General features: G+C 62.6%; 122 protein-coding genes and 1 riboswitch (2 of these 123 only partly in view). Of the genes, 81 read left to right on the top strand and 41 right to left on the bottom strand.

Going from position 1 to position 112,489, the window contains the following annotated elements; all coding sequences use genetic code 11:
• The 6 genes from HUV48_RS03905 to trxB form a co-directional block, all read left to right on the top strand.
• Positions 1-185, top strand: the 3' portion of a protein-coding gene (locus tag HUV48_RS03905) for a retropepsin-like aspartic protease family protein (protein ID WP_176266431.1). Its footprint begins 478 nt before the window's first position; 185 of the gene's 663 nt are visible here — the last part of the coding sequence; its start codon lies beyond the left edge, outside the window; the stop codon is at positions 183-185.
• Positions 186-258: 73 nt separating this feature from the next.
• Positions 259-1,002: a trehalose-phosphatase gene (gene otsB, locus HUV48_RS03900; RefSeq protein ID WP_176266430.1), complete on the top strand. Its 744-nt coding sequence runs from the start codon at positions 259-261 to the stop codon at positions 1,000-1,002.
• Positions 999-2,810: a glycoside hydrolase family 15 protein gene (locus HUV48_RS03895; RefSeq protein ID WP_176266429.1), complete on the top strand. Its 1,812-nt coding sequence runs from the start codon at positions 999-1,001 to the stop codon at positions 2,808-2,810. Before otsB ends, HUV48_RS03895 begins: the two co-directional genes overlap by 4 nt.
• Complete coding sequence (locus HUV48_RS03890) at positions 2,807-4,198, top strand: alpha,alpha-trehalose-phosphate synthase (UDP-forming) (protein ID WP_176266428.1); 1,392 nt, start codon at positions 2,807-2,809, stop codon at positions 4,196-4,198. Before HUV48_RS03895 ends, HUV48_RS03890 begins: the two co-directional genes overlap by 4 nt.
• Positions 4,195-4,986, top strand: coding sequence for a tyrosine-protein phosphatase (locus tag HUV48_RS03885; protein WP_176266427.1), 792 nt, complete (start codon positions 4,195-4,197; stop codon positions 4,984-4,986). The genes HUV48_RS03890 and HUV48_RS03885 overlap by 4 nt, the downstream gene beginning before the upstream one ends.
• Before the next feature lie 81 nt (positions 4,987-5,067).
• Positions 5,068-6,051, top strand: coding sequence for a thioredoxin-disulfide reductase (trxB, locus tag HUV48_RS03880; RefSeq protein ID WP_176266426.1), 984 nt, complete (start codon positions 5,068-5,070; stop codon positions 6,049-6,051).
• 7 nt (positions 6,052-6,058) lie between these two features.
• Here trxB and HUV48_RS03875 read toward each other — a convergent pair whose 3' ends face one another.
• From HUV48_RS03875 to HUV48_RS03865, 3 genes are read right to left on the bottom strand one after another with little or no spacing between them, the layout of a single operon-like run.
• On the bottom strand, positions 6,059-6,487 hold the full coding sequence (locus tag HUV48_RS03875; RefSeq protein WP_176266425.1) for an MAPEG family protein: 429 nt from the start codon (positions 6,485-6,487) through the stop codon (positions 6,059-6,061).
• Positions 6,484-6,933 carry an MAPEG family protein gene (locus HUV48_RS03870; protein WP_176266699.1) on the bottom strand — a complete coding sequence of 150 codons (450 nt, stop codon included), beginning with the start codon at positions 6,931-6,933 and terminating at the stop codon, positions 6,484-6,486. Before HUV48_RS03870 ends, HUV48_RS03875 begins: the two co-directional genes overlap by 4 nt.
• Before the next feature lie 52 nt (positions 6,934-6,985).
• Positions 6,986-7,957, bottom strand: coding sequence for a threonine ammonia-lyase (locus tag HUV48_RS03865; RefSeq protein ID WP_176266424.1), 972 nt, complete (start codon positions 7,955-7,957; stop codon positions 6,986-6,988).
• Between the two features lie 228 nt (positions 7,958-8,185).
• Between HUV48_RS03865 and HUV48_RS03860 the strand changes: the two genes are divergently transcribed.
• From HUV48_RS03860 to HUV48_RS03835, 6 genes are all read left to right on the top strand, one after another.
• Positions 8,186-9,397: a saccharopine dehydrogenase family protein gene (locus HUV48_RS03860; protein ID WP_176266423.1), complete on the top strand. Its 1,212-nt coding sequence runs from the start codon at positions 8,186-8,188 to the stop codon at positions 9,395-9,397.
• Entirely contained in the window at positions 9,397-9,813 is a 417-nt protein-coding gene (locus tag HUV48_RS03855; protein ID WP_176266422.1) for a hypothetical protein, read from the top strand. Before HUV48_RS03860 ends, HUV48_RS03855 begins: the two co-directional genes overlap by 1 nt.
• Entirely contained in the window at positions 9,813-10,325 is a 513-nt protein-coding gene (locus HUV48_RS03850) for an O-acetyl-ADP-ribose deacetylase (RefSeq protein ID WP_176266421.1), read from the top strand. The genes HUV48_RS03855 and HUV48_RS03850 overlap by 1 nt, the downstream gene beginning before the upstream one ends.
• Positions 10,325-11,503 (top strand): carboxynorspermidine decarboxylase, encoded by a 1,179-nt coding sequence (locus tag HUV48_RS03845; protein WP_176266420.1) that lies wholly within the window; start codon positions 10,325-10,327, stop codon positions 11,501-11,503. Before HUV48_RS03850 ends, HUV48_RS03845 begins: the two co-directional genes overlap by 1 nt.
• A 200-nt stretch (positions 11,504-11,703) precedes the next feature.
• Entirely contained in the window at positions 11,704-12,921 is a 1,218-nt protein-coding gene (locus tag HUV48_RS03840; RefSeq protein ID WP_176266419.1) for a type III PLP-dependent enzyme, read from the top strand.
• Positions 12,922-12,965: 44 nt separating this feature from the next.
• Positions 12,966-13,469, top strand: coding sequence for an MgtC/SapB family protein (locus HUV48_RS03835; protein WP_176266418.1), 504 nt, complete (start codon positions 12,966-12,968; stop codon positions 13,467-13,469).
• Positions 13,470-13,481: 12 nt separating this feature from the next.
• On the opposite strand, the gene hemA is transcribed toward HUV48_RS03835, so the two are convergent.
• Together hemA and murI are read right to left on the bottom strand one after the other, a co-directional pair.
• Positions 13,482-14,702: a 5-aminolevulinate synthase gene (gene hemA, locus HUV48_RS03830; protein WP_176266698.1), complete on the bottom strand. Its 1,221-nt coding sequence runs from the start codon at positions 14,700-14,702 to the stop codon at positions 13,482-13,484.
• A 171-nt stretch (positions 14,703-14,873) separates the two neighbouring features.
• The gene (gene murI, locus HUV48_RS03825) at positions 14,874-15,692 is read right to left on the bottom strand and encodes a glutamate racemase (RefSeq protein ID WP_225871498.1); all 819 of its coding nucleotides are present in this window, start codon (positions 15,690-15,692) and stop codon (positions 14,874-14,876) included.
• A gap of 24 nt (positions 15,693-15,716) precedes the next feature.
• Here murI and plsY point away from each other — a divergent pair, with 24 nt between their 5' ends.
• From plsY to HUV48_RS03795, 6 genes are all read left to right on the top strand, one after another.
• Complete coding sequence (plsY, locus tag HUV48_RS03820; protein ID WP_176266417.1) at positions 15,717-16,310, top strand: glycerol-3-phosphate 1-O-acyltransferase PlsY; 594 nt, start codon at positions 15,717-15,719, stop codon at positions 16,308-16,310.
• Between the two features lie 36 nt (positions 16,311-16,346).
• Entirely contained in the window at positions 16,347-17,504 is a 1,158-nt protein-coding gene (gene dprA / locus HUV48_RS03815) for a DNA-processing protein DprA (protein WP_176266416.1), read from the top strand.
• Between the two features lie 92 nt (positions 17,505-17,596).
• Positions 17,597-20,197: a type I DNA topoisomerase gene (gene topA / locus HUV48_RS03810; RefSeq protein ID WP_176266415.1), complete on the top strand. Its 2,601-nt coding sequence runs from the start codon at positions 17,597-17,599 to the stop codon at positions 20,195-20,197.
• On the top strand, positions 20,197-20,334 hold the full coding sequence (locus tag HUV48_RS03805) for a hypothetical protein (protein ID WP_176266414.1): 138 nt from the start codon (positions 20,197-20,199) through the stop codon (positions 20,332-20,334). Before topA ends, HUV48_RS03805 begins: the two co-directional genes overlap by 1 nt.
• 190 nt (positions 20,335-20,524) lie before the next feature.
• On the top strand, positions 20,525-21,070 hold the full coding sequence (locus HUV48_RS03800; protein ID WP_176266413.1) for an energy transducer TonB: 546 nt from the start codon (positions 20,525-20,527) through the stop codon (positions 21,068-21,070).
• 132 nt (positions 21,071-21,202) lie between these two features.
• A complete protein-coding gene (locus HUV48_RS03795; RefSeq protein ID WP_176266412.1) occupies positions 21,203-21,880 on the top strand; it encodes a DUF8692 domain-containing protein in 678 nt (225 codons plus the stop codon).
• 14 nt (positions 21,881-21,894) lie between these two features.
• Here HUV48_RS03795 and era read toward each other — a convergent pair whose 3' ends face one another.
• The 3 genes from era to lepB are packed head-to-tail and all read right to left on the bottom strand — an operon-like array spanning position 21,895 to position 24,304.
• A complete protein-coding gene (gene era, locus HUV48_RS03790; RefSeq protein ID WP_176266411.1) occupies positions 21,895-22,800 on the bottom strand; it encodes a GTPase Era in 906 nt (301 codons plus the stop codon).
• Positions 22,797-23,468 carry a ribonuclease III gene (gene rnc / locus HUV48_RS03785; RefSeq protein WP_176266410.1) on the bottom strand — a complete coding sequence of 224 codons (672 nt, stop codon included), beginning with the start codon at positions 23,466-23,468 and terminating at the stop codon, positions 22,797-22,799. Before rnc ends, era begins: the two co-directional genes overlap by 4 nt.
• The gene (gene lepB / locus HUV48_RS03780; RefSeq protein ID WP_176266409.1) at positions 23,465-24,304 is read right to left on the bottom strand and encodes a signal peptidase I; all 840 of its coding nucleotides are present in this window, start codon (positions 24,302-24,304) and stop codon (positions 23,465-23,467) included. Before lepB ends, rnc begins: the two co-directional genes overlap by 4 nt.
• Before the next feature lie 112 nt (positions 24,305-24,416).
• Here lepB and pgi point away from each other — a divergent pair, with 112 nt between their 5' ends.
• From pgi to HUV48_RS03735, 9 genes are all read left to right on the top strand, one after another.
• Entirely contained in the window at positions 24,417-25,958 is a 1,542-nt protein-coding gene (gene pgi, locus HUV48_RS03775) for a glucose-6-phosphate isomerase (RefSeq protein ID WP_176266408.1), read from the top strand.
• Positions 25,955-26,863 carry an SGNH/GDSL hydrolase family protein gene (locus HUV48_RS03770; RefSeq protein ID WP_225871497.1) on the top strand — a complete coding sequence of 303 codons (909 nt, stop codon included), beginning with the start codon at positions 25,955-25,957 and terminating at the stop codon, positions 26,861-26,863. Before pgi ends, HUV48_RS03770 begins: the two co-directional genes overlap by 4 nt.
• A 235-nt stretch (positions 26,864-27,098) precedes the next feature.
• Positions 27,099-28,523, top strand: coding sequence for a DEAD/DEAH box helicase (locus HUV48_RS03765; RefSeq protein WP_176266407.1), 1,425 nt, complete (start codon positions 27,099-27,101; stop codon positions 28,521-28,523).
• Between the two features lie 98 nt (positions 28,524-28,621).
• A complete protein-coding gene (gene gor / locus HUV48_RS03760) occupies positions 28,622-29,971 on the top strand; it encodes a glutathione-disulfide reductase (RefSeq protein WP_176266406.1) in 1,350 nt (449 codons plus the stop codon).
• Between the two features lie 142 nt (positions 29,972-30,113).
• A complete protein-coding gene (locus tag HUV48_RS03755) occupies positions 30,114-30,668 on the top strand; it encodes a TspO/MBR family protein (RefSeq protein ID WP_176266405.1) in 555 nt (184 codons plus the stop codon).
• Between the two features lie 53 nt (positions 30,669-30,721).
• Complete coding sequence (locus tag HUV48_RS03750) at positions 30,722-30,976, top strand: accessory factor UbiK family protein (RefSeq protein ID WP_176266404.1); 255 nt, start codon at positions 30,722-30,724, stop codon at positions 30,974-30,976.
• Positions 30,977-31,044: 68 nt separating this feature from the next.
• Positions 31,045-31,665 (top strand): DNA repair protein RecO, encoded by a 621-nt coding sequence (gene recO, locus HUV48_RS03745; protein ID WP_176266403.1) that lies wholly within the window; start codon positions 31,045-31,047, stop codon positions 31,663-31,665.
• The gene (leuB, locus tag HUV48_RS03740; RefSeq protein WP_176266402.1) at positions 31,662-32,720 is read left to right on the top strand and encodes a 3-isopropylmalate dehydrogenase; all 1,059 of its coding nucleotides are present in this window, start codon (positions 31,662-31,664) and stop codon (positions 32,718-32,720) included. Before recO ends, leuB begins: the two co-directional genes overlap by 4 nt.
• 9 nt (positions 32,721-32,729) lie before the next feature.
• Positions 32,730-33,821: a glycosyltransferase gene (locus tag HUV48_RS03735; RefSeq protein ID WP_176266401.1), complete on the top strand. Its 1,092-nt coding sequence runs from the start codon at positions 32,730-32,732 to the stop codon at positions 33,819-33,821.
• On the opposite strand, the gene HUV48_RS03730 is transcribed toward HUV48_RS03735, so the two are convergent.
• Complete coding sequence (locus HUV48_RS03730; protein ID WP_176266400.1) at positions 33,818-35,101, bottom strand: phospholipid carrier-dependent glycosyltransferase; 1,284 nt, start codon at positions 35,099-35,101, stop codon at positions 33,818-33,820. The two genes, HUV48_RS03735 and HUV48_RS03730, sit on opposite strands and share 4 nt — an antisense overlap.
• 201 nt (positions 35,102-35,302) lie before the next feature.
• Here HUV48_RS03730 and HUV48_RS03725 point away from each other — a divergent pair, with 201 nt between their 5' ends.
• Positions 35,303-35,527, top strand: coding sequence for a hypothetical protein (locus HUV48_RS03725; RefSeq protein ID WP_176266399.1), 225 nt, complete (start codon positions 35,303-35,305; stop codon positions 35,525-35,527).
• A gap of 129 nt (positions 35,528-35,656) precedes the next feature.
• Positions 35,657-36,862: a trans-sulfuration enzyme family protein gene (locus HUV48_RS03720; RefSeq protein WP_176266398.1), complete on the top strand. Its 1,206-nt coding sequence runs from the start codon at positions 35,657-35,659 to the stop codon at positions 36,860-36,862.
• On the opposite strand, the gene HUV48_RS03715 is transcribed toward HUV48_RS03720, so the two are convergent.
• The 3 genes from HUV48_RS03715 to HUV48_RS03705 are packed head-to-tail and all read right to left on the bottom strand — an operon-like array spanning position 36,859 to position 39,046.
• Entirely contained in the window at positions 36,859-37,263 is a 405-nt protein-coding gene (locus HUV48_RS03715) for a TadE/TadG family type IV pilus assembly protein (protein ID WP_176266397.1), read from the bottom strand. The genes HUV48_RS03720 and HUV48_RS03715 overlap by 4 nt on opposite strands.
• Entirely contained in the window at positions 37,260-37,769 is a 510-nt protein-coding gene (locus HUV48_RS03710) for a TadE/TadG family type IV pilus assembly protein (RefSeq protein WP_176266396.1), read from the bottom strand. The genes HUV48_RS03715 and HUV48_RS03710 overlap by 4 nt, the downstream gene beginning before the upstream one ends.
• A gap of 5 nt (positions 37,770-37,774) precedes the next feature.
• The gene (locus HUV48_RS03705) at positions 37,775-39,046 is read right to left on the bottom strand and encodes a pilus assembly protein TadG-related protein (protein WP_176266395.1); all 1,272 of its coding nucleotides are present in this window, start codon (positions 39,044-39,046) and stop codon (positions 37,775-37,777) included.
• A 274-nt stretch (positions 39,047-39,320) separates the two neighbouring features.
• On the opposite strand from HUV48_RS03705, the gene apaG reads away from it, so the two are divergent.
• From apaG to HUV48_RS03505, 40 genes are all read left to right on the top strand, one after another.
• Positions 39,321-39,719, top strand: coding sequence for a Co2+/Mg2+ efflux facilitator ApaG/CorD (gene apaG, locus HUV48_RS03700; protein ID WP_176266695.1), 399 nt, complete (start codon positions 39,321-39,323; stop codon positions 39,717-39,719).
• Positions 39,720-39,792: 73 nt separating this feature from the next.
• Positions 39,793-40,581 (top strand): LysR substrate-binding domain-containing protein, encoded by a 789-nt coding sequence (locus tag HUV48_RS03695; RefSeq protein WP_176266394.1) that lies wholly within the window; start codon positions 39,793-39,795, stop codon positions 40,579-40,581.
• A gap of 57 nt (positions 40,582-40,638) precedes the next feature.
• Positions 40,639-41,148, top strand: coding sequence for a TadE/TadG family type IV pilus assembly protein (locus HUV48_RS03690; protein ID WP_176266393.1), 510 nt, complete (start codon positions 40,639-40,641; stop codon positions 41,146-41,148).
• A gap of 613 nt (positions 41,149-41,761) precedes the next feature.
• Positions 41,762-43,552 carry an ATP-dependent nuclease gene (locus tag HUV48_RS03685; protein ID WP_176266392.1) on the top strand — a complete coding sequence of 597 codons (1,791 nt, stop codon included), beginning with the start codon at positions 41,762-41,764 and terminating at the stop codon, positions 43,550-43,552.
• Positions 43,553-43,966: 414 nt separating this feature from the next.
• Positions 43,967-44,338, top strand: coding sequence for a 30S ribosomal protein S12 (gene rpsL / locus HUV48_RS03680; RefSeq protein ID WP_176266391.1), 372 nt, complete (start codon positions 43,967-43,969; stop codon positions 44,336-44,338).
• Between the two features lie 115 nt (positions 44,339-44,453).
• Positions 44,454-44,924 (top strand): 30S ribosomal protein S7, encoded by a 471-nt coding sequence (gene rpsG / locus HUV48_RS03675; RefSeq protein WP_176266390.1) that lies wholly within the window; start codon positions 44,454-44,456, stop codon positions 44,922-44,924.
• Between the two features lie 134 nt (positions 44,925-45,058).
• Positions 45,059-47,152 (top strand): elongation factor G, encoded by a 2,094-nt coding sequence (gene fusA / locus HUV48_RS03670; RefSeq protein WP_176266389.1) that lies wholly within the window; start codon positions 45,059-45,061, stop codon positions 47,150-47,152.
• Positions 47,153-47,245: 93 nt separating this feature from the next.
• Positions 47,246-48,421: an elongation factor Tu gene (gene tuf, locus HUV48_RS03665; protein WP_176266388.1), complete on the top strand. Its 1,176-nt coding sequence runs from the start codon at positions 47,246-47,248 to the stop codon at positions 48,419-48,421.
• Positions 48,422-48,572: 151 nt separating this feature from the next.
• Positions 48,573-48,884 carry a 30S ribosomal protein S10 gene (rpsJ, locus tag HUV48_RS03660; protein ID WP_006831877.1) on the top strand — a complete coding sequence of 104 codons (312 nt, stop codon included), beginning with the start codon at positions 48,573-48,575 and terminating at the stop codon, positions 48,882-48,884.
• 302 nt (positions 48,885-49,186) lie between these two features.
• A complete protein-coding gene (gene rplC, locus HUV48_RS03655; protein ID WP_176266387.1) occupies positions 49,187-50,071 on the top strand; it encodes a 50S ribosomal protein L3 in 885 nt (294 codons plus the stop codon).
• 3 nt (positions 50,072-50,074) lie between these two features.
• Positions 50,075-50,701: a 50S ribosomal protein L4 gene (gene rplD / locus HUV48_RS03650; protein ID WP_176266386.1), complete on the top strand. Its 627-nt coding sequence runs from the start codon at positions 50,075-50,077 to the stop codon at positions 50,699-50,701.
• Entirely contained in the window at positions 50,694-51,002 is a 309-nt protein-coding gene (locus HUV48_RS03645; protein ID WP_176266385.1) for a 50S ribosomal protein L23, read from the top strand. Before rplD ends, HUV48_RS03645 begins: the two co-directional genes overlap by 8 nt.
• 13 nt (positions 51,003-51,015) lie before the next feature.
• Complete coding sequence (gene rplB, locus HUV48_RS03640; protein ID WP_176266384.1) at positions 51,016-51,852, top strand: 50S ribosomal protein L2; 837 nt, start codon at positions 51,016-51,018, stop codon at positions 51,850-51,852.
• A gap of 6 nt (positions 51,853-51,858) precedes the next feature.
• Complete coding sequence (rpsS, locus tag HUV48_RS03635; protein ID WP_176266383.1) at positions 51,859-52,134, top strand: 30S ribosomal protein S19; 276 nt, start codon at positions 51,859-51,861, stop codon at positions 52,132-52,134.
• Positions 52,134-52,511: a 50S ribosomal protein L22 gene (gene rplV, locus HUV48_RS03630; protein ID WP_176266382.1), complete on the top strand. Its 378-nt coding sequence runs from the start codon at positions 52,134-52,136 to the stop codon at positions 52,509-52,511. Before rpsS ends, rplV begins: the two co-directional genes overlap by 1 nt.
• Position 52,512: 1 nt before the next feature.
• Positions 52,513-53,208, top strand: a complete 696-nt coding sequence (gene rpsC / locus HUV48_RS03625) for a 30S ribosomal protein S3 (protein WP_176266381.1) — start codon at positions 52,513-52,515, stop codon at positions 53,206-53,208.
• A gap of 21 nt (positions 53,209-53,229) precedes the next feature.
• Complete coding sequence (gene rplP, locus HUV48_RS03620) at positions 53,230-53,664, top strand: 50S ribosomal protein L16 (RefSeq protein WP_176266380.1); 435 nt, start codon at positions 53,230-53,232, stop codon at positions 53,662-53,664.
• Positions 53,664-53,882, top strand: coding sequence for a 50S ribosomal protein L29 (gene rpmC / locus HUV48_RS03615; protein WP_176266694.1), 219 nt, complete (start codon positions 53,664-53,666; stop codon positions 53,880-53,882). The genes rplP and rpmC overlap by 1 nt, the downstream gene beginning before the upstream one ends.
• Positions 53,883-53,893: 11 nt before the next feature.
• Positions 53,894-54,184, top strand: a complete 291-nt coding sequence (rpsQ, locus tag HUV48_RS03610; RefSeq protein WP_176266379.1) for a 30S ribosomal protein S17 — start codon at positions 53,894-53,896, stop codon at positions 54,182-54,184.
• Positions 54,185-54,276: 92 nt separating this feature from the next.
• Positions 54,277-54,645, top strand: coding sequence for a 50S ribosomal protein L14 (gene rplN, locus HUV48_RS03605; protein ID WP_176266378.1), 369 nt, complete (start codon positions 54,277-54,279; stop codon positions 54,643-54,645).
• Complete coding sequence (gene rplX, locus HUV48_RS03600; protein WP_176266377.1) at positions 54,645-54,965, top strand: 50S ribosomal protein L24; 321 nt, start codon at positions 54,645-54,647, stop codon at positions 54,963-54,965. The genes rplN and rplX overlap by 1 nt, the downstream gene beginning before the upstream one ends.
• Complete coding sequence (gene rplE, locus HUV48_RS03595; RefSeq protein WP_176266376.1) at positions 54,958-55,539, top strand: 50S ribosomal protein L5; 582 nt, start codon at positions 54,958-54,960, stop codon at positions 55,537-55,539. The genes rplX and rplE overlap by 8 nt, the downstream gene beginning before the upstream one ends.
• Positions 55,540-55,587: 48 nt before the next feature.
• Positions 55,588-55,893, top strand: coding sequence for a 30S ribosomal protein S14 (gene rpsN, locus HUV48_RS03590; protein WP_176266375.1), 306 nt, complete (start codon positions 55,588-55,590; stop codon positions 55,891-55,893).
• A gap of 11 nt (positions 55,894-55,904) precedes the next feature.
• Positions 55,905-56,300, top strand: coding sequence for a 30S ribosomal protein S8 (gene rpsH / locus HUV48_RS03585; protein WP_176266374.1), 396 nt, complete (start codon positions 55,905-55,907; stop codon positions 56,298-56,300).
• The gene (gene rplF, locus HUV48_RS03580; RefSeq protein ID WP_176266373.1) at positions 56,300-56,833 is read left to right on the top strand and encodes a 50S ribosomal protein L6; all 534 of its coding nucleotides are present in this window, start codon (positions 56,300-56,302) and stop codon (positions 56,831-56,833) included. The genes rpsH and rplF overlap by 1 nt, the downstream gene beginning before the upstream one ends.
• A 1-nt stretch (position 56,834) precedes the next feature.
• The gene (gene rplR, locus HUV48_RS03575) at positions 56,835-57,179 is read left to right on the top strand and encodes a 50S ribosomal protein L18 (protein WP_176266372.1); all 345 of its coding nucleotides are present in this window, start codon (positions 56,835-56,837) and stop codon (positions 57,177-57,179) included.
• The gene (gene rpsE / locus HUV48_RS03570) at positions 57,179-58,054 is read left to right on the top strand and encodes a 30S ribosomal protein S5 (RefSeq protein ID WP_404799915.1); all 876 of its coding nucleotides are present in this window, start codon (positions 57,179-57,181) and stop codon (positions 58,052-58,054) included. Before rplR ends, rpsE begins: the two co-directional genes overlap by 1 nt.
• 5 nt (positions 58,055-58,059) lie before the next feature.
• On the top strand, positions 58,060-58,257 hold the full coding sequence (rpmD, locus tag HUV48_RS03565) for a 50S ribosomal protein L30 (RefSeq protein WP_176266371.1): 198 nt from the start codon (positions 58,060-58,062) through the stop codon (positions 58,255-58,257).
• Positions 58,258-58,405: 148 nt separating this feature from the next.
• A complete protein-coding gene (gene rplO, locus HUV48_RS03560; RefSeq protein WP_176266692.1) occupies positions 58,406-58,930 on the top strand; it encodes a 50S ribosomal protein L15 in 525 nt (174 codons plus the stop codon).
• Between the two features lie 122 nt (positions 58,931-59,052).
• Positions 59,053-60,417 (top strand): preprotein translocase subunit SecY, encoded by a 1,365-nt coding sequence (secY, locus tag HUV48_RS03555; protein WP_176266370.1) that lies wholly within the window; start codon positions 59,053-59,055, stop codon positions 60,415-60,417.
• Positions 60,418-60,462: 45 nt separating this feature from the next.
• Positions 60,463-61,107 (top strand): adenylate kinase, encoded by a 645-nt coding sequence (locus tag HUV48_RS03550; protein WP_176266369.1) that lies wholly within the window; start codon positions 60,463-60,465, stop codon positions 61,105-61,107.
• 78 nt (positions 61,108-61,185) lie between these two features.
• On the top strand, positions 61,186-61,731 hold the full coding sequence (locus HUV48_RS03545; protein WP_217906654.1) for an SRPBCC family protein: 546 nt from the start codon (positions 61,186-61,188) through the stop codon (positions 61,729-61,731).
• A 136-nt stretch (positions 61,732-61,867) separates the two neighbouring features.
• Positions 61,868-63,226 (top strand): NADP-specific glutamate dehydrogenase, encoded by a 1,359-nt coding sequence (gene gdhA / locus HUV48_RS03540; RefSeq protein WP_176266368.1) that lies wholly within the window; start codon positions 61,868-61,870, stop codon positions 63,224-63,226.
• A 336-nt stretch (positions 63,227-63,562) separates the two neighbouring features.
• Positions 63,563-63,931: a 30S ribosomal protein S13 gene (gene rpsM, locus HUV48_RS03535; protein WP_176266367.1), complete on the top strand. Its 369-nt coding sequence runs from the start codon at positions 63,563-63,565 to the stop codon at positions 63,929-63,931.
• Between the two features lie 81 nt (positions 63,932-64,012).
• Complete coding sequence (rpsK, locus tag HUV48_RS03530; protein ID WP_176266366.1) at positions 64,013-64,402, top strand: 30S ribosomal protein S11; 390 nt, start codon at positions 64,013-64,015, stop codon at positions 64,400-64,402.
• Positions 64,403-64,537: 135 nt separating this feature from the next.
• Positions 64,538-65,593 (top strand): DNA-directed RNA polymerase subunit alpha, encoded by a 1,056-nt coding sequence (locus HUV48_RS03525; RefSeq protein ID WP_176266365.1) that lies wholly within the window; start codon positions 64,538-64,540, stop codon positions 65,591-65,593.
• Between the two features lie 149 nt (positions 65,594-65,742).
• Positions 65,743-66,168 (top strand): 50S ribosomal protein L17, encoded by a 426-nt coding sequence (gene rplQ, locus HUV48_RS03520; protein ID WP_176266364.1) that lies wholly within the window; start codon positions 65,743-65,745, stop codon positions 66,166-66,168.
• Positions 66,169-66,364: 196 nt separating this feature from the next.
• Positions 66,365-68,515 carry a prolyl oligopeptidase family serine peptidase gene (locus tag HUV48_RS03515; protein WP_176266363.1) on the top strand — a complete coding sequence of 717 codons (2,151 nt, stop codon included), beginning with the start codon at positions 66,365-66,367 and terminating at the stop codon, positions 68,513-68,515.
• A 140-nt stretch (positions 68,516-68,655) separates the two neighbouring features.
• Entirely contained in the window at positions 68,656-69,228 is a 573-nt protein-coding gene (locus HUV48_RS03510) for a hypothetical protein (protein WP_176266362.1), read from the top strand.
• Positions 69,229-69,357: 129 nt separating this feature from the next.
• Positions 69,358-70,167 carry a hypothetical protein gene (locus HUV48_RS03505; RefSeq protein ID WP_176266361.1) on the top strand — a complete coding sequence of 270 codons (810 nt, stop codon included), beginning with the start codon at positions 69,358-69,360 and terminating at the stop codon, positions 70,165-70,167.
• 7 nt (positions 70,168-70,174) lie between these two features.
• Here the strand turns inward: HUV48_RS03505 and HUV48_RS03500 are convergent, their stop codons facing one another.
• The 13 genes from HUV48_RS03500 to HUV48_RS03440 form a co-directional block, all read right to left on the bottom strand.
• Positions 70,175-70,804: a trimeric intracellular cation channel family protein gene (locus HUV48_RS03500; protein WP_176266360.1), complete on the bottom strand. Its 630-nt coding sequence runs from the start codon at positions 70,802-70,804 to the stop codon at positions 70,175-70,177.
• A complete protein-coding gene (locus tag HUV48_RS03495) occupies positions 70,797-71,489 on the bottom strand; it encodes a PepSY domain-containing protein (protein WP_225871496.1) in 693 nt (230 codons plus the stop codon). Before HUV48_RS03495 ends, HUV48_RS03500 begins: the two co-directional genes overlap by 8 nt.
• Positions 71,490-71,555: 66 nt before the next feature.
• Positions 71,556-71,972, bottom strand: a complete 417-nt coding sequence (locus HUV48_RS03490; RefSeq protein ID WP_176266358.1) for a VOC family protein — start codon at positions 71,970-71,972, stop codon at positions 71,556-71,558.
• Positions 71,973-71,986: 14 nt separating this feature from the next.
• Positions 71,987-73,390, bottom strand: a complete 1,404-nt coding sequence (gene lpdA, locus HUV48_RS03485) for a dihydrolipoyl dehydrogenase (protein ID WP_176266357.1) — start codon at positions 73,388-73,390, stop codon at positions 71,987-71,989.
• A 2-nt stretch (positions 73,391-73,392) separates the two neighbouring features.
• Positions 73,393-73,698, bottom strand: a complete 306-nt coding sequence (locus HUV48_RS03480) for a hypothetical protein (RefSeq protein ID WP_176266356.1) — start codon at positions 73,696-73,698, stop codon at positions 73,393-73,395.
• Between the two features lie 11 nt (positions 73,699-73,709).
• Positions 73,710-74,990 (bottom strand): 2-oxoglutarate dehydrogenase complex dihydrolipoyllysine-residue succinyltransferase, encoded by a 1,281-nt coding sequence (gene odhB / locus HUV48_RS03475; RefSeq protein ID WP_176266355.1) that lies wholly within the window; start codon positions 74,988-74,990, stop codon positions 73,710-73,712.
• Between the two features lie 9 nt (positions 74,991-74,999).
• On the bottom strand, positions 75,000-77,843 hold the full coding sequence (locus HUV48_RS03470) for a 2-oxoglutarate dehydrogenase E1 component (protein WP_176266354.1): 2,844 nt from the start codon (positions 77,841-77,843) through the stop codon (positions 75,000-75,002).
• 103 nt (positions 77,844-77,946) lie between these two features.
• On the bottom strand, positions 77,947-78,837 hold the full coding sequence (gene sucD / locus HUV48_RS03465) for a succinate--CoA ligase subunit alpha (protein WP_176266353.1): 891 nt from the start codon (positions 78,835-78,837) through the stop codon (positions 77,947-77,949).
• A 101-nt stretch (positions 78,838-78,938) separates the two neighbouring features.
• Positions 78,939-79,157 carry a GIY-YIG nuclease family protein gene (locus HUV48_RS03460; protein ID WP_225871495.1) on the bottom strand — a complete coding sequence of 73 codons (219 nt, stop codon included), beginning with the start codon at positions 79,155-79,157 and terminating at the stop codon, positions 78,939-78,941.
• 70 nt (positions 79,158-79,227) lie between these two features.
• Positions 79,228-80,190 carry a malate dehydrogenase gene (gene mdh / locus HUV48_RS03455; protein WP_176266352.1) on the bottom strand — a complete coding sequence of 321 codons (963 nt, stop codon included), beginning with the start codon at positions 80,188-80,190 and terminating at the stop codon, positions 79,228-79,230.
• Positions 80,191-80,401: 211 nt separating this feature from the next.
• Positions 80,402-81,247 carry an EAL domain-containing protein gene (locus HUV48_RS03450; RefSeq protein ID WP_176266351.1) on the bottom strand — a complete coding sequence of 282 codons (846 nt, stop codon included), beginning with the start codon at positions 81,245-81,247 and terminating at the stop codon, positions 80,402-80,404.
• Positions 81,248-81,363: 116 nt separating this feature from the next.
• Complete coding sequence (locus HUV48_RS03445) at positions 81,364-81,666, bottom strand: hypothetical protein (RefSeq protein ID WP_176266350.1); 303 nt, start codon at positions 81,664-81,666, stop codon at positions 81,364-81,366.
• Between the two features lie 119 nt (positions 81,667-81,785).
• On the bottom strand, positions 81,786-82,904 hold the full coding sequence (locus tag HUV48_RS03440; protein ID WP_225871494.1) for a cell wall hydrolase: 1,119 nt from the start codon (positions 82,902-82,904) through the stop codon (positions 81,786-81,788).
• Positions 82,905-83,069: 165 nt separating this feature from the next.
• A riboswitch (cobalamin riboswitch) is annotated at positions 83,070-83,264 on the top strand.
• A gap of 94 nt (positions 83,265-83,358) precedes the next feature.
• Between HUV48_RS03440 and HUV48_RS03435 the strand changes: the two genes are divergently transcribed.
• The 5 genes from HUV48_RS03435 to HUV48_RS03415 are packed head-to-tail and all read left to right on the top strand — an operon-like array spanning position 83,359 to position 88,196.
• Positions 83,359-85,329 carry a TonB-dependent receptor plug domain-containing protein gene (locus tag HUV48_RS03435; RefSeq protein ID WP_176266349.1) on the top strand — a complete coding sequence of 657 codons (1,971 nt, stop codon included), beginning with the start codon at positions 83,359-83,361 and terminating at the stop codon, positions 85,327-85,329.
• Positions 85,330-85,358: 29 nt separating this feature from the next.
• A complete protein-coding gene (locus HUV48_RS03430; protein WP_176266689.1) occupies positions 85,359-86,201 on the top strand; it encodes an ABC transporter substrate-binding protein in 843 nt (280 codons plus the stop codon).
• Entirely contained in the window at positions 86,198-87,166 is a 969-nt protein-coding gene (locus HUV48_RS03425; RefSeq protein ID WP_176266348.1) for a FecCD family ABC transporter permease, read from the top strand. The genes HUV48_RS03430 and HUV48_RS03425 overlap by 4 nt, the downstream gene beginning before the upstream one ends.
• Entirely contained in the window at positions 87,163-87,900 is a 738-nt protein-coding gene (locus HUV48_RS03420) for an ABC transporter ATP-binding protein (protein WP_176266347.1), read from the top strand. The genes HUV48_RS03425 and HUV48_RS03420 overlap by 4 nt, the downstream gene beginning before the upstream one ends.
• Before the next feature lie 5 nt (positions 87,901-87,905).
• The gene (locus tag HUV48_RS03415; RefSeq protein ID WP_176266346.1) at positions 87,906-88,196 is read left to right on the top strand and encodes a GCN5-related N-acetyltransferase; all 291 of its coding nucleotides are present in this window, start codon (positions 87,906-87,908) and stop codon (positions 88,194-88,196) included.
• A gap of 18 nt (positions 88,197-88,214) precedes the next feature.
• On the opposite strand, the gene HUV48_RS03410 is transcribed toward HUV48_RS03415, so the two are convergent.
• Positions 88,215-90,482 carry a M3 family metallopeptidase gene (locus HUV48_RS03410; protein WP_225871493.1) on the bottom strand — a complete coding sequence of 756 codons (2,268 nt, stop codon included), beginning with the start codon at positions 90,480-90,482 and terminating at the stop codon, positions 88,215-88,217.
• Between the two features lie 202 nt (positions 90,483-90,684).
• Entirely contained in the window at positions 90,685-92,130 is a 1,446-nt protein-coding gene (locus HUV48_RS03405) for an outer membrane protein assembly factor BamB family protein (RefSeq protein WP_176266345.1), read from the bottom strand.
• A 398-nt stretch (positions 92,131-92,528) separates the two neighbouring features.
• Between HUV48_RS03405 and uvrA the strand changes: the two genes are divergently transcribed.
• On the top strand, positions 92,529-95,519 hold the full coding sequence (gene uvrA / locus HUV48_RS03400; protein ID WP_176266344.1) for an excinuclease ABC subunit UvrA: 2,991 nt from the start codon (positions 92,529-92,531) through the stop codon (positions 95,517-95,519).
• Between the two features lie 68 nt (positions 95,520-95,587).
• Positions 95,588-95,758 (top strand): hypothetical protein, encoded by a 171-nt coding sequence (locus HUV48_RS03395; RefSeq protein WP_176266343.1) that lies wholly within the window; start codon positions 95,588-95,590, stop codon positions 95,756-95,758.
• A gap of 412 nt (positions 95,759-96,170) precedes the next feature.
• Here HUV48_RS03395 and HUV48_RS03390 read toward each other — a convergent pair whose 3' ends face one another.
• The 3 genes from HUV48_RS03390 to HUV48_RS03380 form a co-directional block, all read right to left on the bottom strand.
• The gene (locus HUV48_RS03390) at positions 96,171-96,734 is read right to left on the bottom strand and encodes a hypothetical protein (protein WP_176266342.1); all 564 of its coding nucleotides are present in this window, start codon (positions 96,732-96,734) and stop codon (positions 96,171-96,173) included.
• A gap of 20 nt (positions 96,735-96,754) precedes the next feature.
• The gene (locus HUV48_RS03385) at positions 96,755-97,687 is read right to left on the bottom strand and encodes a hypothetical protein (protein WP_176266341.1); all 933 of its coding nucleotides are present in this window, start codon (positions 97,685-97,687) and stop codon (positions 96,755-96,757) included.
• 188 nt (positions 97,688-97,875) lie between these two features.
• Positions 97,876-98,151 carry a hypothetical protein gene (locus tag HUV48_RS03380; protein ID WP_225871492.1) on the bottom strand — a complete coding sequence of 92 codons (276 nt, stop codon included), beginning with the start codon at positions 98,149-98,151 and terminating at the stop codon, positions 97,876-97,878.
• A 129-nt stretch (positions 98,152-98,280) separates the two neighbouring features.
• Here HUV48_RS03380 and HUV48_RS03375 point away from each other — a divergent pair, with 129 nt between their 5' ends.
• Positions 98,281-99,192, top strand: coding sequence for a hypothetical protein (locus tag HUV48_RS03375; protein ID WP_176266340.1), 912 nt, complete (start codon positions 98,281-98,283; stop codon positions 99,190-99,192).
• A 7-nt stretch (positions 99,193-99,199) separates the two neighbouring features.
• On the opposite strand, the gene HUV48_RS03370 is transcribed toward HUV48_RS03375, so the two are convergent.
• From HUV48_RS03370 to rlmN, 9 genes are all read right to left on the bottom strand, one after another.
• Positions 99,200-99,721: a septal ring lytic transglycosylase RlpA family protein gene (locus HUV48_RS03370; RefSeq protein WP_176266339.1), complete on the bottom strand. Its 522-nt coding sequence runs from the start codon at positions 99,719-99,721 to the stop codon at positions 99,200-99,202.
• Positions 99,722-99,865: 144 nt separating this feature from the next.
• Positions 99,866-101,080, bottom strand: coding sequence for an argininosuccinate synthase (locus tag HUV48_RS03365; RefSeq protein ID WP_176266338.1), 1,215 nt, complete (start codon positions 101,078-101,080; stop codon positions 99,866-99,868).
• Positions 101,081-101,149: 69 nt separating this feature from the next.
• A complete protein-coding gene (locus tag HUV48_RS03360) occupies positions 101,150-102,394 on the bottom strand; it encodes an SAM-dependent methyltransferase (RefSeq protein ID WP_176266337.1) in 1,245 nt (414 codons plus the stop codon).
• 21 nt (positions 102,395-102,415) lie between these two features.
• Entirely contained in the window at positions 102,416-103,162 is a 747-nt protein-coding gene (locus HUV48_RS03355; protein ID WP_176266336.1) for a molybdopterin-dependent oxidoreductase, read from the bottom strand.
• The gene (locus HUV48_RS03350; RefSeq protein WP_176266335.1) at positions 103,159-103,869 is read right to left on the bottom strand and encodes a cytochrome b/b6 domain-containing protein; all 711 of its coding nucleotides are present in this window, start codon (positions 103,867-103,869) and stop codon (positions 103,159-103,161) included. The genes HUV48_RS03355 and HUV48_RS03350 overlap by 4 nt, the downstream gene beginning before the upstream one ends.
• Positions 103,862-104,632, bottom strand: a complete 771-nt coding sequence (locus HUV48_RS03345; RefSeq protein WP_176266334.1) for an SDR family oxidoreductase — start codon at positions 104,630-104,632, stop codon at positions 103,862-103,864. Before HUV48_RS03345 ends, HUV48_RS03350 begins: the two co-directional genes overlap by 8 nt.
• 120 nt (positions 104,633-104,752) lie before the next feature.
• On the bottom strand, positions 104,753-105,124 hold the full coding sequence (locus HUV48_RS03340; RefSeq protein WP_176266687.1) for a glycine zipper 2TM domain-containing protein: 372 nt from the start codon (positions 105,122-105,124) through the stop codon (positions 104,753-104,755).
• 139 nt (positions 105,125-105,263) lie between these two features.
• Complete coding sequence (locus HUV48_RS03335; RefSeq protein WP_176266333.1) at positions 105,264-105,872, bottom strand: class I SAM-dependent methyltransferase; 609 nt, start codon at positions 105,870-105,872, stop codon at positions 105,264-105,266.
• Positions 105,869-107,116, bottom strand: coding sequence for a dual-specificity RNA methyltransferase RlmN (gene rlmN / locus HUV48_RS03330; protein WP_176266332.1), 1,248 nt, complete (start codon positions 107,114-107,116; stop codon positions 105,869-105,871). Before rlmN ends, HUV48_RS03335 begins: the two co-directional genes overlap by 4 nt.
• Positions 107,117-107,348: 232 nt before the next feature.
• Here rlmN and HUV48_RS03325 point away from each other — a divergent pair, with 232 nt between their 5' ends.
• Entirely contained in the window at positions 107,349-108,014 is a 666-nt protein-coding gene (locus tag HUV48_RS03325; RefSeq protein WP_176266331.1) for an outer membrane protein, read from the top strand.
• Positions 108,015-108,080: 66 nt separating this feature from the next.
• Here HUV48_RS03325 and HUV48_RS03320 read toward each other — a convergent pair whose 3' ends face one another.
• Together HUV48_RS03320 and HUV48_RS03315 are read right to left on the bottom strand one after the other, a co-directional pair.
• On the bottom strand, positions 108,081-108,599 hold the full coding sequence (locus HUV48_RS03320; protein ID WP_176266330.1) for an invasion associated locus B family protein: 519 nt from the start codon (positions 108,597-108,599) through the stop codon (positions 108,081-108,083).
• Between the two features lie 10 nt (positions 108,600-108,609).
• Positions 108,610-110,562: a lytic transglycosylase domain-containing protein gene (locus HUV48_RS03315; RefSeq protein ID WP_318656036.1), complete on the bottom strand. Its 1,953-nt coding sequence runs from the start codon at positions 110,560-110,562 to the stop codon at positions 108,610-108,612.
• A gap of 101 nt (positions 110,563-110,663) precedes the next feature.
• Between HUV48_RS03315 and dapA the strand changes: the two genes are divergently transcribed.
• The 3 genes from dapA to HUV48_RS03300 form a co-directional block, all read left to right on the top strand.
• Complete coding sequence (gene dapA, locus HUV48_RS03310; protein ID WP_176266328.1) at positions 110,664-111,545, top strand: 4-hydroxy-tetrahydrodipicolinate synthase; 882 nt, start codon at positions 110,664-110,666, stop codon at positions 111,543-111,545.
• A gap of 72 nt (positions 111,546-111,617) precedes the next feature.
• On the top strand, positions 111,618-112,100 hold the full coding sequence (gene smpB, locus HUV48_RS03305; protein ID WP_176266327.1) for an SsrA-binding protein SmpB: 483 nt from the start codon (positions 111,618-111,620) through the stop codon (positions 112,098-112,100).
• Positions 112,101-112,247: 147 nt separating this feature from the next.
• Positions 112,248-112,489, top strand: partial view of a DUF2062 domain-containing protein gene (locus tag HUV48_RS03300; protein ID WP_225871491.1) — the beginning only. Its footprint extends 349 nt past the window's final position; only the first 242 of its 591 coding nucleotides appear in the window; it begins with the start codon at positions 112,248-112,250; its stop codon lies off the right edge, out of view.

The raw sequence follows: 112,489 nt of genomic DNA, 5'->3' as shown, positions 1-112,489 counted from the left end.
ACATGACGGCGATCGACAGCCTCAGCTTCGGGAACGTGAATGCCCGCGGAATCGACGCCGTCATCGCGCCCAATCTCGGCAAGACGAACGTGATCGGGATGAATGTTCTCTCGCGCCTGGAATCGTGGCGTGTGGAAGGTACGACCATGATCCTCGTTCCGCAAAGCGGCGACCGGAACGATTAATCGTTCCCCGCGAATAGCAATGCAGGCAGAGCCCGTTTGACCATGGTGAAGCCGCCGCTAAAGAACGGGGAATATGACCAATGTTAACCGCCTGCCCGTGCCTCCGCCGCTGGAGCGTCTTCGCGCCGAAACCCCGATTGCCATCTACTGCGACTTCGACGGGACCCTCGTCGAACTGGCGGATACGCCCGACGGCATAACCGTCCCCGAGACCCTGCCTGCGCAGATTCGTGCGCTGGAGCAGCGCCTCGACGGACGTTTTGCCTTGGTGAGCGGGCGGGCAATCGACGATCTGGAAAGCCACCTCGGGCCGATCGAGGTCGCGGTTGCCGGTTCGCACGGAGGTGCGCGGCGTCATGCGGGCGGCAATCCTCTCGGAGACCAGCCCGACCCGTTACCGGAAGAAGTAATATGCGCGCTGTCAGATTACTGCGACCGCAATGCGCTGCGCTACGAAGCGAAGACGCATGGCGGGGCAATCCATTATCGGCAGAGCCCCGATGCAGCCGCCGCCGCGCTGGCCTTCGCACGCGAACTTGCAGGCGGGCACGAGCTCGACGTGAAAACGGGGAAGTCGGTTATCGAACTTGTCCGACCGGGCGCGAACAAGGGCGGGGCGGTGAGCGCTTTCCAGGAATGCGCGCCGTTCGCCGGAGCACGCCCGATCTTTCTCGGCGACGATGAAACGGACGAACACGGTTTTGCCGCCTGCCGCGAGCTCGGCGGGTTCGGAATTGCCGTAGGCCCGCGGGAAACCGAGCACGCGGAGTATCACCTCGAAACGCCGGCAGCGGTACACGAGTGGCTCGGGCTATGACGGAGGTGCGGTCCTCGCTCGAGCTCTGGCCGATCGGCAACTGCCAGGTCAGCGGTCTGATAGACGAGCGCGGCGGCCTCGTCTGGGGCTGCGTTCCGCGCGTTGACGGCGACCCGGTGTTTTGCGCGCTGCTCAATGGAGAAAAGCAGGACCAGGGCGTTTGGCGCTTCGAACTCGAAGGGCAGGTGAGCGCGACGCAGGAATATATCCGTAATACGCCGAACCTCGTCACCCGCCTCGAAGCGAAGGACGGCAGCGCGGTCGAGATACTCGATTTCTGCCCACGCTACGAAAGGTCGGGAAGGATGTACCGTCCCGTCGCCTTCGTGCGGATCGTGCGGCGTATCGCAGGCCATCCGCGTATCTGCGTACGGCTTTCTCCGATGCGCGACTATGGCTCCGAGGTGCCGATGCGGACCAACGGAACCAACCACATACGCTATCTGGTGGGCTCGCAGGCCATCCGTCTCTCCACCGACGCGCCGGTCGGTTATATCTTGGAAGAGCGTTCCTTCCGCATCGAGGATGATACGCATTTCTTCCTCGGCCCCGACGAACCGTTCACCGGCAATCTGCGCGAGGAAGTGCGCGCAATGGAGCAGGCGACGCGCAAGTACTGGAAGAACTGGGTGCGCGGCCTCGCCACCCCGCTCGACTGGCAGGACGAGGTGATCCGCTGCGCCATCACCCTCAAGCTATGCCAGCACGAGGAAACGGGCGCGATCGTCGCGGCGATGACGACTTCGGTCCCCGAAGCGCCCGGCAGCGAGCGCAACTGGGACTACCGCTTCTGCTGGATCCGCGATTCCTATTACACGGTGCAAGCTCTGAACCGGCTCGGTGCGCTCGACGTGCTCGAAAAGTATCTTGCCTATCTGCGCAACATCATCGACCAGGCGCGCGGAGGGCAGATCCAGCCGCTCTATTCCGTGATGGGCGTCGCCGAGCTCGAGGAGAACATTGCGCCCGAGCTCGAAGGATACCGCGGTATGGGTCCGGTCCGCGTCGGGAACGAAGCCTACCTGCAAATCCAGCACGATTGCTACGGCCAGATCGTTCTGCCTACCGTCCACGGGTTCTTCGATCGCCGGCTTCTGCGCATGGCGGACGAGGAAGACTTCGCGAGCCTCGAGGAGGTCGGCGAAATGGCGTGGCGTATGCACGATCAGCCCGATGCGGGCCTCTGGGAATTCCGCACAAGGCAGGAAGTCCATACCTATTCCGCGATCATGAGCTGGGCCGCCTGCGACCGGCTCGCCAATGCGGCGCGCAAGCTCGGCAAGGAGGACCGGTGCGCCATGTGGAACGAGCGTGCCGAAGTCATTCGAAAGCGGATCGAGGAAAAGGCGTGGGTCTCCGAAGAGGAGAGCGAAAGCGGCAAGGCGCATTATGGTGCAAGCTTCGAGAGCGACTATCTCGACGCGAGCCTTTTGCAGATGGTCGAACTGCGATTCCTTTCGCCCGACAACCCGAGGTTCCAAGCGACGTTCGACGCGATCGAGAAGGAACTGCGCCGCGGGGACTACATGCTTCGCTACGCCAAGGAAGACGATTTCGGCGCGCCGGAAACCGCGTTCAACGTCTGCACCTTCTGGCTGATCGAAGCGCTTCACCTCTCCGGCCGATCGGACGAAGCGCGCGTTCTGTTCGATGCCATGCTGTCGCATACGACGCGCTCCGGGCTTCTTTCGGAAGACCTCGATCACGAAACAGGTGAGCTTTGGGGGAACTTCCCGCAGACCTACTCGCTAGTAGGAGTGATTAACTGCGCCGGATTGTTATCCAAACCCTGGAGTGAAGTGCGTTGAGCCGATTGGTTGTGATCTCGAACCGAGTTGCCGTGCCGAAAGCGCGGGGCGCGGCCGGGGCACAAGGCGGATTGGCAGGCGCACTCAACGCAGCGCTCAAGAAACACAGCGGTATCTGGTTCGGATGGTCGGGCGAAGACGTTCCCGAGTTCACCGGCGAAACCAGCGAGCAGACGTTCGAGGGCGTAACCACGGTGACGATGGACCTCGCGAAGCAGGACATCGACGAATATTATAACGGCTATGCAAACGCGACCTTGTGGCCGCTGTTTCACTACCGCCTCGATCTGGCCGAATACGAACAGGAAACGGCCAAGGGCTACGAGCGCGTCAACGAGCGTTTTGCCGAATGCGTCGCGCCGATGGTCGAGGAAGACGACCTCATCTGGGTGCATGACTACCACCTGATCCCGCTAGGGGAGCGCCTGCGCGCCCGCGGCATCGAAAACCGGATCGGCTTCTTCCTGCACATTCCCTGGCCGGCGACCCGCCTGTTCGTATCGCTTCCCTACCACGAACGGCTCGTTCGCACGATGCTGCGCTACGATCTGGTGGGCTTCCAGACGGCCGAATGGCTCGAATCCTTCATGCATTACTGCGAGAAGGAACTGGGCGCAGAGGTCGACGAGGAAACCGGCTGCATCACATTCGAGGGACGCCGGACAATCGCGCGCGCCTATCCCATCGGCATCGATTACGAGCACTTCATGAGCCACGAAGCGGGCAGCGATGCGCGCGAGGCAGAGCAGCGGCTCGTCACGTCGACCCGTGACCGTACGGCGATGATCGGCGTGGACCGGCTCGATTATTCGAAGGGCATTCCCGAACGTATCGACGGGATCGGGCGGTTCTTCGACAAATATCCCGAGTGCGTCCGCGATCTCGTCTTCATCCAGATCGCGCCGCCGAGCCGCGAAGACGTCGAATCCTATCAGCAGATACGGGCCGAACTCGAACAGAAGACGGGTGAAATCAACGGAGCACGCTCAGAAGTCGACCTCGTCCCGATCCGCTACGTCAATCGTGGCTATTCGCAGGCCGAGCTGTTCGGTTTCTACCGAGCGGCGAAAATCGGGCTGGTCACTCCCTTGCGTGACGGAATGAACCTCGTGGCCAAGGAATATGTCGCGGCGCAGGACCCCGACGATCCGGGCATTCTGATCCTGTCCCAATTCGCCGGAGCGGCTCTGCAACTGAAGGATGCGATCCTAGTCAATCCGCACAGCCCGGACGATCTTGCGCGCGCGATCAACCAAGCGCTGGAGATGCCGCTTAAAGAACGCAAGGAGCGGCACCAGAAGATGCTGGTCTCGGTTCGCGACGAGAACGTGCAGGAATGGACCGAGAACTTTCGCAGAGATCTCGCCAAAGTTTCGCAATACGCTTGAGCACGGCAATGGAGTTCGAACGCACGCTTCCGCTGTCTGCGGTGCACAACTTCCGCGATTATGGCGGCTATCCGGTAGCGGGCGGCGGTCGCGTCAGGCGGAGCCTTTTGTGGCGTTCCGGCCATATGGCGGAGGCGAGCGAGGCCGACCTCGACGCGATCGACGAACTGAAACTTGCCCACGTGTTCGATTTGCGCGGACCGCGAGAGCGGGACAGCCTGCCGTCCCTGCGCGGTCCGGCGTTTGCAGCCCAGGTCATTGCGTTCGATGGTGAAAGTGGCACGCTCGCGCCGCATCTCGCGGCGGCAGGCGAGGCGTTCAGTCCTGCGGATGCGCACACGATAATGGAACGCACCTACGCCGCGCTTCCGGACCGGGTGCCGCTCGTCACGATGATTCGGCGCTTCTTCGATGCGCAGCTGCGCGGGGAAGGGGCCAGCCTCGTTCACTGTCACGCGGGGAAGGACCGCACGGGCATGGCGGTGGCGCTGCTTCATGAGGCGCTCGGTGTCCATCCGGACGATGCAATGGCCGACTTCCTTCTGACCAACACGTCGGGTGATCGGGAAAGCCAAATAGCGCGCGGTATCGAATCGATCCGGCGGCGCTACCCTACCGTCAGCAAAGACGCGGCGGCGGCCCTCATGGGGGTGCAGGAAAGCTACCTCGAGGCTGCCCGCGGCGCGCTTACCGAGCGCTACGGCTCGGTCGATGCCTATCTGACGCATGAACTGGGCATCGACGAGACTGCGCGCGAAACGCTGCGCTTGCATCTGGTGGAAACGTAACGACATCGGGTGACCCGGGCGCCGGCAGACGCTAACGTCCCGGCTTCCGTCTCGTTTGGTTACCTCGAAAGACATATCCGCATGGCTACCCACCGCACCAAGATGCTCATCATTGGCTCCGGCCCCGCAGGCTATTCGGCCGCGATCTACGGCGCGCGTGCTGCGATGGAGCCGATCGTGGTGCAGGGCATCCAGCCCGGCGGTCAGCTCACTATCACAACCGACGTCGAGAACTATCCCGGCTTTCGCGACGTGATCCAGGGTCCGTGGCTGATGGAAGAAATGAAGGCGCAGGCCGAGCACGTCGGCACGCGCATGATGTGGGACACGATCGTCGAAGTCGACGTCGCCAACGGCTCGCCCTTCCGGGCAGTCGGCGACAGCGGCGACGAGTATATCGGCGACACGCTCGTCATCGCGACCGGCGCGCAGGCGAAGTGGCTCGGCGTTCCGGGCGAGCAGGAACTAGGCGGCAAGGGCGTGTCTGCCTGTGCGACCTGCGACGGTTTCTTCTACCGCGGCAAGAAGGTCGCGGTGATCGGCGGCGGCAATACCGCGGTCGAGGAAGCACTTTACCTTACCAATCACTCAGACGACGTGACGCTCATCCATCGCCGCGACGAACTTCGCGCGGAGAAGATCCTGCAGGAACGCCTGTTCAAGTCGGACAAGATCACCCCGATGTGGAACCAGACGGTCGAGCGGTTCGTGCCCGGAGAGAACGGCGCGCTCCACCACCTCGAACTGCGCAATACCGAAACCGGCGAAACCAGCACACTGGAAGTCGACGGTGCGTTCGTCGCGATCGGTCATGCGCCCTCCACCGAGCTTTTCAAGGGCAAGCTGCCGATGGACGACAGCGGTTATCTGCTGGTCGCGCCGGGCACGCCCAAGACCGAGGTGGCGGGCGTCTTCGCCTGCGGCGACGTGATGGACCACGTCTACCGGCAGGCGGTGACGGCCGCGGGGACGGGCTGCATGGCCGCGCTCGATGCGGAGCGCTTCCATGCCGGGCTCGAGATCGAACTCGACGGCCACGCGCACGAAGCGGAAGCCGCCGAGTAGCGACGCCTCAGAAGACGGCAATCGCAGCGTGCACGATCAATGCGATCAGCACGATGCTCGAAATGGCGAACAGGATGAAGCGGACCATGACCTTGTTCGCCGTCACCTGCACGATCGAGTGGATCACTCGCAGCCCGACGTAGATCCAGGCGAGCAGTGCGTTCATTCCGTCGCCCTGCCCGATGAACGCGAGCAGTAACGCCACCGCGTAGAACACCGTCGGCTGTTCGTGCAGGTGGTTGTAGTTATGCGCCTTCCACTGAACCTGCACAGGCAGTTGCCGGTCCAGCGAATCGTCGGGATCGTTGACCAGCCGCTGGATGTCGACATTGCGCTTGCTCATGGCCGGTATGCGGGTCGCATACATCCATGCCCACATGATCATCGTCCAGATGAGAAGGACGACGATCGGCTGAAGGATCTGGCTTTGCGTCACAGGTTGGCTCCCGGATCGTTGAACAGGGTAAGTGCGACGACCCGCACCGCCAGCGCGGCGAGCAGGATGGTCGAGAACATGAAGAGGGTGAAGCGCACCGGGATCGTGTTCACGGTGGCCTGCCACAGCGAATGGAGGATCCGGAGCGCGACGTAACCCCACGCCAGCAGCACGTCGACCGCCCCGGCCCCCATGACCGCGAGGATCAGCGAAGCGGCGTAGAACAGCGTCGGCTGCTCCATCAGATGCGCGTAGTTGTGCGCCTTCCAGTTCACCCGGTCGTCGAGCACCCCTTCGAGGTCCTGTCCGCGTCCGCCCGGTTTGGCGTTGCCGAGCCCGCCGCCTGCCCGCTTCATCGCGGGAAGGCGGGTCGCCGCCATCCATATCAGCATGACGAGCGACCATGCGATCAGCACCGCGGCCGGTGCGAGTATCTGTGCCTGCATCATTCCCACTCCCTGTTGCGCGCCTTCGATTGGCGCAAGGCGCAGCGCCTTGTCAAACCTCAGCCCCTTCGGTCAGCATCGCGGCGAAGCGCGCTGCATCGGTGTTCCCGCCGGTCAGCATGATGACGGTGTCCTCGTCGAGCGGAACCTTGCCGGCAAGCGCCGCTGCCAAAGCCGCCGCGCCGCCGGGTTCGAGCACGAGCCGCAGTTTAGCGAAGGCGAAGCGCTGCGCGGTGCGCACCTCCTCATCGGTGACGCTGACACCGGGTTCGGCGCGGCCACGGAGGACGCCGAGGTTCATCGGTTTGGTCGCATCAGGCTGCAATGCGTCGCAGATCGTCTTGGGCGCACCGTCACCCATCCGCACGATCTCGCCCGAAGCGAGCGAGCGGCCTACGACGTCCCAGCCTTCCGGCTCGACGATATGGATTGCGGCATCGGGATTTGCGAGAGCGAGCCCTGCGGCAAGACCTCCGCCGCCGCAGCAGACGACGAAGCGCGAAGGTCTTCGCCTAAAACCCATCTGCGCGTTCGCCTCGTGCGCGGCGCTGCCCTGGCCTTCGATCACCAACGGATCGCCGAATGCGTGAACCAGCGCACCGCCGCGTTCCTTGAGCACCCGCGCTGCCACTTCGTCACGGTCTTCGCCGGGGCGCTCGTAGAGCACGATCTCCGCCCCGAGTTCGCGCGTTGCGTCGAGCTTCACCCGCGGCGCATCGCGCGGCATCACGATGGTCGCTCTGATGCCGAGCCGCTTCGCCGCCCACGCGACGCCTTGCGCATGGTTTCCGCTCGACACCGCGACGACGCCGCGCCGCGCTTCCTCATCGGTAAGGTTGACCAGCCGCCACCACGCCCCGCGGATCTTGAAGGCGCCGATCGGCTGCAAGCTCTCGGCCTTGGCGAAGCAGTTCACCCCGCGGATCGTAACCGGCAGCAGCGGCGTCATGGGAAGACCGAGCTCTTGCAGGCTTTGCAGCGCTGCCAGGGTGCCTTCCGCAGTCGGCTGACGCGCGGCGCTCATTGAGCGGTTTCCCTACAGTTTGGAACACATGGAACACCATCCAAGGCACAAAAACTAACGCGATTCGAAGCCATGCGAGACTGACGAACAAAGAGGCGAAGCGGCGGGTTCATGGCGCCCTTCTGCCTGCAATCGGGGAAATAGGAAACCGGCCTTTCGCGGATCATTGGCGCGGGTGGTCCATTAGGTTAGGAGGCGCGCAACAGTTACCCACGGAGAAGAATACCCATGTCCACAGTCCTCGTAATCGGTGCCGGCGGCGTCAGCTCGGTCTGCGTCCACAAGATGGCGTTCAACGCGGACATTTTCTCAAGCATCCACCTCGCCAGCCGGACGAAATCGAAATGCGATGCGATCGCTGCCAGCGTCAAGCAGCGCTGCGGAGTGGACGTCGCGACCTACGAGATCGATGCCGAGGAAGTGCCCGCGATGGTGAACCTCATTCGCAAGGTCCAGCCGAGCCTCGTCGTGAACCTCGCGCTGCCCTATCAGGATTTGCCGATCATGGACGCCTGCCTCGAAGCGGGCGTCGACTACCTCGATACGGCGAACTACGAGCCGAAGGACGAGGCCAAGTTCGAATACAAGTGGCAGTGGGCGTATCACGACCGGTTCAAGGAAGCCGGGTTGATGGCGCTGCTCGGTTCGGGTTTCGATCCCGGCGTGACGAGCGTCTTCACGATGTATCTGAAAAAGCACAAGCTGAAGACGATCCGCCAGCTCGACATCCTCGACTGCAACGGCGGGGATCACGGGCAGGCGTTCGCGACGAACTTCAACCCGGAAATCAATATCCGCGAAGTGACGGCGCCCGCGCGGCACTGGGAAGACGGAGAATTCGTCGAGACTCCGGCAATGGGCAAGAAGGTCGAGTTCGACTTCGAAGCGGTCGGCACGAAGAATATGTACATGATGTATCACGAGGAACTGGAAAGCCTCGCGAAGTTCAATCCCGAACTGGAGCGCGCGCGGTTCTGGATGACCTTCGGCGACGAATACATCAAGCACCTGACCGTACTGCAGAACGTCGGCATGACGCGCATCGATCCGGTCAAGTATCAGGGCAAGGACATCATCCCGCTGCAGTTCCTCGCCGCCGTTCTGCCCAAGCCGGAAACGCTGGGCGAGACGACCAAAGGCAACACCAACATCGGCGTGATTGCGACCGGCGAGGCGCTCGACGGTTCGGGCGAGCGCACTTTCTACATCAACAACATCTGCAGCCACGAGGCGGCTTACGAGGAAACCGGCAACCAGGCGGTCAGTTACACGACGGGCGTTCCGGCCATGATCGGCTCGGCCATGATGGTGCAGGGCAAGTGGACCGGCGACGGCGTCTTCAACATGGAAGAGATGGACCCCGACCCGTTCATGGAAATGCTGCAGCAGCACGGCCTGCCGTGGCAAGTGAAGGAACTGGACGGACCGGTGGACTTCTGATGCGCTCTGCGGTCCTTCTCGGCCTCAGCGCAGTGATGCTCGGCTGCGCGCAGGCAGGCGAAGCGCCGGCCGGCGGGGATGTCGCTGTCGAGGACGGACAGGTGACCTCGTCCATGCCCGTTCCTCCCGGCGGAGAGATGAGCCAAGTCGAACAGATCGAATGCAATCGGCAGGGCGGCAGGGTCGAACGCCGCGGCCGGGCGGGCATGCAGATGTGCGTGATGCCCTATCTGGACGGCGGAAAGCTCTGCACCGACAGCAGTCAGTGCGAAGCGCGCTGCATCGTCGAAGGAAACCCCGAACCGGGCAGCGGAAACGAGGATATCGTCGGCATCTGCCAGCGTGACGACCGGCTCTTCGGCTGTTTCGGCGAACTGAAAAACGGCCGTATCGCGCAGGCGATGTGCGTCGACTGATGACCGAAATCGCGATCCATAGCGGCGACATCACGAAGCTTGATGTCGATGCAATCGTGAACGCCGCGAACTCCTCGCTGCTCGGCGGCGGAGGAGTCGACGGCGCGATCCACCGGGCCGCGGGGAAAGAGCTACTCGGCGAATGCCGGCTGCTTGGCGGATGCAAGACCGGCCAGGCGAAGATTACGAAAGGCTACGACCTTCCCGCGCGCCACGTCATCCATACCGTCGGGCCGGTGTGGAACGGCGGCGATAAGGGCGAGGAAGAATTGCTTGCCGACTGCTACCGCAATTCGCTCGAACTTGCGCGAGAGCACCAGCTTCGCAGTATCGCCTTTCCTGCAATCTCGACCGGCATCTACGGCTTCCCGCTCGATCGGGCGGCGCCGATTGCCGTGCGCACCATCCGCGGCTTCGTCAGTATTCATCCGAAGGCATTCGAGCGGATACTGCTCGTCTGCTTCGGCGAAGATGCCGAAAATCATTTACGCGCAGCACTGGAGCAAGACTGATGGAAACCAAGGCCGGCGATCCGGGAGCCTTCGCCGACTTCGACTTGGCGCGGGTGGAAAGCCCCGCCTTCGTCGTCGACGCGGCGAAGCTGCGGGCGAACTGCCAGATCCTCGCGGACATTCGCGACGAGGCCGAAATAAAGGTGCTTGCTGCGCTCAAGGCGTTTTCCATGTGGTCGACCGCACCGATTATCGGCGAGTATCTCGACGGCGTCTGCACGAGCGGGTTGTGGGAAGCGCGGCTCGCCAGCGAGTTCTACGACGGCGAGATCGCGACCTATTCAGCCGCCTACAAACCCGACGAGCTTGAAGAAATCTGCCGCCTGTCCGACCACGTCATCTTCAACTCGCCCGCGCAGCTTCGCCGCGCCGCACTGATCCTCGAACAGGGCAGGGCGACCGGCGGCCGCTTCGATGTGGGACTGCGCATCAACCCGCAGGTGCCGACCGGCGAAGTGCCGCGCTACGACCCGTCGAGCCCCGGCAGCCGCCTCGGTTTTCCGCTCGACCAATTGACCGAAGAGGCGATGGAGGGGGTCGAGGGCATCCACTTCCACAATCTGTGCGAACAGGATCTGGAGCCGTTGCTGTCAACCTGGGACAAGGTGTTCGACGCGATCGAACCCTATTTCGGCCAGCTCAAGTGGATCAACATGGGCGGCGGGCATCACATCACCCGCGCCGACTACCAGAGGGAAGAACTGATCGAGTTCCTGCGCGATGCGAAGGAAGATACCGGGGCGGAAATCTTCCTCGAACCCGGTGAGGCGGTGGCGCTCGATGCGGGCATCCTCGTCGGCACGATCCTCGACACCGGCTACAACGAGGTGCCGGTCGCCATCACCGACATCTCGGCGACCTGCCACATGCCCGACGTTATCGAGGCGCCTTACCGCCCCGCCATGCTGCACGAAGACGCGAGCGCCGAAATCCCGCCCGTGCGACTCGGCGGTCCATCCTGCCTCGCGGGCGACGTCATAGGCGATTACAAGCTGCCCGTTCCGCCCGAACCGGGTCAGCGGATCGCGTTTCTCGATCAGGCGCATTATTCGATGGTGAAGACCAACACCTTCAACGGTGTGCAGCTTCCCTCAATCTATCTGTGGGACAGCGACACCGATGCGCTGGAGCTCGTCAAGTCATTCGATTACCGAGATTTTCGCGATCGGCTCAGCTGACCGCACGGATCGCCGCAGCATGGGCGCAGCGCGCCGCGCGGCCCCTTGTTTCGCGGGCCGCGATTTTCACTTGCGGTTCATGGCACACGATTTATATGCGCGCTTCCTGCTGCCGTACCCCTGTTCTCAGGGGGACTTCCTAACCGCAAGGCAGCTTGTCGTTTCATGGTCCGCAAGGACTGTTTAGGGGGTCCCTTGAATTGCAGCATTTTCCCGACGCTAGCTACGTAGATGCACGCGCCGTCGTCCGTGCCCTTCAGCCGGACGAGCCTGTCATCCTCAACCGCCCGCATGCCGCCGCACGCGCGGCACGTTTTTTCGCGGAAAAATTCCCCGGTAAGTCGCTGTATGCGGTGAAGGCCAATCCTTCGCCCGATCTGTTGCGTATCCTTTGGGACAACGGCATCACGCATTACGACGTGGCCTCGCTTGCCGAGGTGCGGCTGGTATCGGAAACGCTGCCCGAGGCGAAGCTGTGCTTCATGCACCCGGTGAAGACGCCACGCGCGATTGCCGAGGCGTATCACACCCACGGCTGCCGCACCTTCAGCCTCGATACGTCCGAAGAACTGCACAAGATCGTGGAAGCTTGCCGCAACGACGCAGGCGAGCCGGCCACTGACCTGAAGCTATGCGTACGCCTGCGCGTATCGAGCGAGTATTCCGAGCTGTCCCTTGCCGCGAAGTTCGGCTGCGACCTGACCGAAGCGCCGGCGCTGCTACAGGAAGCGCGGCAATACTGCGACTGGCTCGGCGTGTGTTTCCACGTCGGCAGCCAGGCGATGACGCCGTTCGCCTACGTCCAGGCGCTCGAGCGTGCCCGCGCAGCGATCGGCGAGGCCAGCGTGGTCATCGACATGGTCGATGTCGGCGGCGGCTTCCCGAGCGTTTATCCCGGCATGGAGCCGCCCCCGCTCGAAGACTATTTCGCCATCATCCACCGTCAGTTCGAAGCGCTCCCGATCGCCTACAACGCGGAGCTGTGGTGCGAGCCGGGCCGCGCGCTTTGTGCCGAGTATTCTTCGCTCATCGTGCGCGTCGAAAAGCGCCGGGGCGAGGAACTCTACATCAACGACGGCGCCTACGGATCGTTGTTCGATGCCGCGCATGTCGACTGGAAGTTCCCGGTCGCCGCGCTCGAGGACGACCTGCGCGATCCGGAGATGGACTTCGCCTTTTACGGGCCGACCTGCGACGATGCGGATTACATGCAGGGGCCGTTCCCCCTTCCGGGCGACATCCAGGCAGGCGACTACATCGAGATCGGCATGCTCGGCGCGTACGGCGCAGCCATGAAGACGGGCTTCAACGGCTTCGGCAGCGCATTGCCGGTCGTCGTCGAGGACGAGCCGATGGCGAGCCTCTACGACGGTAGCCGCACGCGTCCCGCGGCCGACAATGTCGTAAACCTTCGTTAGCTGATCCGCGCGAAACTTCCCTGACGGCTGCTCGTTAGCCTGTCATGGATCTGTCACAATTCGAACCGCAGCATGTTTCCTGGGGCGAAGCCGGACTTCGGCTGGGCCTCGCCGTCATCTTGCCGTTGCTGATCGGGATGGAGCGCTTCCTGAGGAAGAAGCCGATCGACTTTCGGCCGTTCGTCGTCATCTCGGTTGCGGCGTGCGGGCTGTCCATGGCTTCCATGGAACTCGCGATGACGAGCTTCGATCAGCAGATCCGGATCGATCCCACTCGCGTTTTCGAAGGGGTTATCACTGGCATAGGCTTTCTCGGGGCCGGAGCCATGTTCCGGCAGCAGAATTACGTAATGGGGGCGGGCAGCGCGTCAGCGATTTGGGCGGCAGGCGCAATCGGGATCGTGTGCGGCCTCGGGATGCTCTGGCTGTCGCTCTTCATCGCGCTACCTATCCTGCTGATCCTGATCGTGAGCGCGCCCTTCGTCGAACGCTACGATCCGGGCGGGCATCCAGGCGATCGGAGCAGCGAAGAAGAACTCGCGCAGTAACGGCTGCCGGGCTCAGGCGGCCTCGGCGACCTGCAGGTTCAGCCGGTCCCAGATCTCGGCGAGTGCGTCGACCAGGTCGGCCATCATCGATTCGGTGTGAGCCGGACCGGGGGTGAAGCGCAGCCGCTCCGTCCCGCGGGGCACGGTCGGGAAATTGATCGGCTGTACGTAAATGCCGTATTCGGCAAGCAAGATGTCGCTGATCTTCTTCGCGCGAACGGGATCGCCGACCATCAGCGGCACGATATGCGTCGTGGAGTCCATTACCGGTAGGCCGCGGTCCTTCATCGCCTGCTTGAGCGCATTAGCATTGGCGTGCTGCGCGTCGCGTTCCTCGCTCGAGGACTTCAGATGCCGCACGCTTGCCAGGACGCCCGCAGCGAGCACGGGCGAGAGCGAGGTGGTGAAAATGAAGCCCGGTGCATAGCTGCGAATGCAGTCGATGATGCGTGTGTCGGCCGCTACATAGCCGCCCATCACGCCGAATGCCTTGCCGAGTGTGCCTTCGATAATGTCGATCCGGTGCGCGGCCTCGTCGCGCTCGGTAATGCCACCCCCGCGCGGTCCGTACATGCCGACCGCATGAACTTCGTCGACATAGGTCAGTGCATTATATTCCTCGGACAGGTCGCAGATCGCGTGAACCGGGGCGACGTCGCCGTCCATCGAATAGACGCTTTCGAAGGCGATCAACTTGGGGACATCGGGATCCTCGGCGGCGAGCAGTTCTTCGAGATGTTCGAGGTCGTTGTGGCGGAAGATGCGCTTCTCGCAGCCGGAGTTGCGGATGCCAGCGATCATGCTGGCGTGATTGAGTTCGTCCGAAAAGATGACGCAGCCCGGCAGCAGCTTGGCAAGCGTCGAGAGCGTTGCGTCGTTGGAGACGTAGCCGCTGGTGAACAGCAGTGCGCCTTCCTTGCCGTGAAGGTCGGCAAGTTCGCGCTCGAGCTGAATATGGTAATGCGTGTTGCCGCCGATGTTGCGTGTGCCACCGCTGCCGGCGCCGACGTCGTGTAGCGCCTCTTCCATCGCTTCGATGACCTTGGGGTGCTGGCCCATCGCGAGATAATCGTTGGAGCACCAGACGGTGATCGGCTTCGGGCCGTTATGACCGTGAAAGCAGCGGGCGTTGGGGTAGGCACCCTTGTTGCGCAGGATGTCGATGAACACGCGGTAGCGGCCCTCGGTGTGAAGCCGGTCGATCGCCGCGTCGAAAATCTTGTCGTAGTTCATCGCCAATGGCTCGTGCGTCATGTGCCTGTTCAGTGCACCGCCGCCTCTAATACGGCGGAAAAGCTTTGGCCACCGCGATCTTTGCGAGCGATTCGCGATAAGCCGGCAGCCCGCGTCAGGCGCGGCTTTCCGCCATTCGTGCAATTTTCGCACAGACTGTTCGGATTTTCGCTAGAACAATTCCGTCGACGCAAAACCGTACCGGGCAAGTGCGGGGCGATAGAGAGCGAGGCGCTCTTCGGATCCGGTCGCCACGAAGCGCATCGGGGCGTCTGCGAAGTCCTGCTCTCGCGTCAGCCACGCGATGCGCCGCGCGATACCTTCCGCTCCGTCGACCAGCGTGACGTCTTCCCCCAGTTCTCTCGTCAGCGCTTCCGTCAGCAGCGGAAAATGCGTGCAGGCGAGGACCAGCGTGTCGATCTTCTCACCGTGCTCGTGCGCGCGCAGACCTTCGACCACCCGGCGTACTACATCCGCGTCCGCCGCTTCGCCGCGCAGCATCGCCTCTGCTTCGCCGACCAGTTCGGGCGCGGCGTGCCGGATAAGGGTCTTTCCGGCAGCGAACTCGGCTTCGAGATTGTCGACATAGGGCTGGCGGATCGTTGCCGTCGTGCCGAGAAGGCCGATAACTCCGCTACGGGTCAGCGATGCGGCGGGCTTGATTGCCGGGACCGTGCCGACGACCGGTATCTCCAAGACGTCGCGCACCATGCCGAGTGCGATGGTCGAGGCGGTGTTGCAGGCGATGCAGGCGAGGCGGGGCTGATAGCGTTCGCTCATCCGCCCGAGTAGCCCGGCGACACGCGCGGCAATTTCGCGCTCGGACTTGTCGCCGTAGGGCAGCCCGGCAAGATCGGCAGCGTAGATCACCGGCGCTTGCGGCAGGACATGGCGCAGCGCGGTGAGGACGCTCAATCCCCCGACGCCCGAATCCAGCATCAGGATCGGCGCATCGGCACTGGGTCCGCTTTCTTCGCGTTCGACAAGCATGGGCTGGGCGGTTAGAGGTCGGACATGGATTTTGCCACGGAAAACGTGCTGGCTCTGGTCGTCGGCTATCTGATCGGATCGATCCCGTTCGGGTTTATCCTGACGCGGCTCGCCGGGATGGGCGACGTGCGCAAGATCGGCAGCGGGAATATCGGCGCGACGAATGTCCTGCGAACCGGGAACAAGGGGCTCGCCGCCGCGACCTTGCTTCTCGACCTTTTCAAGGGGCTGACACCCGTGCTGCTCGCCAGGCTGTGGTATCCCGACGCGGTGGGCTGGGCGGCGCTGGGCGCGGTAGTCGGTCACTGCTTCCCGATCTGGCTGCGCTTCAAGGGCGGCAAGGGCGTCGCGACCAATGCGGGCGTATGCTTCGGGCTCGCATGGCCGATCGGGCTTGCCTACGCGTTCGTGTGGTTGGGCGTGCTCGCGGGGAGCCGGATAAGCTCGCTTGCCGGCATGTGCGCTGTCGTGGCCGCCGCGATCGCCGCAGCGGTGCTTGGCTACGAGGATTACATCGCAGTGCTCGTCGTCATCGCGGTGCTGATCATCTGGCTGCACCGCGCGAACATCGGCCGCCTGATGCGCGGCGAGGAACCGAAAGTCGGCGCGGCGAAATAACCGCTTGTTCGCTATTCGGCGCTAAATGCCGGCGGCATGAACGTCGCTGCGCCCGTCACGCTTGCTCATGAACCACAGGTCTCTCCGCTGAGCCAGGCGGAAGCATTTGCCCGCATCCGTCTGCTGCGTTCGCCGCATATCGGACCGATCGCCTACCGCCGCTTGCTCGAGCGTTTCGGCACGGCGCGCGAGGCGATCGAGGCGCTGCCGAACCTCGGCGGCGAGGGGAAGCGGCGCTACCGCGCGGTGAAGGCTGAGCAGGTCGAGCGCGAGATTGCCGCGGTCAAGAAAGCTGGCGCGAAATACCTCTTTCACGATCAGGCGGACTTTCCCGAACTGCTGGCCGAAATCGAAAGCGCGCCGCCGATCCTCACTTATCGGGGCGACTGGCAACTGGCCGCACAGCCCTGCATCGCCATTGTCGGAGCGCGTAATGCGAGCGCTTCGGCAATCAAGCTGGCGCGCGATTTTGCCTGCGGACTGGCGGAAGCAGGGGTGACGGTCGTTTCCGGTCTGGCGCGAGGGATCGACGGGGCCGCGCACGAAGGCGCGCTTGGTGCCGGGGCGGGTGCGACGATCGGCGTGATCGCCAGCGGGATCGAGATCGTCTATCCGCCGCAGCACGCCGCGCTTCAAGAGCGGATTGCGTCGGAGGCGTTGCTGATCGCCGAACAGCCGCCCGGGACCGAGCCGCGCGCGCAGAACTTTCCCAGCCGCAACCGGATCATCGCCGGGCTGGCGGCCGGGACGCTGGTGGTCGAGGCCGCGCCCAAGTCCGGCTCGCTCATCACTGCGCGGCTGGCAGGCGAAGCGGGGCGCGAGGTCATGGCTATACCGGGCTCGCCGCTCGACGCGCGCAGCCACGGCTGCAACCAGCTGATCCGCGACGGGGCGGTTCTCGTCCAATCGGTCGAGGACGTTTTGGAATTGCTCTCCGGCTTCACCGGCGCACCGCGGGCGCGGGTTGCGAGAGCGGATATCCCCGCACCGGTGCCGGTTCGCGAACCCGCACCCACTAGGCCATTAGCGGATGCGGACATCGAAACGCTTTTGACCAACACGCCGATCGGGGTCGACGAACTCATCCGCCAGTCGGGCATGAGCGTCGCGGACGTACAGCTCGCGCTGCTGGAACTGGAGATCGCCAGGCGTTTGGAGCGCCATGCCGGCGGCAAAGTAAGTTTGAAGTCGTAAAAGGCGACACAAACCCGCTTGACGCCGCTTGCGACCCGTCCCCATTTTCGCGCGTATACGCATACGTACACGTGAGAGAACCAGAAACACCCATGCAACTCGTTATCGTCGAATCGCCAGCCAAGGCGAAAACCATCGAGAAATACCTCGGCAAGGACTTCAAGGTTCTCGCCAGCTACGGCCACGTCCGCGACCTGCCGCCCAAGGACGGCAGCGTGCGCCCGGACGAGGATTTCGCGATGGACTGGGAACTCTACCGCGACAAGCAGAAGCGCTTCAAAGATATCGCCGATGCGGCGAAGGGCGCCGACCGCCTCGTGCTCGCCACCGACCCCGACCGCGAGGGAGAGGCTATTTCCTGGCACGTGCGTGAGCTGCTGCAGAAGCGCAAGGCGCTGCCAGCGAAAGTCGACCGCGTGACCTTCAACGCGATCACCAAGGGCGCCGTGACCGATGCGATGACGCGTCCGCGCGATCTCGATATGGACCTGATCGACGCCTATCTCGCCCGGCGCGCGCTCGACTATCTGTTCGGCTTCACCCTCTCGCCGGTGCTCTGGCGCAAGCTGCCCGGCGCGAAATCGGCGGGCCGCGTGCAGTCGGTCGCGCTGCGGCTCGTTGCCGAACGCGAGCGCGATATCGAAGCCTTCGTCGCGGACGAATACTGGTCGATTGTGGCGACGCTCGAGCAGGACGGAACCGAGTTCGCGGCGCGGCTGGTCAAGTACGACGGGAAGAAGCTGGAGAAGCTATCCCTCGGCGAGAAGGGCGTGGCGCACGAGGCGAAGGCCAAGGTGGAGAATGCGCCCTTCACGATCGAGGACATCGAAACCAAGCCGCTGAAGCGCAACCCGGCGCCGCCGTTCACCACCTCGACCATGCAGCAGGAAGCGGCGCGCAAGCTCGGCTTCTCCGCCAGCCACACGATGCGGCTCGCGCAGTCGCTCTACGAAGCGGGTGCGATCACCTACATGCGGACCGACGGCGTGCAGATGGATGGCAGCGCGATTTCCGCCTGCCGGAAGGCAATCGCGGAACGCTATTCCGGACATTACATGCCCGAAAAGCCGCGGCATTACAGCACGAAGGCGAAGAACGCTCAGGAAGCGCATGAAGCGATCCGCCCGACCGACTTCCGCAAGGACCGCGCGGGATCGGGCGACGAGGCGAAGCTCTACGACCTCATCTTCAAACGCGCGATGGCGAGCCAGATGGCCGCCGCTTCGCTCGAACGCACCACCGTAACGCTGCGCGATCCGGCGGGCCTGCACGAACTTCGCGCGACGGGGCAGGTCGTGAAGTTCCCCGGCTTCTTCGCAGTCTATCAGGAGGGCCGCGACGACAGCGACGACGAGGACGAAGGCCTGCTTCCGGCGATGGCGAAGGGCGACAGCCCGAGCAAGAAGGCGGTCGAGGCGAACCAGCACTTCACCCAGCCGCCGCCGCGTTTTTCCGAAGCCAGCCTCGTCAAACGGCTTGAGGAGCTCGGCATCGGGCGTCCCTCGACCTACGCCAGCACCATCCAGACGCTGCGCGACCGCGACTATGTGCGGATGGAGAAAAACCGTTTCTTCGCAGAGGAATCCGGGCGGCTACTGACGGCGTTTCTCGAGCGGTTCTTCCCCACCTACGTCGCCTACGACTTCACCGCCGGGATGGAAGACGAACTTGATGTCGTGTCCGACGGCCGCGAGGAATGGAAAGTGCTGCTCGGCAAGTTCTGGCGCGACTTCAAGCCCAAGACCGACGAGGTCATGGAGCAGAAGCCTTCCGAAGTGACCGAGGTGCTGGACGAATACCTGTCCGACTATCTCTTTCCGCCGCGCGAGGACGGGAAGGACCCGCGCTTTTGCCCGCTATGCGAGAGCGAGGGCCGCGAGGGCGGGCGGCTGGCTTTACGCGGAGGCCGCTACGGCGCGTTCGTCGCCTGCGCCAACTATCCCGAATGCAAATATACCCGCCGCTTTGCGCAGCCGGGTGCGGACGGCGAACCTTCGGGCGACGACGGCATCATGGGCAACGATCCGGAAACCGGCCTTCCGGTCGAACGCAAGAGCGGGCGCTTCGGCCCGTATGTCCAGCTTGGCGAGGGCAAGGAGGCCAAGCGCGCCTCGATCCCGAAGGACCTCGACGAATTAGACCTCGAATGGGCGCTCAAGCTATTGAGCTTGCCGCGCATCGTCGGCGAGCATCCGGAAACGGGCAAGGAGATCGAGGCAGCCATCGGACGCTACGGTCCGTACCTCCGCCACGACGGCAAATACGCCAAGTTGCAGACCACGCACGACGTGTTCGAGACCGGCATGAACGCTGCCGTCACGCTGCTCGCCGAAGCGGCTGCCAACAAGGGCGGGCGCGGCCGGGCCAAGGCCGAACCGATCAAGACGCTCGGCAAGCACCCGACCTCCGAAGGCGAGATGAAGGTGATGCCCGGTCGCTACGGGCCCTACGTCACCGACGGCACGACCAACGCGACGATCCCGAAGGACATGAAGCCCGAGGACGTCACCGAAGCGCAAGCGATCGAGCTGATCGACGCGCGCGCTGCTAAAGGCCCGCCGAAGAAGAAGGCGAAGAAGAAGGCCCCGGCAAAGAAGAAGGCGGCTCCGAAGAAGGCTACGGCAAAGAAGCCAGCGGCCACGAAGAAGGCACCGGCGAAGAAAAAGGCAGCTTCGACGAAAGAGGCCGAGTGATGGCGAAGGAGTTTTTCGAACGGCACAAGCAGCCCTGGAAGGCCGACGAGGCGGGGCAACTGCGCATCCTCGCCGCGAAGGGCAAAGGCCTCAAGGAAATCGCCAAGGCAATCGGGCGCAGCGAGGAATCGACGTAAGGTTACTATAGTCTTTGAGAGTCGAGTTTACGCGCCCAACCCGGCATTTGTGTCGAACCTCGCAGTAAACAAGTGACGATAGGCAGGTTGTTTACGGGCGGCATTGGATCGGCTAGTATTCGACTATGCTTGCCTCCTTGCCAGTTCTTTAGCCCTGTCATCGCTCGCCGCTCCGCAGATTTCCGATCGCATGGTTCGTGATTTGACGAGCGATTATCCTCGCTGGGCTCTCAAAAAGAACGAGTCCGCTGGCACGGTATTTTCGGTACTTGTCGACCCGGAGGGCCGCGCGTTGCGCTGCGCGATCGTCGCTGTCGTAGGCAGTTATCGTTTGGCGGAGTATGTCTGCGAACAGCTAAAACGCGTTCGTTTCGAACCCGCGACAGATGCGACAGGAGCGAAAAGGTATGGGAAAATTGTCGGGCTGATCAAGATGGCTTTGCCGGATACCGAGATCGGGCGGCAAATCATTGCGCTTCGGCAAAAACCCGACGTCGAGCTTACCGTCACATCCATTCCCGATAAGGAGGAGCGCTTTCGAGAAGTGAAAGTCCAGACGCTCGTAAACGATAACGGCTTGATCGAAGACTGTAACGGTTCAGACAACAGTACAAATGGACTTACCGCGGCCGCCTGCAAAGTTCTTGAGGGTGAGAAACTACCGATCGAAACTGCGGGTGACGGTTCAGCGATTTCGTACGTGCAGGAGATGACGGTCTCTTTCTCCGTCGAATGAGTGCTTTGCCTCTTTCCAGTGTAGTTTCATTCACTCGGCGGTTCCCGGGCATTTGTCCTGTTTTCGGACGGGATAACGTACGAACGTACTTTTCAAACATAACTTATGCGAAGATTACTCTAACCAAGCGCGATGGGGGTTTTTGATATCACGAAGTATGGTTTGGTCCGGTCCGCCTTCGTATTTGTGGCAGGCGGCGCTTTGGCAGTTCTGGCGCTGGCTGCTTCGCTGGTCGGCCCCGAGGTGATCCCGAAACTAACCCGCGATACTGCCGCCGTTGCCGGGGTTCATCCCGCGACAGGCGCTCTATCGAATATCGGCGCCTTCATATGGTTCGGAACGGCTACGGTGCTGCTGTTCACTTCCGTCACCGTCAAACGAGCGATGCGTAGCAGAGTATGGTTTTTTCTCGTCAGCTCTGCCGTGATCACCTTTTACCTGTGGGCCGATGACTTTTTCATGATTCACGAGCGGCTCTCGGTAAATTTGCTTCCAAGTGCACCGATTGCTTTTCACAAGTGGTTCGAGAAGGGCATTTTGGCGTCGATCCTGCTCACGACCGCCCTACATATCCTCGTCTTCAAGAACATCTTGCTGCAGTTGCCGTACCAGATATTTGCGTCTGCTCTTCTATTCCTTGGACTGTCGGTGGTCGTCGATCAGACATTCGCGCTGTTGGGATTGGACGACGCGGAGTGGGAGTATTTCATCGAAGACGGCGCCAAGTGGATTGGCATCTGCCTTTGGTCCTTGTTTCACGTCGAAACATGCGTCCGTCTGTCCTCGTCCGACCCAAAGATCGACTGTTAAGACAGAGCGGCGGACTACCCCTTCCAGTCCAGCCCCATTTCCTCGTACATTTCGCGGCTTTCGTCCCAGTTTTCCTCGACTCGAACGTGGAGGAAGAGGTGGACCTTGCGGCCCAGTATCTCGGACAGTTCTGCGCGCGCTGCCTCGCCGATCGCCTTGATGCGGCTGCCGCCCTTGCCGAGCACGATGGGCTTCTGGCTTGCCTTCCCGATCACCAGCTGCTGACGAATTTCGACGCTACCGTCGGCGCGCTCGGTATAGCTCTCGGGACGCACCGCGCTGTCGTAGGGCAGTTCCTCGTGCAATTGCCGGTATAGCTGTTCGCGGGTGATTTCTGCCGCCAGCAGGCGCTCCGATGCGTCGCTGACCTGATCCTCTGGATACATCCATTCAGCTTCCGGCATCATTCCGACCAGCGCTTCCTTCATTTCGAAAACGCCGTCCCCGCTCAGTGCGGATACGAAGAACACTTCCGAAAACTCGACCTTCTCGCCGAGCTCCTGCGCCAGCGCCAGCAGCGGTTCCTTCTTCGCCTTGTCGACCTTGTTCAGCACGAGGATCTTGCGCTCGGGCCGCCGCGCGACAGCTTCGATCAGCGGGTCGAGCTCATGCCGCCGCTGCTTTACCGGATCGACCAACAGCAGGATCGCATCCGCCGCTTCCGTTCCGTCCCATGCCGCCGTCACCATGGCGCGGTCGAGCTTCCGCCGCGGCGAGAAGATGCCCGGCGTGTCGACGAGGACGATCTGCGCTTCGTGATGCAGCGCGATGCCGAGCATCCGGGCGCGGGTCGTCTGTGCCTTCGCGCTGGTGATGGCGACTTTCTGGCCGACGAGCTGGTTAACCAGCGTCGATTTGCCAGCGTTGGGCGCTCCGATGACGGCGACGACGCCGCAGCGGGTAGGGGTGTTCTCGCTCACGCGAATTTCTCCATGAAGGTTTTTGCAGCCGCAGTTTCGGCTTCCTGTTTGCTCGAGGCGGTCGCTTCGGCTTCGCCGACATGCGCCACCTTGGCGACGACGGTGAACTTCGCCGCGTGGTCCGGTCCGGAGCGCGAGACGAGCGTGTATTCGGGCGGCTTGCGGCGGTTTGCCGCGGCCCATTCCTGCAGCGCGCTCTTGGGGTGTTTCGACTGACCCGCATCGCTTTCGAAGATCTCGTGCCACAGCGCGCCGATCAGCGAAGCCGTCTCCTCGTAGCCGTTTTCCAGGAAGGATGCACCCAGAAGGGCTTCCATGACGTCGCCCAGGATGTTGTCGCTGTCAGAGCCGCCGTCCGCGCGTGCCTGCGCGCCCATGCGGACATGAGGCGGCACGCCGACACGGCGGGCGACCTTGGCGCAGGTTTCACGGCTGACGAGCGCGTTGAGGCGCTGCGACAGCTTGCCTTCGGGCGCGAGATTGCGCTTGTAGAGCTGTTCGGCGACGGCAAGCCCAAGCACCCGGTCGCCGAGGAATTCGAGGCGTTCGTAATTGTCCTTCTCGCCGAGGCTGCCGTGGGTCAGCGCCGCCTTCCAGCAGGCTTCGTCGGACAGGGAAAATCCAGTCTTGCGCAGCCACTGTTTGGTGTCATGCTCGAGGATGCTCATAAGCCGTCTCCGATACGCGAGGGACGCATGGCGCTGAACCATGTCGAGGGTTCGCCCCAGCTTGCGCCGCCGTCGGTCGAGAACGCGATGAAGCTCGCCCGCCCGACGAGCTTGTCCTGCGGAACCATGCCGATGCCGCCGCCGGAGAGCGAGGGAAAGCGGCTGTCGAGCGAGTTGTCGCGGTTGTCGCCCATCGCGAAGAAATGTCCTTCGGGCACGGTGACCGGTCCGAAATCGTCTTGCAGGCTGCGTCCGAAATCGAGCGTCATGTAGGTCGTGCCGTTCGGCAGCCTCTCGCGGTAGCGGACATAGGCGCAGGTTTCTGCTTTGCCACCGGATGCGGGCGCGACCGTCTCGGCACCGCGGCACGACACGTATGGGGTATGTCCCAACGCGAGGTCGTCGATCCGTTCCCGCTCTACGGGTTTTCCGTTCAGGAACAGCTGACCGGCGCGCATCGCAACGCGGTCGCCGGAAAGCCCGATCACTCGCTTGATGTAGTCGCTTCCGTCGATCGGGTGCTTGAAGACGACCACGTCGCCCTGTTCGGGAAGCTGCGAGAACAGCGTTCCCTCAGGTAGCAGAGTATCGAACGGCAGCGAGTATTTCGAAATGCCGTAGGGCCATTTGGCCAGCATCAGGTAATCGCCGCGCAGCAGCGTCGGCATCATGCTTTCGCTCGGGATCGAGAAGACGGAAAAGACGACGACGCGCAGCAAGAAGACCGCGATGACGACTTTGACGAGGAACCAGGCGAAGCCCGATTTGCTGTCGCCTTCGTCATCTGTCCTAGGCGTGGTTCCTGCAGCGGAATGGAAGGGCATCGCGCCGGTCATCGCGGCAAACGATATTGCGCGGAAAATACATGGCAATCGAGCAGGCGGGGGTTACATTCCATCGTCTGCTCCCCTAACCGCCGGAGCAGCCGCAGGAAAGGAAATTTACCCTATGTACAGCGCCGACAAGACCGCTTCCGATGCTGCATGGAGCGCCATTCGCGCCGTGCCGCGCCAGACCTTGGGAGAAATGTTCTCGTCGGACGATGACCGGGTGGAAAAGCTGACGCGGCGCCTCGAATGGGGCGAAGGCGAAGAGCGGCTCGGTATCCGGTTCGACTGGTCGAAGACGCATCTGAATGGCGACCTGTTAACGGGGTTCGAGAAGCTGGCAGATGCGCACGACTTCGCCGGAATGCGCGCCGCGATGCTGGGAGGAGAAGAGGTCAACGTGACCGAGAGCCGAGCGGCTGAACATACTGCGCAGCGGGGTATTGGCGCCGACCCTTCGGTCGAGGAAGCAGCCGCGCTGCACGAGCGGATGAAGCTGCTGGTCGAGGCGATGCACGACGGTGCGCTAGGCGACGTCAAACACTGCATTCACATCGGCATCGGCGGGAGTGCGCTGGGCCCGGCGATGGCGCTCTCCGCGCTCACCCGCGACCTCGAACTGGTCGATACGCATGTGGTCTCGAACATCGACGGCCTTGCGCTCGAAGCGGCTTTCGCGAAGTGCGATCCGGCGACGACGATCATCGCGGTCGCGTCGAAGACCTTCACCACGATCGAGACGATGACCAACGCCGAAAGCGCGCTCAAGTGGCTGGGCGAGGGCGGAGTGCAGGATCCCTCGGGCCGCGTGGTCGCGCTTACTGCATCGCCCGAGAAGGCAGTCGAGTGGGGTGTCGACGAAACACGCGTACTACCGTTCGGGGAAAGCGTCGGCGGGCGCTACTCACTATGGTCCTCGATCGGCTTTCCCGTGGCGCTCGCTGCCGGGTGGGACGAATTCGCCGCGATGCTCGCCGGGGCGAAGGCTATGGACGAGCATTTCCGCGATAACGATGGGCGCGCAAACGTAGCGCTGCTCGCTGCTTTCGCGGACCGCTATTACGCCGAAGTACGCGAGTGCCAGACCCGCGCAGTCTTCGCCTACGACGAGCGGCTGTCGCTGCTGCCCGACTACCTCCAGCAGCTCGAAATGGAATCGAACGGCAAGCGCGTGACGGCGGACGGCGAGCCGGTCGACGGTCCGACTGCGGCGATCACTTGGGGCGGGGTGGGGACCGATGCGCAGCACGCGGTGTTCCAATTGCTGCACCAAGGGACGCACCTCGTGCCGGTCGACTTCATCGCGAGCATCGCGCCGGGCGACGAGCTCGATCCGGCGCATCACCGCATCCTCCTGACGAATTGCTTTGCGCAGGGCGCAGCCCTGATGGCGGGCGACAAGGGCGAGGACCCGGCGCGCCATTTCCCCGGTGACCGGCCGTCCGCGACGATGCTGTGCGACGATCTGGATGCGAGCACGCTCGGCGCGCTGATCGCCTTTCACGAGCACCGCACCTTCGCCAACGCGGTGCTGATGGGTATCAATCCTTTCGACCAGTTCGGCGTCGAATTGGGCAAACGAATGGCCAAGGATATCGAGAAGGGCGGTCGGAGCTTCGATGCGAGCACCGAGGCGCTGCTCGCTGCGGCGGGGCTGGCATGATGCTGACCCGCGCCGCCGCTATCGCCTTGTCGCTCGTCGTTTCGGCAATGCCGGTCGGGGGCGCCGCGCAGGAAGCCGCGGCCTCCACGCAGAATGCGGAAACGGAAGCGAAGAGCATCCTGTTCATCGGCAACAGCTTCACGATGGGCGCCAATTCCGCCGTGCTCCGCTACCGGCCGGATAGCGTGAACGATCTGCATGAAGACGGCGTCGGCGGCATCCCTGCGCTGTTCGCGAAGTTCGCAGAGCAGGCGGAGATGGACTGGAACGTAAGCCACGAGCTGCGCGGCGGGACGACGCTCGAGTTTCACCTGAACGAACAGCGCGGCAAGATCGGCGGGGCGTGGGACGTGGTCGTGATGCAGCAGTTCTCCGTCCTCGATCCCGAGAACCCCGGCGACGACGGCGACACGCGGCGTGATGCGCCGTTGCTCGCCGATCTCTTCACCGGTGCCAATCCCGATGCGCAGGTGTACCTGATGTCGACGTGGACGCGAGCGGACCAGGCTTACAAGGTCGATGGCCGCTGGAAGGGCAAGCCGGTTGGTTCGATGGCGCTCGACGTGCGCCGCGCCCTCGACCGTGCGGACGAGGCCAGCGAGGCGATCGACGGCGTGATCCCGGTCGGGCAGGCCTGGAACCGCGCGATGCAGGAAGGCGTGGCGGATGCGAACCCCTATGACGGGCGCGAATACGGCCAGATCGACCTGTGGAGCTACGACCATTACCACGCGAGCGCGGAAGGGTCCTATCTCGAAGCCCTTGTAGTATTCGCGTCGATAACCGGCTTCGACGTGCGCCAGTTCGGAGCCGGCGAACGCGCTGCGCACGAACTCGGTATCGAGCCGAAGATGGCGGCGCGCCTCCAGGAAATCGCGATGGCGGAAGTCGAGGCTAACGCCTGACCGGTCGAAACTGCCGTTTGTGCAGCTGCGAAATAAATTGACTTTCGCGCATCTTGCGCCCATCTGCACCGCATCGAAGTGCTTGGCAGCGTGAACCGGCGGTAGAGACAAACACCGCCCCGGCCGCAGCTTCGGTTGTTTTCCTAAAGCTTCCCTTTTCACGCGGGTCGTTTGAACCACCCGCGCCGCGCGCCCCGTTGGGCTGCGCGCCGCATATTCTGCGAGTAACGCACACATGAAATTTACCGAACTCGGGCTGTCGCAGCCCGTTCTTCAGGCCCTTGAACTCAAGGGCTACGACACGCCGACGCCGATCCAGGCGCAGGCCATTCCGCCGGTTCTGAAAGGCGACGACCTCCTCGGCGTCGCGCAGACCGGGACGGGCAAGACGGCGGCGTTCATGCTGCCGTCGATTGACCGTCTGCGCCAGAGCGACCGCCATGCACCGCGCAAAGGCTGCCGGATGCTGGTGCTCGCCCCGACGCGCGAACTGGCCGGGCAAATCGCCGAGTCCGCCCGTGACTATGCCGCGCTTGCCGCGATGAAGGTCGCCAGCATCGTCGGCGGCACTTCGGTCGGCCGCGACCGGCAGAAGCTGGCGCGCGGGGTCGATATCCTCGTCGCGACGCCGGGCCGGCTGCTCGATCTGATCGACCAGAAGGCCTTCGGTCTCGACGGGGTCGAAATCCTCGTTCTCGACGAAGCGGATCAGATGCTCGACCTGGGGTTCATCCATGCATTGAAGCGCATCGTTTCGCTGCTGCCGATGAAGCGCCAGACGCTGTTCTTCTCCGCCACGATGCCCAAGGCGATCAAGGATCTCGCCGCGCAGTATCTCACCGACCCGGTGCAGGTATCGGTCACGCCTGCCGCCACTACGGCGGAGCGGATCGATCAGTACCTCTTGATGGTGCAGCAGGACGAGAAGCAGGCACTGCTTGAAATGATCCTGTCGGGCCGGCACAAGGTTCCGGGTGAGTTCGAGCGCACGCTGATCTTCACGCGCACCAAGCACGGCGCGGACCGTGTCGTGAAGAAGTTGGCGCAGGTCGGCATCGGTGCAAGCGCGATCCACGGCAACAAGTCGCAGCCACAGCGTCAGCGCGCGCTCGCGGATTTCAAGAGCGCGAAGGTTCCGATCCTCGTCGCGACCGATGTCGCAGCGCGCGGAATCGACATTCCGGGCGTCAGCCACGTCATCAATTACGAGCTGCCCAATGTGCCCGAACAATACGTCCACCGGATCGGCCGGACCGCGCGTGCGGGTGCGGACGGGATCGCGATAGCCTTCTGCGCCGAGGACGAACGCGCCTATCTCAAGGACATCGTGCGCAATACCGATGCGGAGCTTGAGCGTCTGCCGCTGCCGGACAATTTCCGCGCGGTGGTCGAGGGCGTCGGCCCGACCAAGCCCGCTCCCAAGGAACAGCGCGGCCGGGCACGCGTCACGCCGAAGAACCCGAAGCGCGCTCCGGGTGGTCGCGGCGGTCAGGGCGGCGAAGGCTCTTCCTCGCAGGACCGCAAGCCGGGCAAGCGCAAGCATCCGGGGCGGGCGGGCAAGCCGAAGAAGTTCGGCGGACCGGGCGGCGGCGGCAATCGTTCGCGCGGCCAGCGTTCCGGTAGCGGCGGCGGTGGCGGGCCCCGCAACAACAACGGCTAAGCGCCCAAACTTATTGAGCTAGCGGCAGTTTCTCGCCACTTCCGGTTGCGGGCGGGCGGCATGGTCTCCATATCGCCCGCTCTAAGCAGGAGCGATACATGGCGGAAACCTACGACTACGACCTCTTTACGATCGGCGCGGGCTCGGGCGGAACAAGAGCCAGCCGCGTGTCGGCCGGACATGGCGCGAAAGTCGCCATAGCGGAGGAGTACCGGGTCGGAGGAACCTGCGTCATTCGCGGCTGCGTGCCCAAGAAGATGCTGATCTACGGTGCACACTTCGCCGAAGATCTCGAAGATGCGCAGCGCTTCGGTTGGACAGTCGACAATTGCACCTTCGACTGGAAGACCTTGCGCGACAATGTGCAGGACGATGTCGACCGCTTGAACGGCGCATATACCGACACGCTCGAAAATCACGGGGTCGAGATATTCCACGAGCGCGCCGAGATTACCGGACCGCATTCGGTAAAGCTCGCCAGCGGCAGGGAAGTGACCGCGAAATACATTCTCGTCGCTTGCGGGGCGCGTCCGCACGTGCCCGAGTGCGGCGGCTCTGACCTCGGCATCACCTCGAACGACGCCTTCCACCTCGAAGAACTGCCCAAGCGCATTCTGATCGCGGGCGGCGGCTATATTGCCAACGAGTTCGCCGGGATCTTCAACGAGTTCGGCACGAAGGTGACGATCATCAACCGCAGCAAGACGCTGCTGCGCCAGTACGACCAGGCGCTGCGCGACCGGCTGCTGCAGATATCGATCGCGAAGGGCATCGACTTCCGCTTCGATGCGGAGTTCGAAAGCATCGAGCGCACCGATGAAGGATGCCTGCGCGTCCATATGTCGAACCACGAGCCGATGGACGTCGACTGCGTCATGTACGCGACAGGCCGTGTGCCCAATACCGAGGGTCTTGGTCTGGAAAACGCCGGCGTCGAACTCGACGAGAAGGGCGCGATCAAGGTCGACGAATATTCGCAGACCAGCTGCGAGAGCATCTACGCGGTCGGCGATTGCACCCCGCGCATTCAGCTGACGCCGGTGGCTATTCGCGAAGGGCAGGCGTTCGCCGACACGATCTTCGGCGGCAACAAGACCGCAGTCGATCTCTCTTGTGTTCCAAGCGCGGTGTTCAGCCACCCGCCGATCGCCAGCGTCGGCCTGACCGAAGGCGATGCGAAGAACAAACTGGGCTCGGTCAAGGTCTACCAGTCCGATTTCCGGCCGATGAAGAACGTGCTGGCGGGCCGCGACGAGCGCAGCCTTTACAAGATGGTATGCGATGCGGCGAACGACCGGATCGTCGGCATTCACTTGATCGGACCCGATGCACCGGAGATCTTGCAGGCCGCAGCAGTTGCCGTGAAGGCCGGTCTGACGAAGGCCGATTTTGACGCGACGGTCGCTATCCACCCGACCATGGCTGAGGAACTCGTCCTGCTGAAATAGCGCATTCGCAAAGCCACTCCGTATCGAAACGGGGCAGTAGAAGGGTTCACCGGCTTGCACCGGCCAAGGCATTGGCGATAGGCACGCGCGTTGCGGCGCGGCGAATCGCCCGCATTGTTGGCATTCGCAAGCGAGGAGCGGCATGAACGTATTGGCATCGCGCGGACAGCTTCGCGCCAGTTTCATACGCTGGTCGCTGTTTACCGTGCCTGCAGTCATGCTGCTCGGCTATCTGTCCGGCCAGGTGTCGGGGAGCGCGGCAGAGAACCCGTGGTTCGATGCGCTGACCAAGCCCTCGACCTTCCCGCCGCCCGCCACCTTCGGGATCGTGTGGACGATCCTCTACGCGATGATGGGCTTCGCGCTGGCGCTGATCTGCACGGCATGGGGCGCCAAGGGCCGCAAGATCGCAATCGTGCTGTTCGTGGTCCAGCTTGCCGTCAACCTCCTGTGGTCGCCGATGTTCTTCGCCTGGCACGAGATTTCGGGCGCGCTTATCCTGCTTATCGTGCTCGATATTCTAGTCATCGCGACGATCATCGCCTTCTGGCGCGTACGCAGGCTCGCGGCCTATCTGATGCTGCCGTATCTCGCGTGGATCCTGTTCGCGACGCTGCTCAATTACCAGTTCCTGCAAGCGAACCCCGAAGCGGACGGCGCAGCATCGCCCGCCGCCGTGCAGAGGATGGAACTTTAGGGCAGGTTCTGCGCACTCTTGCCAATCGGCTGAGCGCGGACCACATAAGCGTCATGCAAAGTCAGAACCCGCTCATCGCCGATTTCGTCAAACTCGCCAACAGCGCGGCCGGTACCTTTGCCGGGATGACGCGCGAAGCGCGAGAAAGCGCCCGCGAGCGGGTCAAGGAAACGCTCGGCGGCATGGACTTCGTCACGCGCGAGGAATTCGATGCGGTCAAGGCGATGGCCGCCAAGGCGCGCGACGAGAACGAAGCGCTGGCGGCGCGGATCGCCGTCCTCGAAGCGAAGAGCAGCTCCGTCACTTGAGCAGGTGACGCGGCCAGCGTTCGCAGGAGTGCTTGCGGGCCACAGTCTGGGCGGGCACTGAACGCTTCATGCAGCTCCGCACCACTGCGATCATCGTTTCCGCGCGCCAGCACGGCGAGACGGCGGTGATCGCACGCATGATGACGGTGGAGGCCGGCCTCGTTGCGGCCTACATCGCCGGGGGCCGGGGGCGCACGCTGCGCCCGGTCGTTCTGCCCGGAAACGTCGTCGAAGCGGACATTCGCTCCAAGAACGAAGGCGCTCTGCCGTTCGCCCGGCTCGAACTCACGGCCAGCCGCGGTCCATGGATGAGCGAACCGCTACCGGCCGGCGCGATCAGCTGGATGTCCGCTCTTACCGCCAGCGTATTGCCAGAACGGCAGGCGTATCCGGCGCTTTACGAGGCGCTCGGCGGCGCACTCGAAGCGGTGTGCGTCGCCCCCTCCGCGCGGGGGTGGCTGCCGGCACTCATCACCTACGAGCGGCTGATGCTGCGCGAACTCGGCTACGGCGGCGGGCGGGGCGCTCCGCCGCCAGACGCCAAATCGGGCGAGGACCTGACGGCGCTTATTGCCCGGTTCGAAAAACTTGGCCGCGCAATAGAAAACTACCTGCTTGCGGGCACCTTCGGCGATGTTATGTCCGCCCGCAACCTGCTGCTCGGACGGCTGAAACGGATGGATGCATGAAGATTGCGCTGCTGCCCGGTGACGGGATCGGACCCGAAGTGATGGACGAGGCGCGCCGCGTGCTCGATGCGCTGCGGCTACCCGGCCTGACGCTGTTCGAAGGCGATGTCGGCGCTGCCGCCTATCGCCGCCACGGCCGTCCTCTTCCCGAAGAGACGTTGAAGATGGCGCGCAAGGTCGACGCGGTCCTGATGGGCGCGGTCGGCGATCCGTCATGCGACACGCTGGAGCGGCACTTGCGGCCCGAACAGGCGATTTTGGGACTGCGCAAGGAACTCGGCCTGTTCGCCAATCTGCGCCCCGCCAGCGTTTTCGAGGGGCTGGAGCATCTTTCTCCGCTCAAACCCAACGCCGCGCGCAAACTCGACATGCTGATCGTGCGCGAGCTTACCGGCGACGTCTATTTCGGCGACAAGGGCAGGCGCGAGGCCGCGGACGGAACGCACGAGGGCTGGGACATAATGTCTTATAGCGAAACCGAGGTGCGCCGGATCGCGCACACCGCTTTCCGCGCGGCGAAGCAGTCGGGCCAGCGCCTCACCAGCGTCGATAAGGCGAACGTCCTCGAAACGAGCCAGCTCTGGCGTGACACGGTGATCGAGGTGGCGAAGGACTATCCCGATGTCGCGCTCGATCACATCTACGTCGACAACGCCGCCATGCAGCTGGTCCGCGCGCCCGAGCAGTTCGGGGTCGTGCTGACCGGCAATCTGTTCGGCGACATCCTGTCCGACCTCGCCAGCGCCTGCGTTGGGTCGATCGGCCTTATGGCGAGCGCATCGCTCGGCGAACGGCAGACCGACTACGGAACTTTCGGGCTTTACGAGCCGATCCACGGCAGTGCTCCGGACATCGCCGGTCAGGACCTGGCGAACCCGCTCGCCATGATCCTGTCGCTCGCCATGTTGCTGCGCCACTCGCTCGGGCGGACCGAGGAAGCGGAATGGGTGGAAGGTGCCGTGCAGCGCGCGTTGGCGGCGGGAGCTCTGGGCCGCGACCTCGGCGGTAATGCGGGAACGCGGGAAATTGGCGACGCCGTGCTGGCGCAGTTGTAACCCAGGGCCGTGAGCCTCGAACTAGCGATCATCCTCCCGACCCTGAACGAGCGCGACAATCTCGCGCCGCTGGTCGCGCGCATTGGCAGCGCACTGGAAGGAACCGAGTACGAAATCATCGTCGTCGATGACGACAGCGCAGACGGAACGGCGGAGGAAGCCCGCCGGCTCGCAGCCGCGCATCCACGTCTCAGGGTCATTCAGCGCATCGGGCGGCGCGGCCTCGCCAGCGCGGCGATCGAAGGCTTTTGCGCTACCGCCGCCGACTACGTTGCGGTCATGGACGCTGACCACCAGCACGATCCGGCGTTGCTTCCCGCCATGCTCGAGGCGGTACGCGGCGGAGAGGCGGACGTAGCGGTCGCAAGCCGGTTCCTTGCGGGCAGCAGCACCGATGCCTGGAACGCGCCGCAGCGGGAGCGCCTGTCGGGTGCTGCCAACCGGATGGCGCGGCGGCTGACGGGCGTTGACCTCAGCGACCCGATGAGCGGCTATTTCCTGCTTTCCGCGGTCCGGGCAAGGGCGTTGTCACCGCGGCTGTCGGGGATCGGTTTCAAGATTCTTCTGGATATTCTGGCAAGCTCTCCGGAAACGCTGACGGTTCGCGAATTCCCGCTCGCCTTTGCAGCCCGCCGGTCGGGCGCGAGCAAGCTCGACAGGGCAGTGGCGCTCGACTTTCTTGCCGGCATTTACGAGCGGTTCCTGGGGCGCATAGTGCCGGTGCGCTTCGCCCTGTTCGGAACGGTCGGCGCGATCGGCGTGCTGGTGCACTTCGCCATACTCTTGGTACTGTTAGAAGGTCTCTCGGTGCCGTTCACGTCGGCCCAGGCCGCGGCCACATTCGGCGCAATGAGTTTCAACTTCTGGCTCAACAACTGGCTTACCTACCGCGATCAGCGGCTGCGCGGCGCGGCGGCGTTGTTTCGAGGCTGGGCGGGCTTTTGCGCCTCGTGCGCAGTTGGAGCGCTCGCCAATGTGGCGCTCGCCAGCCTGCTCGAAGCACGCGGTGTGTATCCGTTTCTTGCAGCGCTCGCCGGGATCGCGGTCGGCTCGGTCTGGAACTATGCCCTATCGAGCCGCTTCGTCTGGGGCCGTTTCTAGCGCCAGCTGTCGAACCATGTCCAATTTTGAAACGACTGCTCGCTTTCGAGCGGGGCGGCGCTCAGAATCGGGTAGAAATCGGCGAAGAAGATGGCGCTGGCTGCTAGCACGGCGAGTGCGGTCCACTTGCGCCCCGCGTCCCGCATCGCCGCAAGAGCAAGTGCGAGGGCGGCTAGCAGGAACATGCTCGGCAGCAGGTAGTGGTAGTAGAACTGCACCGGCTTCGCGGCGACGATCCAGAAAAACAGACTGACGAGGTAGAGAATGGCAATTCCGAGCGCGGCGCGGTTGCGGTTCGCGATACCCCTCCAGCAGCACCACGCGAGCGCGGGAAGGCCGAGGATCATCGTCAGCGGATTGCCGATCAGAAGGACACCGCGTTGCGCCCCGTCCACGCGCTCGTAAAGATACCAGATGGGACGGTAGTTGATGACCCAGTCGTACCAGTTGCTCTGGTAGTTATGCGCTGTCTTGAGCTGGCTCTGCAGCTCGAACATGAAACGGTGGTGCGCGATAAGGCCGTTCTCGATTCCGTTATGACTGGCCGAGAACGCGGGCCAGAAGGTAAGGGCGTAGATGGCGAGCGGTACGATGCCGAGCCACAGCGCCGCCTCGACCAGCGACACGCCCGGTACGGGCCAGCCGCGGCGGCTGAAGAACAGGCGCCTGCGCCCCGCCATTAGCCGGAGGACGAAGAAGGCAATACCGGGCAGTACGACAAGCGGTACGGCGTTCCATTTCGACGCCATTGCCGCGCCGAGCATCACGCCTGCGATGCCCAGTCTTAAGCGCCCATGTTCGGCTTGCCGCATTGCACCTACTAACTGCCAGTATGCAAGCGCCAGGAACCCGAGCATGAAGATGTCGAGCATCGCGATCCGCGACTGAACGAACAGCAGCTGCCCGGTTACTAGCAGGATCCCGAAAGCGACCGTCGCGAACCGGTCCCAGCTGGCGAGCCACATCGTTCGCATTGCCGCGAACAGCGCTACGGCGCCCGCAATTGCCGGAAAGGCGCGCCAGGCCGCTGCGTCGTCGCCCAGCACGCTGATCGCAAGCGCTAGCAGCTCCTTGCCGAGGAGCGGATGCTCCCGGTTTACGAACTCCCCGCCGGCGATGAGTTCGCGCGCTGCCGGAAGGTAGTGCACTTCGTCGAAATAGGGCGCGCTCGGGATGCCGAGGCGAAACTGCAGCAAGGCCCAAAACAGGCCAGCTATGACGGCACACCAAAGCTTGGGATCGCGCCGCTCGGCCGATTGGGTCAAGGAAGGGGGCGACATCTGGCGCAGCCGATAAGGGCGGTGCTTCCTCCTGACAAGCATCGTGATGCTGTACCGCCTTAATGTGGCTCGAACTTTGAGGCGTCGCGTTCTGTCTCTAATTTGCAACCATCTAGATGATTTTACTTTATTTCGGAACTGACGCTGCTTTTAATGCTATGTAGCTGTAGACCCGAAGAAGCTTACTACGGAGGACTATCTATGCGTTTGAAGAAATTGACACTGGCGGCCGCGGCAACCGCGCTCGTCGCGGCGCCCATTGCCGCGCAAAATACGATGGCTCGCAGCAGCGTGCCCGTGTCGGAAGAAAACGAGCTTGGCGGCGGCGAGATTACGCCGGGCCTGATTATCATCGCTCTCGCAGCGGTCGGTGCGGGTATTCTGCTCATCACCGACGATGACGAGGACGAACCCATCAGCGCGTGATTCAGCGCATCTGCGAATTACGAGAACGGGGCCTTTGGTCCCGTTTTTCGTTTGCGTGACTGTCAAACCGCTCCTTTCGGGCGGCTGTGCTTGAACGCGGACTGCCGCTGACATAACGCTGCGCGCGATATGAAAAAAACGACCGGAATGAACCGCGACGTCACCCAGAAGTGGCGCCCCGCAACCCAGGCGATCCGCGGAGGCACCTGGCGCAGCGAGCATGGCGAGACCAGCGAAGCGCTGTTCCTGACCTCCGGCTACACCTACGACGATGCGGCGACCGTCGCGGCACGCTTTGCCGGCGAGCAGGAGGGGATGACCTACTCCCGCTTGCAGAATCCGACCGTCGCCATGCTAGAAGAGCGGATTGCGCTGATGGAAGGCGCTGAAGCCTGCCGCGCACAGGCGAGCGGGATGGCGGCCATGACCGCCGCACTACTGTGCCAGCTATCGGCAGGCGATCACTGCGTTGCCGCGCGCGCCGCTTTCGGTTCGTGCCGCTGGCTGGTCGATCACCTGCTGCCGCGTTTCGGCATCGAGACCACGGTGATCGACAGCGCCGATAACGATGCTTGGGAAGCGGCCATCAAGCCGAACACCAAGGTCTTTTTCTTCGAAACGCCGGCCAATCCTACGCTCGATATCGTCGACCTGCGCCATGTATGCGACCTCGCCAAGGCGCACGGCATCACGACGGTCGTCGACAACGCCTTCTGCTCCCCGGTGCTGCAGCGTCCGATGGAGTTCGGCGCGGATGTCGTCGCCTATTCCGCAACCAAGCTGATGGACGGGCAGGGCCGGGTGCTGGCGGGCGCAGTTTGCGGAAGCCTGCAGTTCATCGACGAAGTGCTGCTCCCGTTTCAGCGTAATACCGGACCGAACTGCGCGCCTTTCAACGCATGGGTCGTGCTGAAGGGCCTCGAAACGCTTGAGCTACGCGCGCAGAAGCAGAGCGAGAATGCTCTGCGGCTCGGTCAGTTCATGGAAAGCCGGGTCGCGCAGATGCTGCATCCGGGGCTAGCAAGCCACCCGCGGCACGAACTCGCTATGAAGCAGATGGCGGCGTGCGGTCCGATATTCAGTTTCATCGTCGACGGACGCGCGCAGGCGCATGCGATTCTCGATGCGCTCGAGCTGATCGATCTGTCGAATAACATCGGCGATGCGCGCACGCTGATGTGTCATCCCGCATCCACCACGCACGCCGGCCTGTCAGAAGAGGACCGCGCGGAAATGGGGGTCGCCGAGGGTATGCTCAGGATCAATGTGGGCCTCGAGGATGTCGAAGATATTATCGTGGACATGGACCGCGCCCTCAGCGCGGCGGGCCTTTAACTCGGAAGGTAGACCTGCCGGGTCTCGGTCAACGTGATCGGCGGGATTTCCGCGAACGGGATGATCGGCTGCAGATCGTAGGTCATCGTCATGCGGCCCATGCGCGTCGCGTTCACCTGATCGCGCTCAAAATGCAGGTTCGTCATCTTGTTGAGATCGACGCCCTTCATGCTGCCGCGCGTTTCCGCGATGACTTCATCGGTCGTGGCGGTCGGATCGACTTTCGCCAGCCGCAAGCCTTCGCCAAGCGCGTGGCGCATCACACCGGAAGTGTGGAGCACTGCCGCGAACTGCATGATGCCTATCATCATGGTGACGAGAACGGGAATGGCGACAGCGTATTCAATGCCGAACGATCCGCGCTCGTCAGTCGCGAACCGGCGAAGCGCGACGCGGCTCATTGGAAGCGCACCAGGCTGTCGCCGTCGACCGTCGTGATCCGCTCCGTGCCGAAGGCCCCGAACATGTTGGCGAACGCGCGCCAGTCGAAGCCGGTATCGACGTCGGTGGAGATGCTCACTCGCACGAAGCGGGCGGGCGATTGGGTGACGTCGCAGGTTGCGTGGAAGTCGGCTTGCCGCGTGCCGCTGCATTCGAGGAAGATTTCCGCTTGGATAAGCTCGGGGTTCGCGGCAAGCTCGGCGTCGGTGATACCCGTTATGACCTGCGCTTCTTTGACGAGGTAGGATGCGTTGTCGTTCATTGGCCGGCGGGCGAGCGCGAAGTCGGTGACGCGCTGTGCGGCCTGCTCCATGTCGATCTTCGTCGCCGCGATGCGCGAGACATCGACCATGCCGAGCCCGAGCAGCATCAGCAGCGGTGCGGCAAAGGCGAGTTCGACCAGCCCGATACCGCGTTCATCGCGCCGCAGGCGGCGGGCGAGGGCGAGAATGGATAGTTTCGTCATGTCGCTTACTCCACTACGCGAATGATGCGGGTGCTGAGATCGTAGTCGTCAAGCATGTCGCCGCAGTTGTTCTTGAGCTTGGAATCGCCGGCAAAACCGACCCGTTTGGCGACCAGCAGCAGGCAGTCGGAATCCTGTCCCGAATTGCCCGCAAAATCGAGGTCGCCGCCCGGCAAATAGACGATCCCGTTCATCTTGAGGGTCGTACCGCCGGTAATCTTGCTCCGCTGGTTCGAACCGATCTGGTCCTGGTAAAACAGAATGCCGGCCCAGTCCGGGTTCTGATCCATCGTCGGCGCGCTGAGATCGGTGAAGTTGCCGCCGGCAAGATCTACCGTAGCGACGTTGCCGGGTTCGCTGCCCGTCAGGATAATTGTCACGCCGCGCCCGGTAATGCTCGCCTGGCTGTTCGATTTGAACGACCCGCCGTCCATTATGTAGACGCCGGGCCGCATGGTCAGCGTGCCCTTGATGTCCATGCCGCCGCGGAAGCAGTGCACCGCGGTCGGATCGCTGGAGCCTACAGTTGCACTTTCGCTCGGACGTAGGCGGAAGTTCGTTGTGCAGGGTCCGTGCGCAGGGACGGTGAGACCGCGGTCAGCCAGCGGGTCGTCTTTCGCAATCCCGAAGGGCTGCAAGGAAGCGTCGGCGGGATAGGTGCCGTCTTCCGCGTATATGCCGCCAGCCGCGCTGATGGGCGTTGCGGTCAGATAGCTGCTGCCGTGCAGATAGATGGAGTCCTTGCCTCGCGAATTGGACAGGACGCCGCAGCCCAGATCGGCTTCGGAGTTGCCTTGCACCGAAATGCCGATGCCGTCTTCGGCCAGCGCGTAGACGCAGTGCCGTCCTTCGGAGATGGTAGCAGCGACCGCGCGGACGCGGATGGTCGGCGGATCGATCAGGAACAGGCTGGAGAAGGGCAGGGCCCGGCTCGTCGTCGCAATGAGTTCGACCGCACCCGTATCGCCTGCGTATTTACCGCTTTCGGGCGGATTGGTCAGCCGCTCGACATTGAAGTTCGTATTCGCGGTCCGTTCCAGTTCGGTCCGGGCGGTCAGGCTGTATTCCTCGCCCTTGTTCAGCGCGTGAGCCCCGGCCAGCGCGCCGCTGTCGGCCGCTTGCTGAAGCTGGCGGTTCCAGAGATACCACTGCACTGCATCGACACCCACGCCCGCAGCGCCCACCAGAACGGAGAAGCCAGCACCGGCAAGCAGCAAGATGTTGCCGCGCTTATCGTGTCTCAGCTTCTTCAGCCTGTGCGATAATGGTTTCAGCATTTGCCTTGCCCCTTCACGTGACCGCCGGAACATGGACTGCCTCGGCGATTTCTTTCTCGGCGTGATGGGGAGAATGCCTGCTTGTCTGCTAACAATTCTTACACTTTTGCGGTTTACAGGAAATAAACCATTAGAAGCCGCAGATTTGTGCGGTTCTCGGCGTGCTGAGCAGTAAGCGGTCAGCAGTTGGCGGGCTTTACGAGGCGATAGCCGTTCACGATTGTCCGGCCGTAAATTGAATAGCAATCCGATAACCGTTAGGGTGCCCGAGATGATGAAGGCGTTTTTCCAGCACGCTGCCATGACCCACGGAATTACGGTGCGGGTGGCAGTCAATTTCCTCCCCGAACAATCGCAGCCCGAGGCAGGGCAATGGTTCTGGGTCTACCATATCCGGATCGAGAACGACGCGGACGAGCCGCTTCGTCTGATGACCCGGCACTGGCGGATTACGGACGGGAACGGCGGTATCAGCCATGTCGATGGCGAGGGTGTGGTCGGAGAGCAACCGCGCCTCTTGCCCGGCGAAGCGCATGATTACGTTTCGGGCTGTCCGCTGCCGACCTCGCACGGTTCGATGGAAGGCTTCTACGTTCTGCACAAGGATGACGGCACCCAGGTCGAGGTGCGCATCCCCTTCTTCCCGCTCGCAGCGCCCGCAACCGCTCAATAACGGGGCAGGCGGCGTATAGGCCAAGCGAGGGGGCTTGCCGCCAACGCTTCATCGGCTTACGCGGCTTCGCGTAATGAAGCGCACGCACCTGCCCCTTAACGCCCTGCGCGTATTCGACGCCGCGGCCCGGCATCTCTCGTTCACCCGCGCGGCGGATGAGCTGGCGGTGACGCCCGCTGCTGTCGGCCAGCAGATCCGCGCACTCGAAGATCACCTCGGCACGGTCCTGTTCCGGCGGACCAGCAAGGGTCTCGAGCTTACGGCCGAAGCCGTCGCCGGGCTCGATCCTTTACGCGACGGTTTTCTGCGGTTCGAGGAAAGCGTGCAGGCGATGCAGGCCGGCCAGGCGAGCGACCGCTTTACCATCGCTGCGCCGCGCGAATTCTACGCGCAGTGGCTGGCGCAGCGTCTTGCGGCCTACCGCGCCGAGAACCCGCAGGTCCGCTACCAGCTGGTCGAGAACGAGAATGCGGACTTTACCGAAGCCAACCTCGATGTCGCCATCCGTCTCGTCGATGGACCCGGCGATCTGCAAGGCGTCGAGCTTGCTCCGGCGCGGCGCGTCGTCGTCGCCGCGAGCGATGCGCCCGACAGCTGGATCGACTGGCCCGGCGCGCCGCTTCCCGAAGGGGCGGAGCCGGACATCCAGACCGGGAACGCAGGCCAGGCGCTCAGCAGCGCACTTGCCGGAATGGGCCGGGCGATCCTTCCGTATCTGCTGGTCGAGGACGCGATCGAGGACGGCCGCCTGACCGTGCTCGAAGGGCCGGACGAGGGGCGCCGCTCCTATTGGATGGTCGCGCCCGCGCCGCAGTGGCGGCAGAAGAAGGTCAAGGCGCTCGCCGCCTTCCTGACGGCCTGACGTTTCGCACCGGCTCAGAAACCCCTTGGTAACCACCTGGGTCCTAGAGCCGGGCAAATGGGTGAGCAAAATCAATCCTTTCGCAGTCGGTTGCGGCGCGACCGCCGCGGTGCGGCCGTCGCCGAGTTCGCGCTGATCGCCATGCCCGTGTGCGCGCTCGCGATGGGCGGCATGGAGATGGCTTACGAATCCTACGTCCGCTGCGTGATGCAGAGCGCGCTGACCGAAGCCGTCCGCGACGCCACGCCGATAGGGACGCCGGGCCAGCGCTATCCGGAGCCCGCGAGGGCGGAGGAGATCGAGGCCGCCGTCCGCAGCCGGGCCGGTGGTCTCGCCGCGAAGGCGAACGTCACCGTCGAACATATCGGCGCTCGCGGTTGCGAGGGCGCAGGAGGGGCGCGCGGCCTTGCCGGCGATACCGTCTCCTACTCTGCTCGCGTGGTGATGCCGCGCCTGTTTCCCGTGAGCGGCGTTACGGCGATGAAGCCGGACTTCGTGCTGACCGTCGAGACGGAGGCGGGAACCGAGCGGCGCCGCAAGCGAAAGGGGCCTGCCGCCGCCTGTTAGGAGGCCAGCGGGCGGGCTCGGTTAAGTTGCGCTCGGGCACCGGATCCGGCGTCGTCAGAGCCCAGCGCATGTCGCAGCGACCTGTAGGAGCAAGAGCGCGCGTTTCTGCGGGATAGCGCGCGCGAAGCCCTACAGCATGGAACACATGGAACACCGTACAGGGGGTAAAAACCCCTTGTGTCACTCTGCACGCGAAAAGTGTCACTTTACGCGCCCGGGGCGTCACCCTGTGCGGCAAAGCGTCACCCTACGCGGGCGTGGTGTGGGAAGAAGCGGGCGCGGCATGCCGAGGCGTCTGCCGGTGGCGAACGGCCTGCCCCGCAGCCAGCCCGATCGCTTGCAGCCGACGGTTGGGCAAGGCGCTACGGTCCTCGGCAGACGTTTCAAACACGGAATCGAGGGGCGGGGGAACGGACGATGGAAAGAGCCGGGGTGGGGGGGGTTAGTCGGTTGGGCGCGTGTAGGAAAGGTAGACGTAACTAAGTTTAGACACTTTAGTTTGGTAGAAGCCAAGTTCGAGTGCAGAAATTTGTAGATCGAGTGTGCAGAGAGTTTTCCACGGTGACGACGATCCTTAACTTTTAAATCGTCACATTCGATCTATTCTCATCGTATGAATCAGAACGAGATAGATCGATTTATTCGCATCGAATTTACGCGTTTCAAAGCTTTTGAGCGCTTTCGGATCGATTTAAAACAGTTCAATGTCATCGTCGGACCGAACAATGCCGGAAAATCGACAATCGTTGGAGCGTTTCGTATTTTGTCCGAAGCAATGCGGAGAGCTAACAGTAAGAAAGCTGAGATGGTTCTCGGACCTAACGGACGACAATATGGACACTCTATAGATCTCAGAAATGCTTTCATAGCAGAAGAGAATATTTTTTATGATTATCACGATGATGAACCTGCGCAGATTGTTTTCACGCTGAACAACGGCAATACTCTAACACTCTTTTTTCCCGAAAGAGAGGCATGTTTCCTTATTCCTAATGCACAGGGAAAGACGTGCTCATCACCAACGACCTTCCGGAAGAATTTTAGATGCAAGATTAGTTTCGCGCCGGTTTTAAGTCCGGTAGACCATTACGAGAAGCCATTTAAAAAGGAAACTGCACGTAGGGCACTCTTAAACTATCTAGCATCTCGAAACTTTCGAAATATTTGGTATCATTTTCCCGAAAAATTCGATGAGTTTCAGAAGCTTGTTGAGACAACTTGGCCGGGAATGAGTATTAAGCGTCCCGAACTCGTGCCACGTGATGGCGAGCCGTATTTGTTCATGTATTGTCCTGAAGATAGAAAAGACCGAGAAATTTTTTGGTCTGGTTTTGGATTTCAGGTGTGGTGTCAGATGCTAACTCACATTGTTCAAGCATACGACTCATCCATTTTCCTTATTGATGAGCCAGATGTTTATCTACATTCCGATCTCCAAAGGCAGCTTGTTGAGATATTAAAACGCCTAGGACCTGATATACTCCTCGCAACGCATTCAACTGAAATAATATCGGAATGCGAAACAGAAGATATTGTATTGGTCTCAAAAGATAGGCAGCGAGCCAAACGATTACGGTCGCCTTTCGAACTAGGCGGCGTTTTTGCTCAATTGGGGTCGTCGGCTAATCCAATATTAACGCAACTAGCAAAAACCCGGCGGGTGTTATTTGTAGAGGGATTGGACTTCAAAATCCTCGGTCAATTTTCGCGAAAGCTTGGTAAACGGCGCATCGCCGTTCGGTCCGATTTTGCGGTCGTCGCGACTGAAGGATTTAATCCCGAAAAAGTGAAAAGTTTGAAAGAGGGGATGGAGCACCCACTGGGGCGGACAGTGCTTTGTGGTGTGATACTCGATAGAGACTATCGCAGCGAAGCTGAATGTGAGGAAATTCAAGCCGGGCTTCAAAAAATTTCGCAGTTCTGCACAGTCCACCAATCTAAAGAAATTGAGAATTTCGTTTTGGTTCCGGCAGCAATAGAGCGGCTTGTTAGAAGGCGTATCGCTGAGCGAAATAAGCGAGGTGGTGAGCAAAAAGAATTTGTTCACTCCGTCGAGAACCTAATCGAGCAATTTTGTACTGAGAAGAAGTCGTACGTTTTGAGCCAGTTTACCGAGCGATACAAAGCATATGAAAGAAAGCAGCGCACCGCTCACGAGGCAACATTAATTCAAGAAGCATACGAAGAGTTTGACCGTAGGTGGGAAAGCAAAGAAGAGCGCTTTAAGATGGTTGCAGGCAAAGACGCACTTGCGTGGCTGAACTCTCAAATTCAGCCAGAATACAAAGTGAGTGTTACTGCCTCCGGCATCATTGACGTTATGCATGTCGATGAGGTTCCGGCAGCAATGAAAAGACTTATTGAGCAAATCGATGAATTTGCTCAGACTTCCGCACCTGTGTAGACTTGACCCCAACCCCTATACCCAGTAAGAGCCGCCTCATCCGAACCGAGAGTCGCATCTTGCTCGGGTAGATAGAGCTGAACATTGCCGGTATGTCCCGGAGCCTTCGTGTCATCACGCAAGGCTCTTTTCTATTGGAGCGCTCCCCTGGGGGTGCTGGGGCGACCGTCAAAGTAACCCGGTGGCCATGAAGCTTGCCAGGTGGAGTGTTTCAGGCTCGTGCTAAGATGACAGGCGTCTGCGCTGGTGCGCGGCGCTCCTGTCTCGCTGGACCCGGATCGTCTCCGGCGTGACGGCGGCAAGCACGAACCCGACAACCCATCCGGTCATCCGAGTGTGCCGCCAGCCTCAGCAGGCGAGACCGGGCGCGCATTACCGCGCGCTCCGGACAAACAGGTGAAGAGAAAGAAGTCTATGCCGACGATCAACCAGCTGGTCCGCAAGGGCCGCGAACCGCAGAAGGCCAAGTCGAAGGTCCCTGCGATGGAAGCGAACCCGCAGAAGCGCGGTGTCTGCACGCGCGTCTATACGACGACGCCGAAGAAGCCGAACTCGGCTCTGCGCAAGGTAGCTAAGGTGCGCCTGACCAACCAGCGCGAAGTCATTACCTACATTCCCGGCGAAGGGCACAACCTGCAGGAGCACTCCGTGGTGCTGATCCGCGGCGGGCGTGTGCGCGACCTTCCGGGCGTGCGCTATCACGTGCTGCGCGGCGTGCTCGACACGCAAGGGGTCAAGGACCGCAAGCAGTCGCGTTCGAAATACGGCGCGAAGAAGCCGAAGTAAGCGTTTTTGGTTGGGTACGCCTCAGGTATCAACCTGAGGCTCGGTGCCCGGCTGACCCTGGAGCAGCAAGGCGGACCCCGGATGGGGTCGCCGCACTCCGAAGGAGTTAAGAATTATGTCACGTCGTCGTCGTCCCGAAAAACGGGTCATCCTGCCCGATCCCAAGTTCGGTGATCAGGTCCTGTCGAAGTTCATGAACAACCTCATGCTTGACGGTAAGAAGTCCACTGCGGAACGCATTGTCTATGGCGCGCTCGACACGGTCGAGGCGAAGGCCAAGACCGATCCGATCCAGACGTTCCACGATGCGCTCAACAACATCAAGCCGCAGGTCGAAGTGCGCAGCCGCCGCGTCGGCGGTGCGACCTACCAGGTGCCGGTCGAGGTTCGCCCCGAGCGTGCGCAGGCGCTGGCGATACGCTGGCTCATCGGTGCGGCTCGCGGCCGTGCGGAAACCACCATGTCGGCACGCCTGTCGGGCGAGCTGATGGATGCCGCCAACAACCGCGGCAATGCGGTGAAGAAGCGCGAAGACACGCACCGGATGGCCGACGCCAACCGCGCCTTCTCGCACTACCGCTGGTAACAGGTCGGGGCGGACGCGCGTGCGGATTATTCGGCGCGCGTCTTTAACCGGAAACATTTGCAATTATATCGGGCGGGCGAAGGGCTGCGGGACAAGCGGCCTTCTCCTCCCATCCAACCCTCGAGGTAATTAACATGGCCCGCGACTATCCGCTGGAACGCTATCGCAACATCGGGATCATGGCGCATATCGACGCCGGGAAAACGACCACGACCGAGCGTATCCTCTATTACACCGGCAAGAGCTACAAGATCGGCGAAGTGCACGACGGTGCCGCGACGATGGACTGGATGGAACAGGAGCAGGAGCGCGGCATCACGATCACGTCCGCTGCGACCACGACCTTCTGGTCCGCCGAAGACGGCCAGGGGCCGAAGCATCGGATCAACATCATCGACACTCCCGGCCACGTGGACTTCACCATCGAAGTCGAGCGTAGCCTTCGCGTACTCGACGGCGCGGTCGCCGTGTTCGACGGCGTTGCCGGCGTGGAGCCGCAGTCCGAAACCGTATGGCGCCAGGCCGACAAGTACGGCGTTCCGCGGATGTGCTTCATCAACAAGCTCGACCGTACCGGCGCGGACTTCTATTACTGCGTCCAGTCGATCGTCGACCGCCTCGGTGCGACGCCGCTGGTGCTGTATCTCCCGATCGGCGCGGAAGCCGACCTTCAGGGCGTGGTCGACCTCGTCAACAATCGCGGCATCGTGTGGGAAAACGACGGACTTGGCGCGACGTTCAACTACGTCGACATTCCTGCCGACATGGCCGACAAGGCTGCGGAATACCGCGAGAAGCTGATCGAGACTGCCGTCGAGCAGGACGATGACATCATGGAAGCCTACCTCGAAGGCGAAGAGCCCGATGCAGCGACGCTGAAGAAGCTGATCCGCAAGGGCACCATGGCGCGCGCGTTCGTGCCTGTGCTGTGCGGCTCCGCGTTCAAGAACAAGGGCGTTCAGCCGCTGCTCGACGCGGTGGTCGACTACATGCCGTCCCCGATCGACGTTCCGGCGATCAAGGGCGTGCTGCCCGACAGCGACGAGGAAGCGACGCGTCCGTCCAGCGACGATGCGCCGTTCAGCGCGCTGGCGTTCAAGATCATGAACGATCCGTTCGTGGGCTCGCTTACCTTTACCCGCATCTATTCCGGCCAGCTGTCGAAGGGCAGCGTGCTCAACTCCGTCAAGGAGAAGAAGGAAAAGATCGGCCGCATGCTGCTGATGCATTCCAACAACCGGGAAGACATCGATGAGGCATTCGCCGGCGACATCGTCGCGATTGCGGGTCTGAAGGAAACGACGACCGGCGACACGCTGTGCGATGCGTCGAAGCCGATCATCCTCGAGCGGATGGAATTCCCCGAGCCGGTCATCGAACTGTCGGTGGAACCCAAGACCAAGGCCGACCAGGAAAAGATGGGCGTCGCGCTCAACCGCCTGGCTGCAGAGGATCCCTCGTTCCGGGTGACGACCGACCACGAAAGCGGTCAGACGATCATTAAGGGCATGGGCGAGCTCCACCTCGACATTCTCGTCGACCGTATGAAGCGCGAGTTCAAGGTCGAAGCCAACGTCGGTGCGCCGCAGGTGGCCTACCGCGAATCGCTCGGCCGCGAAGTCGACGTCGACTACACGCACAAGAAGCAGTCGGGCGGCTCGGGTCAGTTCGGCCGCGTGAAGGTGCGTGTCGCTCCGGGTGAGCGCGGGCAGGGCGTGATCTTCGAAGACGAGATCAAGGGCGGTAACATTCCGAAGGAATTCATCCCCGCGATCGAGAAGGGTTTCCGCGAGCAGGCCGAAAGCGGTTATCTCGTCGGCTTCCCGATCATCGACTTCAGCATCACGCTGTACGACGGTGCCTACCATGACGTCGACTCCAGCGCGATCGCGTTCGAGATCGCCGGTCGCGGAGCGATGCGCGAAGTTGCGCAGAAGGCCGGGATCAAGCTGCTCGAACCGATCATGAAGGTGGAAGTTGTGACGCCGGAAGACTATCTCGGCGACGTGATCGGCGACCTCAACAGCCGCCGCGGCCAGATCCAGGGCACCGACACGCGCGGCAACGCCCAGGCGGTCGAGGCCAATGTGCCGCTGGCGAACATGTTCGGCTATGTGAATGAACTGCGTTCGTTCACGCAGGGCCGGGCGCAGTATTCGATGCAGTTCTCGCATTACGACGAAGTGCCCGCGAATGTTGCTGCAGAGGTCAAGGAGAAGCTTGCCTAAGGCGAGCGATACGTTTAGGGGCGGCGCCTGAAATCGACCGGGCGCCGCGCCCACGGCAGAATTTCAATTATCTAGATCAGAGGTTATTTGAGCATGGCGAAGGAAAAATTTCAGCGGAACAAGCCGCACTGCAACATCGGCACCATCGGTCACGTTGACCATGGCAAGACGACGTTGACTGCGGCCATCACGAAGGTGCTCGACGCACCCGTGGATTTCGCAAACATCGATAAGGCTCCGGAAGAGCGCGAGCGCGGCATCACGATTTCGACCGCTCACGTGGAATATGAAACCGACGCGCGCCACTACGCGCACGTCGATTGCCCGGGCCACGCCGACTACGTGAAGAACATGATCACCGGCGCTGCCCAGATGGACGGCGCGATCCTGGTGGTTAACGCTGCAGACGGCCCCATGCCGCAGACCCGCGAGCACATCCTGCTTGCCCGTCAGGTCGGTGTGCCGGCTCTCGTCGTGTTCCTCAACAAGGTCGACCAGGTCGACGACGAAGAACTGCTCGAACTCGTCGAACTCGAAGTTCGCGAACTGTTGAGCGATTACGACTTCGACGGCGACAACATTCCGATCGTCAAGGGTTCGGCTCTTGCCGCTCTCGAAGGCCGTGACGACAACATCGGCAAGGAAGCCGTTCTCGAGCTGATGAAGGCCGTCGACGACTACATTCCGCAGCCCGACCGTCCGGTCGACAAGGACTTCCTGATGCCGATCGAAGACGTGTTCTCGATCTCGGGCCGCGGTACGGTTGTTACCGGTCGTATCGAAACCGGCATCGTGAACGTCGGCGACGAAGTCGAAATCGTTGGCATCAAGGATACGTCCAAGACCACGGTTACCGGCGTCGAAATGTTCCGCAAGCTGCTCGACCGCGGTGAAGCGGGCGACAACATCGGTGCGCTTATCCGCGGCGTGGGCCGTGAAGACGTCGAGCGCGGCCAGGTTCTCGCCAAGCCGGGTTCGGTTACGCCGCACACCGAGTTCAACGCTGAAGTCTACGTGCTGTCGAAGGACGAAGGTGGCCGTCACACGCCGTTCTTCGCCAACTACCGCCCGCAGTTCTACTTCCGCACGACCGACGTGACCGGCGAAGTGATCCTTCCCGAAGGCACGGAAATGGTCATGCCGGGCGACAACGTGACGATCGGCGTGAAGCTGATCGCTCCGATCGCGATGGACGAAGGTCTGCGTTTCGCAATCCGCGAAGGTGGCCGTACCGTCGGTTCGGGGGTTGTCAGCAAGATCACGAAGTAATATAGGCCCGGTCATACGGCGTCGGATTCGTCCGCGCCGGACCGGACTTAGCTTCGGCACAATCAGTATTCGTCGATGGCCCCGCTCTCCCTGAACCGGGAGGGGGCGGGGCCACTGATTTTTGTTTGCTCTTTCTCATCGGTATTTGGAAATGGAAGCCCAGAATATTCGCATTCGCCTCAAGGCGTTCGATCACCGCGTTCTCGACCAGGCGACTGGCGAAATCGCAGACACCGCTCGCCGGACCGGCGCGCTGATCCGGGGTCCCATTCCGATGCCGACGAGGATCGAGAAGTTCACTGTGAACCGCGGTCCGCACATCGACAAGAAGTCGCGGGAGCAGTTCGAGGTTCGGACTTACAAAAGGCTGCTGGACATTGTGCAGCCGAACGCCCAGACGGTCGATGCGCTGATGAAGCTAGATCTTGCGGCCGGCGTAAACGTCGAGATCAAGCTGGCCTAAGGCTACTGATCGGTCCCCGGCAGGACCTTAACCCGCCGGAAGTTTCAGGGGCGCTCGATAGCCCCGCTGGTGCTCTACTAGGGAATCGGCAAGACATCGGGATACCGCCGGATTTATCCGGGACTGCGTCCCCCGTCTCGCTTTCAGCGGCACTGTCCGCGCGAAGGCATTCAGCCCGGACGGGGCGACGCATACGAACATTTCGGGCTGATAGGCCTGGCGGAGCTCACGCTTCGCCGCGCTGAAGAACCAAGCACCTGGGGAATGGTCCTCATGTGCCTCTGTCTTAAGGAGTATGGATCATGCGCACAGGCGTGGTCGCTAAGAAAGTCGGGATGACCCGCCTCTTCCAGGAGGATGGCCGCCATGTGCCGGTCACCGTTCTGGCGCTCGAGGAATGTCAGGTCATTTCGCACCGGACCGAAGACCGCGACGGCTATTTCGCCGTGCAGGTCGGTTCGGGCGAAGCGAAACAGAAGAATGTCAACAAGCCGCAGCGCGAGCATTTCGCGAAGGCCGAAGTCGGTCTGAAGCGCAAGGTTGCGGAATTCCGTGTCGAGAGCGAAGACGGGCTGCTGCCGGTTGGCGCACGCATCTCCGCGGAGCATTTTATTGCGGGCCAGAAGGTGGACATCACCGGTCATACGCAGGGCAAGGGCTTTGCCGGTGCGATGAAGCGCTGGGGCTTCGGGGGTCTGCGCGCGACGCACGGCGTTTCGCTCAGCCACCGTTCGCACGGTTCGACGGGTAACCGCCAGGATCCGGGCCGCGTGTTCAAGGGCAAGAAGATGGCCGGCCACATGGGCGACCGTCAGCGCACGCAGCAGAACCTGGAGATCGTGCGCACCGACGCCGATCGCGGTCTCCTGTTCGTGAAGGGCTCGGTTCCCGGCGCCAAGAACAGCTGGATGCTCGTTCGCGACGCCGTGAAGGTGAAGCATGACGAGCTGCCGTTTCCGGGCGTGATGTACCGCAACCGTGAAGAGTTCGACCATGAGGAGGCGCAAGCCGGCATGATCGAAAGCGGTGCGGAGCACGAAGTGGACACCGGTCCTACCGCTGCTGAAGAAGCGAAGATCATCGCCGAGAAGGAAGCTCTCATGGCGAAGAACGACGCAGGCGAAAGCGATAACGCATCAGGTGGTTCGGATACCGGCGCCGCCGATGGCTCTGAGAAGGAGGGCTGACACATGAAAGTGAAGGTCCAGACAATCGACGGATCGAAGGGTTCGGGCGATATCGATTTGAACGATGACGTGTTCGGCATCGAGCCGCGTGCGGACATCCTCCACCGCGTGGTGACCTGGCAGCTGGAAAAGCGGCGCGAGACGGCTCGTCCGACGCGCGAGCGCAGCGACGTTGCCCGTACCGGCAAGAAGTTCGGGCCGCAGAAGGGTTCGGGCGGCGCTCGCCACGGCGACCGCGGCGCTCCGATCTTCATCGGCGGCGGTAAGGCTCACGGTGCGCGCAAGCGCGACTTCAATCCGTCGCTCAACAAGAAGATCCGTGCACTCGGCCTCAAGATGGCGCTTTCGAGCAAGGCCAAGGACGGGCTCGTGATCGTTGACGATCTCTCGATCAAGGACGCCAAGACGAAGGCTCTCAGGGGCCACTTCGACAAGGCGGGCTGGAACGGCAAGGTCCTCTTCATCGACGGCGAAAGCGTTGACGACGGCTTCCGCAAGGCAGCCGGCAACCTTCCGGGCATCAACGTGATGCCGGCGGCAGGCGCGAACGTCTACGACATCCTGAAACACGACACGCTGGTCCTTTCCAAGGCCGCGGTCGAAAAGCTGGAGGCGCGCTTCAATGGCTAAGAAGCAGGAAATCGACGCGCGTCATTACGACGTCGTTCTGGCCCCGCACATCACGGAGAAGGCAACCCTTCTCTCCGAGAACAACGCGGTCGTCTTCAAGGTCGCTGGCGGTGCTACCAAGCCGCAGATCAAGGAAGCGGTCGAGGCGCTGTTCGATGTCAGCGTGACGAAGGTGAACACCATCGTCACCAAGGGCAAGGTGAAGCGGTGGAAGGGCAAACCCTATCGCCGCAACGACATGAAAAAGGCGATCGTGACGCTGGCCGAAGGCCAGTCCATCGACGTCACCAGCGGTATCTGAGGCGGACCGGACAATGGCACTCAAGAATTACAAACCGACCAGTCCCGCCCGGCGCGGCCTGATCCTCGTTGACAAGTCGGGCCTCCACAAGGGCGGCCCGGTCAAGTCGCTGACCGAGGGCAAGCGCAAGACTGGCGGACGCAACAACAAGGGCCATGTCACCTCGCGCGGCATGGGCGGCGGTCACAAGCAGAAGTACCGCATGATCGATTTCAAGCGGCGCAAGTGGGACGTCGAAGGCACGGTAGAGCGGATCGAGTACGATCCGAACCGGACCGCCTTCATCGCGCTCATCAAATATGCTGACGACACGCTTGCCTACATCATCTGCCCGCAGCGCCTCGGCGTTGGCGACAAGGTGATCGCCGGCGAACGGGTCGACACGAAGCCTGGGAATGCCATGCTTCTCGGCCAGATGCCGGTCGGCACCATCTGCCACAATGTGGAGATGAAGCCGGGCAAGGGCGGGCAGCTGGCGCGCAGCGCCGGAGCTTACGTCCAGCTCGTCGGCCGTGACCGCGGCATGGTCATCGTGCGCCTGAACTCGGGCGAGCAGCGTTACCTGCGTGCCGATTGCATGGGTACGGTCGGTGCGGTGTCGAACCCCGACAACCAGAACCAGAACCTGGGCAAGGCCGGCCGCAAGCGCTGGATGGGCGTGAAGCCGCTTACGCGTGGTGTCGCGAAGAACCCGGTCGATCACCCCCACGGCGGCGGCGAAGGCCGTACCTCCGGCGGCCGCCATCCGGTTACCCCCTGGGGCAAGCCGACCAAGGGTGCCCGCACCCGCAAGAACAAGCAGACGGACAAGTACATCATCCGTTCGCGCCACGCGAAGAAGAAGAGGTAAAGGCACATGGCTCGTTCCGTCTGGAAAGGTCCGTTCGTCGAACTCAGCCTTCTCAAGAAGGCCGAAGATGCGCAGGATTCGGGTGGCCGTGCGCCGATCAAGACTTGGTCGCGCCGCAGCACTATTCTGCCGCAATTCGTCGGACTGACGTTCAACGTCTACAATGGTCACAAATTCATTCCCGTGTCCGTCAACGAGGACATGGTCGGGCACAAGCTCGGCGAATTCGCGCCTACGCGCACATTCCCCGGCCATGCCTCCGACAAGAAGGGCAAGCGCTGATGGGCAAGGCTAAATCTCCCCGCCGCGTCGGCGACAACGAGGCGCTGGCCGTCGGCACGACGATTCGCGGCAGCGCGCAGAAGCTCAATCTGGTGGCAGAGCTCATCCGCGGCAAGAAGGCCGAGGAAGCGCTTAACATCCTGACCTTCTCAAAGCGTGCGATGGCGCGTGACGCGCACAAGGTGCTCGCTTCCGCGATCGCCAATGCGGAAAACAACCACAATCTCGACGTGGACGCGCTGGTCGTGGCCGAAGCGAGCGTCGGGAAGGCAATCACCATGAAGCGTTTCCACACGCGCGGACGGGGCAAGAGCACCCGTATTCTCAAGCCGTTCAGCCGGCTGCGCATCGTGGTTCGCGAAGAGGAAGAGGCGTAAGATGGGTCAGAAGAGCAATCCGATCGGCCTGCGTCTGCAGATCAACCGCACCTGGGACAGCCGGTGGTACGCCGAAGGGCGCGACTACGCACAGCTGCTCAAGGAAGATATCGAGATCCGCAAGCACATCATCGATACACTGCCGCAGGCCGCGATTTCGAAGGTGGTGATCGAGCGTCCGGCAAAGCTTTGCCGCATCTCGATCTTCGCTGCGCGTCCCGGCGTCATCATCGGCAAGAAGGGCGCGGACATCGAAAAGCTGCGCACCAAGCTCGCCTCGATGACCGCAAGCGAAGTGAAGCTGAACATCGTCGAGATCCGCAAGCCGGAAATCGACGCCAAGCTCGTCGCTCAGGGTATCGCGGACCAGCTCATTCGCCGCGTGGCTTTCCGCCGCGCGATGAAGCGGGCGGTGCAAAGCGCGCTGCGCCTTGGTGCGGAAGGCATCAAGATCGTTTGCGGCGGCCGTCTCGGAGGGGCTGAAATCGCCCGCGTCGAATGGTACCGCGAAGGCCGCGTTCCGCTCCACACGCTGCGCGCGAACGTCGATTACGCCGAAGCCGAGGCGCTGACCGCCTACGGTATCATCGGCATCAAGTGCTGGATCTTCAAAGGCGAGATCCTGGCGCACGATCCCACCGCCCAGGACCGGCTGATGATGGAAGCACAGACTTCCGGCGTCCGCCCGGCACGCTGAGCGGGAGCAGAGTAGAAAACCATGCTGCAACCGAAGAAAACCAAGTATCGCAAGGCCTTCAAGGGCCGGATCAAGGGCGAAGCCAAGGGCGGGACGACCCTGAATTTCGGCTCCTATGGTCTCAAGGCGCTCGAACCCGAGCGGATTACCGCTCGCCAGATCGAAGCCGCTCGCCGTGCGATCACGCGTCACATGAAGCGTCAGGGACGTCTCTGGATCCGCGTGTTCCCGGACGTGCCGGTATCGAAGAAGCCTGCCGAAGTCCGTCAGGGTAAGGGCAAGGGTTCGATCGAATACTGGGCTGCACGGGTCAAGCCGGGCCGCATCCTGTTCGAACTCGACGGTGTTTCGGGCCAGATCGCTGCCGAAGCTTTCGAACGCGCTGCCATGAAGCTGCCGGTGAAGACGAAAGTCGTCGCCCGCTTCGGCGACACCAGCCACCTGGGAGGCGAATGATGGCCAAAATCGAAGACCTTCGCACCAAGTCTGACGATCAGCTTGGCGAACAGCTGACCGCGCTGAAAAAGGAGCAGTTCAACCTGCGTTTCCAGTCCGCGACCAACCAGCTCGAAGCGCCCGCGCGTATCAAGCAGGTCCGCCGCGAGATCGCGCAGATCAAGACGCTTCAGAACGAGCGCGCGAAAGCCGCCGCTTCCGAAAAAGCCGGCGCTTAAGGAGTATTACGATGCCGAAACGCATTCTGATCGGGACCGTCACCTCCGACAAGACCGACAAGACCGTGACCGTGCTGGTCGAACGCAAGGTGAAGCACCCGCTCTACGGGAAGATCATCCGCCGTTCGAAGAAGTATCACGCGCACGACGAGAAGAACGAATACGGTCTGGGCGACATCGTCCGGATTGAGGAGACGAAGCCGATCTCGAAGACCAAGACCTGGAAGGTCCTCGACCAGGTCAAGTCCGGCGGCACGCAGGCGGTGGAAGCCGACCTCGACGTGGAAGCCGCTTCGAACTGAGCTTCGCTTCGTAAGGAAGCTTTTGTGTGGAACTACCGGGCAGGGCAGCAGCCAAACGGTCCCGGCAAGCCGAATAGGAAGGAAACGCATCGATGATTCAGATGCAATCAAACCTGGATGTCGCTGACAACAGCGGCGCGAAACGGGTCCAGTGCATCAAGGTGCTGGGCGGCTCGAAGCGTCGTACCGCCAGCGTGGGCGACGTGATCGTGGTATCGGTCAAGGAAGCCCAGCCGCGCGCCAAGGTGAAGAAGGGTGACGTTCACCGTGCGGTGATCGTGCGCACCAAGAAGGACGTGCGCCGCGCCGATGGCAGCGTGATCCGCTTCGACAGCAATGCCGCGGTTCTCGTCAACAAGACCGAAGAACCGATCGGCACGCGTATCTTTGGCCCGGTCGTGCGCGAACTGCGCAGTCGCGGTTTCATGAAGATCATCTCGCTCGCGCCGGAGGTGCTGTGATGGCTTCCGCTAAGATCAAGAAGGGCGACAGCGTCGTCGTGCTTTCGGGCAAGGACAAGGGCCGCACCGGCACCGTCCAGAAGGTCATGCCGAAAGACGGCAAGGTCGTCGTGGAAGGCGTGAACATCGCTGCCCGTCACCGCAAGCCGAGCCAGCAGAACCCGCAGGGCGGCATCGACCGGTTCGAAGCGCCCATGCATTTGTCCAAAGTGGCGATCGCCGATCCGAAGGACGGCAAGCCGACCCGCGTCCGCTTCGAGGAGAAGGACGGCAAGAAGGTCCGCGTCGCCGTAAAGTCCGGGGAGACCATCGATGGCTGATTATACGCCCCGCATGAAGCAGCGCTACGATGAGGAAGTCGTCAAGGCGATGACCGAGAAGTTCGGCTACGAAAACCGTCTCGCCGTCCCGCGGATCGAGAAGATCACGCTCAACATGGGTGTCGGTGAAGCGAGCCAGGACAAGAAAAAGGTCCAGACAGCTGCCGAGGAAATGGCGCTGATCGCCGGCCAGAAGCCGGTCATTACGAAGGCGAAGAAGTCGATCGCACAGTTCAAGCTGCGCGAAGGCATGCCTATCGGTGCGAAGGTTACCCTGCGCCGCGACCGCATGTACGAATTCCTCGACCGGCTCGTGACCATCGCCATGCCGCGTATTCGCGACTTTCGCGGGCTCAACCCGCGCTCGTTCGACGGTGCCGGCAATTACGCGATGGGCCTCAAGGAACAGATTATCTTTCCCGAGATCAGCTACGACAAGATCGAGACGGTCCGGGGCATGGATATCATCGTAACCACTACGGCGAACACCGACGAGGAAGGCCGCGAACTGCTGCGCCTGTTCGGTTTCCCGTTCCCGACGCCCGAAGCGTCGACGGAGAAGGAGGCTGCGTAAGGCAGTGCTCCTAGCAAACAAGACACGAAGGAAGAGAGCTTAAGTCCAATGGCGAAACTGAGTTCCATCAACAAGAACGAGCGGCGCAAGAAGCTCGCCAAGAAATATGCGGCGAAGTATGCGAAGCTCAAGGCTGTCGCTGACGACACCTCGCTCGACGAGAGCGAGCGTCTGATCGCGCGTCTCAAGATGGCGGAAATCCCGCGCAATGCGAACCCGACTCGCATTCGCAACCGCTGCTCCACCACCGGCCGCCCGCGCGGCTATTACCGCAAGTTCGGACTGAACCGTATCGAGCTCCGCAATCTGGCCAACAAGGGCCTGATTCCGGGTGTTACGAAGTCGAGCTGGTGAGGATCTGACGAATGGCTATGACCGATCCCCTGGGTGATATGCTCACCCGTATCCGCAACGGCCAGCAGGCGAAGAAGGACAGTGTCCTTTCGCCCGCTTCCAAGCTGCGTGCGAACGTCCTCGAAGTGCTTCAGCGCGAAGGCTACATCCGTGGCTACAGCGAAGACGAGAGCGGCAAGCACAAGGCGCTGCGGATCGAACTGAAATATTTCGAAGGCGAACCGGCGATCAAGTATGTCGCCCGCGTTTCCAAGCCTGGTCGCCGTGTCTACTCGGGTTCGCAGGAACTGCCGAGCGTGCGGGGCGGCCTCGGCATCACCATCGTCTCGACGCCTGCTGGCGTGCTTTCGGACAACGAAGCGCGCAATCAGAACGTCGGCGGCGAAGTGCTGGCGGAGGTATTCTGATGAGCCGCATCGGCAAGAAACCGGTCGCGATCCCGAGCGGGGTTACGGCGAATATCGAAGGCAAGACGCTTTCGGTAAAGGGTCCGAAGGGCACGCTCAGCATGGGTCTGAGCGACCTCATCGACTACAAGATCGAAGACGGCGAGATCCAGGTCAACCCGGCGAACGATACGCAGAAGGCGCGCTCCTACTGGGGCATGCAGCGCACGCTGGTATCGAACCTCGTCGAAGGCGTCACCGAGGGCTTCACCAAGGTGCTCGAAATCACCGGCGTCGGCTACCGTGCGCAGGCGCAGGGCAAGAAGCTCAAGCTGCAGCTCGGCTACAGCCACGATGTCGATCTCGACGTGCCGGAAGGTCTGGAAGTGAAGACTCCCGACCAGACCACGATCGAGATTTCGGGCAGCGACAAGCAGGCCGTTGGCCAGTTTGCCGCAGAGGTCCGCCGCTGGAGGAAGCCGGAGCCGTACAAGGGCAAGGGCATCAAGTACCGCGGCGAGTACATCTTCCGCAAGGAAGGGAAGAAGAAGTAAGATGGCCAAACTTTCCCTATTCGAACGCCGCCGCCGCCGGGTCCGTACCGCGCTCCGCAAGCGCTCGGGCGATAAGCCGCGCCTGTCCGTGCACCGCACCGGCCAGCACATCTACGCGCAGGTCATCGACGACAAGGAAGGCCGCACGGTTGCGGCAGCTTCCACGCTCGGCGCCAAATCCTCCGGCGCGAATGTCGATGCGGCCAAGCAGGTCGGCAGCGACATCGCAGCTGCCGCGAAGAAGGCGGGCGTCACGTCGGTCGTGTTCGACCGCGGCGGGTTCCTGTTCCATGGCCGCGTGAAGGCGCTGGCCGATGCCGCCCGTGAAGGCGGGCTGGAGTTCTGATTATGGCTGACGAAAACAACAACGAAGAAAACCAGATCAAGGATACGCCCGAAGTTGCAAAGGCGAAAGCCGATGCAGGCGTCGAGATCGATCACCCCGCTTCCGCCGAAACGGAGCACGCGGTGAAGGATCAGCCGAAGATCGACAACGAAGGCTCGACCCCGACGCCGACGACGGCTTCGACCGAAGCGGCTGACAACCAGTCGGCAGCCGGCGGCGATCCCTCGCAGCCGCGCGGTCGCGGCAATCGCGGCGGACGTGATGGCGGCGGGCGCGATGGCGGCCGAGGCCGTGGTCGTGGCGGCCGCGACAACCGGCGCGGCGGACGCGAAGAGGAAGATGACGGTCTCGTCGAGAAGCTCGTACACATCAACCGCGTCTCCAAGACGGTGAAGGGCGGTAAGCGCTTTGGTTTTGCTGCGCTCGTAGTCGTCGGTGACGGCCAGGGCCGCGTCGGCTTCGGCCACGGCAAGGCCCGCGAAGTGCCTGAGGCGATCACCAAGGCGACCGCTTCGGCGAAGAAGAAGATGGTCCGCGTGGCGCTCAAGGAAGGCCGCACGCTGCACCATGACGGCAAGGGCCGTTTCGGTGCCGGCAAGGTCACGATCCGTACCGCGCCTCCGGGTACCGGCATCATCGCCGGCGGTCCGATGCGCGCAGTGTTCGAAAGCCTCGGCGTTGCCGACGTGGTGACCAAGTCGGTCGGTTCGTCCAATCCCTATAACATGATCCGCGCCACCTTCGAGGCGCTGACGGACCAGACTTCGCCGAAGTCGGTTGCGCAGCGCCGCGGCAAGAAGGTTGCCGACCTGCTCGGCCGGGGCGGAGCCAGCGAGGCAGAAGCGCAAGCTGACGCCGCAGCGGTCACGGAGTAAGACAGATGGCTGGCAAGAAAAACGACAGTAAGACCATCCGGATCCGGCAGGTGGGCTCGCCCATCCGCCGTCCGGAAAGCCAGAAGAAGATCCTCACGGGTCTCGGCCTCGGCAAGATGCACCGCGAAGTGGAAGTGCAGGACACTCCCGAAGTTCGCGGCGCGATCGCCAAGCTGCCGCACATGGTGGAAGTGGTCGAGTAAACACGCGGCGGGGAGGGGTTGGCCCTCCCGCGCCATTACCGGCGAAGGCCGGCAATCCGGGATGCTCCGCGCGCGTATCTCTGGGCATAGCAACAAAAGCCCTTGCCGAATGAGCGGGGCGAACCAAAGCGAGTGCATTGAAATGACGATTAAGCTCAACGAACTCAAAGACAACGAAGGTGCCCGCACCAACCGGATGCGCGTCGGACGTGGCATCGGCTCGGGCAAGGGCAAGACCGGCGGACGCGGCCAGAAGGGCCAGAAGAGCCGATCGGGCGTCGCCATCAAGGGTTTCGAAGGCGGTCAGATGCCGCTTCACATGCGCCTGCCGAAGCGCGGCTTCAACAACCCCTTCGGCAAGGATTACGCCGAAGTGAACCTCGGCATGGTTCAGAAGTTCATCGACGCGAAGAAGCTCGATGCCGGCAAGGACATCGACCACGCTGCACTGAAGGCCGCTGGCCTTGCACGCGGCGGCAAGGACGGTGTGCGCCTGCTCGGCAAGGGCGAACTTACCGCGAAGGCGAAGTTCATCGTGGCCGGCGCGTCCAAGGGTGCGATCGAAGCGGTCGAGAAGGTCGGCGGCAGCGTGGAAGTGGTCGAAGTCAAGGAACCTTCGTCCAAGCCTTCCAAATCGCCCCGCGAGAAGAAAACCGAGAAAAAATCGGCATAAACGGACCGAGATACTGGCGGGGGTTCGACAAGCGTGCCCCCGCTACCTATGTATCCGTCCGATGGTGCTGCCGGACGTAAAGGGGCGGCGGCTACCGCAAGCTAGGATCACCGGTCTACACCATGGCATCACGTACCGATAACATCGCCAGCAACCTCAGCCTGTCGAACTTCTCGAAGGCGACGGAACTCAAGCGGCGCATCTGGTTCACGATCGGCGCGCTGATCGTTTTCCGTTTCCTCAGCTTCGTACCGCTGCCGGGCGTCAACCCGCTGATTCTCGAGACGCTGTACGATCAGGCGCGGGGTGGTATCCTCGATCTGTTCAACACTTTCTCGGGTGGCAGCCTGGAGCGGATGAGCCTCATCGCGCTCGGCGTCATGCCCTACATCACCGCGTCCATCGTAGTGCAGCTTGCCGCATCGCTTCACCCGACGCTCGCGGCGCTCAAGAAAGAGGGCACGTCGGGACGGCAAAAGCTCAACCAGTACACACGTTACGGGACCGTGTTCCTGTGCGCGATCCAGGGCTGGTTCCTCGCTTCGGGCCTCGAGAGCTTCGGCGCGCAGAGCGGTCTGCAAGCTGTCGTGCAGCCCGGACCGCTGTTCCGCGTGGGCGCTGTCATCAGCCTCGTCGGCGGAACGATGTTCCTGCTGTGGCTGGGCGAGCAGATCACGAGCCGCGGTATCGGTAACGGCGTCTCGCTCATCATCATGGCCGGCATCGTCGCGCAGTTTCCGAGCTTCGTCGCCAACTTCTTCGAGGGCGGCCGGACCGGAGCGATCGCACCGGGCCTGATCGTCGCGTTCTCGCTGATGATCGTGGCGCTGATCCTTGTCATCTGCTTCATGGAGCGGGCGCAGCGGCGACTGCTGATCCAATATCCCAAACGCGCGACGCAGCGCGGCATGATGCAGGCGGACCGCAGCCACCTGCCGCTGAAGCTCAATACCGCGGGCGTCATCCCGCCGATCTTCGCCAGTTCGCTGCTGCTTCTGCCGCTGACGATCAGCCAGTTTGCGGGCAATTCGGTGACCGCCGGAGGCCCCGGCGGCAGCATTATCCAGCAGCTCAACTTCTATCTGTCGCCGGGACAGCCGCTGTACCTCGCGCTGTATGCGGCGGGCATCATCTTCTTCACCTTCTTCTACACCGCGGTCGTCTTCAATCCGGAAGAAACAGCGGAGAACCTGAAGAAGAATGGCGGCTTCATTCCCGGCATCCGTCCGGGCAAGCGGACCGAGGAATATCTCGATTACGTCCTCACCCGTATCACGGTCATCGGGGCGATCTATCTGACGCTCGTCTGCGTCATTCCCGAATATGTGATCCGGCAGACGGGCATTCCGTTGTTCCTCGGCGGAACGAGCCTGCTCATCGTCGTCAACGTCACCGTCGACACGATCAGCCAGGTCCAGTCCCACCTTCTGGCACACCAATACGGCGACCTTATCAAGAAGGCGAAGTTGAAAGGCCGTAAACGCTAGGGCACACCAGAGCCGCGCGTTAGAGAATCAGGGGGAGCACTCGTCTTGGATATCATACTGCTTGGCCCTCCCGGCGCGGGTAAGGGAACGCAGTCCCAGCGTCTGGTTGAGCACCACGGGATGCGGCAATTGTCGACTGGCGACATGCTGCGTGCCGCGGTGAAAGCCGAAACGGCGGTCGGCAAGGAAGCGAAAGCGATCATGGAAAGCGGCGGTCTCGTCTCCGACGAGATCGTCTCGCGCCTGATTGACGATGAGCTTGCGTCCATGAACGATTCGGTCGGCGCGATCTTCGACGGCTACCCGCGCACGAAAGCGCAGGCCGAAGCGCTCGACGACATCTTGGCTAAGCACAACCGCTCGCTCGACCATGTAATCGAACTCGAAGTCAACGAGGACGCCTTGGTCGACCGGATCACCGGGCGCTTTACATGCGCGAACTGCGGCGCAGGCTATCACGACCGGTACAAGCTGCCGCGCGTCGAGGGCGTCTGCGATAAGTGCGGCTCGACCAAGTTCAAACGGCGGCCCGATGACAACGAGGAAACCGTGCGCAAGCGGATGCAGGAATACCGCGCCAAGACCGCGCCTATCCTGCCGGGCTACGAAGAGCGCGGTATCGTCACCCGGATCGACGGCATGGCCGCGATCGACGAGGTTACTGACGCTCTTGAAGAGGTCCTGCGTTAAGCGCGTTGCGCTTCGGTCGCTGCGCGCTAGTCTTCCCACTCGGTACGTGGGGAGGCGGATATCCGGGCGGGACTTATTTTGAGTATTCTTTCAGCAACGCTGTCGGCATCGCCTCCTGCTGCTGCCGAAGTCATTGCCAAGGACGCGAACGGCTTCACAACGAGGAATACGCAGGTCATCGCGGCGACGCCCGCGCAGGTCTGGCTCGCACTGATCAGTCCGGGGAAGTGGTGGAGCGACGATCATACTTGGTCGGGCGATGCGGCCAATATGACGCTGATCCCGCAGGGCGGCGGGTGCTTCTGCGAGACCATTCCGGGCACGGAAGATGCGGACACGGTACAGCCCTCAGGCAGCGCCAAACATATGGAAGTCATGCAGGCGAACCCGCACAAGGTGCTGCGGATGCGCGGCGGCCTCGGTCCGCTTCAAAGTGAACCGGCCGAAGGTGTTCTCACCATCACCATGCAACCGGACGAGGGCGGCACGAAAGTCGTCTTCGAATATGTGGTCGGCGGTCCGATGCGCTTCGAAATTCCGGTGATTGCACTGGCGGTGGACGGTGTCCTGTCGCAGCAGCTTGCCGGTCTCAAGGCCTATCTCGAAAGCGGCGGCGCCACGTAGCGAAAGCCTGGACTCTGGCCGAGTTTAGAAATCCGCAGCTGCGTAGAACCTCGCCGGACTTCGTGCATTGAGGAAGTGAAACCTTTCTCACGCGCGGCGCATCCGCCGAACGCGTTCCCCCTAGCAGGATTTTCCGATGGCCCATTCAGACTGCACCGACTTGTCCGCATTCATGGAGGGCGTTCGCACGCGCAATCCGCATCAGGACGAGTTCGTGCAGGCGGTCTGCGAGGTCGCGAGCGACGTGTTCGACTACATTCAAGGCAAGGACGAATATACCGATCATCAGGTGTTGCTCCGCATGTCCGAGCCCGACCGGATCATCTCGTTCCGGGTATCATGGGAAGACGACAATGGCGACATCCAGATCGAGCGCGGATGGCGCGTGCAGAACAACAACGCGATCGGTCCCTACAAGGGCGGGCTGCGCTTCCACCCTTCGGTTAACGAAAGCGTGCTCAAGTTTCTCGCCTTCGAGCAGACCTTCAAGAACGCGCTCACCGGCCTGCCGATGGGCGGCGGGAAGGGCGGATCGAACTTCAATCCGAAGGGGCGCTCCGACCGCGAGATCATGCGTTTCTGCCAAAGCTTCATGACCGAGCTCTACCGTCATATCGGCCCCAACGTCGACGTTCCGGCAGGCGACATCGGCGTCGGCAGTCGCGAGATCGGCTATCTGTTCGGGCAGTACAAACGCATCACCAACGAGTTCGAGGGCGTGGTGACTGGCAAGGGGCTGGCATACGGCGGCTCCATGATCCGGCCCGAAGCGACGGGCTGGGGCGCGGTCTATTTCCTGCGCGAGATGCTGCGCGAGCGTGACGACGATATCGACGGCAAGACGGCGGTTATTTCAGGCGCAGGCAATGTGGCTACACACGCGGCGGAGAAATTCGCCGAACTGGGCGGCAAGGTGCTGACCCTCTCCGATTCCGACGGCTTCGTCCACGATCCCGACGGGATCGACGCGGAGAAGATCGCCTGGGTGCGCCAGCATACCGAAAACGGCGGCCGGATGAGGGCCTATCCGGACGAGTTTTCCTCGGCAAGTTACCACGATGGGGAAGCGCCGTGGAACGTCGACTGCGACATCGCCATGCCCTGCGCGACGCAGAACGAACTGGACGACGACGCTGCGAAGGCACTGCTCGACAACGACGTAATCGCGGTGTGCGAGGGCGCGAACATGCCGGCGACGCAGGATGCGGCGAAGCGCCTGCGGGAATCGGGCATCATGTATGCGCCGGGCAAGGCCGCCAATGCGGGCGGGGTAGCCGTATCGGGCCTCGAGATGAGCCAGAACGCGGAGCGCCGCTCGTGGGAGCGGGAAGAGCTTCAGGACATGCTCTGCTCGATCATGACGGATATTCACGCGCGCTGCGTCGAAAATGCGCCCGACGCGAAGGACGGCGGTGCGATCGATTACGTGAAGGGTGCGAATGTCGCCGGCTTCCGCAAGGTGGCCGAGGCGATGCTGGCGTTCGGCGTGGTGTGAGCACCGCTCGGCAAGAGGTTAACGGCGCGCGGCTTGACCGCGGGGCACGGCGCGGTAAGATCAGCGTGTTCGTAGCAAGACGGCGCTTCCGGCAAGGCTGTTGACCTTGGCGGCGAATCACCGTAAGCGCCCTTCCATTCGACAGGTTCGATCAAGTCCGGCAGACGGCAGCCTCTTGCGCGCGTCATCCGGGCTTTTTGCCGTTTCGGCGAAAGCGGGCCTCGTTCGGATGTTGTCGCTATGAGATAGGGCTGCGCGCCCTGCCGGTTTCGGGATATTTCTCGATTATTTATGCAGAAGCGCCGTAAGTCCCTGTGGAGCTTGGAGAAGTATTAAGTGGCTCGTATTGCCGGGGTAAACATCCCCACCAACAAGCGCGTTATCATCGCGCTCACCTATATTCACGGTATCGGCCGCACGACGGCTGTGAAGATCGCCGACAAGCTCGGGATCGATCACACTGCCCGTGTGCAGGACCTGTCCGATGCGGAAATCCTGCAGATCCGCGAAACCATCGACGAAGATTATTCGGTCGAGGGCGATCTGCGGCGGAATACAGCGATGAATATCAAGCGCCTGATGGACCTGCGTTCCTATCGCGGGCTTCGCCACCGTAACGGGCTGCCCGTTCGCGGCCAGCGCACCCACACCAATGCTCGCACCCGCAAGGGTAAGGCGAAGCCGATCGCAGGCAAGAAGAAGTAATCGCATTTACGGCCGGGCCTTCGCGGGCTCGTTCTTTCAAGCGATTGCTCTCACTTCTCATCAGATACAGGAATTAAAACAATGGCACGCGAACCAGGACGCGTAAAACGCCGCGAGAGGAAGAATATTTCCAGCGGTGTCGCGCATATCAACGCCAGCTTCAACAACACCATGATCACCATCACCGATGCGCAGGGCAATGCGATCAGCTGGTCCAGCGCCGGCATGATGGGCTTCAAGGGAAGCCGAAAATCGACACCCTATGCGGCACAGGTCGCAGCGGACGATGCGGGCAAGAAGGCCGCCGAACACGGCGTGCGCACGCTCGAAGTCGAAGTGAAGGGTCCGGGCTCGGGCCGCGAAAGCGCGCTGCGCGGTCTTGCATCGCTGGGCTTCAACATTACCTCCATCCGCGACGTCACGCCGATCCCGCATAATGGTGTGCGCCCGTCGAAGCGCCGCCGCGTCTGAGCCGCCTTCGCCCGGCGCGCTTCCGGTCGGGAGCGCGGCGGGCACCTACCCGTTGGCCGGACGCGCAGCAGCCACCAAGCGCACCGGTCCCGCCCGAATATGAACACGCTAAGTCTAGCGAATTAGGGGAAATCCATGTCCGTCAACAACAAGAACTGGCAGGAACTCAAGAAACCCAACACCCTTGATATCAAGGAAGGCGGCGACAAGAGCCGCAAGGCCACCTTCGTGGCCGAACCGCTCGAGCGGGGCTTTGGCCTGACGCTCGGCAATGCGCTGCGCCGCGTGCTTCTTTCCTCGCTTCAGGGCGCCGCGATCACCGCGATCAAGATCGAGAACGTGCTCCACGAATTCTCGTCACTCGCCGGTGTGCGCGAAGACGTGACCGACATCGTTCTGAACGTGAAGCAGATCGCGCTCAAGATGGAAGGCGAGGGCGCCAAGCGCCTGCAGCTTTCCGCGACCGGACCGGGCGAAGTCAAGGCCGGCGACATCGCCGTCAGCGGCGACATCGAAGTGATGAACAAGGACCTCGTCCTTTGCCATCTCGACGAAGGCGCGACGCTGAACATGGAACTGACCGCAGATGTGGGCAAGGGCTACGTACCGGCGGTCCAGAACCGTCCGGCCGACGCGCCGATCGGCCTGATCCCAGTCGACAGCCTCTATTCGCCGATCCGCCAGGTCAGCTACAAGGTCGAAAACGCCCGTGTCGGACAGGAACTCGACTACGACAAGCTGAGCCTCAGCGTCGAGACCGACGGTACGGTCACGCCGGAAGATGCAGTCGCCTACGCTGCGCGCATCCTGCAGGACCAGCTGACGTTGTTCGTCCACTTCGAGGAAGGCATTCCGCAGCCGTCCAGCGCGATGATCGGCCAGGCCGCACCGCAGGAAGAAAGCGATGCGAACCAGCTCAACCGCTACCTGCTCAAGAAGGTGGACGAACTGGAACTCTCGGTCCGCAGCGCCAACTGCCTCAAGAACGACAACATCATCTACATCGGCGATCTGGTCCAGAAGACCGAAGCCGAGATGCTGCGTACGCCGAACTTCGGCCGCAAGTCGCTTAACGAGATCAAGGAAGTGCTTTCCAGCATGGGCCTGCGCCTCGGCATGGACATCCCCGGATGGCCGCCCGAGAACATCGAGGAAATGGCCAAGAAGCTGGAGCAGGAACTGCTCGGTTGATTCAGGTTTTGGCGGCGCGCCTTCATTACGTAAAGCGCCGCCGGCACTGGGCTACCTCATACGGGCCCCTTACGAACCGCCGAACCCTTCAGGGAAAGTGGGAACCGGTTTCCCGCCCGGAAGGGTCGGCGAAGGAAGGATGAGATACAATGCGTCACGGAATCAGGCAGCGTAAATTGGGCCGCAAGTCGGGCCACCGCACGGCGATGTTCCGCAACATGGCGGCAGCGCTGATCAAGCACGAGCAGATTACGACCACCGTACCGAAGGCGAAGGAACTGCGTCCCTACGTCGAAAAGCTGATCACGCTGGCAAAGCGCGGCGGTCTTTCGAACCGCCGGCTCGCGCAGTCGCGCCTGCTCGACGAAACGCAGCTCAAGAAGCTGTTCGACGTTCTGGCCGATCGCTATTCCGACCGTGAAGGCGGCTATACGCGCATCATCAAGGCCGGTATCCGTGCCAGCGACAGCGCGCCGCTCGCGATCATCGAACTGGTCGAGCGTGACGTAGAAGCGAAGGGCATGGACAGCGGCCCCGTCACGACCGCGGACGAGGACGAATACGAAGACGCGTAAGCGCTTTTGCAAAAACGAGATCACCGAAAGGGGCCGTGGGAGCAATCCTGCGGCCCCGCTTTTTTGCGCATTCACTTTTAGCGCGCCTTCACCCGCGACGTGCTCGCGGCGCTGGGGATTGAGCCGCACGCGGATTTGCAATTGAGCGCCATCTCCTTACATCCGTAACCAGTTCAGTTTTCAACCGGAGACCCCCATGCGCATCCGTCATCTTCTGCTCGCGGTAAGCGCCGCCACGCTCCCCCTCGCTCCGCTTGCAGCACAGGATATCGAAGTGCCCGAATACCCAGAAACGACGACCGACGGCACGAGCGAAGAGATTTTCGGGCAGACAGTCGCGGATCCCTACCGCTGGCTGGAAGATGACGTGCGCGTCAATCCGGAGGTTGCAGCCTGGGTCGCCGAGCAGAACAAGGTCACCGACGCGGTCCTTTCGCAGTTGCCGCTGCGCGATGCGCTGAAGACGCGCATTACCGAGCTCACCGATTACGAACGCTTCGGCCTGCCGACCGAAGAGGGCGGACGCTACTTCTACAGCCGCAACGACGGATTGCAGAACCAGTCGGTGCTTTATGTCCGCGACGGACTGGACGGCGAGCCACGCATGCTCATCGATCCGAACGAATGGTCGGACGACGATGCCACGGCGCTCGCCGGCTACGCCATTACCGATGACGGCAGCAAGCTTGCCTATGCCATTCAGGACGGCGGGAGCGACTGGCGCACGGTCAAGGTCATGGACGTCGCCACGGGCGAGGTCATGGACGACACCGTCGAATGGGTGAAGTTCTCCGGGATGGACTGGGCCAAGGACGGCTCCGGCTTTTACTACAGTCGCTTCCCGGCAACGGGCGAGGGCGAGACCTTCCAGGCGCTCAATACGAACCACACGATCTATTTTCATGAGCTCGGCACCGACCAGAGCGAGGACCGGATGATCTTCGCACGGCCCGACATGCCCGAGCTCAACAACGTCGGCACGGTCAGCGAAGACGGACGCTGGCTCGTCGTGACGAGTTCCAGCGGCACCGACGACCGCTACGAAGTCGCGCTGGTCGATCTGGAGCGTCCGGATAGCGAGCCGATGGTCCTCGTGCCGGGCTTCGAGAACAATTACTCCTACGTCTCTAACATGGGCAGCCGCTTCTTCTTCGTGACCAACGACGGCGCGCCGCTGAAGAAGGTCGTGAGCATCGACATCACGCAGCCGGACGCTGGCTGGACAACGGTCATCCCCGAGCGCGAAGAAACGCTCGAAGGCGTGTCGCTGACCGGCGGTCACCTGGTTGCAAGCTATCTCGTCGATGCGAAGAGCAAGATCGAAATTTTCGACCTTGCAGGCAATTCGGTGCGCGAAGTCGCGCTTCCCGGCATCGGCAGCGCGGGCGGCTTCGGCGGCGATCCGCAAGACGGCGAGACATTCTACTATTTCAGCAGCTTCAACCGGCCGACGACGATTTATCGCTACGATGTCGAGACTGGTGAAAGCGAAACCTGGGCCGCGCCCGAAGTTGCCTTCAACCCCGACGACTTCGTGGTCGAGCAGCGCTTCTACAATTCGAAAGACGGCACGCGCGTGCCGATGTTCCTAGTGCGCAGCAAGGAAGTGGCCGAAAGCGGCGAGGCCGTGCCGACGCTGCTCTATGGCTACGGCGGCTTCAACATCTCGCTGACGCCCAGCTTCTCTCCCTCGCGCATCGCTTGGCTCGAGCAGGGCGGCGCTTACGCGGTCGCGAACCTGCGCGGCGGCGGCGAATACGGCAAGGCGTGGCACGATGCAGGACGGCGCGCGAACAAGCAGAACGTGTTCGACGATTTCATCGCCGCGGGTGAGTATCTGATCGCCGAAGGCATTACGCCGGAAGACGGGCTCGCGATTCAGGGCGGCTCTAACGGCGGCCTGCTCGTGGGCGCAGTAACCAATCAGCGGCCCGACCTGTTCGCTGCGGGTAACGCGGCAGTGGGCGTGATGGACATGCTGCGCTTCGACCGGTTCACTGCCGGGCGCTATTGGGTCGACGATTACGGTTATCCCGACCGCGAGGAAGATTTCGCGATCCTGCGCTCCTACTCGCCCTATCACAATGTTGCCGACGGCAAGGACTATCCGGCGGTTCTCGTAACCACGGCAGATACCGACGACCGCGTGGTTCCGGGGCATAGCTTCAAATATACCGCTGCGCTTCAGGCCGCCGATCTCGGCGAGAAGCCGCAGGTCATTCGGATCGAGACTCGCGCGGGGCATGGGTCCGGCAAGCCGACCGACAAGGCAATCGAGGAAGCCGCCGACATCCTCGCGTTCCTTGGGGAATATGCCGGTTTGGAGCCGAAGACCTCCGGAAACTGACGCAATGCAGGCGTTCAGATAAGTCAGTCCTTAGCTGAACGCTAGATTTCCGCCGAGTTCAGGCTCATCTCACCGGGTGTGTCCTATAACGCAGATGAAGCCGGACAATCCCGCGCCGGCCAGATGCGAGGACAAGCCTCATGAAGAACCTGACAAAAGCCTTTTTCGGCACCGTCGCAGCTGGCGCGATGGCCGCGACCGCGGTCACCCCGGCCTCTGCTGCCGACCGTTATCGCGACCGCGATCGCGGGATCGATGCTGGCGATGTTATCGCCGGTGCAGCCGTGATCGGCGGGATCGCCATTCTCGCAGGAGCGCTCGGCGGACGCGATCGTGACCGTTACGACTACCGCGACCGCCGCTATGGCGATCGCTACGACAGGCGCTACTCGCGCTACGACGATCCGCGCTATGCGGTTGAGCAATGCGTTGCCGCGGCTGAGCGCGATGCGCGCCGCTACGGCTACCGCGGGGCGGACGTGACCCAGATCCGCGATGTCGACCGCTCACGTTACGGTTACCGGGTGAAGGGCCGCATGGTCGTAGACGAGAACAACTACGGCTACCGTTCGAGCCGCTACGACCGGTATGACCGCTACGATCGCCGTTCGCGGTACCGCGACCGCGATTACGACACGGGTAACTTCACGTGCAGCTACGAACGCGGACGGATTACCGACTTAGACTTCAGCGGTATCCGCGGCCTTCGCTAAGACACGAGATTGGCCTTCGGGCCGATGAGACTGGCTAGCCCGGTTCAGGAATGTTTCATTCCGGCCCGGCTAGCCGTTTTTTATTTGTCGCCCGCGTAGCCAAACGCAGCGCATCGAGAGGTTAGTGCCATGAAACGAAGGATTGGAAAGTTCGCTACCGTCCCGGCGATGGTCGCCGCGGTTTCTCTTGCCGTTCCCGCCGGCGCCGCGCCGCTGCGGATCGATACCGCGCGCACGGCCCAAGAGGTCGATACGTCGTGGCACGACGATGCGCAGACTGCGGAGCGTCACCGCCGCAATCGCGGTTACCGCGACCGTGGCACGAGCGTCGGCGACGTGCTGACCGGTGTGCTCATCATCGGGGGGATCGCAGCGATCGCCAATGCAGCCACCAAGAACCGGGACCGGGACTACCGCTATCCGGAGCGCGACGAGCGCTACCGCGATTACCCGCGGACGCGCGACAGCGGGCTCGACAATGCAGCGGAGCTTTGTTTAGCGGAAATCGAGCGCGACCAGCGGGTTGAGAACGTCGACAGCGTCGAGCGCACGGCGGAAGGCTGGTTCGTCCGCGGCCGGCTCTACGACGGCGCACCGTTCACTTGCGTCATCGGCCCCGACGGGCGGATCGACGACATCGACTACGGCGCTTCGGCATCGCGCGACGACGACGAGGGCGATTACGAAGATCGCGACGACCGCGAGTACGGTCTCGACGATGGATATGCCGCAGCGCCTGCTCCCGGACAGTGGGATGATGCGCGCTACGAGGCAGCGCGCCGCGATGCGCTGGTCGGCGGACCCGATGCTCCCGCGCGCGCAGAACCGCGCGACGTACCCACGCTGGACGGTCCGCAGCCTGCCTATCCGGGCGGTCCGCTACCGGGCGAGAAAGGCTACGAGGAGCCGGACACCGGGTCGATAGCCTTCGCCCCGTAACGCGCGTTCAGGCTTTACCGCGCCGATCGTAGGCCGGGAGGGAAAGGCTCCAGTAGATCGCTGCCGTTCGAAGTGCGAAGCCTGCGAGCGCGGCGCATAGCCAGACGGCGCCGCGCGGTGCAGGCAGATAGGACCCGGCCACGCACAGGCTCGCCGACAGGGCGGCGGCGGTCACGTAGATCTCCGGCCGCATGATGATCGACGGACGTCCTGCGACGACATCGCGGATGATCCCGCCCGCGCAGCCGGTGATCACGCCCATCAGTATCGCGGGAATCGGCGGGATCCCGTAGCTGAGCGCCTTGGCAGAGCCGAGCACGGCATAGGCGGTGAGGCCGAGCCCGTCCGCGAGATCGAGCAGCCGCCCTTCCCACCAGGCCGATGGCGTGAACCATGCCACCAGCGCCACCGCGAAGCAGACGACCGACACCCACGGATCGACGATCCAGAACACGGGTGCGCCGATCAGGAGGTCGCGGATCGTGCCGCCGCCGACTCCGGTGACGAGCGCGAAGAAACCCATCGTCACGAAGGTCTGCTTCTCCCGCGCGGCGAGCAGCGCGCCGGTGAAGGCGAACACCGCGACGCCGGCCAGATCGAGCCAGTCGAGCAGCGGGGTGAGGACAGTTTCATCCATTGGCGGGCTTCGGCCGGGCCTTGCGTCGCCGGAACAGGAGCACCGTGCCCATCACCACGCCGATCGACGAGAGCGCGGCGAACAGGATTAGCACCGGATGCGAGGTATCCTCGCGTGTTTCGAGGTCCATGATGTGCAGTCCCCACGCGAGATCGAACAGCCGCCAGAACGGGGTACGCACCGCCAGAATGTCGCCGGTAGCGGGCGCGACATAGACGTTCGTGCCGTCCGCGAGCTTCACCTGCCAGGAATCGACCGGCTGCCGCAGATCGAGCGGCGCTTCGTCCGCGGGATAGAAGCGCGCCGCGTCCACCTCGCTGCCGCCCACGATCTGCCGAGCGACCACGGTCCGAGCGCCGATCTCGTTCAGCGCCGGGATAGACCGGCCGCTTTCCGAATAGCGTTCCACCGTGCCGTCCATGTAAGTGACGCGCGTTACCGCGAGACTGCCTTCCATCGCGATCGACAGGCTCCTCACCGGCTTCTCGAGCTGCGAGAGGTCGGCAGCGATTGCGGCGTTAGCGGGGAGGGGCGCTTGCGGAATATCCTGCCGCAGATGCGTACCGCGCACGTCCTCGATCGGACGCGACACCATGAGCAGCCCGGTTAGCGTCCAGATGATCAGCGGCACGCCGATCAGCCAACCGAGCCAGATGTGCCACTTGGCGAGTTTGCGCATCGACATCGGCGGACCCTTCCTCATGCTGCCGCCGGGCGCCTTACTAGGCGGGTGGCGGGCAGGGAAGGCGTATCAGTTCTTCGCGAACAGGTTTTCCGGGTTCGCCATCGCCTTGATCTCGAGCGCATTGCCGGCAGGATCGCGGAAGAACATCGTCGCCTGTTCGCCCGGCTGCCCGCCGAACCGCACGGTCGGAGCGATCACGAATTCGGTTCCCGCTTCGGTCAGCCGCTCTGCCAGCGCAGACCACGCATCCATGCCGAGCACCAGTCCGAAATGCGGAACCGGAACGCCGTGCCCGTCGACGTGGTTGCTCGCGGCATCCCCGCTGCGGACGGGCGCAAGATGCGCGACGATCTGGTGACCGTAGAAGTCGAAATCGATCCACTCGTCAGACGAGCGCCCTTCCGCGCAGCCGAGCGTTTCGCCGTAAAAGCGCCGTGCGGCGGCAAGATCGTCGACCGGGAAGGCAAGGTGGAACGGCGGCATAACTCGGGCCCTGCTCAGGCGTGGATCGGCTTGCCCTGAACCGCCATCGCCGCTTCCTTGATCGCTTCGGAATGCGTCGGATGCGCATGGCAGGTGTAGGCGATGTCCTCTGACGTCGTGCCGAACTCCATTGCCTGCGCGGCCTGCGCGATCATCGTGCCGGCGAGGCTGGTGATGATATGCACGCCGAGCACGCGGTCGGTTTCCGCGTCCGCGATGACTTTCACGAACCCGTCGGTATCGCGGTTGGTCTTCGCGCGGCTGTTCGCCATCATCGGGAACTTGCCGATCTTGAGCGTATGACCCGCTTCCTTGGCCTCTTCCTCGGTCAGTCCCACGCCAGCCATTTCGGGCATGGTGTAGACGACGCTGGGAATGATCGCGTGGTTCACGATGCCGGTCTGCCCGGCGATGTTCTCCGCAACCGCGATGCCTTCGTCCTCGGCCTTGTGCGCGAGCATCGGGCCGGGGATGACGTCGCCGATCGCCCAGACCCCGTCCACTGCGGTGCGGAAGTCGTGGTCGGTCTCGATCTGGCTGCGCTTGTTGAGTTCGAGGCCGATCGCATCGAGCCCGAGATTCTCGGTATTGGGACGCCGCCCGATCGCGACCAGAACGTGGCTCGCCTCGATGGTTTCCTCATCGCCGCCATCGGCAGGCTCGGCCGTCAGCATGACCTTGTCGCCGTCAACCTTGGCGCCGGTGACCTTGGTCTTGAGCTTCAACTCCATACCCTGCTTCTTGAAGATCTTGCCCGCTTCCTTGCGGATGTCGCCGTCCATGCCGGGAAGCAACTGGTCGAGGAACTCGATCACGGTCACTTTCGCGCCGAGCCGCCGCCATACGCTGCCGAGTTCGAGCCCGATGACGCCGCCGCCGATCACGACGAGGTGTTCGGGCACTTCTTCCAGCTTCAGCGCGCCGGTGCTGTCGACGATGCGCAGCTTCTCGTTATCGACTTCGACATTCGGTAGCGGCGTGACGGACGAGCCGGTGGCGATGACGATGTCTTTCGCGGTGACCGTTTCGTCGCCGACCTTGACGGTATGCGCGTCCTGGAAGGTCGCGTGACCCTTCTTCCAGTCGACCTTGTTCTTCTTGAACAGAAATTCGATGCCGCCGGTCAGTTCGCCGACCGCCTTCGACTTTTCGGCCATCATCTGCGTCAGGTCGAGCTCGACGCCCGAAGCCTTGATGCCCCACTTCGCGAGGTGGCCGTCCTCGGCCTCCTCGAACAGTTCCGAGCCGTGCAGCAGCGCCTTCGAGGGAATGCAGCCGACGTTGAGGCAGGTTCCGCCGAGCGTCTCGCGGCTTTCCGCGCAGGCGGTCTTCAGACCCAACTGCGCCGCGCGGATCGCAGCGACATAGCCACCGGGTCCGGCACCGATGACAAGAACGTCGTAATCGTATTCAGCCATTTCTATCCTTCCGCGGGTGCAGCTTCACCGTTTTCCCGCACACATTTCTGTAGCACTTGCTCGATCCGCGCACGACTGATGTTCAGATCACCGTCGGCAGTGAAATCATCCGCAAAATCATCGGCAGAGCATTCGCAGGCTGCCGTGATACGCTCCGCAGCAATCCCGGAGCTCTCCGCAACACCCTGGCACTGGTTCAGATATTGCGTGCGAACTTCACCTTTCAAGGCATCGCCTGCCATCTCCGTAGCCACGTCGCATGCCGACACGCTGACGAGAACGATAATACCGAAGGCGATCCTGTGCATCTATCCGGTCCTTACAGGTCGATCAGCATCCGGGTGGGATCCTCGATCGCTTCCTTGATGATCTTGAGCGCGGTCACCGCCTCGCGCCCGTCGATCAGGCGGTGGTCGTAGCTGAGCGCGATGTACATCATCGGGCGGATCACGATCTCGCCGTCGACGACCACGGCACGGTCCTCGATCCGGTGGAGGCCGAGCACCGCGCTTTGCGGCGGGTTGATGATAGGGGTGGACATCAGGCTGCCGAACACGCCGCCGTTCGAGATGGTGAAGGTGCCGCCCTGCATGTCCTGCATGGTCAGCGTGCCATCCTTGGCGCGCTTTCCGAAGTCGGCAATGTCCTTCTCAATTTTAGCGAAGCCCTTCTGGTCGGCATCGCGGATCACCGGCACGACGAGGCCGCCCGGCGCGCTGACGGCAACCGAGATATCGACGTAGTCATGATAGACGATCTCGTCGCCTTCGATGTAGGCGTTGGCCGCGGGAATATCCTTCAGCGCGAGGCAGGAAGCCTTCGCGAAGAAGCCCATGAAGCCGAGCTTGATGTCGTGCTTCTTCGCGAACAGGTCCTTGTATTTTTCGCGCGCTTCGATGACCGCGCTCATGTCGCAGTCGTTGAAGGTCGTCAGCAGAGCGGCATTGTCCTGCGCCGACTTCAGCCGCTTGGCGATCGTCTGGCGCATCCGGGTCATCTTGACCCGCTCCTCGCGGCGTTCGCCGCCGGAAGTGCCGGTATCCGCAGTCTTCGCCTGCTGCGGCGCAGCGTCCTCGACCGTGCCGCCGCTCTTCTTGTTCTTGGCCGCTTCAAGCACGTCTTCCTTGGTCAGACGCCCGTCCTTGCCAGTGCCGCTGATGGTAGAGGGGTCGAGCCCGTGTTCGAGCACGGCGCGGCGCACCGCGGGCGAAAGCGTCTGGTTCGCATCGGACGAAAGTGTTGCGGAAGAGGACGGCGCGGATGCGCTTTCCTTCGCCTGCGCATCGCCTGCGCCCTTGGCCTTGCTGTCGTCCTTCGCTTCGGAAGCCTTGCCTGCTTCGTCGCCTTTCGCAGCAGGGGCAGCGCCGGCTTCGACCAGCGCAATCACCGCGCCGACCTCGACCGTATCGCCGACGGCGACGCTATGTTCCTGCAGTACGCCGGCAACGGGGGAGGGCACTTCCACCGCCACCTTGTCGGTTTCTAGGCTGGCGATGGGCTCGTCCTGCGCCACCGCGTCGCCCGGCTGCTTCAGCCATTCGCCGATCGTCGCTTCGGTGACCGATTCGCCGAGCGTGGGTACTTTGACTTCCTGAGCCATGTCGTTTCCTTAAGCCTTGTTCTTCGCGGTCTTGCGCCGCTGCGCCCGCCCGCCATCGGCGAGACCGAGCGCGATCGTGACGAGTGCATCCTGCTGGACCTTGTGCCGCATTGCGAAGCCGGTCGCGGGAGAAGCCGCCGGTTCGCGTCCGGCGTAGATCGGCCGCATGTCTTCCTTCCCGGCCGCTTCCGCCGCTTCCTCGATCAAGCGGTCCACGAAGAACCACGCACCGTTGTTCTTCGGTTCTTCCTGGCACCAGACGATGTCTTCGAGATTGGTCATGCGCGCGATCCGCTTCGCCAGCGGTTCACCGGGGAAGGGATAGAGCTGCTCGATGCGCACGATCGATACATCCTCCAGGCCCGCTTCGTCGCGCCGCTCGATCAGGTCGTAGGCGACCTTGCCCGAACATAGCACGAGGCGGCGCACGTTATCGTCGGCGATTTCCTTCGTATCGCTGACGATGCGGCTGAAATGCCCGTCATCGAGGAACGCCTCGCGCGGGCTTTTCGCCATCGGATGCCGCAGTAGCGACTTCGGCGTCATGATGACCAGCGGCTTACGGAACGGGCGGAGCATCTGCCGGCGCAAAACGTGGAAATAGTTCGCCGGCTGGGTGATGTTGCACACTTGGATGTTGTCGTTCGCGCACAGCTGCAGGAAGCGTTCGAGCCGGGCGGAGGAATGCTCCGGCCCCTGACCCTCGTAACCGTGCGGCAAGAGCAGCACGAGGCCGTTCGCGCGCAGCCACTTGACCTCGCCGCTCGCGATGAACTGGTCGATCATGATCTGCGCGCCGTTGGCGAAATCGCCGAACTGCGCTTCCCACATCACCAGCGTCTTTGGATCGGCAAGCGAGAAGCCGTATTCGAAACCGAGCACGCCGTATTCGGACAGCGGGCTGTCGTAGACCTCGAACTTGCCGTGCGGCAGCGTGGCGAGCGGAAGATACTTGTGCTCGTCGGTCTGGTCGATCCACATCGCGTGCCGCTGGCTGAACGTGCCGCGGCCCGAATCCTGGCCCGACAGGCGCACGCCGAAGCCCTCGGTGACGAGGCTGCCGAAAGCGAGCGCCTCCGCCGTCGCCCAGTCGAAGCCTTCGCCGCTGTCGAACATGGTCTTCTTGGCATCGATGATCCGGCCAAGCGTTTTGTGAATGTCGAGATCGTCCGGAACGGTCGTCAGCGTGCGGCCGAGGCTGTCGAACAGCTTGCGCGGAATGGCCGTTTCGACGTTCCGGCGCGCGGTTTCGGGATCGGCCGGCTTGCTGAGGCCCGACCAGCGCCCGGCAAACCAGTCCGCCTCGTTCGCGCGGTAGCTGTCGGCGGCATCGAACTCTTCCGCGAGGTGACTGGTGAATTCCTCGACCACACCCTTCGCGAAGTCCGCGTCGATCTCGCCCTCGTCGATCAGGCGCTGTTCGTAGATCGCCGACACCTTCGGATGCGCGCGGATCGCGTCGTACATCAGCGGCTGCGTGAATTTCGGCTCGTCGCCTTCGTTGTGGCCGAAGCGGCGATAGCACCACATGTCGATCACGATGTCGCGGCGGAACGTCTGCCGGTATTCGATCGCGAGCTTGCAGGCGAAGGTCACGGCCTCCGGATCGTCGCCGTTGACGTGCAGGATTGGCGCCTGAACGCCCTTCGCCACGTCAGACGGGTAGGGCGAGGAACGCGCGAACTGCGGGCTCGTCGTGAAGCCGATCTGGTTGTTTATGACGAAGTGGATGCAGCCGCCCGTGTTGTAACCGCGCACGCCCGAAAAGCCGAGGCACTCCCACACGATGCCCTGACCCGCGAAGGCGGCGTCGCCGTGGATGAGGACGGGCAGCACTTCGCCGTGCGCCGCGAGATCGTCGCGGAACGCCTGCTGCGCGCGCGTTTTGCCAAGCACGACCGGGTTCACCGCTTCGAGGTGCGAGGGGTTGGGCACCAGGCTCATGTGGACCTGGATTCCGTCGAACGTCCGGTCGGTACTGGTGCCGAGGTGGTACTTCACGTCGCCCGAACCGCCGACGTCGTCGGGGCTGGCGCTGCCGCCCGAAAACTCGTGGAAGATGACCTTGTAGGGCTTCCCCATCACGTTCGCGAGCACGTTCAGGCGGCCGCGGTGAGCCATCCCGTAAATGATCTCGCGCACACCGAACTGGCCGCCGTATTTGATGACCGCTTCGAGCGCCGGGATCATGCTTTCGCCGCCGTCGAGGCCGAACCGCTTCGTGCCGACGTATTTCTTGCCGAGGAAGTTTTCGAACTGCTCGCCGCGGATCACGGCGGACAGGATCGCGCGCTTGCCTTCGGGCGTGAACTGGATGGTTTCTTCGGGCGTCTCGAACCTGTCCTGCAGGAACCGGCGTTCCTGCGTGTCCGAGATGTGCATGTATTCAAGGCCGACATCGCCGCAGTAGGTCGTGCGAAGAGCACTGTAGAGTTCGCCAATCGCTACCCAGCCGAAGCCGAACACGCCGCCGATATAGACTTCCAGACTTTCGTCGCCGTCGAAGCCGTGACCGGCAAGCGTCAGGTCTTCGGGAATGTCGCGGTGCGAAAGGCCGAGCGGGTCAAGATTAGCAGCCAGATGACCGCGCACGCGGAAGGTGCGGATCAGCATCATCGCCCGGTTAGAATCGTCGGCCGCGCGCTGCAGCGCGTCCTCGTCCATGACCTTTCCGGCTTTCTTCGCGGCTTCGGCCACGACCAGCTTCATCGCCGACGGGTCGAGCGCCTGCGTGAGATCGTCCTCGCTCTCGCCGCCGACGAGCGGCCACTTCGCGCGCGCCCAGCTCGGTCCGGCCTGCGCCTCGCCCTGGTCGCCCATCTCGGGGAGGAAATCGTGCTGTTCGTTACCCATCGGGATATTCCTTGGCGCCGCCGCTGCGGCTCTTCACCCTAACCAATCGGCGAGGGCGGCGGTTGCTCCCAAAGAGTTGCCGCCGCGCCTCGCATCCGGTGGCTCAGGCCATTTCCTTCAGCATCGCATCGAGGGTCGTGCCAAGTTCGGACGGGGAGGGCGAAACGCGGATGCCCGCGTCTTCCATCGCCGCGATCTTGTCGTCCGCACCGCCCTGTCCGCCGGACACGATCGCGCCCGCATGGCCCATGCGCCGGCCCGGAGGCGCGGTACGGCCCGCGATGAAGCCGACCATCGGCTTGCGGCGGCCCTTGGCGGCTTCCTGCTTGATGAACTCGGCCGCTTCCTCTTCCGCGCTGCCGCCGATCTCGCCGATCATGATGATCGACTTGGTGGCGTCGTCGTCAAGGAACAGGTCGAGCACGTCGATGAAGTTCGTGCCGTTGACCGGGTCGCCGCCGATGCCGACTGCGGTCGTCTGGCCGAGGCCGACCTGCGTCGTCTGATGCACGGCTTCATAGGTCAGCGTGCCAGAGCGCGAGACGACGCCGACCGTGCCCTTCTTGAAGATGGAGCCCGGCATGATGCCGATCTTGCATTCCTCGGGCGTCAGTACGCCGGGGCAGTTCGGCCCGATGAGGCGCGACTTCGATCCTTCGAGCGCGGCCTTCACCCGCACCATGTCGAGCACCGGAATGCCCTCGGTGATCGCGATGATAAGTTCCATCTCCGCATCGATCGCTTCGCAGATCGCATCGGCGGCGAAGGGCGGCGGCACGTAGATGCACGAAGCGGTCGCGCCGGTCTCGGCCTTGGCCTCGCGCACCGTGTTGAAGTTGGGCAGGCCGATATGCGTCGTGCCGCCCTTGCCCGGCGTCACACCCGCAACCATCTGCGTTCCGTAATCGAGCGCCTGTTGCGTGTGGAAAGTGCCGGTATCGCCGGTCATCCCCTGGGTGATGACCTTGGTGTTTTTGTCTACGAGGATGGACATGGTCGGTTCTCGTCCCTTTTTGCGTCTTCCCGGCGCAGGCCGGGATCCAGTCTAGTTACAGATCGACTCGAACAGATCGTCCCAGTCGGGGGTTCATTTCTTCAATGACGCGCAGCTTCGATGCGCTGCCATTCCTTCACTTGTTTCTCGCAGCGCATGGCGCCGTCCATGCTGTCGAATACGAAAAGCCAGACGAGCATCTTGCACCCGTATCTCCTGGTAAACCCATCGATCCTGCCTTCCCGATGTTCCCATATTCGTTTCGCAAGGTCGCTGGCGACGCCGATATACAGTGTGCCATTGCGCTTACTGGCCCTCATTTAGACGTACCCGCGTTTCTCTATTCCCGCGCCGTTTCGCCGGACTCCGGCCGGAGCCGGGGTGACGACATTACTTCAGGCTTTCGTCCAAGCCCTTGCAGGCCTCGAGCAGTTCCTCGACCGCGTCGGTCGAAACCTTGAGGTTGTTCTTTTCCTCGTCCGACAGTTCGATCTCGATCACTTCTTCCGTGCCGCCCGCGCCGATCACGGTGGGGACGCCGACATAGAGCCCGTCAAGACCATACTTGCCTTCGACATAGCTGGCGCAGGGCAGGACGCGCTTCTGGTCGCCGAGATAGGCTTCGGCCATCGCGATCGCGCTGGTGGCGGGGGCGTAGTAAGCGGAGCCGTTGCCGAGCAAGCCGACGATCTCGCCGCCGCCCTTGCGCGTGCGGTCGACGATTTCGTCGATGCGGCTTTCGGAAACGCCCTTGATCTTAGCGAAGTCTTTCGCCGGAATGCCGTTGATCGTGGTGTAGCTCGTGACCGGAACCATGGTGTCGCCGTGGCCGCCGAGCACGAAGGCGTTCACGTCCTTCACGCTGACGCCGAATTCCCATGCGAGGAAGGTCGCGAAGCGCGCAGAGTCGAGCACTCCCGCCATGCCGACGACCTTGTTGTGCGGCAGGCCGCTGAACTCGCGTAGTGCCCAGACCATCGCGTCGAGTGGGTTGGTGATGCAGATCACGAACGCGTCGGGCGCATTGTTTTTGATCCCTTCGCCGACCGCTTTCATCACCTTGAGGTTGATGCCGAGCAGATCGTCGCGGCTCATGCCGGGCTTGCGCGGTACGCCCGCGGTCACGATCACCACGTCGGCGCCCGCGATATCGGCATAATCGTTTGAGCCGGTGATCTTCGCATCGAAGCCTTCGACCGGGCCGCACTGCGACAGGTCAAGCGCCTTGCCCTGCGGCATCCCCTCGGCGATGTCGAACAGGACGATGTCGCCCATTTCCTTCTTCGCGGCGAGATGGGCGAGCGTGCCGCCGATCATGCCGGCGCCGATGAGTGCGATTTTCTTGCGTGCCATGATGTGCTTCTATCGTCCTTCGATTGCGTGCGGGACCAGGCGCAAAATCACGTGGAGCCGGTCATAACGCGCAGCAAACGTCCCGCAAAAGACGCCGCACCCGGCATATCACTTGGCGGACTAGGCTTGCGAGAAGCGGTTTGCAACCGCCTAAAACAGCTATCTTTGCAAATGGTTCGCAGTTGCAAGAGGTGCTGCGGGCGCCTTGCTTTTAGCGCGCTTCCACGAGCGGAAGCGCGTCCATGCCGAACTGGTGCGCGAGCAATTCGCGGACCATTGCTGCGGGCACCGGGCGGCTGAAGAAATAGCCCTGACCGAATTCGCAGCCGGCGGCAACCGCGTCGGCGACCTGGCTGGCAGTTTCGAGTCCTTCGGCGATCACGTCCATGTCGAGCGCGGCGGCAAGGTCCGACACCGCCTTGCGGATCGCGGCGGAGCGCCCTGCATTGGCGGAGCGCTGGGCGAACGCCTTGTCGAGCTTGATCCGCGCAAACGGGAACTGGTCGAGATAGGCGAGGGAGGAATAGCCCGTGCCGAAGTCGTCGAGCGCGAAGCTCACGCCCTCGCGTCGCATCCGGCTGAGGAAATGGAGCGTCGCCTGGTCGGGTTCGAGCAGCAGTCCCTCGGTCACCTCGAGATGCAGCCGGTGCGGGGCGATGCCGCTTTTGAGGATGAGCGCCAGCATTTCGGTCGCGTGATGCGGCTGCGCGATCTGCCGGGGCGAGACGTTGACCGAGAGCGACACGTCCCTCGGCCAGGCGCGCGCTTCTTCCAGCGCCTGTTCCAGCACGAGGAGGCCGAGCGCGACGATCTGCCCGGTCGCTTCCGCGATGGGGACGAAGATGTCGGGCGGGATGTCGCCCTGTTCGCTATGGCGCCAGCGCGCGAGTGCCTCGAACCCGTCGATGCTGCCGTCCGACAGGCGGATGATCGGCTGGAAATGAACCGAGATCGTCTTGTTCGCGATCGCCGTCTGCAGCGCGCGCGCGATCAGCGCCTCGTGCGGGGCGAGTGCTCCGGGCGAGGTAGGCTGCGGTTGAGACTGCTCCCTGTCCATTCGGCGAGAGCTAGGATCAAGGTTTATAGAAATGGTTAACGCCGCGCTTACATTCTACGCGCGGCCCGACACGCAGCGGCGTCTTCAATTACGTCAGCCCGGCGCCCGCCGGCCGCTCAGCACGCCGCTTCGGGATCGGGCAGGGCGCTTGCCATCCGTGCGTCGAGCGAGCGGCACATGTCCCGCCACCAGCGGTAGGCCGCATGATCGCCTGCGAACCGGGCCTCCTGCGCCCGCATTCGCGCATTCTGCGCCGCGCCGAGGCCGTGCTGCGCGAAATGCTTCAGCGCCGCCCGCAGCATGCTGTCCTTCAGCGGATTAACCAAATTGTCGTTCGCCGCTTGCGGCAGGATGGCGCGGGCAGGACGGCACTTCACGACGCGGTTGAACGCGCGTGCGCCTCGGTTCAGTGTATTCACGCGACCCCTCGCAGATGAACTTTTGTTAGGACCGAGCACTAGGCTCAAGGTGCTAACCGAGGGTCAGAGAATACGGTTTACGCGTTCTTCACCATGACGACGCGTCCAGATTGAGGGGTCTAGTCGGTCGCTTCGCGCAGTGTTCCTGCACCCGCCTTCAGCGAGCCGGCAGTCTCGTCGACCTTCAGCCGGCTTTCGCCGCTCGCCTGCTTGAGGTCGCCGCGGCGCTGGTCGGCGGTAATGCGCGTCGGCTTCGGCGCAGGCTTCGCCGCCGCCGCTACCGGCGAGGATGTGCCGACATCGTCCGGAAGCGCTTCGGTCAGCGGGCTCTCCGTCTCGGGAAGCGCGGAGAGGTCCATTCGCATGTCGCTGACTTCCTCGATGTCGGCAATGTTAGAGACATTCGGGCGGCCCGAACGCGCAGCCACATAGCTTGCCTGGTCGTGCTCCAGCCCCGAATAGCGCATGGTAAATGCCGCCGGGGTCCCGGCGCGGCCCGGCCAGCGGTAGAAGCGGTGTTCGCCGATCGCGCCGAGCGGCCTCAGGTTCGGAGCCCAGTGCGGCCGCACCGCATGCGTATGATAATGCGTGGCAAGGCCGACATCGGCGAAGACCTGTCCGCCGATCGCTTTCTTGGCGACGTCGAGCGCTCCGAGCCAGGCGTATTTGTTCGGCTTGCGCGCCAGCGATCCGTCGCAGGTGAAGCTGAACTGGCAGCCGGTCACGCGTTCCGATCCCTCGAATACGACGTCGCAGACGCCGGCGGGATAGGCGGGGTGCGCCACGCGGTTCAGCACGACCTGCGCCACGGCCTGCTGCCCTTTGACGCCCTCGCTAGCGGCTTCGTAGTAAACCGCCATCGCCATGCACTCGATCGCGCGTTCGCGGTTCAGCGCGCTGCCGCGAAAGGCGAATGCGCGCGCGGCCGGACCAGCGTTCGATATGGGGAGCCCGGCCACTTCGATTAGCGCCTCGCGTTCTTCGAGAACTTCCTCGACCGAGCCCTTGCCGGGAGCGGGCGGCCCGAACAGCCCGGGCTTGAGCGCGCTTGGAAGGCTGCCGGTTTCGCTCACCGGCGATTGCCCCCCTAGGGGCGATACGGCAGAGAGTGACTGGATCGCGATTGCAGCCGCGAGCGCCACTGCGCCGAGAACGGCGAGCGAAGCCCAGCGAAGCCGCGGCTTCGCCCAGATTTTCGAGATGACGACCATATGGAAATCAAACAGCGAAAAGGGCAAGCGTTCCCGCTGCCTGACACGCTTTTCGGCGCTGGGGACGCTAACTGTTTCGATTTGGGTCAAACGCGCCTCCATCGGTGCGGTTCCTGCGGCAGGCCGGTTGACGATCGATTTCGCCTAACATGGCTGCCGACACCGCTTGCGCGGCGAACCAGCCGAGCCTAAGAGCGCGCCCGTGTCGTCGGTTGCCTGCCGAAAGGTGGGCCTAAGAGGGAAGCGGGTATGCCCGCGCTGCCCCCGCAACTGTGACCGGGAAGGACCGCTTTCCATTACGCCACTGGTTCGGAGACGAACCGGGAAGGCGAAGGCACTGTCCGTCGATCCGGGAGCCAGGAGACCTGCCGCCGACCCGTCACGAGGCTGCGGGCGGGGTGTACCGATAGCCGGGCGGAAGCCGTGCTCACCGTGCGGCTCACCGTTATGGGCGGATTATTCGCACATGACGGGAGTTTTCATGAACAAGTATCTGCTTTTAATTGCTGTTTCCTCGTTTGCCTGTGCCGGATCGGCGTCTGCGCAGGACCGGTCGGTCGAACCTGGTGCGGGCGAAGACGCGCTCGAAGAGCTGTTCGGGCCGGCACCGGAGCAGCGCGAGGTCGTGCTCGACGAGGCGGGTGAAGAACCGGCGGAGATCACCGTTACGGCAAACGGTCTGCCGACCAACATTCGCAATACGGGTCAATCGGTTACGCTTATCGGCCGAGACGAGATCGAAGCCGTGCAGGGCGCGGATGTGCAGCGCGTCCTGCAACGCGCGCCCGGCGTCACCTTCACCCGCAACGGGCCCGTCGGCGCGGTCGGCGGTATCGCCGTACGCGGCGCGGGTGCCGACGAACTTCTCGTCCTGATCGACGGCGTGCGCGTTGCCGATTCAGCCTCTCCCTCGGGCGGGTTCGACGCGGGCGGTCTGCTCACCGGCAATACCGGCAAGTACGATTTGCTGCGCGGTGCGAACTCGACCATCTGGGGAGCGGACGCGGTCGCCGGCGTGCTGGACATCTCGACGCGTGCACAGACGGGCCTGACGGCAAGCGCGGAATACGGGTCGCGCGAGACTCTCTTCGCCAATGCCGCTGGCGGAATAGGCGGCGAGAACTATTATGCAGGTCTATCCGCAAGCTTTTACGATAGCGACGGTTTTTCTGCAGCTGCCGTTGGTAACGAGGCGGACGGATTCGAGCAACTTGCGCTGACCGGGTCAGGTTTCGTCGACGTTACCGACGCGCTCGAACTGTTCGTCTCCGGCCGGTACGCGGACAGCACGCTGGAATATGACGGGTTTCCCGCTCCGACCTTCGTCCTCGGCGATACGGCGGACATCCAGGACACGGTCCAGTATTCCGGCGCAGTCGGAGCGAATTACTACGCACAGGACCTGACCCTGCGCGTCAGCTACTCGCTTGCCGATACCGAGCGCGAGAACTTCGCCGCTCCTGCACGTGACGCAGTTGGTTTTGCGAGCGACGGAGAGAGCGAGCGTCTGTCTCTGCGCGCCGAGTACCGCCTGATCGGCGGGCTTACCCTCGCTTACGGCGGCGAGCACGAGGCGACCCGCTATGCGACGTCCTTCGCCGGGTTCGAAGACGGCGCGTCGGAAACCTCCATCACCGGCGGCTATGCGCAGGCGGGCTGGAGCATGCGCGGCCTCTCCGCCCATCTCGGCGTGCGCTACGACGATCATGAGGACTTCGGTGGTCAGACAAGCTTCGGCGGCGATGTCAGCTACGCGCTCGGCGGCGACTGGCGCGTGCGCGCGAGCTTCGGCGAAGGGTTCAAACCGCCCAGCCTGTTCCAGCTCTACTCCGACTACGGCAACCGGACCTTGGAAGCCGAGGAAAGCACCAGCTACGATGCCGGGGTCGAATACGGCACGCGCGGAGCGGACCGCCACTTCGCACTGACGGCTTTCCGTCGCGACAGCGACAACCTGATCGATTTCGTCGGCTGCGCGGTCCCTACCGGGATATGCACGGATCGCCCCTTCGGCACCTACGACAATATTGGCGAGGCGCGCGCGCAGGGGATCGAAGTCGAGGCTGGATTCCGCTTGATGGACGCCATCCGCGTGGGCAGTCAATATACCTTCATCAACAGCGAGAACCGCAGCACCGGCGACCCGAACGAAGGTAACCGGCTCGCTCGCAGGCCGCGGCATTCGGGTACGCTCTATGCCGACTGGACCGGCCCGGCGGGGCTGACGCTCGGCACGGACCTGCGGATCGTCGGCGCGAGTTTCGACGATGCGGGCAACGCCGTGCGGCTGGACAGCTACGCCCTCCTGGACCTGCGTGCCGAATTAGCCTTGAGCGAGCGGATCGCGTTGTTCGGCCGGGTAGAGAACCTGTGGGACGAGGATTACCAGACCGCAGGCGGCTATGCGAATGCCGGCCGCGGCGTCTTCGCCGGTTTGAGAGCGGGGCTTTAAGGGGGAGCGGGCCGGGGGAAGCGGCGGTGATGCGAACGCTCTCGGCGGTCCTTGCGCTCATGGCGCTGACCGGCTGCAGTTCGGCTTCGGCGCCGCCACCTTCCGTCATGCTTGAAAAGCCAAGTGCAATCGTCAGCCTCAATCCCTGCCTCGACGCGATGCTGCTCGAAACCGCCGACCCGGCGCAGATTGCGGCGCTGTCGCATTACAGCCGCGACGCGGCTTCGTCCTCGATCCCCCAATCGGTGGCACGGCGCTTTGACGTCACGGGCGGGACGGCCGAGGAAGTGGTGGCGTTGTCGCCCGATCTTGTCGTGGCAGGCAGCTTCATCGCCCCCGCCACGCAGGCGGCGCTCGAGCGGCTCGGAATGCGGGTCGAGACTTTCGGCATCGCCCGGACTGTCGGGAGAAGCGTGGAGCAGGTCCGGCGCGTGGGCGAAGTCACCGGAAACGCGTCGGCTGCGGAACGGCTCGCTGGCAGGATCGAACGCGCGGTCGAGGACGCGGCGCCGCCCGCCGGTGCGAAAAAACCAAGCGCCGTTCTCTGGCAACCGGGCGGCATCGTGCCGGGAGAAGAAGCGCTCGTCAGCGAGCTGCTGACCATCGCCGGGTTCGAAAACCATGCGGCCGCGAGGGGGTTGGGGCAGGCGGATTATTTGAGCCTCGAAGAAGTGCTCGCCGATCCGCCCGATCTGCTGCTGATTGCAGGCGAGGAAACGGGGCAGGAGCATCCGGTGCTGGACAAGCTGCCGAATACGAGACGTGCGCGTTTCGATCCGTCGCTCCTCTATTGCGGCGGCCCAACCATTCCGGCAGCGCTAGAGCGGCTGAAGACGATCCGCGGCGAACTGCTGGCGGAGCGCGGCGCATGAACCGCGCCGCCCTCATTTTCGGGTTGCTGCTCGTGGTCGCGTTCCCGCTGTCGCTGCTGGCGGGGAAGGTCTGGATCGACCCGGCCTCGACTCCGAACGCGGCGTTGATCCTGGCCGAGATTCGCCTGCCGCGGAGCGTGCTGGCGTTGATCGTTGGAGCGGGCCTCGGCGCGGCGGGTGCGGCAATGCAAGGTTATCTGAGGAACCCGCTGGCCGATCCGGGGCTGTTCGGCATCGCGCCGGGCGCGGCACTGGGCGCAGTGACCGCAATTTGGTTCGGCCTGACCGCAAACGCCTTCGTGCTGCCGCTGTTTGCGCTGGTGGGCGCGGGCGGAGCGATGGCGCTGCTTGCCGCGATCGCCGGGCGCAGCGCGTCGGGCCTCGGCCGCGGCATCGCGCTGTTCACGCTGGCGGGGCTTATGGTGGCGAGCCTTGCGGGCGCACTCACTGCGCTGATGATCAGCCTCGCCCCCAATGCCTTCGCCATGAGCACGATCGTGCTGTGGCTGAACGGCGCGCTGACCGACCGGAGCTGGCAGGAAGTCATCATTGCCGCGCCGCTGACGCTCGTCGGTATCGTCCTGTTGATCGTCGCCGGAAAAGCGCTCGACGCGCTGATCCTCGGCGAGGAGGTTGCACGCTCGCTCGGCATCGATCCGCGCGCGCTGCTCTGGCTGCTGATCGGCGGGGTCGGGCTGACGGTCGGCGCTGGCGTCGCTGTCGCGGGCATCATTGGCTTCGTGGGGCTGATCGTGCCGCATCTGGTGCGCCCGCTGACCGACGGACGCCCGTCGCAGCTGCTGGTGCCGAGCGCGCTTGCCGGAGCGCTGCTAGTGCTGGTGGCGGACAGCGTAGTGCGCGTGTTGCCGCTCGTTACCGAAATCAGGCTCGGCATAGCGCTCAGCCTGCTCGGCGCGCCGTTCTTCCTCTACCTGCTCGTGCGGATGCGGCGGGGGTGGGCATGAGCCTGCGCGCGGAGAACCTTACCGTTATAGGCCGGCTCGCAAACGTAAGCTGCTCGCTGGAGCGCGGGGGCATCACCGCCATTTGCGGGCCGAACGGGGCAGGCAAGTCCACGCTGCTGATGGCACTGGCCGGTCTGCTAAGCGCGGACACGGGGCGGGCCATGCTCGGCGAAGAGCGCCTCGTTTCGCTGCATCTGAAACAGCGGGCGCGGCGCATCGGCTATCTGCCGCAATCCGCCGACATTGCGTGGGACGTGACGGTGCGCTCGATCGTCGAACTCGGCCGGATGCCGCATGGCGACAGCGCGCGAGAGCCCGTCGATACGGCAATCGCGGCGCTCGATCTGGAGGCATTCGAGGGGCGGCGGGCGCTGACGTTATCGGGCGGCGAGCGGGCGCGGATGCTGCTGGCGCGGGTGCTGGCGGGCGAACCCGAATGGATTCTCGCCGACGAGCCGCTCGCCGCACTCGACATCGCACATCAGCTGACCCTGCTTGCGCATCTGCGGCGGCAGGCGGATGGAGGCAGCGGCGTCGTCATCGTGCTGCACGACCTCGCGCTGGCTAGGAACCACGCGGACCGCGTGATCGTGCTGGACGAGGGGCGGGTCGCGGCAGACGACATTCCGCAGCGCGCGCTGTCGGAAGAGGTCATCGCGAAAGTCTGGGGCGTCGCGGCGCGCTGGATCGGCGAGCCGGGCGCGCAGGCACTCGTGTCGGACCTCAGCGTTTGACGGATATGAGCCGGCAATTACTGCTTGAGGAATGGCTGCAACTGACGCGCGAGGCGATGCCCGCGCTCGCGAAAAGGCGCCGTTGGCCGGTGCGCTTCGACCACTGTTTCCAGCGAATCCTGCTCGACAACGCGGTCGGCGGGCGCTGGTACGATCATATCGAGAGCCCCGCCTACCGGAACGCCAGCGATGCGCAGCTTCGCGATGCCATCGCGCTCGGCAAGGCGGCGATTAAAGGCAACGAAGATCTCGCCGCGCTCAATCGCAAGTCGCTCGAATGGCGGGGGCAGCTTTAGGGCCGCCCCCGTATACGCTTACTCGACCGGGTCGATACCGGTCGCGCCAGCCGGAAGCTCGCCGTCCGAAATGTCTTCCGCTTCGCCTTCACCGCCCGGTACGAGCCCGCGCGCTTCGAGCATCGGCTGCACGTCGGGCTGACGTCCGGCGAAGTTCTCGAACATTTCGAAATAGTCCATCGTCCCGCCGCGGCTCAGCACGGTCTCGCGGTAATGGTCGCCGTTCGCGCGGGTGAGGCCGCCGTTTTCGAGGAACCACTTGCGGCTGTCGCGGTCGAGCATCTCGGTCCACAGATAGCTGTAGTAGCCCGCCGAATAGCCTGCCGGGTTAGAGAAGATGTGGTTGAAATAGCTGCTCCGGTAACGCGGCGGCACCAGATCGATTTCCAGACCGAGGTCTTCGAGCGAACTGCGCTCATAGGCATCGACCTGCGCCGGTGTGGTGATCCGCGCCGCTTCTTCCGGCGACAGGGAGTGCCATTTCATGTCGAGCAGCGCCGCTTCCACCACTTCGCCGAAGTCGTAGCCCTGATTGAACTTCGCCGCCGCCTCGATCTTCTCGATCAGTTCGGCCGGGATCGTCTCGCCCGTCTGGTAGTGCTTGGCGTAGTTGCGCAGCACTTCAGGGTAGGTTGCCCACAGCTCGTTCACCTGGCTCGGATATTCGACGAAATCGCGTGCGGTCGCCGTGCCCGAAAGCGAGGCGTATCGCTGATCGGCGAAGAAGCCGTGCAGCGCGTGGCCGAATTCGTGGAAGATCGTATTGACGTTGTCGAAGCTGACGAGCTGCGGCTGGCCTTCCGCCGCCTGCGGAATGTTCAGCACGTTGTAGATGACCGGCTTCGTACCGTAGAGATGGCTCTGGTCGACGAAGTTGCTCATCCACGCGCCGCCGCGCTTGGACGGGCGTTGGAACGGATCGAAATAGAAGATGCCGAGCTCGCTCCCGTCGGCATCGCGCACCGTGTAGGTGGTCACCGTTGGGTGATAGACCGGCAGATCGGTGCGCTTCTCGAACGTCAGGCCGTAGAGCTTGTTCGCGGCGTAGAACACGCCATCCTCAAGCACGCTGGTGAGTTCGAAATACGGCTTCACCGCGTTTTCGTCGAGGTCGTAGCGCGCCTTCCGGACCTGCTCGGCATAGCGGTACCAGTCCCACGGCTTCACTTCGAAATCTTCGCCGCCCGCTTCGATCTGCTGGTTGAGCAGCGCAGCTTCGCGCCGCTGCGTCGCGGCGAGGGCGGGGACCATCTGCTCCATGAAGCCGAGCGCGGTCCGCGGGTTTTCCGCCATCCGGTCGTACATGACGTAGCTGGCCCAGTCGGGCTCGCCGAACAGCGCAGCCTTGCGCGCACGCAGGGTCGCGATCTCGGCAAGCAGGGTGCGGGTGTCGTTGTCGTCGCCCATGACCGCCCGGTTGTAGGACAGCTTGAACAGCCGCTCGCGCACGTCGCGGTTCTCGAGACTGGGGAGCGAAGGTTGCTGGGTCGTGTTCTGTAGCGCGATGGCGAACTTGCCTTCCATGCCGCGTTCCGCCGCCAGTTTCGCGGCCGCGTCGATCTCGTCATCGGAGAGCCCCGCCAGTTCCTCGCGCGTGTCCACGACCAGCGCGTTCTCGTTGGTCGCATCGCGAACCTTCTGCGAAAACTCGGTCGTCGTCTCGGACAGACGCGTGTTGATCGCCTTGACCTCTTCCTTTTGGGCCTCGGTCAGCATGGCGCCGGCGTGGACGAAGTCCTGATAGGTTTCCTCGAGCAGCGTCGCGTCTTCGGGCGTCATGCTCATTGCCGCGCGGTTGTCGTAAACCGCCTTCACCCGGTCGAAGAGGACCGGATCAAGGCTGAAGCTGTCGTAATGGGCGCTCAGCCTCGGACCGATTTCCGCATCGATTGCGTCGAGCGTGTCGTTCGTGTTCGCACCGGTGAGCGCGTAGAACACGGTCGAAACGCGGCCCAGCATCCGGCCCGAGGTTTCCAGCGCGACGATCGTGTTCGCGAAAGTGGGCGCTTCGGGGTTGTTCTTGATCGCCTCGATCTCGGCCTTGTGGATCATCATCGCCTGTTCGAAGGCGGGAAGGAAATCGCCGTCCGAAATCTTCGTGAAGTCCGGGGCCTGCAACGGCAGGTCGCTCGGCTGGGCGAAATAGCCCGTACCCTGCGGGATGGCGACGGTCGCTGCCGGGGAATTGTTCATTGCGGGACGGTCTTCAGCCATGGTGGCGCATCCTCCGAGAAGTGCGCTCGCGGCGCAGGCGGCAAGAAGTTTCGTACGGTTGGCAAGGATCATGCGGGAGAAGCTCCGTTGTGTGGCTGTAAAGTCGAATCTGCCGCCGGTGTAGCAGCGTAAACATTGACTCGGCTTGAAGCGCAGATTGCACCGCTTATCAACCGCGCCGCTGCTATGGCGTTCCTTTGGCGCGAAAAGGGGCGCGCAAAGTGCTCGCCCCTTCCTTATAACTAGTGTTCGATGATTCAGCGGAACTCGAACATTATTGTAGGTTATATGCCGTCAGTTTTCGAAACTCTCTTACGCCGGTAGTAAGTAGTTGGTTATTTGGCGTGATTATCAATCGTCCCCCGGTGGGCGCTTCCCAAACTATCGGGTGTCCATCTGCTTTGCGGTCGATTGCCCATGTTGTGTCGTGGTCGGATACGAACACGAGGTTTTCTGTCACGACCACGTTCCCGTGAAACGACCTCTCGCCATAAAGCCCGGTATCAACGGGAATGGGGGTCGCCCATTTTTGAGCGCCAGTCTTTGCGTCCAGCGCAGCGAGCACAAAGGCGTCGTTGCGTACGGCAAAGATCGTATCATCCGCATACGCGAATGCAGTCGTATATTGCGAATTACTGCGCCACAGGATCGGTCCGCGTTCTTGCGATAGGGCGATAATATTTGCAGAACTTAAGAAGCGCTTCTCACCGGAAAACAGGAATATCAGTCCATCGTCGCCGAGAACCGGAGCGCTAAAAAACGTACTTACAAAACCTGCCTTGACCTCGGGGTCGGCGATACTTTGCGTGATTGTACCAGTAGCTCTGTCGATAATGTCGAGAGCCGCGCCCGCCGGGTAATATACATTCTGATCATCTATAGCGACCGCCTTTCCGTCAGCCCAACTGCTGCCGGCCCTTTCCAACTCCCATAGCAAGGTTCCTTGGCGTGCGTCATAAGCGTAGAGCATGCCACCGGTATATCCTGCAGCTACAAAGACCTGGTCATCTGCAGCGGTTGGTTGATTGAAGTCATGCCACTGCGAGGCAAACTTCATTTGGTTAAGAAAAGACCCGCTTCGTACATCAAATACCCACTGGGGGTTATTGTTGCTTGACGTTACCATCGAGGTAACATGAACGAGGCCGTTAGCGATAGACGGGCCGCTAATGTAAGCTTGCTCACCCAAATCAAAAGACCACTGGAGTTGTCCACGCGGATCGAACGAATAGAGGTGGCCGTTTTTATCGTAAGCCATCCCCCCGCCTCTGCCTGCGGTTATGAGGATTCTGTCGCGCGTCGCCGCGGGAGGCCGGATGTATGTGATTGGGTTGCTGTCGACCCATTCCCATGCCTTCGAAAAATTAGCGTAATTGTAGCGAGCCGCGACATATCCCGTGTGAGCCGGATTGCGCTGGAACATGCCCCAATCGCCCAATTTGACATCAAGATTAACAGTGAACGTCTTGCTGGAACCAGGATAGACGCCTGTGCAAGCCGCCGTCGTACATAGGCGGAATTTGACTTCGCTGGTCGTCGCCCCGCCGGCCGGAAATGGCACGGTTTCGAGATTGACGGCGTAATTTGATCCCGATTGCACCGGCGTGCCCTCAAGTGCATACCAGCGGCCGCCAACTTCGACATCGGCAACGATGGGACTGGAACTGCTCCCCGAGTAGTTCGCCGTAAAACCGAACTTCGCGCTTTCGCCCTCATCCACGGTTACATTCGCCGAGTTTGCGAAAGCGTGACATTTAAAGTTGGCGTGCCCCCTCCGGTCGATGGGGTGGACGATCCGTCACCTCCGCCTCCACCAGTATCAAAGCCAAGCCCGAAACCGACATCATTAGCGCGTTAATTTTCATGTTACCCCCCCAAATCGGCGCGACAAGCGTGCCGACAGAAAACCCGATTAAGCCAATAGCATTTCAACGGAAATTCGGAATTCGCAAGGATGAACCGACGCGGTCGATCAATTTGTTCAGGCAGTGCTTGAAATACCACGGGCATCTTGGGATTTCCGAAGCGCGCTCGTAATTTGGTTAACAATCACCATCTAACGCGCGGCTCTCATCCCCGCCTTGACGCTTGCGAACAATTCAGGAACAGACTCGCCCCATGGCATTAACCACAATTTCGGTGCGCGGTGCGCGCGAGCATAATCTCAAGGGCGTGGACATCGATCTGCCGCGCGACAGCCTGATCGTCATCACCGGGCTCTCGGGTTCGGGCAAGTCCAGCCTCGCCTTCGATACGATCTATGCCGAGGGGCAGCGGCGATATGTCGAGAGCCTCAGCGCCTATGCGCGCCAGTTTCTCGAGATGATGCAGAAGCCCGATGTCGAGCACATCGACGGCCTCTCGCCCGCCATTAGTATCGAGCAGAAGACGACGAGCCGGAACCCGCGTTCCACGGTCGCGACCGTGACTGAGATCTACGACTACATGCGCCTCCTCTGGGCGCGGGTCGGCACGCCCTACAGTCCCGCGACCGGCTTGCCGATCGAGGCGCAGACGGTCTCCAATATGGTCGACCGGGTCATGGCACTGCCGGAAGGCACGCGCGCCTATTTGCTCGCGCCGGTGGTTCGCGGGCGGAAGGGCGAGTACCGCAAGGAACTGGCCGAATGGCAGAAGGCCGGCTTCACTCGCGTGCGGATCGACGGCGAACTTTACCCGATCGAGGAAGCTCCCACGCTCGACAAGAAGTTCAAGCACGATATCGAGGTCGTGGTCGATCGGCTGGCGGTGAAGGCAGGCCTCGAAACGCGGCTTGCCGACAGTTTCGAAACCGCGCTCAGGCTGGCCGACGGGCTCGCCTATGTGGACCTTGCCGATACGACCGTTGCCGAGGCATTGGCAGGGCGCATGGACGTGCGCCCGGCCGAGATCGGTCCCGATGCCGGGACGGATACCTCGGGGAAGGGCGGCGCGATGAAAGGTGCAGGCCTGCCCGACAACCGCATCGTGTTTTCGGAGCGTTTCTCCTGCCCTGTGTCGGGCTTCACGATCGAGGAAGTCGAACCGCGCCTGTTCTCGTTCAACGCGCCGCAGGGGGCGTGCCCGACCTGCGACGGCATCGGCGAGAAGCAACTGTTCGACCCGCAGCTTGTCGTTCCGAACGAGGCGCTGTCGCTCAAGAAGGGCGCGGTCGTGCCGTGGGCCAAGTCGAACCCACCGTCGCCTTATTACATGCAGGTGCTGGGCAGCCTCGCCAAGGAATACGGCTTCGACCTGACCACGCCGTGGGAAGACCTCAGCGAAGAGCACCGCGACGTGATCCTCTTCGGCACCAAGGGCAAGCGCGTGCCGCTGACCTTCAAGGACGGGCGCAAGCAGTATACGGTCAACAAAGCGTTCGAGGGCGTCATCGGCAACCTCAACCGCCGGATGCTGCAGACCGAGAGCGCGTGGATGCGCGAGGAGCTGGCCAAGTTCCAGACCGCGCAGCCGTGCGAGACCTGCGGCGGCAAGCGCCTCAACGAAAAGGCGCTGGCGGTGAAGATCCCGGGTCCTTCCGGCGCGACCGACATCGCCACGCCGACCAAAATGAGCGTCTCGGACGCCAAGGCATGGTTCCTCGGCCTGGACGAGCATCTGACCGAGCAGCAGCAGCAGATCGCCCGCGCGATCCTCAAGGAAATCAACGAGCGGCTGGGCTTCCTCGACAACGTGGGCCTCGACTACCTCAACCTCGACCGGACCTCCGGAACGCTCAGCGGTGGGGAGAGCCAGCGCATCCGCCTCGCCAGCCAGATCGGCAGCGGGCTGTCGGGCGTGCTCTACGTGCTCGACGAGCCCAGCATCGGGCTGCACCAGCGCGACAACGACCGGCTGCTCGAAACGCTCAAACGCCTGCGCGACCTCGGCAACACGGTCATCGTGGTCGAGCATGACGAGGACGCGATCCGGCAGGCGGACTACGTGGTCGACCTCGGCCCCGGCGCGGGCGTGCGCGGGGGCGAGATCGTCGCGCAGGGCACGCTCAAGCAGGTGCTGCGCTCCAAGAAGAGCCTTACCGCCGACTACCTTACCGGCCGGCGCGAGATCGCGGTTCCGGCCGAGCGGCGCAAGGGCAACGGGCACCAGCTTACCGTCCACGGCGCGCGGGCGAACAACCTGGATAATGTCACCGCCAGCCTGCCGCTCGGTACCTTCACCTGCATCACCGGCGTATCGGGGTCGGGCAAGTCGAGCTTCACCATCGACACGCTCTACGCCGCCGCCGCCCGCACATTGAACGGCGCGCGGGTCATCGCGGGCGCGCACGACAAGGTCACCGGCCTCGAATATTGCGACAAGGTCATCGAGATCGACCAGTCCCCCATCGGCCGCACCCCGCGCTCCAACCCGGCCACCTACACCGGCGCCTTCACCCAGATCCGCGACTGGTTCGCCGGCCTCCCCGAAGCGCAGGCGCGCGGCTACAAGCCGGGCCGCTTCAGCTTCAACGTCAAGGGCGGCCGGTGCGAGGCGTGCCAGGGCGACGGCCTCATCAAGATCGAGATGCATTTCCTCCCCGACGTCTACGTCACCTGCGAGGAATGCGGCGGCAAGCGCTACAACCGCGAGACGCTGGAGGTGCGCTTCAAGGGCCTCTCCATCGCCGACGTGCTCGACATGACGATCGAGGATGCGGAAGAGTTCTTCAAGGCCGTCCCCCCGATCGCGGGCAAGATGGCGATGCTGGTCGAGGTCGGCCTCGGCTACGTCAAGGTCGGCCAGCAGGCGACCACGCTGTCGGGCGGGGAGGCGCAGCGGGTGAAGCTGGCGAAGGAACTGGCGAAGCGTTCGACCGGGCAGACGCTCTATATCCTCGACGAGCCGACGACCGGCCTGCATTTCGAGGATGTGCGAAAGCTGCTGGAAGTGCTGCACCGGCTGGTGGACCAGGGGAACAGCGTGGTGGTGATCGAGCACAATCTCGACGTGATCAAGACCGCCGACCATATCCTCGATCTTGGCCCGGACGGAGGCGTCCGCGGCGGCGAGATCGTGGCCGAGGGCACGCCGGAACAGGTCGCGCAGGAACCCCGCAGCTATACCGGCCAGTATCTGAAGCCGATGCTCGAACGGCAGGCGGAGAAGGCACAGGAGGCGGCCGAGTAACCTTTGTCAATCTCGGAACGACTGTTTCTCCGGCCAATTGATTCAGGGTCAACTAGTGGAGAAAGCATATGAGAAAGATCGGCATAGCCGCAACCATCCTCGCAGCATTCGCAACTACGGGTTGCGCCACTCTCGCCGGCGCAGGCGCCGGTGCCGCTGCAGTAACCTGCCTGCCTGAAGACACCGATTGCGTCGAGGAAGTCGAAGACGCAGCGGATGACGTCGCGGACGACATCTAGGCAGCAGACACTTTTCCGATAGAAGCGTGCCCGTTCGCGAGCACGGCCGCGGTAACGCGCGGCCGGCCGGGACGGGTTTCGCGTATGTGGCTTTATTTCGGGGTAGCTACTTGGGGAGAGGCACGAGAGGCGCATTATCGCCGACCATATCGTCGATCTAAGCACTGACGGAAGCATCCGCGGCGGCGAGATCGTGGCCGAGGGTACGCGAGGACAGTTCGCGCAGGAACCACGCAGCTATACCGGGCATTCTCTGAGGCCGATGCTGGGGCGGATTAGGGAAGCTGCGGAGTAGTTTTTACCCGGCATCAGTACCAACGAACGCTCTGAACGGCTTACTGGTTTGCGGTAGCTATTCGTATTTGAAAAAGAAGGGTGTCTGCTGATCGCGGTCCAGTGACGAGCAGTAGCTTCAGTCAGCCTTCGGGGGCGTCACCTTAAATGTGGCGCGCCCATCACTTCGATGGAGTCGGTCAGTAAGGTAATGTAGCCCTACGAGCGCAAGCAGGAACAATTGGAATGCGGTGAATGTACCAAAGTAAGCTAACAAGTATGCCACAGCACTTTTCAAACCGCTTTCGCGCAGCGAAAGGAAGTAATCGCTATAAACAGTTGCTACCAGACAAGCGACTACTATCGAAAATGAAGCAAACGATAGGTATCCGAAAAGCAAAGATAAAAATCTTTTTCGTGTCAGCGGGTCGGTTTCACTCCGCACTCTCGGTTTGTCCTCACCGACAAAGGTTGAATTGAGGACCGCATGATCATTTGTAATTAAGACGGTTAATGCAGCGACGAAGAATCCACCCGCAACGGTAAAGAGACTGGTAGCAGCTTTCAAAATGCCGTCTTCGCCTGTAACCGGAACATCAATTTCGAGGAAGTACGCTGATCCGACAATGCCGACCGCCAGCAGTGCTGGAATGATCCATGCGATAAGAACGCTTCCTGGATAACAGACGACCAGAAAGATCAATGGTGAACGAAGTATCTTAGTCACTTCAAATTTATCATCTTTGTCAGCATATCGGGTCGAAGTTGCTCAACCGCCTCTGCAAGTGGTTTTTCCAGTGTCACCTTCCTCTGCTTCACGAATGATGTCTCAGCGACGTCTTGCTGAGTGATGTCAACAGAAGCGCGTTCTGGCCGACCGGTTCCTTCTGGATCGTTCCAAACGAGTCGCATTTTATCGAAGTTTCTTTCTCTACCCCAGACCGTAATTTTGGGGATCATACTGGCCGCTGCAACGTCGATTTTGATCTCACGACGGGCAATCTTTGCTTCAGGTACTTCGTCAAGCACTGCCTTAGAATTCGTATCAACAAGCCAGACGCCGCTTAGAGTTCCCCTCTTAAGCGAAGCTTCAATTTTCTCACTGGCGTACCCTTCCAAATCCGGAATTATATATGTTGCTGTTTCTTCGCCAGCGTTATTGGTTCGCGATAAGCCGTAGGTCTCCGAAACTGCCTTGAGTTCACTTCCTAGTATATCCCGCAGGCGCGTTTTACCCAAGCCACGAATGTCCTCCACGATGACCCGATGACGTCCGAATTTAACTGGCTCAAGGGAAATGACGCAGTGAGCAGAGACAGCTTTTCCTTCGCGCTCTTCCTTCTCAATTTCACGAAGAACGGCAGTGTCAGCATGCTCGAACACAGGATTGGCAGCACGGGGGTCACCAACCGAAAAGAGCAACGCTAGATATTCCTCCCCATCCCTGACAATCTTCTTTCCATCCTTAATTCGGAGCCAAGGTGCTTCCCCTCTGTATCCTGAGTATGGTCGGAGAACCAAAGTCGCTTGTTTCGCCCTAATCCTAGATAGCATAGCATCAGCTACCTCGCGAAACGCCGGCATTTCAGTCTCAACTCGAGCAGTTCTCAGAGTAAGATCGTACATTAATACAAATCGCTCATACGCGTCGAGCATTCTTGCTTCTCCAAAAACTTCCTGTTGTAGGAAAGTTAAAAAGCGCTAACGAGCCAAGTCAATGTGAAAGAAGCTTTTTTCACCGGTATGTTCGATACATCTAAATTTTATTTCGTAAGGAAACACGCTAACTGTTGCACTCCGATCCTAGAAATTACCGATCCGCTTTAATCGAAATTCGGACTTAATTATTGGCCTTCCCATTCCGTCGTTCCCGCTTGCGCCTTCGGCGCTGTGCTAGTCAGTAGCGAAGCGCCTTTAGCACCCATCTTCGCCCGCCCCATCGACCAGTTCTCCTGCATCCGCACCTTCGGGTTGGGCGCGCACCAGATCTCGCCACTTTCGTCGAGCGCGGTGACCCACAGCAGATTGTGCTCCGGCCCGTAGTCGATCACCGCCAGCGCCAGCCCTTTGCCTCGGTCGAGCACGGTTACGGGTAGCGGGGGATTGAGCTGGGTGAACATGGCGGCGCGGTGTCCTTCGCTTGCAACGCCCGCGGACGCGCGCGGGCCTTTCCGAACAACGCGGACCGCGAAGTTTGGGCTACCGGTGCTAACATTTATCGAGCGGATAAGCCGCGCACCGCCACAGTTTTGCCGCGCTGTCCTACATGCCCGCGCCACTATACGCAGGCAGGTTTCCAATTCCGTCCGGCCTCGCGCCCGAACCAGGGAACCCGATCCATGAACGCCCTCACCACCATCCAGCCCGCCGGTCCCCACGGCGCCCCCGATGCGCCCTCTCCGGGCGCGGAACCGGTTCCCACTTCCGCTGAGAGGGCGCGCCACACCGTCCTCACTCCGCGCGCGCAGGCTGCCTTCCTCGCCAAGCTGGCCGAGTTCGGCAATGTCCGGCTCGCCTGCCGCGCCGCCTCGGTTTCGCCGCAGACCGCCTACCGCGCCCGCCGCCGCGCGCCCGCTTTCGCGAACCACTGGGATGCGGCGCTGCTCGCCGCGCGCACCCATGCGGAAAGCGTGCTGGCCGAGCGGGCGATCGACGGGTGGGAGGAGCAGGTCTTCTACCACGGGGAGGAGGTGGCGCGCCGCCGCCGCTTTTCCGACCGGCTGCTGCTGGCGCATCTGGCGCGCCTCGACCGGCTCGAGGAACGGGAGGATGTGACCGCGGCGCTCTACGCGCTCGACGAGGCGATCGAGGCGCTGGAGGAGGGGCGCGAACTGCCCGACCAGGCGTGCGAAGGGGAGGGCGCGGGATTGCCTCAGGGGGGTGTTCCACCCGTTCCATCCTGTAGGGAAACGGCGGACGCCGATCCGCTCGAAGCGCCCTGCGACTGTCCCGGCGCGGAGCATGGCGCGGACCGCGGGCGGCCCCACTGGGAGATGACGGCGGACGGGCCGGCTCCGGTGGTGAACGGGGGCGAGGGGACGGGGCCGTGCTGCGATGCGCCGCGCTGGCCCGAGTGCCGCGACTGCGTGCATTACCCCGAGGTGGAGCGCTTGCTCTCGGAAATGGAGGAGGCGGAGGCGGCGGAGGATGCCGCCGGGTGAGGGCGCGCTAGTCGAGCAGCGCCAGCGTCACGTCCGCATGGCCTGAGCGCACCATGCCGAGCTGTTCGGCAGCGGCGCGGCTCACGTCGATGATGCGGCTCTTGGTGAAGGGACCGCGGTCGTTGATGCGCACGATGACGCTCTTGCCGGTGCGCTCGTTGGTGACGCGCACGCGGGAGCCGAAGGGCAGGGAGGGGTGCGCAGCGGTCATGGCGTGCATGTCGAACGCCTGTCCGCTGGCGGTGCGGCGGCCGTGGAACTTGGCGCCGTAGTAGCTGGCGCGGCCTTCGCCGAAGATGCGCTCGGCCGGTTCCTCGATCTCGGGCTCGAAATGGTCAAGGTCGACCGCGTCGAGACCGGGGCTGGTGACGGGGTCCGGAGCCTCGGGCAGCGCGCCGAATGCGGCGAACTGCTGCGCGAAGGGATCTGCCGGTACCGGCGCCTCTGCGGAGGCGGGGGTGGCAGCGAGAGCGGCTAGTGCGAAAAGGCGCACACCGCGCACGGCGAAACTGGTTTTAAGCCCGTCCATGCCGTTTTGGCTATCAGCGGTTTGGCGAACAAAAAACTAACGCGCCGGGCGGCTGCCGCAATTCTGCCTCAGTTCACCGGACTCCGAACGGATTCTGCGGTAAACGGACTCAGGGCTTCGGCAAACGGAGCCGAAGGGTGGGAACTACATGTCGCGTTTGGCGAGGAGGCGCAGCCGCAAGGCGTTGAGCTTGATGAAGCCTTCCGCGTCCTTCTGGTCGTAAGCTCCCGCATCGTCCTCAAAGGTAACATGCGCTTCGGAGTAGAGGGAGTGGGGCGACTTGCGGCCAACGACCATGGCGCTGCCCTTGTAGAGCTTGAGGCGGACGGTGCCCGCGACCTTCTCCTGGCTGAGGTCGATCGCAGCCTGCAGCATCTCGCGTTCGGGGCTGAACCAGAGGCCGTTGTAGATGAGCTCGGCATAGCGGGGCATGAGCTCGTCCTTGAGATGCGCCGCACCCCGGTCGAGGGCGAGCTGCTCGATGCCGCGATGTGCTCTAGCATAGATTTCGCCGCCCGGCGTCTCGTACATGCCGCGCGACTTCATGCCGACGAAGCGGTTCTCGACGAGGTCGAGGCGGCCGATACCGTGTTTCCTACCCAGCTCGTTGAGGTTAGCGAGCAGGGTAGCAGGGCTCATCACCTCGCCGTTAAGCGATACGCCGTCGCCCTTCTCGAAGCCGATCTCGATATATTCGGGCGTATCGGGCGCGTCCTCGGGATGCTCGGTGCGGGAATAGACGTAGTCAGGCGTTTCCTCCCACGGGTCCTCGAGCACCTTTCCCTCGGAGGAAGTATGCAGCAGGTTGGCATCGGTCGAGAACGGGCTTTCGCCGCGCTTGTCCTTCGGCACCGCGATCTGGTGCTTCTCCGCCCAGGCGATGAGCGCGGTGCGGCTCGTCAGATCCCATTCGCGCCACGGAGCAATCACCTTGATGTCCGGGTCGAGAGCGTAAGCGCTGAGTTCGAAGCGGACCTGGTCGTTACCCTTGCCGGTTGCGCCGTGAGCGACCGCGTCGGCGCCGGTCTCGTGCGCAATCTCGACGAGACGCTTGGAGATAAGCGGACGGGCAATGCTGGTGCCGAGCAAATAGTCGCCTTCGTAGCGGGCATTGGCACGCATCATCGGAAAGACGAAGTCGCGCACGAATTCTTCGCGCAGATCCTCGATGAAGATGTGCTTGTCGGGAATGCCCATCGCACGTGCCTTTTCCCGGGCCGGTTCGATCTCTTCGCCCTGTCCGAGGTCGGCTGTGAACGTCACTACCTCAAGGCCGCGTTCCACTTCGAGCCACTTGGCGATGACGCTGGTATCGAGACCGCCCGAATAGGCGAGGACGACTTTCTGGATGGCGGACAAGGATGGTCTCCGGCTGTGCTTGGCGAAAGGCGCGCGCCTATCACCGGCACCCGCGGCGGGCAATCGCGATCAGGCTTTCAGGAGGCCGAGTTCCGCTTCGCGCATGTAGTCGCGTGTCAAAGGAAGGGCATAGCGGTTGCGGGCGTACTGGACCTGGTAGTTGCACATGCCGCCATGTTCGAAGCTCGCGGTCGCGCCGGAGAGGTAGAACATCCACATCCGGTAGAAGCGTTCGTCGTAGAGCGAGACGATGGCTTCGCGGTTCGCGGCGCAGTTCGCGTACCATGCGCGAAGGGTCCGCGCGTAATGAAGGCGCATTGTCTCCACGTCGGTCGCAATGAGGCGGTAGGGCTCGCTCGCGCTCACGATTTCGCTCAGTGCCGGAATGTAGCCGCCAGGGAAGATGTACTTGCGAGTAAAGGCATCGGTCGCACCCGGCACGCCCATGCGCCCGATCGTGTGCAGCAGTATGACGCCATCGCCGGTGAGCAGCCGCGCGCAGCAATCGAAGAAGGTATCGAACTGCGGCCGCCCGACGTGCTCGAACATGCCGACCGACACGATCCGGTCGAACTTGAGGTTATAGGCGGCAAGGTCGCGGTAGTCGACCAGTTCGAAGGAGACCTTGTCAGATACACCGGCCGCTTCCGCGCGCTCGATCGCAAGGTCGCGCTGCTCGGTGGAAAGCGTGATGCCGAGTACGCGGCAGTCGAAGTGCCGCGCGAGGTAGATCGCCATTCCGCCCCAGCCGCAACCGATGTCGAGCACTTCCTGCCCCGGCTCGATGGCGAGCTTCGCCGCGATATGTGCCAGCTTCGCGGTCTGCGCCTCGCCCAGCGTCATGTCGTCTTCCGGCCAGTAGGCGCAGCTGTATTGCAGGTGTTCGCTGTCGAGGAACATCCGGTAGAGGTCGTTGCCGATGTCGTAGTGATGGGAAACGTTGCTGCGTGCGCTGGTCTGCCGATTGGCTTCGGCAAGGCGGGCCTTCAGCGCCAGCTTCAGCTTGCCGGTCAGTCCGCGCCGCACCGGGCGTTTGACTTCCCACGCGCCATTGCCCTTGACGATCTCGACCAGTTCCATGATCTCGCCCCGTTCGAGCACGAGCCGGCCGTCCATATAGGCCTCACCCGCACCGAGCGACTGGTCGCGCACGATATCGCGGGCCACGCGCGTGTCGGTGAAGCGAATACGTACGTTCCCGAATTGCGGGTCGGGAGCGCCGCAGCGAACTTCGCGGCCGTCGGCGTGTACTATTTCAAGAACGCCGCGCTTGATGTGACTTTGCAGCACGCGGTCGAGCAGCTTGTCGAACATCCTGCCTCTCTAAACCTTACCTCAGATACCGGCATACCACTGGTAATCGGAACGATCTTCCCAATAGCCGCCTTTGCCTTCGCCGATCGTATCGAGCGAGGCAACCGCTTCGATGCCGGTCAGATACTTGGCGTGCTTGTAGCCCAGTTGCCGCTCGATCCGCATCCGCAGCGGCGCACCGTTCCTGATCGGCAGCGGCTCGCCGTTGAGTGCATGGGCGACGATCGTCTGCGGGTGGAAGGCATCGTCGAGATCGACGCTTTCGTAATAGTCCTGTCCGTTGAGATTGTCGGCACAGCGGAACACGATGAACCGCGCCCCGTCACGCAGGCCGGCAGCTTCGAGCAGAACGGACAATTGCGGTCCGGTCCATTGCCCGATCGCGCTCCAGCCTTCCACGCAGTCGTGCCGGGTGATTTGCGTGCGCTGCGGGAGGCGGCGTATCTCTTCGAGCGCAAACGAAAGTGGGCGTTCCACGAGTCCGCCGACCTGCAAGCGCCAGTTCGTAAAGCCGGCTGCAGCCTGCGCCTGATAGTCGCCGTTCTGCGGATCGACCGAACCGTTGCCGCGAAAGTAGGGAGAAATCTCGCTCGGCGCATATTCCTTGACGAGGCCTCCGCCACCAAGCGCACGCTGCGCCCCTTGATGAAGGCGTTGCGCCGCTTCGAAGGCAGAACGGCCCGCCGCGCTGTCGGCGACCTTGCCGCAGCCCGACAGGAACAGCGCGCCCGCACCTGCGAGCAATCCGCGCCGGTTCATTCCACTCATGTCCGTGCCTCCTGCTGCGCCGTGGGCGCGTCCTTGTCCAGCGGTGCGCCCGTGATCATCGACCGTATCTGCCGGTATGGGCCAGCAAGGATAACGAGAAGCACATGAACGACGAAGAACGCGAACAGGGCCCATGCGAAGATGAAATGGAAAGAGCGCGCCGACTGACGCCCGCCCATGAGCTCGATCATCCACAGATATGACGGCCCCATGCCCGGAGAGATCGCCAGCCCAGTCAGCACCATTCCCGGCAGCAGCACGCCGAATACGATGCCGTAACTCAGCTTCTGGAGGAAATTGTACTTGCCCGGACTGTGACCGAAGTTGAGGCGCAGATGCGCCTTGATATCCTCGGCAATGGACGCAAGCCGCCATTCGCGCCGGCGCGTGCGAATGTCGCGCCAGAAGTGCCCGTTGAAGATCATTGCCGCCCACATGAACAGGAGAACGAGGGCGAACGGCCAGGCGAACAGATTGTGCCAGTCGCGCGCCTGCGCGAGATCGTAGAAGTCGGGGATCGTCGCCCATGCCGGGAAGCGCGGCACGACCAGCCACGCCTCGCTCGGCTGGAAGCCGTAGTCGCCCCAGTAGAGAAAGCGGTGTGCGTTCGAGATGTTAAGGCCTGACATGAACAGGATGACCACGCAAAGAAGGTTGATCCAGTGCCAGGCGCGCGTCGAGAGCCGGTGCCGCTTCGTCTTATCCATGATCTGTCTCCTGTCCGCGCGCGAGATAGATGACGTCGCGAGACTGCGAGAGCAAGTGCTGACCGGAATCGACGAACAGCGTTTCCCCGTTCGCCAGATGTCCCTCGGCAAGGAACACCGCCGCGTCGGCGATTTCGGCCGCCTCTGTCCGTCTGCCGAGCAGGTTCATTCGGTGGGAGGCTTCGGCTTCCGCTTCGCTCTGGTCGTGGCTCGGCAGGATCGCGCCCGGTGCAAGTCCGTAAACCCGGTCAGCCGGGCCCGCCGCCCCCATCGCGAGGGGACGGATCGCGCCGCCGAGTGCGTGTTTGCTCATCGTATAAGAGAAGAAGTCCGGATTCGGGTTCGCGAGCTTCTGATCGGTGACGTTGATGACGCAGCGGCCCACGGTAGAGCGGGCTTGGTGCAGAAAGGTCTGCGAGAGCATGGCAGGCGCTTTCGCGTTGATCTTCGTGACCTTGTCATACGTCGCGCTATCGAGCGCGATAACTTCGTCGGGCAGGAAGATCGAGGCATTGTTGACGAGGCAGCGCCAGTCGGGAAGGCGGCTTGCCAGCTCTTCGACCATTGCGGCGCTGGCCGCCTCGTCGGCAAGGTCACACTGCACAATCTCGGCGGAGCGCAACGTGCGTGCGAGCGCCTTCGCTTCCACCTCCGATCGCCGGTAGTGGATCACGACATGCCACCCGGCAGCATCGAACGCCCGTGCCGTCGCGGCGCCGATACGCTTTCCTCCACCGGTGATGAGAACGGCACGGTCTTTCATCGCCAAGTTACGAAAGCAGATCGAGGGCGGCGGGGGAAGGGCGCTCTTGCTGACAAACAAAGAAAACGCCGCCGTTCCGAGCGGAGCGGCGGCGCTTCGAGTTCAATCGTCGTCAGTGGATCAGCGACACTTCAGATCGCCCTTGTCGATCTCACGGCCCAGAAGGCCGCCGCCCACGGCGCCGATGATCGCGCCGAGCGTGCGGTCGCCGCGGCCAGCGATTTCGTGACCGGCGAGCGCGCCGACAGCAGCGCCGATGACGAGACCCGTCGTGCCGTTATCGCGCTTGCAGTAGTAACGCCCGTCGTCACCGCGCCACACACGGTCGTCGCGGCGCAGCACCCGCGGCTCGTAATAGCGCCCGCGAGCGTCGTACATACGGTCCTTGGCGCGCTTGCCATAGGCCTTTGCGTGGGGCGGCGGGTCTGCGAGCACGGGAGCGGTCGGAACCATCATGGTGGCGGCGGCGAATGCGAGAGCGAACTTTTTCATCATCCTGTTCCTTGGCAAAACTTACATATGTTTCTTACAATTCCCGGTCTCGCTTCGAGGTCCACAACGCCAGATGAACCGGTATGCTTAATGCGAAAACGCGCGCCGAACGGTTGTTTCGCGCCGGTAAGGTGATGTTCTAGGGCAGCGCCTGCGCAAACAAGGCGAGCCAGTCGCGCCGCGTTCCGTCGCTGCTGCCAGCGCGATAAGAATGCCTTTCGGCGATCGCAAAACCCGCTTGGGCATACACGGCGTCCAGCCACTCTGGCGAAGGCAAGCTTGCCCAACGACCCGAAATGTCCCGCCCTTCCTCCGGATGCTCGAGATCGCCCAGCTTGTAGTTCGCGAAATGCCAGCCACCGGGTCGCAATGCTCGGTGCACCGCATCGAGGATAGGACGAAGGTCGGCGCGCGGAAGATGATGCAAGCTCGCATGAGCCCAAATCGCATCGTAGGTCTCGACCGCGTTCAGTTCGTCGAAGCGCATCACTCGCGCACCCACCGCGTGCCGTTCGTTCGCTTTGCGCACCATCGCCTTCGATCCGTCGGTCGCATCGACCTTAAATCCGCGTGCCAGCATATGCGCCGCATCGCGCCCGGCTCCGCAACCGAGCTCAAGAATAAAGGCGCCAAGTTCGAGAAGATCGAGAAACGGGTCGAGCAGCCGGTGGCGATCCTCGGCAGAACTGGCCGTATAATGCGGCGCAGTCTTTTCGTAATACGCCAGCGTTTCGGCGTCGAAGCTCACGCGGGAGCATTCTCCGCCTCTGCAGCCTCGCGGTCGCGCTCGGCGCGACTCTTCTTCTGCGCCGCCGTCTTGAGCTGTCCGCAGGCTGCATCGATATCGCGCCCGCGCGGCGTTCGAACCGGGGCGCTGATGCCGGCGTCGAACACAATGCTGCTGAACGACTTGATCCGCTCGGGCGTTGAGCATTCGTAGGCAGAGCCGGGCCACGGGTTGAACGGAATGAGGTTCACCTTGGCAGGCAGATCATACGATTTGATCAGCCGGACGAGTTCGCGCGCATCCTCATCGCTGTCGTTCTTGTTCTTGAGCATCACGTATTCGAAGGTGATGCGCCGCGCATTCGACGCACTGGGGTAAGCCTTGCAGGCGGCGAGCAGTTCCTCAATCCCGTACTTGCGGTTAAGGGGAACGATTTCATCGCGCACTTCCTTCGTCACTGCATGCAGCGATACCGCAAGGTTCACTCCGATTTCCTCGCCGCAGCGCTCCATCATCGGCACGACGCCGCTGGTCGACAGCGTGATCCGGCGCCGCGAGAGGGCGAGACCCTCGCCGTCCATCACGAGGTTGAGTGCTGCTTTCACATTGTCGAAATTGTAGAGCGGCTCGCCCATGCCCATCATGACGATGTTGGTAAGAAGCCGCCCGTCGGTGCGGTAGTCGCTTGCGGTTTCTTCGTCGCCGAAATCCATTTTGCCCTTCGGCCATTCCTCCAGTGCATCGCGCGCTAGCATGACCTGCCCGACGATTTCGCCCGGCGTAAGGTTACGGACGAGCCGCATCGTACCGGTATGACAGAAGGTGCAGTTGAGCGTGCATCCGACCTGGCTCGATACACATAACGTGCCGCGCGTTTCGTCTGGGATGAAAACCATCTCGAACTCGTGGCCGTCGGCGGTCTGAAGCAGCCATTTGCGCGTGCCGTCGGTGCTGTGTTGCGCCTCGACGACATTGGGCCGGCCGATAACAAAGCGCTCTGCCAGCCATGGGCGCATTTCCTTGCCGATGTCCGTCATAGCGTCGAATTCGGTGACGCCGCGGTGGTAGATCCAATGGAAGATTTGCTTGGCGCGCAGCTTCGCCTGTTTTTCATCGAGACCTGCACTGAGGAGAAGGATGCGAATGTCGGCTTTCGGAAGGCCGAGTAGGTCGGTTCGTCCGTCGCTGCGCGGCGTTATTGGCGCGCGCGGAACGGGAACCGGATCCACGGGTCCGGGGATAGAAATCAAAGCAGTGTCGGCCATGCGAAAGATATAGGCGTAATGGTGCTCAAGGCCAAGCATCGCGCGCTAACGGCATACTGCAGCGACCGGTTCCCACGTTTCGGCGACAATTTACGGTCGTTTGTCGATTGTAATGTTGCGCAAAAACAACAGATTGTTGTTGTCTTCTGTTAATGAAACTGCGCGGCCCGTTCTCCTGTTTGGGTAGGGCGAGGCGCAAAAATACGCGCCCCGAATACCAACGGAGTAAATAATGAAATACACTGCTATTCTTCTCGCCGCGAGTGCACTGGCCGCAGGTGCGACACCTGCCTTCGCACAAAGCACCAATGAGGCATTCACCGGTCCGCGGGTCGAAGTGCTCGCCGGTTTCGATGCCAGCAAGGCGGGCAGCGACATCGACGACGACGGTACCGACAACAACGACCAGACGATCGAAGGCCTCGTGTACGGCGCGGGCGTCGGATACGACATCGCCCTCGGCTCGCTACTTGTGGGTGCTGAAGCCGAACTGACCGGATCGACCGCAGAGACCGAGTTCGAAGATGGTGATTTCGAAGGCTTCGGCTTCGGCAACGTCGAAACCGGCCGCGATCTGTATCTCGGCGTGCGTGCCGGCGTTCTCGCGAGCCCGAACCTGCTCGTTTATGCAAAGGGCGGATACACCAACGCGAAGTACAACATTCTGTCGAATGACGGGACGAACGACTTCAACCAGGATATCGATACCGACGGTTACCGCATCGGCGCTGGCGCGGAATATGCGCTAAGCGAAAACACCTTCGCCAAGCTCGAATATCGTTATTCGAACTACAGCGAGGCTGAACTCGACTTTGCGGAAGACACTCCGGACAGCGAACGCTTCGATATCGATACCGACCGCCACCAGGTCATGCTGGGCGTCGGCTACCGCTTCTAAGCGGAACTGAAACGATACGAACGGCAGCGGCCGGGAGCTTCGCGCTTCCGGCCGTTTTGCTGTGCGCTAGAAAATACCGCGGCGCTTGATCTGCGCGCACGCAACTGTCGCCGCATCGATGGCGGTGGCGGCGCCCCTGAGCAAATAGGTATTGGAAAATGGTTTGCCGGACGCATCGCGCGCGCGAACGACCATCGTTTCCGCGGAGCGCATGGCGGCGACGATCGCTGCATCCATAGTGCGATCGCGCGCCCAGGCATCACCGCCGCCGCCGGTAAGGAGGAAGCTGCGCTTTCCAACCCTTAGCGAAATCGTGGTCTTGGGCGACATTTCTCGCGCCATACGAAAATGCACCTGATTGCGGACCTTGCTGCGCGGCCAGGTTCCGACTGTCACGTAAGGGTCGTAATCGTGTTCCAGCTTGGTCGGCTTCGGTTTCGCGATCGCGTAGCAGCGCGGAACCTCGCTATCGCGAAACGCCGCCCATCCCGAGAACAGGCCCAGATCGTCCTTCGCAAGTGCCGCACTACCAGCGCAAAACGCCAACGAAGCTCCCAAAGCGATACGGTTGAGCGGTCCAAGCATGGACCGCCCCTTAGCGGCGGAGATAGTCTCCGGCCAGCTTCGGTGTGCCTGTGCGCGACTTCTCCGGATAGAGCGTCTCGTACACGACGGCATTCTCGATCACCCGCTGCACGTAGTTCTTCGTTTCGTAGATCGGGATGTTCTCGATCCAGGTGACGTAGTCGATGCTGCCTGTGCGGGGATCGCCGTTGGCGCGTAGCCACTTGTTCACGTTGCCGGGACCGGCGTTGTAGGCCGCAATCGCGAGTGGGTAGGCCCCGCCGTAATAGTCCATCATGCGTGCGAAGTAGCTGTCGCCGAGCCGGATGTTGTAGCTCGGAGAATCGATCAGATCGGCGCTCATGTAATTCATGCCGAGCTTGCCCGCCTGTTCGCGCGCCGTAGCCGGCATAAGTTGCATAAGCCCGCGCGCACCCGCATGGCTGATCGCGTTCTGCGCAAACTGACTTTCCTGCCGCGCGATCGCGTGGACCATGGTCCAATTCGATCCGGGCGGTGTTTCGAGCGTCGGGAAGCCCTGCGCGACGAACTGGTTCAGCCCGTCCGCGCCCGCTGCTTCGGTCACGTTTACCGCCAAGTCGCGGCGTCCGATATCGCGCGCGAGATCGGCGACGAGCTTGTGCTCGGCGGCCGTATCGGCGCGCTGAGCGAGTTCCCGGTAGAACTGAATGCCCATGCTCCACGGCGCACCGCGAGAGACTTCGCGCACCGCCTGGACCAGCGGATCGCTTGAGAACTGACTGTAAGCCTCGTCTGACAAATCCTGCATCGGCGCTGCACCCAGCTGCGGCATCGGGCGGCCGAGCTTTTCGAGCGCCAGTTGCCCGTAGAAGCGATCGCCGTATTCCGCCGCCATATCGAAATAGCGGCGTGCTTCGGCCTGATTTCCGGCCCGCTCGCTGGCGAGACCAGCCCAGTAGAAGCCCTTCGAGCGCGTTTGCGGCGTTTGCGCAGCGTTGCCGTAGCGATAGAATAGCGGAGCAGCGCCGGTTGCGTCGCCATTCTCCCACAGTGCTTGGGTCCCGCCAAGCCACATGAGCGAGGTATAATCGTCTCGCAGACGATAGGAGAGCGTGCTGATGTCGGTTTCGGGCGCAAACAGGTCGTCGACCTTGGCTGCTATGCGCTGTGCCGGGCCTGGTCCGGCGGACCGTGCCACCCGAAGCGCTTCCCCGATAAATGCCTCGGCATCGAACGGTAGCGCGGTGAAGCCGCCGCGTCCGGCCAGTAGATCGACCGAGCGCATCAACTGACCGTTGTTCCGGTAATAGCGGGAGAGATTGTAAACCGTTCCGGGGTTTGCCTTGGCAATTGCGTTATCGAGCATTCCCGGCGAGGCGGTTATGGCGGGATCGACCAGCGCGAGCCGGGCGGAAAACTCGCCGCGCCGCTCGGGCGAAACGAGTGTCAACTGCCGCCGTGCCGCTTCGAGATTGTCCTGCCAGAGCAGCGCTTCCATTCGCGCGTCGTTATCCTCTGCGCTGAACCTCGAACCGTACATGCCGGCGAGATAGGCTTCCGCCGTTCCGTCCAGGTTGCCGCCGCGCCATGCTTCGCGGGCATAGGTGAGCGCTTCGGGACGATTCAATGAGGCCAGTGCAAGCGCATAGCGCGCCTTGCCGCTATTTGTCAGGGGAGGATTGCGGTCGAAAAAAGCGACGAGGCGCTCGGCCCCCACCGGCTCGCGGTCGAGCGCGTTTTCCGCACGAATGCGCAGCGTCTCTTCGCGCGGAAAGCCGGGGTAGGCGAGCACGAAACCGGCGTAGTCGTCGAAGCGCAGGTCGCGGTTTGCGGCGAGTACCTCCCACCGAGCGATGGCGGGAGCGATCTGGGTAGGAGCGCGGGCAATCATGTCCTGCCGAGCCTCGTCCCATACGCGGGCGTTCTGCGCAGTCGACGGGCTCGAAGCGGTCGTCGCGGCAACGAGAGAAAGGGCGATAGCGATAAAGGGTAGTCGGTCCATGCTGGACATATTGGCTATGGGCTCCTTATCAGGCGCTGAATGAACTGCGATTGCTTCGAGTAACGCGTACGCAGCATAGCATTTTTAGAAGGTTTTGACAGATGTTTGCTGGATCGATCCCTGCGCTCGTAACGCCGTTCAAAGGCGGAACATTCGACGAAGCGGCTTTTCGCAGGCTCGTCGATTGGCAGATTGACAATGGCAGCACTGCACTCGTCCCATGCGGAACGACCGGAGAGGCATCGACCCTGTCCAATGCCGAGCACCACCGCGTCATCGAAATCTGCGTAGAGCAGGCTGCGGGGCGCGTTCCTATCATTGCCGGCTGCGGTAGTAACGATACGCAGAACGCTTTGCTTCACATGAACTTTTCGAAGAAGGCGGGCGCGGCGGCGGGGCTGTGTGTAGCGCCTTATTACAACAAGCCGAGCCAGGCGGGTTTGCTCGCGCATTTCAGCTATCTTGCGGAGAACTGCGACCTTCCCATCGTGCTCTACAACGTGCCGGGCCGGACAGTAACCGATATCGCTCCGGAAACGACCTGCGAGCTTGCCAATCGCTTTCCCGATCAGATCGTCGCTATCAAGGACGCGAGCGAGGATCTTTCCCGCGTCGCCGATCACCGGATGGGCATATCGAAGGAGTTCTGCCAGCTCTCCGGCAACGACGAACTGGCGCTGCCGTTCAATGCGGCCGGCGGCAAGGGGTGTATCTCCGTCACGGCGAACGTCGCGCCGGCGCTTTGCGCGCAGTTCCAGCAAGCCTGCGCCGACAACGATCTTGTCGAAGCGCGTAAGCTCAACGACCGGCTTTACCCGCTTCATTATGCGATGTTCGAGGATTCCTCGCCCGCTCCGGTCAAGTATGCCCTCACGCGAGTGCTCGAGGGCTTTACCGACGAAGTGCGGCTACCGCTTTGTTCCGCAAGCGAACACGCCAGGGCGGCTGTCGACGCCGCCCTGAAGCATGCCGATCTGATTTGAGGGTAAGCGCAAGACCTGTCTTCTGAATAAGGGGTGCAAACGGGGCGCGGGGGCATTATGTGCGCTGTCACTATGGCGCGCCCGAAACCCGAAACCTTCGACAAGCAGAAGACCGTTGCCGAAAACCGGCGCGCGCGGTTCGATTACGCGGTGGAAGATCGCTACGAAGCCGGTTTGATGCTGCAGGGAACCGAAGTTAAGGCCTTGCGCGCAGGCGAAGCGAGTATCGCGGAATCCTACGCTGAGGTGAAGGGCGGGGAAGTGTGGCTCATCAATGCCAATATTCCCGAATTCAGTCACGGAAACCGCTTCAATCACGAGCCGAAACGCCCTCGCAAACTGCTGCTCAACCAGCGGGAAATCAACAAGATGATGGGCGCGGTCGAGCGCAAGGGCATGACCCTCGTGCCGCTATCGGTCTACTTCAACAGGCATGGGCGGGCGAAAGTCGAACTCGGGCTCGCCAAGGGCCGCAAGGCGCAAGACAAGCGCGAATACATCAAAGACCGCGACTGGAAGCGCGACAAGGCGCGGGTGATGAGGGAGCAGGGATGAACCGCCCTTTGTCATGACCGCGATGTGCCCGCATTCATCAATGCGTTAACAGCGTTGATCTAAGCGACGAAACCACCCGCTTCGTCCCAAAATCCTGCGCTGCCCTTGCACGTTAGCCGAGCCGATAGCATTGCCGATGCAAACTTCATGAATAAACCTAAATCCTCAAAGCGAATGTTCGACTGGGCGCGGCCGCGCATGCCCACTCGTGAGGAAATGGCAGACAACCGCTGGCTTGCGCCGATTGCGCATCGGTTTCTGTCCCCTGAGTTATGGAGATTTACCCGGCGAAGCGTCCCGCGCGGGGTGTCGCTAGGCCTGTTCTGCGGCTTCATCATTCCCTTCGGTCAGATATTCCTTGCCGGATTTCTAGCATTGCCGGCCCGCGC

The sequence above is a fragment of the Qipengyuania atrilutea genome, from assembly GCF_013370205.1.
Lineage (GTDB): Bacteria > Pseudomonadota > Alphaproteobacteria > Sphingomonadales > Sphingomonadaceae > Actirhodobacter > Actirhodobacter atriluteus.
The sequence above is the reverse complement of the archived record's forward strand: the minus strand, read 5'-3'. Positions and strand labels throughout refer to the sequence as shown.

Coding starts and splice junctions, on each gene's coding strand:
- HUV48_RS03845 (WP_176266420.1), top strand. CDS start 10,325: ATGGAAACCAAGGCCGGCGATCCGGGAGCCTTCGCCGACTTCGACTTG.
- HUV48_RS03380 (WP_225871492.1), bottom strand. CDS start 98,151: ATGTTCACCCAGCTCAATCCCCCGCTACCCGTAACCGTGCTCGACCGA.
- pgi (WP_176266408.1), top strand. CDS start 24,417: ATGTACAGCGCCGACAAGACCGCTTCCGATGCTGCATGGAGCGCCATT.
- HUV48_RS03860 (WP_176266423.1), top strand. CDS start 8,186: ATGTCCACAGTCCTCGTAATCGGTGCCGGCGGCGTCAGCTCGGTCTGC.
- rpsH (WP_176266374.1), top strand. CDS start 55,905: ATGGCTATGACCGATCCCCTGGGTGATATGCTCACCCGTATCCGCAAC.
- rpsS (WP_176266383.1), top strand. CDS start 51,859: ATGGCTCGTTCCGTCTGGAAAGGTCCGTTCGTCGAACTCAGCCTTCTC.
- plsY (WP_176266417.1), top strand. CDS start 15,717: ATGGATTTTGCCACGGAAAACGTGCTGGCTCTGGTCGTCGGCTATCTG.
- HUV48_RS03795 (WP_176266412.1), top strand. CDS start 21,203: ATGGGGGTTTTTGATATCACGAAGTATGGTTTGGTCCGGTCCGCCTTC.
- HUV48_RS03495 (WP_225871496.1), bottom strand. CDS start 71,489: ATGTCGATGCGCAAACTCGCCAAGTGGCACATCTGGCTCGGTTGGCTG.
- HUV48_RS03320 (WP_176266330.1), bottom strand. CDS start 108,599: ATGCTTGGACCGCTCAACCGTATCGCTTTGGGAGCTTCGTTGGCGTTT.
- gor (WP_176266406.1), top strand. CDS start 28,622: ATGGCGGAAACCTACGACTACGACCTCTTTACGATCGGCGCGGGCTCG.
- mdh (WP_176266352.1), bottom strand. CDS start 80,190: ATGGCACGCAAGAAAATCGCACTCATCGGCGCCGGCATGATCGGCGGC.
- HUV48_RS03370 (WP_176266339.1), bottom strand. CDS start 99,721: ATGGACGGGCTTAAAACCAGTTTCGCCGTGCGCGGTGTGCGCCTTTTC.
- lepB (WP_176266409.1), bottom strand. CDS start 24,304: ATGACCGGCGCGATGCCCTTCCATTCCGCTGCAGGAACCACGCCTAGG.
- HUV48_RS03355 (WP_176266336.1), bottom strand. CDS start 103,162: ATGAGTGGAATGAACCGGCGCGGATTGCTCGCAGGTGCGGGCGCGCTG.
- rpmD (WP_176266371.1), top strand. CDS start 58,060: ATGGCTGGCAAGAAAAACGACAGTAAGACCATCCGGATCCGGCAGGTG.
- HUV48_RS03710 (WP_176266396.1), bottom strand. CDS start 37,769: ATGACGAAACTATCCATTCTCGCCCTCGCCCGCCGCCTGCGGCGCGAT.
- rplV (WP_176266382.1), top strand. CDS start 52,134: ATGGGCAAGGCTAAATCTCCCCGCCGCGTCGGCGACAACGAGGCGCTG.
- HUV48_RS03800 (WP_176266413.1), top strand. CDS start 20,525: ATGGTTCGTGATTTGACGAGCGATTATCCTCGCTGGGCTCTCAAAAAG.
- HUV48_RS03695 (WP_176266394.1), top strand. CDS start 39,793: ATGAAGCGCACGCACCTGCCCCTTAACGCCCTGCGCGTATTCGACGCC.
- HUV48_RS03720 (WP_176266398.1), top strand. CDS start 35,657: ATGAAAAAAACGACCGGAATGAACCGCGACGTCACCCAGAAGTGGCGC.
- HUV48_RS03770 (WP_225871497.1), top strand. CDS start 25,955: ATGATGCTGACCCGCGCCGCCGCTATCGCCTTGTCGCTCGTCGTTTCG.
- otsB (WP_176266430.1), top strand. CDS start 259: ATGACCAATGTTAACCGCCTGCCCGTGCCTCCGCCGCTGGAGCGTCTT.
- rplR (WP_176266372.1), top strand. CDS start 56,835: ATGGCCAAACTTTCCCTATTCGAACGCCGCCGCCGCCGGGTCCGTACC.
- rlmN (WP_176266332.1), bottom strand. CDS start 107,116: ATGGCCGACACTGCTTTGATTTCTATCCCCGGACCCGTGGATCCGGTT.
- rplQ (WP_176266364.1), top strand. CDS start 65,743: ATGCGTCACGGAATCAGGCAGCGTAAATTGGGCCGCAAGTCGGGCCAC.
- rplP (WP_176266380.1), top strand. CDS start 53,230: ATGCTGCAACCGAAGAAAACCAAGTATCGCAAGGCCTTCAAGGGCCGG.
- HUV48_RS03430 (WP_176266689.1), top strand. CDS start 85,359: ATGCGAACGCTCTCGGCGGTCCTTGCGCTCATGGCGCTGACCGGCTGC.
- HUV48_RS03350 (WP_176266335.1), bottom strand. CDS start 103,869: ATGGATAAGACGAAGCGGCACCGGCTCTCGACGCGCGCCTGGCACTGG.
- HUV48_RS03470 (WP_176266354.1), bottom strand. CDS start 77,843: ATGGGTAACGAACAGCACGATTTCCTCCCCGAGATGGGCGACCAGGGC.
- HUV48_RS03425 (WP_176266348.1), top strand. CDS start 86,198: ATGAACCGCGCCGCCCTCATTTTCGGGTTGCTGCTCGTGGTCGCGTTC.
- HUV48_RS03410 (WP_225871493.1), bottom strand. CDS start 90,482: ATGATCCTTGCCAACCGTACGAAACTTCTTGCCGCCTGCGCCGCGAGC.
- HUV48_RS03705 (WP_176266395.1), bottom strand. CDS start 39,046: ATGCTGAAACCATTATCGCACAGGCTGAAGAAGCTGAGACACGATAAG.
- topA (WP_176266415.1), top strand. CDS start 17,597: ATGCAACTCGTTATCGTCGAATCGCCAGCCAAGGCGAAAACCATCGAG.
- dapA (WP_176266328.1), top strand. CDS start 110,664: ATGTTTGCTGGATCGATCCCTGCGCTCGTAACGCCGTTCAAAGGCGGA.
- hemA (WP_176266698.1), bottom strand. CDS start 14,702: ATGAACTACGACAAGATTTTCGACGCGGCGATCGACCGGCTTCACACC.
- HUV48_RS03505 (WP_176266361.1), top strand. CDS start 69,358: ATGAAACGAAGGATTGGAAAGTTCGCTACCGTCCCGGCGATGGTCGCC.
- rpsN (WP_176266375.1), top strand. CDS start 55,588: ATGGCGAAACTGAGTTCCATCAACAAGAACGAGCGGCGCAAGAAGCTC.
- HUV48_RS03755 (WP_176266405.1), top strand. CDS start 30,114: ATGAACGTATTGGCATCGCGCGGACAGCTTCGCGCCAGTTTCATACGC.
- rplF (WP_176266373.1), top strand. CDS start 56,300: ATGAGCCGCATCGGCAAGAAACCGGTCGCGATCCCGAGCGGGGTTACG.
- uvrA (WP_176266344.1), top strand. CDS start 92,529: ATGGCATTAACCACAATTTCGGTGCGCGGTGCGCGCGAGCATAATCTC.
- HUV48_RS03325 (WP_176266331.1), top strand. CDS start 107,349: ATGAAATACACTGCTATTCTTCTCGCCGCGAGTGCACTGGCCGCAGGT.
- HUV48_RS03645 (WP_176266385.1), top strand. CDS start 50,694: ATGGCTAAGAAGCAGGAAATCGACGCGCGTCATTACGACGTCGTTCTG.
- rpsK (WP_176266366.1), top strand. CDS start 64,013: ATGGCACGCGAACCAGGACGCGTAAAACGCCGCGAGAGGAAGAATATT.
- recO (WP_176266403.1), top strand. CDS start 31,045: ATGCAGCTCCGCACCACTGCGATCATCGTTTCCGCGCGCCAGCACGGC.
- murI (WP_225871498.1), bottom strand. CDS start 15,692: ATGCTTGTCGAACGCGAAGAAAGCGGACCCAGTGCCGATGCGCCGATC.
- HUV48_RS03805 (WP_176266414.1), top strand. CDS start 20,197: ATGGCGAAGGAGTTTTTCGAACGGCACAAGCAGCCCTGGAAGGCCGAC.
- HUV48_RS03855 (WP_176266422.1), top strand. CDS start 9,397: ATGCGCTCTGCGGTCCTTCTCGGCCTCAGCGCAGTGATGCTCGGCTGC.
- HUV48_RS03730 (WP_176266400.1), bottom strand. CDS start 35,101: ATGTCGCCCCCTTCCTTGACCCAATCGGCCGAGCGGCGCGATCCCAAG.
- HUV48_RS03895 (WP_176266429.1), top strand. CDS start 999: ATGACGGAGGTGCGGTCCTCGCTCGAGCTCTGGCCGATCGGCAACTGC.
- HUV48_RS03850 (WP_176266421.1), top strand. CDS start 9,813: ATGACCGAAATCGCGATCCATAGCGGCGACATCACGAAGCTTGATGTC.
- rplE (WP_176266376.1), top strand. CDS start 54,958: ATGGCTGATTATACGCCCCGCATGAAGCAGCGCTACGATGAGGAAGTC.
- HUV48_RS03835 (WP_176266418.1), top strand. CDS start 12,966: ATGGATCTGTCACAATTCGAACCGCAGCATGTTTCCTGGGGCGAAGCC.
- rpsL (WP_176266391.1), top strand. CDS start 43,967: ATGCCGACGATCAACCAGCTGGTCCGCAAGGGCCGCGAACCGCAGAAG.
- fusA (WP_176266389.1), top strand. CDS start 45,059: ATGGCCCGCGACTATCCGCTGGAACGCTATCGCAACATCGGGATCATG.
- secY (WP_176266370.1), top strand. CDS start 59,053: ATGGCATCACGTACCGATAACATCGCCAGCAACCTCAGCCTGTCGAAC.
- rplD (WP_176266386.1), top strand. CDS start 50,075: ATGAAAGTGAAGGTCCAGACAATCGACGGATCGAAGGGTTCGGGCGAT.
- HUV48_RS03510 (WP_176266362.1), top strand. CDS start 68,656: ATGAAGAACCTGACAAAAGCCTTTTTCGGCACCGTCGCAGCTGGCGCG.
- odhB (WP_176266355.1), bottom strand. CDS start 74,990: ATGGCTCAGGAAGTCAAAGTACCCACGCTCGGCGAATCGGTCACCGAA.
- dprA (WP_176266416.1), top strand. CDS start 16,347: ATGAACGTCGCTGCGCCCGTCACGCTTGCTCATGAACCACAGGTCTCT.
- tuf (WP_176266388.1), top strand. CDS start 47,246: ATGGCGAAGGAAAAATTTCAGCGGAACAAGCCGCACTGCAACATCGGC.
- HUV48_RS03450 (WP_176266351.1), bottom strand. CDS start 81,247: ATGGACAGGGAGCAGTCTCAACCGCAGCCTACCTCGCCCGGAGCACTC.
- HUV48_RS03750 (WP_176266404.1), top strand. CDS start 30,722: ATGCAAAGTCAGAACCCGCTCATCGCCGATTTCGTCAAACTCGCCAAC.
- HUV48_RS03460 (WP_225871495.1), bottom strand. CDS start 79,157: ATGAGGGCCAGTAAGCGCAATGGCACACTGTATATCGGCGTCGCCAGC.
- HUV48_RS03435 (WP_176266349.1), top strand. CDS start 83,359: ATGAACAAGTATCTGCTTTTAATTGCTGTTTCCTCGTTTGCCTGTGCC.
- rplX (WP_176266377.1), top strand. CDS start 54,645: ATGGCTTCCGCTAAGATCAAGAAGGGCGACAGCGTCGTCGTGCTTTCG.
- HUV48_RS03385 (WP_176266341.1), bottom strand. CDS start 97,687: ATGCTCGACGCGTATGAGCGATTTGTATTAATGTACGATCTTACTCTG.
- sucD (WP_176266353.1), bottom strand. CDS start 78,837: ATGTCCATCCTCGTAGACAAAAACACCAAGGTCATCACCCAGGGGATG.
- HUV48_RS03685 (WP_176266392.1), top strand. CDS start 41,762: ATGAATCAGAACGAGATAGATCGATTTATTCGCATCGAATTTACGCGT.
- HUV48_RS03345 (WP_176266334.1), bottom strand. CDS start 104,632: ATGAAAGACCGTGCCGTTCTCATCACCGGTGGAGGAAAGCGTATCGGC.
- rpsC (WP_176266381.1), top strand. CDS start 52,513: ATGGGTCAGAAGAGCAATCCGATCGGCCTGCGTCTGCAGATCAACCGC.
- HUV48_RS03525 (WP_176266365.1), top strand. CDS start 64,538: ATGTCCGTCAACAACAAGAACTGGCAGGAACTCAAGAAACCCAACACC.
- HUV48_RS03420 (WP_176266347.1), top strand. CDS start 87,163: ATGAGCCTGCGCGCGGAGAACCTTACCGTTATAGGCCGGCTCGCAAAC.
- rpsG (WP_176266390.1), top strand. CDS start 44,454: ATGTCACGTCGTCGTCGTCCCGAAAAACGGGTCATCCTGCCCGATCCC.
- HUV48_RS03515 (WP_176266363.1), top strand. CDS start 66,365: ATGCGCATCCGTCATCTTCTGCTCGCGGTAAGCGCCGCCACGCTCCCC.
- HUV48_RS03725 (WP_176266399.1), top strand. CDS start 35,303: ATGCGTTTGAAGAAATTGACACTGGCGGCCGCGGCAACCGCGCTCGTC.
- rpsQ (WP_176266379.1), top strand. CDS start 53,894: ATGCCGAAACGCATTCTGATCGGGACCGTCACCTCCGACAAGACCGAC.
- HUV48_RS03865 (WP_176266424.1), bottom strand. CDS start 7,957: ATGAGCGCCGCGCGTCAGCCGACTGCGGAAGGCACCCTGGCAGCGCTG.
- HUV48_RS03870 (WP_176266699.1), bottom strand. CDS start 6,933: ATGCAGGCACAGATACTCGCACCGGCCGCGGTGCTGATCGCATGGTCG.
- HUV48_RS03415 (WP_176266346.1), top strand. CDS start 87,906: ATGAGCCGGCAATTACTGCTTGAGGAATGGCTGCAACTGACGCGCGAG.
- smpB (WP_176266327.1), top strand. CDS start 111,618: ATGGCGCGCCCGAAACCCGAAACCTTCGACAAGCAGAAGACCGTTGCC.
- HUV48_RS03765 (WP_176266407.1), top strand. CDS start 27,099: ATGAAATTTACCGAACTCGGGCTGTCGCAGCCCGTTCTTCAGGCCCTT.
- rplB (WP_176266384.1), top strand. CDS start 51,016: ATGGCACTCAAGAATTACAAACCGACCAGTCCCGCCCGGCGCGGCCTG.
- HUV48_RS03490 (WP_176266358.1), bottom strand. CDS start 71,972: ATGCCGCCGTTCCACCTTGCCTTCCCGGTCGACGATCTTGCCGCCGCA.
- leuB (WP_176266402.1), top strand. CDS start 31,662: ATGAAGATTGCGCTGCTGCCCGGTGACGGGATCGGACCCGAAGTGATG.
- rpmC (WP_176266694.1), top strand. CDS start 53,664: ATGGCCAAAATCGAAGACCTTCGCACCAAGTCTGACGATCAGCTTGGC.
- HUV48_RS03395 (WP_176266343.1), top strand. CDS start 95,588: ATGAGAAAGATCGGCATAGCCGCAACCATCCTCGCAGCATTCGCAACT.
- rnc (WP_176266410.1), bottom strand. CDS start 23,468: ATGAGCATCCTCGAGCATGACACCAAACAGTGGCTGCGCAAGACTGGA.
- HUV48_RS03315 (WP_318656036.1), bottom strand. CDS start 110,562: ATGGACCGACTACCCTTTATCGCTATCGCCCTTTCTCTCGTTGCCGCG.
- gdhA (WP_176266368.1), top strand. CDS start 61,868: ATGGCCCATTCAGACTGCACCGACTTGTCCGCATTCATGGAGGGCGTT.
- HUV48_RS03480 (WP_176266356.1), bottom strand. CDS start 73,698: ATGCACAGGATCGCCTTCGGTATTATCGTTCTCGTCAGCGTGTCGGCA.
- apaG (WP_176266695.1), top strand. CDS start 39,321: ATGAAGGCGTTTTTCCAGCACGCTGCCATGACCCACGGAATTACGGTG.
- lpdA (WP_176266357.1), bottom strand. CDS start 73,390: ATGGCTGAATACGATTACGACGTTCTTGTCATCGGTGCCGGACCCGGT.
- HUV48_RS03360 (WP_176266337.1), bottom strand. CDS start 102,394: ATGTTCGACAAGCTGCTCGACCGCGTGCTGCAAAGTCACATCAAGCGC.
- HUV48_RS03715 (WP_176266397.1), bottom strand. CDS start 37,263: ATGAGCCGCGTCGCGCTTCGCCGGTTCGCGACTGACGAGCGCGGATCG.
- HUV48_RS03500 (WP_176266360.1), bottom strand. CDS start 70,804: ATGGATGAAACTGTCCTCACCCCGCTGCTCGACTGGCTCGATCTGGCC.
- rplC (WP_176266387.1), top strand. CDS start 49,187: ATGCGCACAGGCGTGGTCGCTAAGAAAGTCGGGATGACCCGCCTCTTC.
- rpsJ (WP_006831877.1), top strand. CDS start 48,573: ATGGAAGCCCAGAATATTCGCATTCGCCTCAAGGCGTTCGATCACCGC.
- trxB (WP_176266426.1), top strand. CDS start 5,068: ATGGCTACCCACCGCACCAAGATGCTCATCATTGGCTCCGGCCCCGCA.
- rplN (WP_176266378.1), top strand. CDS start 54,277: ATGATTCAGATGCAATCAAACCTGGATGTCGCTGACAACAGCGGCGCG.
- HUV48_RS03340 (WP_176266687.1), bottom strand. CDS start 105,124: ATGAAAAAGTTCGCTCTCGCATTCGCCGCCGCCACCATGATGGTTCCG.
- HUV48_RS03690 (WP_176266393.1), top strand. CDS start 40,639: ATGGGTGAGCAAAATCAATCCTTTCGCAGTCGGTTGCGGCGCGACCGC.